Source organism: Kutzneria sp. NPDC052558 (genome assembly GCF_044547355.1).
Lineage (GTDB): Bacteria > Actinomycetota > Actinomycetes > Mycobacteriales > Pseudonocardiaceae > Kutzneria.
Map to the genome: position 1 here is coordinate 252,103 of NZ_JBIUAG010000002.1, position 111,369 is coordinate 363,471.

Consider the following 111,369-nt stretch of genomic DNA (forward strand, 5'->3'; position numbering starts at 1 on the left):
ATCCCGTCGGTGGGCAACGTGCACCAGGTCGCGCAGGCCCTCGACCCGGAGTGCCGCGTCGTGTACGTGGACAACGACCCGATCGCCATCGCCTACGCGGAGCCCGTGCTCAAGGACAACAAGCTGGCCGCGGCGGCGCTGGCCGACTTCCGGTCGCCCGAGCAGGTGTTGCGGGCGCCCGCGGTCCGGTCGCTGATCGACTTCGATCGGCCCGTGGCTGTGCTGGTGCTGCTGATGATGCACTTCGTGCCGGACAGTGACGACCCGGCGCGGCTGGTGGGCCGGTACCGGGACGCGCTGGCTCCCGGCAGTTACGTCGCGGTGTCCCACCCGAGCTTCACCGGCGCGCACGGCGAGCTGCTGGCCGACGCCGAGGCCGTCGGCGAGATCGTGCAGGACGCCATGGAGCCGCTGCACCTGCGCGGGGCCGATGATCTGCTGCGCATCCTGGCCGGCTTCGAGCCGGTGCCGCCCGGCGTCGTGCACCTGCCGCTGTGGCGACCGGACTCCACCGCCGACGTCGGTCGTCACCCGGAGAGGTCGCTCGTCTACGGAGTGGTGGCAGCGAAGCCGTAGCCGATGCCGAATACACTTACCGGCCGGGATCCCGGAGCGAGCGAGGTGGCGATGACCGAGGACGGTCGAAGCGCCGAACTGCGCGAGTTCGCCGAGGACTGGGCCGCGGCGATCATCGACACCAGCTATGTCCCGATGTCCCGGCGGGAGATCGAGGACTTCCTGCTCGACCTGTCCGGCTCCCTGCTCAAGGCGCTGCTCAGCGAGCCGTTCGACCCCGAGCCGGCGATCGAGGTCGGGGCCCGGTTGGTGGGCGCCCACTTCACCGCCCCGGAGGCGCTCGGCCGCACGCTGCAACTGCTGGGTACCGGCCTGGTGCTGCCGGCCGGGATGTCGGCCGAGGACCGCCGGCTGCTGGACCGGGTGGTGCAGCTGCTGGGCCGGCTGAGCACCGGCTACTCGGAGGCGCTGCGCGAACGCACCTTCGAGGAGCAGGAGGTCATCAAGCAGGCGATGTGGCTGGCCACCGACGTGGCGCAGCGACGCCTGCAGGACAGCGAGTCGCGCTTCCTGGCCGTGTTCGACTCCGCGCCGATCGGGTTGGCCATCGGCGACTTCGACTCCAACATCCTCGAGTCCAACCAGGCGTTGCAGGAGCTGCTGGGCTACAGCCGTGAGGAGCTGAACGCGCTGACCGGCGCGGACATCCTGCACCCGGACGACATCCCCGACACCCTCCAGCGCTACGACCGGCTCTTCCGCGGCGAGTACCCCTCGTTCCGCAGCCGGCAGCGGCTGCTGAAGAAGGACGGCGACGTGCTGTGGGCCAATGTCACCGTGTCCGCGGTGCGGGACTCCACCGGCGCCGCGACCTACCAGGTGGCGATGGTCGAGGACGCCACCGAGCTGCACTACGCGAACCAGGCGATGGCCACGCTCGGCATGCAGGACCCGCTGACCGGCCTGCCGACCAGGACGGCGTTCATGGCCCGGTTGGACAGCGTGCTGGGCCGGGCCGACCGGCCGAGCCGGGTCGCGCTGTGCGTGTTCGGCATCGACGGCTTCGCCACGATCAACGACGGGCTCGGCCCCGAGGTCGGCGACGAGGTGCTGCTCAAGCTCGGCACCAAGCTCCGGTACCACGCCGAGGACAACAAGATGCTGGCCGCCCGGCTCGGCGGCGACGAGTTCGCGCTGCTCATCGAGGAGTCGGAGGGCACCCGGACGGTGACGCCACTGGTCGAGGAGGCGCTGCGGCTGATCAACGATCCGGTGACGGTGCTCGGGCACCGGCTGTCCGTGCACGCCAGCGCCGGCATCGTGGAACGCCGCGTGGGCCGGGAGCAGCCGGCGGAGCTGCTGCGGGACGCCACGATGGCGCTGCACTGGGCCAAAGAAGGCGGCAAGGCGCAGTGGGCGCTGTTCGACCAGCAGCGCTGCGACCGCGACCGGGCCCAGCTGCAGCTGGCGCTGACCATGCCGGTCGCCCTCGACAACGGCGAGTTCACCGTTGTGTACCAACCGATCCGCTCGCTCGGCGACAACCGGCTGGTGGCCGTGGAGGCGCAGCTGGCGTGGGACCACCCCGAGCACGGGCTGCTGGCGCCGGCCGAGTTCCTGGCCCTGGCCGAGCGGACCGGCCTGGTGATGAAGCTGTCCGAGTGGCTGCTGCTGGAGGTGTGCCGGCAGGCCCGCCAGTGGCAGCTGGCGTTCGGCGAGCGCGCCCCGGTCGTGCACGTGAAGATGCCGCCGAGGCAGGCCCGCGACCCCGACTTCCTGCCGAACGTGTTGCGGGCGCTGGCCGACAGCGGGCTCGACGGCGCCCTGCTGCGGCTGGAGCTGGAGCCGGAAGCGATCGATTGCGACGGCGACGAGCAGGAGGAGGACATGAGCCTGCTGGCCGAGCGCGGCATCACGTTCAGCATCTCCGGCTTCGACGGTCACCAGGCGGAATGCCTGGCGGCGCGGCCACTGACCGTGCTCAAGAGCCGGGGTCTGGCGGTGACGCAGGTCAACGGCGAGCGGGACACGATCCCGGCGACGGTCGCCTGGAACACCGTGTCGCTCGCGCACCAGATGGGCATGCAGGTGATCGCCGAGAACGTGGACACCCTGGACGATGTGGCGTGGCTGCGGGAGATCGGCGTGGACGCCGGTCAGGGCGTCGCGCTCGGCGAGCCCGGCAGCCCCGAGGACATCGGCCCCCTGATCACGTCGTGACCGGCGTCAGCCGGCGGGCGGCCGGGGCCAGCTTGCGCAGGCTCAGGCCGAGCGCCAGCATGCCCAGCGTCAACGCGGCCGTGAACACTGTGACGCCGACCCAGCCGTCGTCGGCGAAAACGATCCCGCCGACCGATCCGCCGACGCTGCTGGCGAGGTAGTAGCACAGCTGGTAGGTGGCCGACGCCTGCCCCGGGTGCGCGGCGCGGGCGCTGACCCAGCCGGTGGCGACGGTGTGGCCGGCGAAAAAGCCCGCGGTGACGAGAAGCAGCCCGATCACCACGAGCACGAGGTCGTCGGACAACATCAGGCCGAGCCCGGCGAGGCTGACCAATGCCGTCCCCCACAGCACCTGCCGTCGGCTGTAGCGGTCGACGAGCCGACCGGCGACCGGGGAGCTGACCGTGCCCGCGAGGTAGGCGATCGAGATCAGGCCGACGATCGCCTGCGACAGGCCGAACGGGGCGGCCATGAGCCGGAAGCCGAGGTAGTTGTAGATGACGATGAAGCTGCCCATCAGCAGCATGCCGATCAGGTAGAGCCGGAGCAGGCCGCTGTCGCGGAAGCAGGCGCCCAGGGTGCCCAGTCTGATCGGCTTGGGGCGGAAGTTCGCCGACGCCGGCATCACCGCGCGGAACAGCAGCGCGCAGGCCAGCGAGGCGGCGCCGATCACGCCGACCGCCCAGCGCCAGCCGCCGAGATCGGTGACCAGGCCGGTGATCACCCGTCCGGCCATGCCGCCGATGCTGTTGCCGCCGATGTAGAGGCCGACCGCGAAGCCGAGCGATCCTCGGTGCACCTCCTCGGCGAGGTAGGCCATCGCAGCCGCCGGCAGGCCGGCCACCGCGATGCCCTGCAACGCCCGGAACACCAGCAGGACCTCGAAGTTCGGGCTGACCGCCACCGCGATCTGGAGCAGTGCGGTGGCGAACAGCGAGGCCCTCATCAGCGGCATTCGACCCCAGCGCTCGGAAAGCATGCTCAGCGGCACGATGGACAGCGCGAGCGCGCCGGTGGCGACCGAGATCGCCAGGCTGGCCCCGGCCGGCGTGAGCCGGAAGTCGTGCGCGAACTCCGGGAGCAGCGGCTGCACGCAGTAGAGCACCATGAAGGTGGCCAGGCCGGCGGCGAACAGCGCCAGGTTGATTCGCCGGAATCCCTTGCTGCCACGGCGATGTGTCTGATTCTCGGGCGCTCGGGTGACGGTCATGTTCGGGAAGCTAGTTGCCGCTCGTTCATGCGTCCAATACAGGAACCGATCGGATTCGATCCATGGATGAATAGGTTGACGGCGATGTGCGCGAACACCGTTGCTGTGACGGCAAGCGCGAACGCGGCGAGGGCGCCCAGATTCGGAAGGGTGCTCGCGATCGTGAGGAAGAACACCGACGACGTGAAGGCGCCGACCACGACGCCACGCAGCGAGATGACCGACGCCGGGCCGCCGGCGCTCTCCTGCCGGTAGGCGGCGAACAATGCCGCGAACAAAGGGAAAGAGGCCAGCAGGCCGATCGTTCTCGACCCCAGCAGGGTGGCGCAGGCGAGCACCAGCGTGGTCATGACGGTGGCGACGACGATGCGCGCCGGCAGTTCCCACGGCATCGGCAGGACCTCTCGCGGCGTCAGCGCCGGCCAGGCCGCCAGCGTCGCCGCCAGTCCCGTCGGCACCAGGAATTCCAGCTCTGGCAGGGAAAAGTCGTACAGGCTCAGGGCTCGCGCCGCGACGACGTAGCAGCAGACGGCGACCGCCAGGGCGATCGGCCAGCGATGGGTGAGCGCCGTGCGGGCGTAGCCGAGACAGAAGGCGGCGATCGCGAGCTGCCCCGACAGGGTCGCGATCGCCGTCTGCACGGCGAAGTTCTCGCCTTCCCGGAGGGTCAGCAGGGCGAGCGAGGAGGCGGCGGTGAGCGGCAGTCCGACCAGGCGGCCGCCGAACAGCGTCGCCCAGCGGCGTTGGAGGAGGGTCGCGGCGATGATCAGGGAGGGCGTCAGCAGGAGTTTGAGCAGGTCTTGGCCCATGACCTCGACCCTCTCAGTTCTTTCGCCGCGTTTGTCGCGAAAATCGCGGCTCTATGGCCGCTTTTGCTGCGATGTTCTCAGTACAGTGGGCATATGACTTCGGAAGTCACAGTGGACGCTGTCGACCGGGAGATCCTCGCCGTGCTCCTGCACGACGGTCGGATCACCTACCAGGAGCTGGGCCGCGCCGTCCGGCTGAGCGCCAACGCCGTCGCCGACCGGGTGCGGCGGCTGCGCCGGTCCGGGATCCTGCGCGGCTATCGCGCCGACCTGGACTTCGCCGCCCTCGGCCGGCCGCTGGTGCTCGTCACCGAGGTGCGGCTGCGGGACGGCGTGTCCGGCGAGGAGTTCGAGCGCGGCCTGCGCACGTTTCCGCAGGTCTTCTCGGCCGCCCACGTCACCGGGGACTACGACTACCAGCTGCGGATGGCCTGCGCCGACACCGCCGAATTCGAGGAGCTGATCGAGCGGCTCAAGCGCGAGCACGGGGTCCGTGAGCTGCGCAGCCGGCTCGTGCTGCGGCAGATCCCGCTCGACCCGGCCGGTGTGCTGGAGATCACCTGAGACATTCGAGTGGATTCCCGACTTGACGTCGGGTGTATTGCCCTCCGTCCGGAGGGCGACGCGGGGCCGCCGGTCGGATACGGTGATCACAGTCACATGTCATTCCGGTCGCACTCAATGTCGAGGAGCTCCGTGGGATACGTCGACTCGTGGACGCAGCGCTATCGCGGCATGGACCTGGGCCCGTACAGCCTGCTGCTCGCGCGGCTGCTGGTGCGCCGGCGGGCCGTGTACCTCGGCGCCGGTCTGGTCGCCGTGGTGCTCGTCCTGCGGGTCGCCCAGTTCCTGCTCGACTCGGACGCACTGCTCTGGCCGGTGCTGCTGACCGTGCTGGTCGCCTTCGCCGCCGGCATCGCGCTGCTCGTCCAGCGGCACGGCGACGCCCGGGTCGCCGCCCGGCAGCGTGAGCACGTCGACCGTCACGAGCCCGTCGACTTCGCCGCCGTCGTCGGCCGGCGCACCCGCATCCTGCTCGCCGTCTCCTACGTCGGCGCCGCACTGCTCGGTTTCGCCGGTCTGCTCTCCGGCGTCGACTTCGCCCAGTCCGTCGTTTTCCTCGTCGGCGTCGCCGTGCTCGCCGCCCTCGCCTTCGTCTCGCTGCGCAGCGCCCTGACCCGGGCCCCCATCGCCGTCGACCACGGCTCGTTGCAGGCCGACGACCTGCTGCGTGTCAACGACGCCCGGCACGCCGCCCTCGCCTACCCCGTGCTGCTCGCCGTCGTGACGATGGCCTCACCCTCCTCGATGTGGTTGTTAACTGTGTACACAACCGTTTCGGTTGTGATCTCGGTTTTCGCGATGGCCCACGAGCCGCTCACCCCCAAGGTGCCGGTGGCCCGGTGATCCAGCTCGACACCGCCTCACCCGTTCCGCCGTACGAGCAGGTCAAGTCCCAGTTCGCCCGCCAGATCGCCGACCGTCGGCTGGCTGTCGGCACCCGCCTGCCCACCGTCCGTCAGCTCGCCGCCGACCTCGGCCTCGCCGTGAACACCGTCGCCCGCGCCTACCGCGAGCTGGAGGAGGCCGGCCTCGTCCAGACTCGCGGCCGCGCCGGCACCTTCGTCAGCGCCGCCGGCGAACACAGCCTCCTGCGCGCCCAGCAGGCCGCCCACCAGTTCGCCGCCGCCACCGCCGACCTCGGCCTCTCCCCCGACGATCTCCTCGAGATCGTCCGCGCCGCCCTCGCCCCCACCCAGCCAGATCCTGCCCAGCCAGATCCTGCCCAGCCGAGTCCCACCCGGTCGAGTCCCCCTCAGTCCCCCTGACCACCGGACTCGCCTACCTCCGCCGAACTCCCCCAGTTCGCCGGACCTCCCGACTCCGCCGAACTCCCCAGGTTCGCCGAAGCCCTCAAGTTCACCGAGCTCCTCGACTCCGCCGGACTCCTCAAGTTCGTCGAACTTCCCAAGTCCGCCTAAATCCCCCGTTTCGTCGAGCTCACCAAGTTCGCTGAACTCCCCGGCTTCGCGAACTCCTCAGGTTCGCCGAAGTCCCCAGCTTCGCCGGACTCCTCAAGTTCGTCGCACTACTCGACTGCGCCCGAAAGCCTGGTTCCACCGCCGTCCCCTGTTTCGCCGGAGTCCTGCGTTTCGCCGATCACCTCGGCCGCGACGAACACCCCTCAGGTTCGTCGATGCCCTCCGGTTGGTCGACGCTCTCAACTCCGTCGAAAATCTCGACTCCGTCGACGGCCTGGCGTTCGTCGACGACGCCCGATTTCACCGTCAATCGGACGACCGCACGAGTTCGTCGTCATCGGCGAACTCGACACGGCCGACGGCGGTCACCAAGTGACCGGCACCGAGACAAGACCGCCGCCCAGCTGGTTGACGCGCAACTGGAGGTCTTCGACGGGAACCGTGAGCCGCAGGGTCGGCATGCGGCGGAGAAGGGTTTCGAACACGATCTGGAGTTCGACGCGGGCGAGGTTCGCGCCGATGCAGTAGCGCGCGCCGTGCCCGAAGGAGAGGTGCTGGTTGGTCGGCCGGGCGATTTCGAACTGCACCGCGTCGGTGAAGGCCCGTTCGTCGTGGTTGGCCGCGCCGGCGGCGAGGAGCACCGCTTCACCGGCGTGGACCTTGGTGCCGGCGATGTCCATGTCCTCGCGGGCGTAGCGAAGCAAACCGCCACCGCCGCTCACGCTGCGGCGCAGAATCTCCTCGACGGCCGCCGACGCGAGCTTGTCGTCCTGGAGGAACGCCGCGCGCTGGTCCGGGTTGATCAGGAACAGGACGGTGCCGATGTCGATCCGCACCATGGTGGTCTCGTGACCGGCGAACAGCAGGCCGCTGCTCAGCATCGCCAACTCCTCGTCGCCGACGCGGTCGCCGTATTCGGCGATCAGGTCGCTGATCAGGTCGTCGCCGGGCTCGGACCGCTTCCGCTGGATGAGGCCCTGCATATATGTGGTGAGGCTGTTCCACCCGTCGGCCGAGCGAGCGCCGTCGACGGTGTCGCCGAGGGCATTGGACCAGGCGCGGAAGTCGTCCCGATCCTCGTACGGCACGCCGAGCAGGGCGCAGATGACCAGCACCGGCAGCGGCATGGACAGGCGTTCGTGCAGGTCGTCCGGGCCGCCGTCGGCGAGCATGTCGTCGATGATCGTGTCGATGATCTGCTGGATGTGCGGCCGCATCGCCCGCATCCGCCGCGGCGAGAACGCCGGCATGAGCATCGCCCGCATCATGGCGTGGTTCTGGTCTTCGTTGTCGTCGGCGACCGCGGTGCCCATCAGGACGGAGTTCGACACCCGGGCGGCCTGGTCCGGGTTCGGGTGCGACCGGCCCAGCCGCGGGTCGGCGAACAGCTCGCGGACCTCCTCGTAGCGGGTGACGAGCCAGGCTTCGTCGCCGGTCTGCGTGAGCACCCGCACGATCGGCCCCTCGGCCTGCAACGCCAGCATCGCCGGCGGCGGGTTGAGAACGGCGGTCTGAGCGAACGGCAGTTGTGGCAAACCGGACATCGGGTTCCCCTCCCCAGCAATGTATACTTTGAAATATACACACGTCTGTCAACATATGTGGCCTGGTAGGACAGTGCGCGTGACGGAACAGCGCAGCGAACGACTGCCCAGAGCGCAGCGGCGGGAGCAGATCCTGGTCGCGGCGACCACGGCGTTCGCGCGGGCCGGGTTCGCCGCGACGAGCCTCGACGACGTGGCCCGCGAGGCGGGCATCAGCCGGATGATCGTGTACCGGCACTTCGACTCGAAGCGGGACCTGTACGAGCAGGCCCTGGCCCGGATCGGCGACATCATCCAGGCGGCGACGAAGGACCAGATCTCGATCGCGACGCTGGAGTCCTTCATCGCCACGGCCGCGGCCGAGCCGGACGGGTTCCAGCTGCTGTACCGGCATGCCGCCCGCGAGCCCGAGTTTAACGGGATCGCGGAGATGGTCCGCCGCGGCATGGCCGACGCGACCTACGAGCAGATCGCCGACCGCATCGGGAACCCCGCGTGGGCCAGGTGGGCCGCCGACAGCATTCCAGTGGTGCTGATCGAGACGATCATGGCCTGGCTGGACGTCGGCCAGCCGGATCCGGAGACCATGGTCGACCGGGTCCAGTCAGTGATCAGAGGGATCATCAACGCCGCTCGTCACGGGCGGGACGACGACCCGTCGACGGCCACCGCGGCCGGACGGGACCAGACCCCCGCACCGTGATCATGGCGCGTCGACAAAGCCGCGGCGGCCCCGCCTCAGGAATGAGACGGGGCCGCCGCGGTCGGTGTCACCTCAGAGGGCGCGCCAGTCGAGGACGCCGTCGGCGAGGGAGTTGATCGTCGCCAGCAGGCCAAGGCGGGCCTTGCGGAGCTCGGGGTCCTCGGCCATCACGAGCACGTCGTCGAAGAACGCGTTGACGGGACCGGTCAGCGGGCCGGCGATGCCGACGAACTCGGCGAGACCGGTGGTGTCGGCGCCGAACTGGACGGCGACCTTGTCCACGGTCTCGTGCAGGGCGATCTCGGCTGGCTCGACCAGCCGCGCCGGGTCGTAGCCGGGCTCGGTGCCGGCCGGCACGATCCGGCGGACGCGCTGGAGCGCGGCGGCCAGTGCGGCGAAGTCGGCGTCGTCGCCGAGCCGCTCCAGTTCGGCCAGGGCGGCGTCCGCGTCGGCCGGGGTGTCGGCGAGCGGCAGCACGGCCTGCACCAGCCGGTGTTCGTGACCGGCGTCCAGCAGCTGCTGCTCGTAACGGCGAACGGCGAACTCCTGGGCGTCGGCGAGCGCCTTCTCCGGCACCTCCACGCCCTGCGCGCTGACCCGCTTGGCCGCGGCGGCCAGGCCGCTGCTCAGCGTGACGGCCTTGAGCCGCGGGAACGCCCGCAGGATGCTGACGACGCCCAGGGTGGCGCGGCGCAGCGCGAACGGGTCGGAGCTGCCGGTCGGGTTGGCCCCGATGGCGAACAGCCCGGCGAGCAGGTCGAGTCGGTCGGCCAAGGCCAGCAGCGCGCCGGGCACGCTGACCGGCAGCGCACCGCCGGCGGACCGCGGCTGCTCCATCTCCGCAAGCGCTTGCGCCACCTCGGCGGGCTCGCCGGCCCGCAGCGCGTACTCGCGGGCCATGGTGCCGGCCAGGCTGGACAGCTCGATCACCATCTGGGTGGCCAGATCGAACTTGGCCAGCTGACCGGCGCGGTCCAGCGTCGCCCGCTCGGCGGCGGCGAGGCCCACGAGGTCGGCCAGGTCGGCGGCGGTGCCGGCGATGCGCTGGGCGCGGTCGGCGACCGAGCCCAGCCGCTCCTCGAAGGTCAGCTTGGCCAGGCCGGCCTTGTGCTGCTCGGGCGTCTTTTTCTGATCGGCACGCCAGAAGAACGCGGCGTCCTCGTACCGGGCCCGCAGCACCGACTCGTTGCCGGCACGCACCAGGTCGACGTCGCACGAGCCGTTGGCGACGGTGACGAAGTGCGGCAGCAGTTGGCCGTCCTGGTTGCGAACCGGCAGGTAGCGCTGGTGCTTGCGCATGACCGTGGTCAGGATCTGGCCCGGGAGCTCAAGGTATTCGGCGGCGAACGAGCCGAGAATCGGGTTCGGCTGCTCGACGAGGTTGGTGACCTCGTCGAGCAGGGCGGCCTCGCCCTCGAAGTCGACGGCGCCGTCGACCGCTGCGACCAGCTCGGACGTGCGGGCGACGATCTGCTCGCGACGGTCGGCACCGGCCAGCACGATGTCGTGGCCGGCGAGGAAGTCGGCGTATCCATCGGCCGAGGCGACCTCGACCTCCGGCTCCGTCGCGGTCCGGTGCACTCGGGTGTAGCGGCTGCTGGCCAGCGAGGACACGGCGATCGGCACCACGGTCTCGCCGAGCAGCGCGACCAGCCAGCGGACCGGGCGGGTGAACGACAGGCCGGCGTCCCGCCAGCGCATGTTCTTGTCGGCCCGCAGCTCGGTGACGATCTGGCCGAGCAGCTCGCTGAGCACCTCGACGGCGCCTCGGCCGACGTCAGTCTTGACGACGCCGACGTGCTCGACCCCGTCCACGTCGATGCGGAGCAGCTGCTCGGGCGCGATGCCCTGCCCGCGGGCGAAGCCCTGGGCGGCCTTGGTCGGGTTGCCGTCGGCGTCGAACGCGGCCGTCGCCCGCGGCCCACGGACCGTGCGCTCGGCGTCCGGCTCGCGCGGCTGGACGTCGTCGACCAACAGCACGAGGCGGCGTGGGGTGGCGTGCACGGTGATGTCGCCGTGGCCAAGCCGGGTGCCGTCGAGCTTCGTGGCCAACGCCTCGCGAACCGCCTCGGCGCTACGCACGACCTCGCTGTGCGGCAGCTCCTCGACGCCGATCTCGAACAGCAGCGTCGCCGGCTCGGTCACCGTCGGCAGCTCGGCCGGCAGCTGGGCGGCGGCCGGCGGCTCGACGACGCCGAGCGGATAACCCATCTCCTCGCGGCGCTCCGCCCACAGCTGGGCGGCCTGCCTGGTCAGCGTGCGCATCTGGCCGAAGGCCTTGGCACGCTCGGTGGTGCTGATCGCGCCCCGGGCGTCCAGCACGTTGAACGCGTGGCTGCACTTGAGCACGTACACGTAGGCCGGCACCGGCAGCCGCTCGTCGATCATGCGACGGGCCTCGGTGGCGTACTCGTCGAACAGCCGCTGGTTGACCTGGATGTCGGCGTCGTCGAGGTAGTAGCGGCTCATCTCGTACTCGGACTGGCCGAACACCTCGCCGTAGGAGATGCCCGGCGCGTACGCGATGTCCTTGAAGTGGCCGACGCCCTGAAGCGCCATCAGGATGCGCTCGATGCCGTAGGTGATCTCCACCGACACCGGGTCCAGCGTCATGCCGCCGGCCTGCTGGAAGTAGGTGAACTGGGTGATCTCCAGCCCGTCCAGCCAGACCTCCCAGCCCAGGCCCCAGGCGCCCAGGGCCGGCGAGGCCCAGTTGTCCTCGACGAAGCGGATGTCGTGGGCGTCGATGTCGATGCCCAGCACCTCCAGGCTGCCCAGGTAGAGCTCCTGGGGGTTGCCCGGGTCCGGCTTGAGGATCACCTGGAACTGGGTGTGGGTCTGCAACCGGTTCGGGTTCTCGCCGTACCGGGCGTCGTCGGGCCGCACGCTCGGCTCGACGTAGCCGACATGCCACGGCTCCGGGCCGAGCACCCGCAACGCCGTGGCAGGGTTGGCGGTACCGGCCCCGACCTCGGTGTTGAACGGCTGCACGACCATGCAGCCCCGATCGGTCCAGTACTTCTGCAACGCGAGCAACGCGTCCTGCATCGTCAACACGGGGGAACCCTCTTGCCATCGGTCGTGGGCACTGAGCTGGCGAAACACACCGCCACAGACCCTCGATCCTAGGCGAGCACGGCCTGTGGCCACCCCGCGGGGCGACCACAGGCGCCGCGCGGGCCGTCAGCGCAGGCCGGCCAGCAGGTCCCGGACCGCTTGCAGGCTGGCCCGCCACACGCCGGTGGCCAGGCTGATCCGGGCGACGCCGAGGTCGCCCAGCTCGCCGATCGTCGGACCGGTCGGCCGGAACATGACGTTGACGGGGAAGTCGACCTGGCGGACGAACTCGGCGATCAGCTCCGGATCGGCGAGCATGATCGGGTAGATGCAGTCGGCGCCCGCGTCGCGGTAGCGCTTGGCCCGTTCGACGCCGTCGGCGAAAACCTCGCCGTGCCGGCCCGGGTCGTCGGCGCGGACGAACACGTCGACCCGCGCGTTGACGACCAGCGGCACGCCGGCGGCATCGGCTGCCTTGCGGATCCGGCCGATGCGTTCGGCCTGCCACTCCGCGGCGCGTAGACCGCCGGCGGTGTGATCGCTGTCCTCAATGTTGACGCCGACGGCGCCGGCCCCCAGCACGGCGGCGACCAGCTCATCGGCGGGGAGGCCGTATCCAGCCTCGACGTCGGCGGTGACCGGGAGGTCGACGGCGTTCGCGACCCGGCGAACGGCGGCGAAGATCTCGTCGGCTGGGGCCTTCTCCCCGTCGGGGAAACCGAGGCTGTTGGCGACCGCGCTGCTCGAGGTGGCGACAACCGGGAACCCGGCCTCGGCGACCAGCCCCGCGGTCGCCGCATCCCAGACGTTCGGCAGCACCAGCGGATTGCCCCGCTGGTGTCGATCGCGCAGCGTCTTGGCGTGCGCGGCGAGCCCGCTCACTGCGTGCCTTCCAGCGCCGGCGGCTGGTTGCGGCTGATGACGCTGATCCGGTTCCACGCGTTGATCGTGGCGATCAGCATCACGATCTGCGAGAGCTCGGCCTGGCTGAACTGCTTCTCGGCCTCGGCCCACGTCTCGTCGCTGACACCGCCCTCGGCGAGCAGCGTGCCCTCCTCGGTCAACGCGAGCGCCGCCCGCTCACGGGCGGTGTAGAAGGACAGCTCGCGCCAGGCCGACAGCGCGTAGATGCGTCGCTCCTGCTCACCGTGCTTCTTGCGGGCATCGGTGGCGTGCATGTCCATGCAGAAGCCACAGCCGTTGATCTGGGAGGCCCGGATCTTGATCAGCTCGGCCAGGATCGGGTCGATGCCGTCGTGCGAGGCGTTGCTGACCAGCAGCATGGCCCGGTAGCTGGCGGATGCCTCCTTCGCGACGTTGATGCGGGGCAGGTGGGTCACGTACTCGTCAGAACTCACGCCGACGACGCTAGCCCGGACCTGGTCCACTCGTATGATCCAGTTTGATGCCGAATTCATGGACCAGTGGCGGCCACGAGCTGCACCTCGACCTCGAGCCGGGCTTCGGCCGCCGGGCGGCTCTCGAACGGTCGCTGCGGGAGGCCATCCGGTCCGGCCGGCTGGCCGCGGGCACCCAGCTGCCGTCATCCCGGGCGTTGGCGACCGACCTCGGGCTGTCCCGCGGCACGGTCGTGCAGGCGTACGAGCAACTGCTCGCCGAGGGATACCTGACGAGCCGGTCCCGAACGCACACCGAGGTGGCGGCCGTGCCGGGAACACCAGCTCGCACGCGATCGAGAAGTTCGACGAACTTCTCGGTCCGGTACGACCTGGTGCCCGGCAACCCGGATGTCAGTCAGTTCCCCCGATCGACGTGGGCGTCGGCGCTGCGGCACGCGGTCACCTCGGCCGCCGACGAATACCTCCGCTACGGCGATCCGCGTGGTCATCCGGCCCTGCGCCGCGCGTTGGCCGACTACCTGGGCCGCGTGCGTGGTGTGCGCATCAGTTCACAAGCAATTGTCGTGTGTACTGGGTTCACAAACGGATTGCGGCTGGTCGCCACCGCGCTGCGCGAACGCGGCGGCCGGGCGATGGCGGTGGAGGACTTCGGCCTGCCGTTCCATGTCGACGCGATCGAGCAGACCGGCCTTCGGACGGAAACCGTCCGGCTCGACCACGACGGTCTCGTCGTCGACGAAATCCCGAAAACCGACGGAGTGCTGGTGACCGCCTCGCACCAGTTGCCCTGGGGCACGACGCTGCACCCGGCCCGCCGGGGGGCGCTGGTCGACTGGGCCCGCGACAACGACGCGATCGTCGTCGAGGACGACTACGACGGCGAGTTCCGATACGACCGTCAGCCGATCGGGGCAATCCAGGGTCTGGCCCCCGAGCATGTCGTCTACGCCGGCACAGCCAGCAAGTCGCTGGCCCCGGCCCTGCGCCTGGCCTGGCTGGCGGTGCCGGACCGGCTGATCGAGCCGATAGCGAAGGTCCGTCAGCTGTCGGAGCGGGAGTGCCCGATCTTCCAACAGCTGGCGTTCGCGCACCTCGTCGACAGCGGTGGACTCGACCGTCACCTTCGACGAATGCGCACGCACTACCGGAAACGTCGGGACCACCTGCTGAGCGCGCTGGCCACGTCCGTGCCGACGGTCCGGCCCATCGGGATTGCCGCCGGCCTGCACGTCACGCTGCTGCTTCCCGACCGAACCCGCGACGAGGACATCCAGGCCGTTCTCGCCGAACACGGCGTCGGCGCGCATTCGCTGACCAGCTACGCGCGGCGCCGGTCGGCGCCGCCCGGGCTGGTCATCGGCTACGCCACTCCCCCGGGCCACACATTCCCGGCCGCAGTCCAGGCGCTGGTCGCCGCCCTGACCAAACTGGTCTAGGCGGTGCGCTGGTACGGCAACGCCGTGGTCAACGCGTGCCGGAACTCCTCCACGATGTCGGTGAACACGTGCTCGACGTCCGGGTTGATGGCCAGTCCGCCGTCGGCGTCGATCTGGAGGTCCCGCTCCAGCAGGAAGTAGCTCTGGATCACGTGCCGCGGCGCGAGCGACTGCACCACCGGGCGCAGTCCGTAGTCGAGGGCGAGCACGTGGGCAAGGCTGCCACCGGTCGCCAACGGCAGCACCGTCTTCCCCGACAGGCCGAACTGCGGCAGCAGGTCGAGGAACACTTTCAGCAGCCCCGAGTAGGCGGCCTTATATGTAGGTGTGGCCAGCACCACGCCGTCGGCATCGGCCAGCGTGGCCGCGGCCCGGGCGATGTCCGGGTCGGAGGTGTCGGCCGCCAGCAACGGGCCCGGTGGGAGGTCGCGCAGCCTCAGGTGTTCGGTGACCAGCCCAGCGCCGGCCAGCCGGTCCGCGACGTAATCGGCCACGCGTGCGGTCTTGGAGGTGCGCGACGGACTTCCGGAGATGACGACAACAGCGGGCATCACGGCTCCTGGACTGCTGGTGGACGGACAGGACAAATGCGGCGGCCGACCCTTCAGCCGACAGTCAGCCCCTCTGCCGGCGGCCAACCCCTGGGCCGACGGTCTGCTCCTCGGCCGACGAACTTCTCGCCACCGCCGACTTTCCGGCCGACCGACGAAGTGCCGGCCGACCAACTGCCGGACAATCGACGGACAGCCACTCCGCCGCCGAACTTCCGGTCAGTCGACGGGCGGCCACTCCGTCAACGAACTTCCGGACAACCGGCGGGCGGCCGCTCCGCCGCCGAACTTCTCGATTTCGACGAAAACCACCGGTCCGGTAGGTGCGCCGGGTCGAGGAGCCGCCAGCCGGCGGTGCTAGCGGCGGGATCAGCGGCGACACAGTGCACTGCACACGTGGCAGAGGTCCACGTGCCGCCTGGTGCGGAAATCATCTGACTGCGCCACACCATCGACGCTAGGTCAGGCCGGCGACCACCGACAAGGTCGTCCCATGGGGTGAAAACCGACTGTTCAGTCGACCGGCAGGGACTTTGTCGACGGCCGGACGACGGCGCCGAGGCGGCGCATCGCCTGTGGCACGTATCCGTGCGGCGACCGCCACCGAACCGGCTCGGGCACGAGCAGCGCCGCCGCCCGGACGGCGCGGAGCATCGCGGTGCTGGCGGACGGCGAGTAGGCGCTGTGTCCGTGCAGCCGGATCGCCCAACGAGGCAGCAGCGAGTACGCCAAGTGGGCAACCGCTCCTTCGTAGATCGGCAAGCCGAGGCCCAGCACGCCGGACAACGGCGGCTTGTGCAGGAACTCGTAGACGATCTCGGAGTCGGCGCCGGGCCGGAGTTCGCCGCGGATACCGCGCAGGTAGGCGGCCATCTGGTCGGTCGAGCCGGGCACCTCGTCCGGGTCGAGACCGACAAGTGCGGCGGAATGGCGTTGTTCGTCGAAATAGTGGTCGGCTTGCGCTTTCGTCAGACGGAAACCGGCCCGGCGGACGACGGACAGGAACATCGCCACCTCGGCGCAGTGCACCCACAGCAACAGGTCGGGCCGGTCGATGCGGAAAGTCCGGCCGGTCGCCGGGTCCTTGCCACGCAGGCTGCGGTGCACCGCGCGGACCTTGGCCGCACCGGCATGCACCTCTTCGAGCGGTGCGTACGTGCTCATCCCGACGAACCGGGCGGTGCGCATGAGTCGACCCAGCGGATCCTGGCGGAAATTGGAGTTCTGCACCACGCCGGCCGCCGCGAGCGGGTGCAGCGACTGGAGGAACAGGCTGGTGATGCCGCCGAGCCACATGGCGGGGTCGGCGTGCAGGTGCCAGGTAACCGAATTCGGGCCGACCAGGCCAGGGTCGGCCTCACTCCACGGCGCAGCGCTCACCGTTCGAAGTTACGCCGTCGCGGGGCCGATCCGAACCGCCAGCTCGGTGGCCGAAGGCGAACGCGGTCACTCGGCGCGCCATATGGTGAACAGCGGGTGTTCAGCCCAGGAAGCCCCTGAGCAGCGACGCGGTGCCATCCAGATGCTCGGCCATGGCCCGCCGGGCGGCCGGCGCGTCGCCGGTGAGCACGGCGTCGACCAGGGCCGCGTGTTGCCGGTTGGAGTGCTCGATGTTCTTGGGCAGCAACGGGATTCCGTCGAGCAGCTCGTTGAGACGCATCCGCACGTCGGCGACCGCGGCGGTGAGCGAGGGCGACCCGCTGATCTCGGCGATCGCCAGGTGCAGCCGGGAATCCTTGCGGCGGTACTCCCCCAGCCCGGCGACCTCGCACTCGGCCAGCCGAGCCCGCAGGTGCGCGCACTCGTGCTCGGTCAGTTCTCGGGCGGCCGCGAACTCCGCCGCGCCCGTCTCCAGGACGGCCCTCAGGGTCAGGGCATCCTCAAGATTGTCCACATGGGACGCCATGGCCGGAACGGTGTCGGGTGGCGCCGTGCACACAAAGGTCCCGCCGTACCGGCCACGGCGGGACTCGACAAAACCGGACTCCTGCAAGGCATGCAGCGCCTCGCGCAGCGTCACCCGGCTCACGTTCAGCCGGGTGGCCAGGTCACGCTCCGCGGGCAGCCGTTCGCCCGGCGGCACGACGCCCAGCTTGATCGCCTGAAGCAGTCGTTCCACCGTCTCCTCGAACGCGTTGCCCGTCCGGACCGGACGGAACAACGCGTCGCCGGCCGAGTCGATCACTGCCGGTCCACCACGGCTATTCCGGCGTCACATAGGCGCCGGAGATGCCGCCGTCCACCAGGAACTGGGAACCCGTCATGAACGACGAGTCGTCACTGGCCAGGAAGGCGACCGCGGCAGCGATCTCCTCCGGCTCGGCGAACCGGCCCATGGGGATGTGCACGAGCCGGCGGGCAGCCCGCACCGGGTCCTTGGCGAACAACTCCTTGAGCAGCGGGGTGTTCACCGGCCCCGGGCACAGCGCGTTCACCCGGACGCCCTGCCGCGCGAACTGGACGCCCAGCTCGCGCGTCATCGCCAGCACGCCGCCCTTCGAGGCGGTGTAGGAGATCTGCGAGGTGGCGGCGCCCATGACCGCGACGAACGAGGCCGTGTTGATGATGGATCCCTTGCCCTGGGCCAACATGTGTGGCAGCGCGTACTTGCAGCACAGGTACACCGAGGTCAGGTTGACGTGCTGGACCCGTTGCCACGCCTCGAACTCGGTGGTGAGGATGGAGTCGTCGTCGGGCGGCGAGATACCGGTGTTGTTGAAGGCGATGTCGAGCGAGCCGTAGGTGTCGACGGCCTGCTGGAACATCGCCTCGACCTGACCGGCGTCGGTGACGTCGACCTTGACGAACAGGCCGCCGACCTCCTTGGCGGCCTGGGCGCCGGCGGTCTCGTCCACGTCACCGATCACGATCTTGGCGCCCTCCGCCGCCAGCCTGCGCGCCGAGGCGAGCCCGATCCCGCTGCCACCACCGGTGATCACCGCCACCCGGCCGGCCAACCGTTCTGCCACTGCTCACTCCTCCGTCGCGATGAACACGTTCTTGGTCTCGGTGAACGCGGCGACCGCGTCCGGACCGAGTTCCCGGCCCAGGCCGGACTGCTTGTACCCGCCGAACGGGGTCCAGTAGCGGACCGACGAGTGCGAGTTGACCGAGAGGTTGCCGGCCTCGACGCCCCGGGCGACCCGCAGCGCGCGGCCGACGTCCCGGGTCCAGATGGAGCCGGACAGGCCGTACTCGGTGTCGTTGGCGATCCTCAGCGCGTCGGCCTCGTCCTCGAACGGCAGCACCACGACGACCGGCCCGAAGATCTCATCGACGACCGTGCGGTCCTTTTCGGACGGTGGCGTGAGAACCGTTGGCGGGAACCAGAACCCGGCACCTTCGGGGGCGCTGCCGCGGAAAGCGACCGGGGCGTCCTCGCGCACGTACGAGGCCACCTTGTCGCGGTGCGCGGAGGAGATGAGCGGGCCCATCTCGGAGTCGGCGCTGCCCGGGTCGCCGACCTTGACCCCTTGCACCGCCGGCTCCAGCAGTTCCATGAACCGGTCGTAAACACTGCGCTGGACCAGGATTCGCGAACGGGCGCAGCAGTCCTGGCCGGCGTTGTCGAAAACGCCGTAGGGTGCGGTCGCGGCGGCACGCTCGATGTCGGCGTCGGCGAACACGATGTTCGCGCTCTTGCCGCCGAGCTCGAGCGTCACCCGCTTCACCTGCTCGGCGCAGCCGGCCATGATCTGCTTGCCGACCACGGTCGACCCGGTGAACACAACCTTGCGCACCGCCGGGTGCGTCACGAATCGTTGCCCGACAACAGATCCCTTGCCGGGCAACACCTGGAAGACATCGTCCGGGATGCCGGCGTCCCTGGCGAGTTCGGCGAGCCGGATCGCGGTGAGCGGCGTCAACTCGGCCGGCTTGACGACAACGGTGTTGCCGGCGGCCAGCGCCGGCGCGAAGCCCCAGGCCGCGATCGGCATCGGGAAGTTCCACGGCACGATCACACCGATCACGCCGAGCGGCTCGGCAAAGGTGACGTCGACGCCCCCGGCGACCGGAATCTGCCGGCCGAACAAGCGTTCCGGCGCGGCGGCGTAGTACTCGACGACATCGCGCGCGTTACCGGCCTCCCACAGCGCGTTGCCGATGGTGTGGCCGGAGTTGGCGACCTCGATCCGAGCGAGGTTCTCACGGTCGGCGTCGATCGCCGCGGCGAAGCGACGCAGCAGCCGGGCCCGATCGCCCGGCGCGACGGCCTTCCACGCCGGCAACGCCGCCTGGGCGCGGGCGATCGCCGAGTCGGTCTGCTCCAGCGTGGCCAGCTCGACGGCGCCGACCAGTTCCTCGGTCGCCGGATTGATCACATCGAAGGTGGTCACTTCCCGTTCCCCGCTCTCGCCACCAAAGCCTTGAACAGCCGCACTTCCGCGTCCTGTTCGGGATGCCACTGCACGCCGAGCACGAAGTCGGCGCCCGCCAGCTCGACCGCCTCCACGACCCCGTCGGCCGACTTCGCCGTGATCGTCAGCCCGTCGCCGAGCCGGTCGACGGCCTGATGGTGCGAACACGACACGCTCGCCGCACCGCCGAGAATCTCGCCGACCGCGCTGCCCGGCGTCATTTTCACGTCGTTGCGACCGAACTGGCCGACCGCCGGCCGGTGCGCCGGCGAACCCGTGACGTCCGGGACGTGCTGGGTAAGTGTGCCGCCCAGCACGACGTTGAGCACCTGCATGCCTCGGCACACGCCGATCAGCGGCAGGCCCGCGGCCAAGGCGCTCTCGACCAGCGCGAACTCCGTCTCGTCCCGATCCGGCCGCAGGCCAAGGGTTTCGGGATGCGTCGACGCGCCGTAGCGGGCGGGATCGACATCCGCTCCGCCGGCGATCACCAGTCCGTCCAGAAAGGACACATCGGAGAACCCCAGTGGCGGCACCAGAACCGGGTTACCACCGGCCGCCGCGACCGTGTCGACGTAGGTCCGCGGCAACACGGCGGCGTCCAGATCCCAAGGGCCGAAACGGGTTCGTTCGATGTAGGTGGTGATGCCGATGACCGGTCGGCGGTCAGAGCCGTTCGAAGCCACGTAGACGCTCCCAGTCGGTGACGGCGGAGTCGAACGCGGCCAGTTCGATCCGGGCCGCGTTGCAGTAGTGGTCGACGACGTCCTCGCCGAACGCGTCGCGGGCGATCGCGCTGGCCGCGAACAGTTCCTTGGCCTCACGCAACGACGACGGCACCGTCGGCTTGTCGGAGGCGTAGGCGTTGCCGGACAGTTCTGGTTCCAGGCTCAGCTCGTTGTCGATGCCGTGCAGACCGGCCGCGATCAACCCGGCGACCGCGAGATAGGGGTTCACGTCGCCGCCCGGCACCCGGTTCTCGATGCGCAGGCCCGCGCCGTGGCCGACCAGACGCAGCGCGCAAGTCCGGTTGTCGCTGCCCCAGGCCACCGCGGTCGGCGCGAAGCTGCCGGGCTGGAAACGCTTGTAGGAGTTGATGTTCGGCGCGAACAGCAGCGTCAGCTCGCGCAGGCCGGCCAACTGGCCGGCGATGAACTGCTGGGCCGTGGTGGACATGCCGTGCGGGCCGTCACCGACAAAGGTGAGGTCGCCGTCCGTGCCGCGCAGGCTGATGTGGATGTGGCAGGAGTTGCCCTCGCGCTCGTTGTACTTGGCCATGAACGTGAGGCTGCGGCCCTCCTGCGCGGAGATCTCCTTCGCACCGGTCTTGTAGATCGAGTGGTTGTCGCACGTCGGCAACGCCTCGTCGTACCGGAAGACGATCTCGTGCTGGCCGAGGTTGCACTCCCCCTTGGCCGACTCGACCATCAGGCCCGCGCCGCTCATCTCGTTGCGAATACGGCGAAGCAGCGGCTCGATGCGAGAGGTGCCGAGCAGCGAGTAGTCCACATTGTACTGATTGGCCGGCCGGAGGTCCCGGTAGCCGAGGTCGTGCGCCTGCTCGTAACTGTCGTCGAAGACGATGAACTCCAGCTCCGTGCCGACGAACGCAGCGAGCCCGCGCTCGGCGAGCCGGTCCAACTGGCGGCGCAGGATCTGCCGCGGCGACACCGTGACCGGGCTGCGGTCCTCCCACTCGACGTCGCACAGCACCATCGCGGTGCCCGGCAGCCACGGCGTGAGCCGTAACGTGCTCAGGTCCGGCCGCATCACGAAGTCGCCGTAGCCGCGTTCCCACGACGACATCCGGTAGCCGCCGACGGTGTTCATCTCGACGTCGACCGCGAGCAGATAGTTGCAGCCCTCGGTGGCGTGGTCCAACACCACGTCCAGGAAGTAGCGGGCCGCGCAGCGTTTGCCCTGTAGGCGGCCCTGCATGTCCACGATCGCGACCAGGACGGTGTCGACCGTGCCGTCCTCGACCAGGTCACGCAGTGCGTCGACGGTGATCACGGGGACCGCCCTTCCTCGCCCGGCTCCAATGGACTGATCCTGACCCATTGCACGGCCGCGGTCAACATGCGCTAGTGTGGAGCCGTGCGTTGCTATCCGCGGTTTAGCGAGCCGGCCCTGGGTGGGCCCGGCGGCGACCACGTGCGCTGACCACGGAGCACCCAGAGCCGTTAAGGCAGAGGCGATTCGCCTCTGCCTTTTGTTTTGCCCCAGACACAGGGCAGGCCGGCGGGAATCTCCGGCGGTCTGCGGAGAGGAAACGCCATGTCCACCCACAACCAGCGCATCGTCAGCTCGCGGCCGATGGTCTCGCCCGCGCTGCTGCGGGACGAGGCCCCGCTGACCGACGCCGGCGAGGCCGTCGTCGTGCAGAGCCGGACCGCCGTCACCAACGTGTTGAACGGCGACGACGACCGGTTGCTCGTCATCGTCGGGCCGTGCTCCGTGCACGATCCCGTGGCCGGCCTCGACTACGCGCGCAGGCTGGCCGCCCTGACCGCCGAACTGTCCGACGAGCTGTGCGTCGTGATGCGGGTCTACTTCGAGAAGCCGCGCACCACGCTCGGTTGGAAGGGCCTGATCAACGACCCGCGGCTGGACGGGTCGTACGACGTGAACCATGGGCTGCGGATCGCCCGGCAGCTGCTGCTGGACATCCTCGCGGTGGGGCTGCCGGTGGGCTGCGAGTTCCTCGACCCGATCACTCCGCAGTACATCGCCGACGCCGTGACCTGGGGATCCATCGGCGCTCGGACCGCGCAGAGCCAGGTGCACCGGCAGCTGTGCAGCGGGCTGTCGATGCCGATCGGGATCAAGAACTCCACCGAGGGCGACGTGCAGGCGGCCGTCGACGCGGTGAAGGCGGCGGCGTCCAGCCACGTGTTCCCCGGCATCACCGACGACGGCCTGGCCGCGATCTTCTCCACCGCCGGCAATCCCGACTGCCACGTCATCCTGCGCGGCAGCGGCGCCGGGCCCAACTACGACCGGGCCAGCGTCGAGCACACCGTCGACCGGCTGGCGAAGTCCGGGCTGCCCGAACGGGTGATCGTGGACGCCAGCCACGGCAACAGCGGCAAGGACCACCTCCGGCAGCCGCTGGTCGCCGCCGACATCGCCGCACGGATCGCCGGCGGGGAGACCGAGGTGGTCGGCATCATGCTGGAGAGCTTCCTGGAACCGGGGCGGCAGGAGCTGGTGCTGGGGCACGCCGAGGACCTCGCCTACGGGCAGAGCGTGACCGACGCCTGCATGGGCTGGGATGTGACGGAGTCCGTGCTCCGCTCCCTCGCCGACGCCGTCGGTCAACGGCGGGCTTCGCGGTCGGTCGGAGCTGCGGCGTCGAATTCCTCGATTGCGACGGCCTAGCACTTCGTCGTCGCGAACCTCGATTTCGACGGCGAGCCGCTCCGCCGCCGCAGCTCCCCACCGCGAGGGCCGGGCAGTTCGCCGCCGCAGGTCCCAACTGCGACGGCCGAGCGGCTCGTTGTCGCAAATCCCAACTGCGACGCCCGGGCGGTTCGCCGTCGCCGAAGTCGAGTGCGACGACGAAGCGGCTTCTCACCGCCGATCCCACCTGCGACAGCCGAGCGACCCGTCGCCGCCGAAGTCGACCGCGACGACCGAGTAGTTCGTCGTCGCGGATCCCCACCTCGGCGGCCGGGCGGCCCGTTGACGCGGAGGTCGACTGCGATGGCGAGGGTGCCTTCCGCCGCGGATGGCAACCGCGTGGGCCTGGCACTTCGTCGCCATGGAGGCCGAGTGCGGCGGCCGAGCAGTTGGTAGGCGTAGGGGTGGAGTGCGTCCATGTGGTGGTCGTGGTCGCCGGTCGCATCACGTTCGATGTGGGCGGGTGTCCGCCCACCAATGTTGAGAGGTTGACAACAGTGGTCAATAGTTGATTTGGCTGTCAAGCATTGACCACTGTGGACTCGACTGGATCTGGTTGACGAAACTTGAGCAAGTGTCGGCTCGGCCAACGGTGCACACGTGGGCGTAGGGCTTGGAGGTCGTGGTGAAGGACGAACTGGAGTTCTTCGACGTCGAGACTGTGCCGTGGCAGCCGGACCCGGCGGCACCGGGAGTCAGCGAGCGGGTGCTCAGTCGGGAGGCGGACGGTGCGGTGGGCACGCGGATCGCGCGCTGGGCGCCGGGCACGGAGACGTCCGGCGTGATCCGGCACGACTACTTCGAGGAGGTTCTGCTGCTCGAGGGCTCACTGCACGACATCACCCTGGACCGGACGTTCCGGGCCGGACACTTCGCCTCGCGCCGGCCCGGCATGCCGCACGGTCCATATCGGACCGTGGACGGCTGCACCATGATGGAGATCAGGCACCGGGCAGTTGACGCATCTTGAGCTGGTTGTACGGGGAATCGGGTCGAACGCTGATCCGCTCCCCGATCAGCGTGCGGGCCTGCCCGGTGCGACCGGCGCGAATGGCGGCCTCGACGAGCGTTCGCTGCATGACGTCTCGTTGGGCATGGCTACCGCCGAACTCATGCACGTGTCGGCGGATCGGCCAGAGCAGGTCTACCGCCTCGGCGTAGCGGCCGCGGCCGAAGGCGAGCAGCGCTTCGCAGATAGGCAGGCCAACCCGGGCGGTCATGGCGATATTGGTTGCCGGAGCGGCCTCGGCGACGTAGCGACGACGGTCGGCGATGAGGTCCGCGGCGAGGTCGTCCTCACCGGCGGCGACGTAGGACATGACGGCGTGCATGTCGTTGAACGCGTTGAACGGCACCGTCATGCGCGGCGGCCAGGTCGCGGCGAGTTTGGCCCAGCGGTCGCCAACCTCCTCGCCCAGCAGGTGCAGTCGCCACATCAGGCTGGCCGCGTTGACCACCTCGGTGATGGTGGACTCGTCGGTGGGCGCGAGCCGCTCGTCGTAGATATCAAGCGCCTCACGGTGGCGGCCAGCCTCCAGCAGGAACAGGCAGTAGTGCCACCAGATGTGCACGCGAAGCAAATTGCCGCGGTCCCAGTCCGGTCGGCGGTGCTCCAGCATGGCGATGCCGTCGTCATAGCTGGCGCGCATCTCGTGGGTGTGGCCGACGGCGTGAATGCTCCAGACGTCGGCGGCGTCGAGTTCCATCGCCCGCAGTCCGGTCTGTTCGGCCAACTCCCAGTGGCCGCATTCCTCCAGGCCGAACGCGTACATGCCGAGCAGATTGGCATAGTGCGGATCCGCAGGGCTCCAGGCCGGCAGCGCACCCCCGATCCGGTCACGCAGAGAAGTGGCGTTCCCGGTGAGGAAGTCGATCTGGTGGCCGACCGCGAGGGCCAGTGCGTCGCGGGGCTGCTCCGCCGTCAGGTCGGCGAGCAGTGCACCGGCGGCGTGCAGATCGCCGTCGAGCAGGGTGGCGGCGGCTTCCGTGTGCAGCCGTTCGCCATCGGTGAGGTCGCCGACGCGCTGACGAAATTCGGCGAACTTCTTCGCCGCCGGCGGCACGTACTGCGGGTCGGTGCTGAGCACCGCCAGGTACACACGCATGGCGTTCGCCGTCGGCAGCAGTGGGTCCTCCGTCACCGCGCGCTCGGAGCGTTCGCCCACATCCGTGCGGAAGTGCAGCAACGAGTCGACGGCCCCGTCCAGTTCGTCGACCGCGGCGGCCGTCGCGGCGTGCACCGAGATTCCGTGCTGGTCCAGACGCATTCCGCGACGATACGGCCACCTCGGAGGTGCCCGGACCACCGTCCACAGGTTGAGCGCGGGGTCAGGTGGTCGAGTGCAGGGTTATAGGTGCGGGGTTTGAGATTGGGGCCGCTCAGAGCAGCCCGAGCTGGGCGGCACGGACGCCGGCCTGGAAGCGGCTGCGGGCGTCGAGGCTGAGCATGGCGGCGGCCATGTCGTTGCGGACGGTCCGGACGCTGACGCCGACCTGGCGGGCGATGGCGTCGTCGGTGAGGCCGTCGGCCAGCAGGCGTAAGACCTTGTGGTGACGGGGCGTTGGCTCGGCCGGCGGCTGGTGACGACGGACGCCGGGGCTGCCCTTGCCCCAGATCTGGTCGGCGAGCGCGCAGAGTGGCGCGACGGAGGTGGCGCTGCGGTGGACGACCGCGTGGTCGCCGGCGACGACCATTGCGACGGATCGGTCGACCAGCACCATCGTGGTCGGCAGGGTCGGCACGATCCGGGGTGCGGCGCCACGCGTGCGTAGCCACATGGCGTGAGCTGCGACGCTAGGCGTGCGGATCAGTTCACCGCGCCAGACGAGCCGGAGTTGAGCGCCGCGACGGAGCACGGCCTCGGCGATCGGAACCGCGAACTCGTACGAGCCCGTCCGGTACTGGCCACTGAGGATCACGACCTCGCGCCGCGCGTTGGCGACAAGGTGCTCGGCGAACGAGTTCATCTCGTCCAAGCCGTCGAGCCGGTCCGGTCCGGGCGGCCGATGGCTGGCGATGAGCTGAGCGATCGACAGCGCCTGCGGCCGGGCGTCGCCGGCACTGAGCCCCCACACCCGGCTTGCGGCCAGCGCAGGCAGCGCCAGTGCCGGATCGACCGCGCGGACAGCTCCGCTCTCCTCGGCCGAGGCCGCAAGCAGGCCGTCGGCGCGGAGCTGGTCAACGACGGCGGTGAGTCCACCGACATCGAGCTCAAACGGTGCGCTGCCGAGGCCAACCTGGCCGAAATCGCTCCGACCGGAGCCGACCTGCGCGAGACCAAGCTGACCTGCGCCGACCTGATCGGGGTCGGCCGAAGCGGGACCTGCCGGAGCAGCACCCGCCTGATCGAGGCTGGAGTCGAGCAGGCCGTGACCTGGGGCGATCCGGTCGTGGTCGGAGACCGAGGGACTGCTGTCCCGGCCGGACTGGTTGGGGCCGGAATCGAAGGGGTTGTTGGGCGGGTCGAATCGGGGGTGGACGGAGTTGAGGGGGGCGTGGCCATGGTCGAGGTTGAGCTGACGGGCCAGGTCGGAGAGCCGCCATCGGACGCGCGTGAGTGCCGTCCGATAGACAGCCTCGGTGACGGCGTCGAGACCCAAGCCGCTCACAACCCACCCCCAGGCGCAGGCAACTGTTGCTGAGCCGCATCGAATGCTGCCGGGGGTGGCTGACGTGCCGCTTGTCCCGCACTTGTTCGGGTCGGCTAGGCCTCGCTGACCAGGGACGCGGCGCCTGCGCAGACGGCGCAGACCAGGGCGAAGATCAGCGGCTCCATGGTGCCGGCGTTGGCCTGGTCGAGCATGGCCCACAACAGCACCAACGCGTTGGACAACCCGAGGAGCACGCACGCCAGCCCGATCACAGGGCGGCGCACCGGCATGGTGAGCACAGTGAGCCGGCTGCCCGCCGGCACCCGAATCAGCTCGACAAGAGCGACGACCGCGACGACGCACGGGATGGCGTAGCCGAGCCAGGCCAGCACCGGCGTCGGTTTCGGCAGACCGGCGACCATCAGGAACACACCGGCGATCACCAGCGTCATGGACAACCGTCGGACACCACGCCAGGCCAGCTTCTCCGCTATCGGCGGCCGTCCCCCGCCGGCCGCTCGACCGGCACCAGACGCTCGACCAACGCCACCGGTTCGGTCGGCACCGGCGGATCGACCGGCCCTGGCGGATTGATCAGCATCGACGGACCGACCAACACCGGCGGATCGATCAGCACCGGCGGATCGATCAGCACCGGCGGATCGGTCGACTTTGGCGGCCCGCCCCTCTCCGGATCGGTCGGCGCGCGTTGACCGGGCGGTCGGCGCGCGGCCGTCGTCAGGGACTCGACCGTCGCCTGGAGTTCGACGAAAAGCTCGATTTCGTCGAAAAGCAGATTTTCGACCGTGGAGCTCGTCGTCGGGCGAGGAGATCCGGCCGGACGGGTAGCCCGTGGCGGCACGGTCCGAGGTGGACCGGTCGGCGGCCAAGCGGCGGGGTTGCCACTCGTCGGACGAAGTGGACCGGTCCGACGACCACCAGTGCGGCGGAGCTGAGTGGTCGGGCGGGGACCACCGGCCCGAGGAAGCAGAGGTGCGGTGGAGGTAGCCGTCGCCGGGGAGTGAACCGAAGGCCGAGGGACGATCGGCGGCGGGGAGCGCGCCGAAAGCCGAGGGGCGGCTGTGGCCGGGGAGTGCGTCGGAAACCGAGGGATGGTCGGCGGCGTGGAGCGTGGCGAAGTTGAGGTTTTCGGCGAAATTCTCGGTTGCGACGGAGCGCTCGCGGGAGGGCGGCTGGCGGAGGCGGGCGAGTTCGGCACGAACGCGAGGGTCGCCCGGTTTGCGGCGCATGGCGGTGCGGTAGGCGCGCTCGGCGGTGGCGAGATCGCCGGTCCGCCGAGCGGCATCGCCCAGGACGAGGTAGGGCCGGACATGATCGGGCTGGTAGCGCACGGCCTGGGCGGCGGCGTCGACGGCGTCAGGCCAGCTGCCGGCGGCGCCGAAGGCCTCGGCCAGGGCGATGCGGCACCGCCAGTCGGAAGGCGCGGCCCGGACGGCCTGTCGAGCGGCGGCCACGGCCTCCTCATGACGGGCGAGGCGGCTCAGCGCCTTGCTGGCCAGGCGGTGAGCCGCCGCCCTGTCACCGGGAAGTGCCAGCGCACGGCGCGCGGCGGCGAGGGCGGCGGGCGCGTCGCCACGGTCGAGGAGCGCGCCGGCGAGCCGGCGCCAGACCTCGGCGCTGTCGGGATGGGAGTTGGCGGTGCTGCGCAGCAGGGCCACTGCTTTGCGTCGCCGGCCGGAGGCACTCAACTTGGCTGCTCGATCGAGTACGTCTCCGATCGGTTCGACCATCGCTTGTGTCCTCCCGCCAGCCGGACCAGGCAACTCGGGCAAGTCTGGCAGCGGGCGACGCGGAACGAGGGGACCGTCTTATACCGGCGTGTCGCGCGAGCGGACACCGCTGGACGGCCTAACTGACGCGGGCGAGCTCTCGGGCCGACTCGAGCGCGGCGGCGCGAGAAGCGTCAGCGTGCTCACGGAACTGCGCCAGCGCGGGGTCGAGGTGCGCGAGGGTGAACTCGGCGGTGATGAAGGTCAGGTTGCGGTCGAGGCCGATCTGGCTGAGCACCTTGCGCAGGTACGGCTCCAGGTGATCGAAGTCGGCCCGCGGTGCGCCGGCGGCGTAGGAGCCACCCTTGGAGGCGGCGACCACGACCCGGTTGCCGACGAGTGGCCCTTCGCCGGTCTCCTTGCTTACAGCGGTTCCGGGACCGATCACGCGGTCGAGCCAGGCCTTGAGCGTGGACGGGATGCTGAAGTTGTACATGGGCACGCCCAGCAGCACGACGTCGGCGGCGAGCAGTTCGTCGACGAGCTCCTGGCTGGTGGCGGCGTCGGCGGCCTGCTCGGGCGTGAAGTCGGCGGGCGGCAGCATCTTGGTCGCCAGGGTGAGCGCGTTGAGATGTGGAACGGGCTTTTCGGCCAGGTCACGGTAGGTGTAGGCGCCGTCGGGGTTGGCCAGCCGCCAGTGCTCGGCGTACGCCGCGGACAGCTCCCGGGACACCGACCCCTCGTGCCGAACGCTCGTGTCGATGTGCAGCAGGGCGACCATGACTGTCCTCTCGATCGGGATATTCTGCTTCAAGAACGTACGAGACTAGATGTTCCGAGTCAAGAACTTCTCGGGAGACCGCCGACACGTAGGATTTACGGTGTGGACACCGAGCTGTCGGACGCCTGCGCCGCCGCCCAGGCCTGCGGCGAGCGCGACAACCTGAACTGGCTGCTGCACCGCGCCGCCCAGCGGATGGGCGCGGCGTTGGAGAGGCACGCGACCAAGGCCGGCGTCGGCATCCGCGGCCAGCTGGTGCTGACCGCCCTGGCCGAGGGCCGTCAGCAGACGCAACTGGCACTGGGCAACCGACTCGGCCTGGACAAAACGACCATGACCTCCACCTTGGACCGGATGGAGCAGCAGGGACTTGTCGTCCGCCGACCTGATCCGGGTGACCGCCGCGTGCGTATCCCCGAACTGACAGAGAAGGGTCGCCAGGTCCAGGCGGCGGTCCGGCTCGAACTGGAACTGGTCGAACGGGCCGTGCTCGAGGGATTGAGCACGGAGGAGGAGGCGGTGCTGCGGCGCGTTCTGCTGCGGCTGGCGGTGCCCGAGGAGAGCGACGCCGGCCCCGGCGGCTCGTGCGTGTAGCGATCATCACGCACGGAAGTGGTCACAACAGGGGCAAGGCCGTTCCCCTTTTCAGGTCATATCCCCACACTTTCGTACGGTGAATGACGAAACCGCTGGACCGCCACCCGGATGAGTGACAGATTGAGCGGGCAACTCCGCCTGGGGGCGACATTGAGTGAACGTGGACAAGTTCTCCAGAGGACTCGGCCACTGTTGACTCAAAGACGAGTGTCGGGAAGCCGAGGGGTGAACACGATGCGTAACGACCACATGACGCTCCGCTCGATGGCGGTGCTGGACCTTCTGGTGCCGGACGCACCGTCGGTCCCGGTCGAGGTCGAACTTCGCTACGACACCCGTGACCCCTTCGCCGTGACAGCGGCGTTCCGCTCCGGCCCGTCCGGCTGGGTGGAGTGGTGCTTCGCCCGCGACCTGCTGGCTGACGGCCTGATCGCCGAGGCCGGCTCGGGCGACGTGCGCATCCGCCCGGCCGTCGACGACATCGAGTTGGTGGTGCTGGTCGTCAGCTCGCCAGCCGGCCTGGCCATGTTCGAGGCCTCCGCGCAGGAACTGGCCGACTTCCTCGACCGCACCTACGACCTGGTGCTTCCCGGCACCGAGAACCAGTGGGTCAGCGTCGACGACGCGCTCACCACCCTCATGCCCTACGACCTGGGCTGAGCCGCTCCTCCCCCACGGCACCGCACCCGTTCGGCGCAGATCACCCCCAGGCCGGAACAACCCCTCGTCCGCCCCTGTTGGAATGTTTCGTTGTCGCATGCAAACATTCCGCGAGGGAGCCGTTCGGTGGGGTTACGCCAGCTGAGCCCGAAGGTTGTCGTCAGCGTGGTCTTCGTCGCCGCGCTGTTCCTCAACATCCTCGACACCACGATCGTCAACGTCGCCCTGCCGACGATCGCCGCCCAGTTCCATGTGACCGCCGCCGACGCCGGCGCGGTCGTCGTCGGCTATCTGCTCAGCCTCGCGCTGGTGATCCCGGCGTCCGGCTGGCTGGGCGACCGGTTCGGCAGCAAGCGGGTGTTCCTGATCGCGCTCGCGATCTTCACGGTGGCCTCCGCGCTGTGCGGGGTAGCCCAGTCCCTCCCCCAGCTCGTCGCGTTCCGCCTGCTCCAGGGCCTCGGCGGCGGCATGCTCGCGCCGATCGGCCTGGCCATGCTGTACCGGGAGTTCCCGCTGGCCGAGCGGATGCGCGTGAACCGGGTGCTCATCCTGCCCACGGCGGTCGCCCCGGCGATGGGCCCGGTGCTCGGCGGCCTGCTGGTGGACACCCTGTCGTGGCGGTGGGTGTTCTACGTGAACCTGCCGGTTGGCGTGCTGACCTTCCTGTTCGGGCTGTTCCTGCTCCGTGAACACCGCGAGCCGGGCGCCGGGCGCTTCGACGTGGCCGGCTTCCTGCTGTCCGGGGTGGGCTTCGCGCTGCTGATGTACGCGTTGACGGAGGGCGCCACGCTGGGCTGGGGCTCGCCGCAGATCCTGATCACCGGCGCACTGGGCGTGGCACTGCTGGCGGCGACCGTGTTGGTGGAGCTGCGGGTAGCGGAGCCGATGCTGGACCTGCGGCTGTTCGGCGACCGGCTGTTCCGCACGATCAACGTCGTGCAGCTGGTGTCGACCGCCGGTTTCCTCGGCACGCTGTTCGTGTTCCCGCTGCTCTACCAGTCGGGGCTGGGTGTGTCGGCCTGGCAGACCGGGCTGACCACGTTCCCGGAGGCGGTCGGCGTGCTGCTCGGCACGCAGATCGCCAGCCGGGTGTACTCGACGCTGGGGCCACGGCTGCACATCGTGCTGGGCGTGGTGAACGCGGCGGTGGCGATGATGCTGCTGACGCTGGTCGGGCCGGCGACGCCGCAGTGGCTGGTCATGTTGATCATGTTCTACCTGGGGCTGGGCATGTCCAACAACTTCAACCCGGCCCAGACGGCCGCGTTCGCGCAGGTGCCGCCGACCAAGACCGGTCGGGCCTCGACGCTCTACAACTCGGGCCGCCAGGCCGGGTCCGCTGTCGGCGTCGCGGTGTTGGGCAGCGTTCTCGCGGCGGCGGGCGCGGGCAGCGGCCACCTGCTCGGCTACCAGCTGGCATTCGTGGTGGCGGCCGCGCTGATGATCGGCGCCGGCGCGGTAGCGCTGCTGATCAAGGACCGCGACGCGGCGGCGACCATGGCGACGCCGGCGCGGGCACAGGCGGTGGAGGCCGTCGAGACGGCCGGCGCCTGAACAACCGCGAGGACGCCTTCGGTGCGAGCCGGCGGCGGGCAGCAGATCGGCGACACGGAGACGGCCGACGGAACCGAGACGACCGACGAAGCGGAACAGATCGCTGACGCGGAGCAACCCGCCGGGGCAGACCAGACCGACGGAACCGAGCAGACCGTCGCAATGCCGCAGACCGCCGAAGCAGGCCAAACCGACGGACCAGACCAGACCGTCGAAGCCGAGCAGATCGCCGGCGCGGGGCAAACCGTCGAAGCGGGGTAGACCGTCGAAGCGGAGACGGTCGTCGAATGGAGTAAACCGTCGAAACGGAGCAATCCGTCAGAGTCGAGACGACCGGCGGCAGCCGGGCAGGCCGCCGAGACGGTGACGGTCGTCAAGGCGGAGCGGACCGACGGAGTGGGGACGGTCGCCGAAGCGGAGCGGACCGACGGAGTGGAGACGGCCGTCGCAACGGAGTAGTTCGTCGAAATGCAGGAGATCGTCGAGATTCAGGCGACCGTCGAGCCGGAGACTGTCGGCGACACGGGGGGCGGGGCGGCGGTCGTGGGGCGGAGCGGTCGGCCGGCGGAGTCATGATCGCCCGAACGGGGGCGAGCGGCTTCCGCCCTTCTCCGTAAAAGCGGTGGTAGGGGGTGCGGACGGGGGTGCCCGATCACCCTCCCAGGTGACAATCAGCGGCTCGGTCGTGCGAGGCTAGGCGCAGCACGGCGTGATCAACCACGGGGAATAGCACGATCTGACCGCGAAACCCGCGTCACGTCGTCGGCCAGGGTGCGTCACACCGGTGCGAGCGCCGCGATGTTGTCTGCACCGAAGGGCTGGGAGGCGGAAGACGTGGTTGACCGCAAGGAATGGTTGGTGACCTGCCGGGATGTGGCGGGCCGTCGCCGCGACCTCACGGTGTTCGTCAGCCAGGGCCACGTGGTGCTGGTCGCGCCGCCGGGCGAGACGGCGGTGCTGGCGCCGCTGGAGGTGGGCCGGCTGCGGGCGGCCCTGCGCGACGCGGTGGTGACGGCGTCCGAGCCGGCGTGAGGCCACCGGGCGACGAGCTCCGACGCCCGGTTTGTCGGACGACGACCGGGCCCTGTCCGACGAAGACTGAGCGTTGGTCGGTTGCTGTCGTTCGACCGGAGTTGGACCGGAGTTGGACCGGTCGGTGAACCAACGGGCGGGCGACTCAGGTGTTGGAGTCGCGCCGGCGCTGACGGACCAGCGCCCACGCCACGAACCCGAGCCACACCAGGCCGGCGCACCCCAGCGCGACCCAGCCGGCCCGCAGCACGGCGTCGTCCATGAGCGACGCGCTCACCACGGCGCACGCGATCGCCAGCACGCCGAAGCCCAAGTGGAACGGCCTGGCCCGGAACTCTCCCCACCTCGCCATGGTCGGCCATGCTGCCACGACCACTTCCTACTCACGAGTAGGTAATGGCATCATCGCATCATGAGCCGATCGTCGCCGCTGGCCGGCAAGCGCATCCTGATCACCGGCGCGTCCTCCGGCATCGGCCGCGCCACGGCGTTCGCCGTCGCATGGCTCGGCGCGGTCCCGCTGCTGGTGGCCCGCCGCGCCGACGAGCTGGCCCAGGTCCGCGACCAGATCGTGGCCCGCGGCGGCGAGGCGCACAGCTACCCGTGCGACCTGACCGACGCCGAATCCGTGGAGACACTGCTCAAGCGGGTGCTTGCCGAGCAGCCCCGGGTGGACATGCTGGTCAACAACGCCGGCCGGTCCATCCGCCGGTCGCTGAACAGCTCCCAGGACCGCCACCACGACTTCGAGCGCACGATGGCGATCAACTACCACGCACCGGTCCGGCTGGTGCTCGGCCTGCTGCCGCACTTCCGGGCCAACGGCGGCGGGCACGTGGTGAACATCTCGTCGATGGGCGTGCAGACGCGCACCCCTCGGTTCGCCGCCTACCTGGCGTCCAAGGCCGCGCTGGACGAGTTCAGCCAGGTCGCCGCGGCCGAGACGCTGCGCGACCGGATCACGTTCACCACCGTGCACATGCCGCTGGTGCGCACGCCGATGATCGGACCGACCCGGCTCTACGACCGGATGCCGGCCGCCAGCCCGGAACGGGCCGCCCGCCTCGTGCTGCGCGCACTGGTCAAGCGGCCCAAGTCCGTGGACCTGCCCTTCGGCCGGCTCGCCGCCACCAGCTACGCGGTCGCGCCGAAACTGGTCGAGCGGGTGCTCAACCTCGCGTACCGCACACGGTCGATCTGACCCTCACGCCGCGCGCCAGGACTCGCCGGTGCGGGTCACGTGCGACGGCAGCCAGGTGCTCACGTCACTCCTCAACGGCTCCACCCGCCGTGCGTGCCAGTCGCGCTGGCACTGGTCGGAGCAGAAGAAGTCAGACGGAGAGCTCATCCGCTCAGTCCCGCAGACGACACAGGGTTCGGTCATCCCACCCACCTCCCGGGTCGACGTCCACCATGGACGCTAAATCGGCAATGGGACGGCCGTGTTTCGGAAGTATGTCGACTCGACACACGAAACGCCCGAATTCACGCTGGTGGCGCAGCGGACGGACGGGTTTCGGGGCTCGACTGGGCCACTCGGGCACCGCGGGTCAGCGGCGACGGCCGGTGCCGAAGATGCCTCGGGTGATCTCCCGGCCCAGCGCGGAGCCGGCGGACCGCAGGAAGGACTTCACCGCCGGGTTGCCCAGCACCTGGCCGATCAGCCCCGGATCGTCGGCCTCCTTGCGGCGCGGGGCGGGCGCGGACTCCTCGGACGGGGCGGACTCCGGCGCGGGGGCCGAGGCCGGCGGGGCGACCTTGGCCAGCAGCATCTCGTACGCCGACTCCCGGTCCACCGACTGCGAGTATTTGGCCGCCAACGCCGACGAGGCCGCCTCCTGCTTGACGGCATCCACGCCGATGGACGCCATCAGCGAGCGCGGCGGGCGCAGGCGGGTCCAAGCCACCGGAGTCGGGGCGCCCTGTTCACTCAGGACGGTGACAACGGCCTCGCCGATGCCGAGCGTGGTGAGGGCCTTGCCCAGGTCGTAGTGGGGCGTCGTGGGATACGTCTTGACGGTCTGCGCCAGCGCCTTCTGGTCGTCCGGGGTGAAGGCCCGCAGGGCGTGCTGAACCCGGGCGCCCAGCTGCGACAGAACGGAGTTGGGCACGTCGGTCGGCAGCTGCGTGCAGAAGAACACGCCGACTCCCTTGGAACGGATCAGCTTCACGGTCTGCACGATCTGCTCCAGGAACGCCTTGGAGGCGTCGGCGAACAGCAGGTGCGCCTCGTCGAAGAAGAACACCAGCTTCGGCTTCTCCAGATCGCCCTCCTCCGGCAGCTGGTGGAACAGGTCGGCCAGCAGCCACATCAGGAACGTGGAGAACAGCGCCGGATTGCCCTGCAACTCCGACAGCTCGAGCAGGCTGATCACGCCGCGACCGTCCTGCGACCGCATCAGGTCGGCCGGATCCAGCTCCGGCTCCCCGAAGAACGTGTCGCCGCCATTGGCCTCCAGGTTCAACAGCGACCGCAGGATGACGCCCGCGGTGGCCGACGACACACCGCCCAGGCCCTTCAGGTCCTCCTTACCCTCGTCACTGCTCAGATGCTGGATCACCGACCGCAGATCCTTGGTGTCCAGCAGCGGCAGGCCCCGCGAATCGGCCCAGTGGAAGATCAACCCCAGGGTCGACTCCTGGGTGTCGTTCAACCCCAACACCTTCGACAACAGGATCGGACCGAAGCTGGTGATCGTCGCCCGCACCGGGACCGCGGAACCGCCCTCCCCCAACGACAGGAACTGCACCGGAAAACCGGCGGCCTGCCAGTCGTCCCCGGTCTCGGCGGCCCGCTTCGACACCTTGTCGCCGCCCGCCCCCGGCCGCGACAGGCCCGACAGGTCCCCCTTCACATCGGCCATCACCACCGGCACCCCGGCCGCCGACAGCTGCTCGGCCATCAACTGCAACGTCTTCGTCTTGCCGGTGCCGGTCGCGCCGGCGATCAACCCGTGCCGGTTCAACGTCGCCAACGGCAGCCGCACCCGGGCCTCGGCCCGGACAGCGCCGTCCACCACCGCCGACCCCAACTCCAGCGCGCCACCCTCCGTGGCGTAACCGGCGGTGATCTCCTCGAAAGCGTCCACAACGACCTCCCGATAGCCCGAACGGCATCCCCGACACTAGGCCGAACAGGCCGAAACCGCGCGTTCAGCCGAACACGCACAGTGGCGAGATAGGCTGCTGCGGGTGACTGATCGTCTGGTGTGGATCGACTGCGAGATGACCGGGCTCGATCTGGGCAAAGACGCCCTGATAGAGATCGCCGCCCTGGTCACCGACGCAGACCTGAACGTGCTCGGAGACGGCGTCGACGTGGTCATCCACGCCGACGACGAAGCGCTCGACGCGATGCCCGACGTGGTGCGAGACATGCACGCCCACTCCGGCCTCACCGACGAGGTGCGCCGCTCCACCACCACCCTCGAACAAGCCGAACAACTCGTGCTCGACTACATCCGGCAATGGGTCCCCGACGCGCGCACCACACCGCTCGCCGGCAACAGCATCGCCACCGACCGAGGCTTCATCGCCCGCGACATGCCGGCCCTCGACAGCCACCTCCACTACCGCATGGTCGACGTCAGCAGCATCAAGGAACTCTGCCGACGCTGGTACCCGCGCATCTACTACGCGCAGCCCGCCAAGGGCCTCGCCCACCGCGCCCTGGCCGACATCCACGAATCCATCCGCGAACTCGCCTACTACCGGGCCACCGCCTTCGTCCCCCACCCCGGCCCCACCAGCGAGCAAGCCCAAGCCGCGGCCGCCGAGATCCTCCGCGCCGCCGCCGAGGGGTAACCCGTTTTTGAGGCTGAGCGCGCGTGCGCTAGCCTTGTGGACGTCGCCGCCGGAAACGGCGAAGACGCTCCATGGTGGGTGTAGCTCAGTCGGTAGAGCACTGGGTTGTGGTCCCAGGTGTCGCGGGTTCGAATCCCGTCACTCACCCGCGACGAAAGGGCTAGGCGTGCTATCGCCTAGCCCTTTCGTCATGCTCAGTGCTTTTGTGGGGGCACGGCCCCCACGCCCCCGCGCCGGGGCTGCGCCCCGGACCCCATCGGGGTGGGGCGCGTTGGGTGTGCTGCGCCCCGGACCATCGCAGTGGGCGCGTTGGGTGTGATGGTTGCCACTCAGGGATTTTTGTTTGGGTGGAGCAGGTCTGGGAGTCGATCCAGAACCGGGGAAGATCCACCCAGCAGTGAGGTGACCAAGCAGGCGCCTATCACCATGACCATGGTTGCCTGGGCGTCGATGGCGGGGGTGGCGCTGCCTTCGGCGCGGAGTAGGGACTCCAGGGTGGACAGGCCGGGGAGGCCGAATTCCTTCCACAGGGCGGATTGCCGGTCGGGGTGGTCGCGCAGGGAGGCCATGAGGCCGGGGAGGGCCGCGCGGACTTCGGGGCGGGCGAAGAGGTTTTGGGTGTAGGCGAAGGAGCGGCGAATCCACTCGGTTGACGTGGGGGCGTCGTCGACCGGGGTGGGGTCGTCCTGCCAGGAGAAGACGGCTTCGAAGACCAGGTGGGTCTTGGAGGGCCACCGGCGGTAGAGGGCGGGGCGGCCGACGTTGGCGCGGTCGGCGATGGCGACCATGGAGAGCTTGTCCCAGCCGACCTCGACGAGAAGGTCGCGGCAGGCCTGGAGGGCGGCGTCGTCGATCGCCGGGTCGCGAGGGCGGCCACGGGAGCGGTCGGACTGGTCCATCGGTGTCATTGTGAATAACGTAACACGCTGTTACGTTATTGGGGTGGTCCTCGACGGCAAGACAGTGATCGTGTCCGGGGTCGGACCCGGCCTCGGCCGGGCGACCGCGCTCGCGGCGGCCCGGGATGGCGCGAACGTCGTCCTCGGCGCGCGGACGGAAGCCAACCTGAAGGCAGTGGCCGAGGAGGTCGGGAAGCGGGCGGCGTACGCCGTCACCAACATCACCTCGGCGCAGGCGTGCGAGAACCTGGTGTCGGTCGCGCTGGACACGTTCGGGGCGGTCGACGCGGTGATCCACGTGGCCGCGCGGGATCGGGTGTTCGGCGGACTGGACGGGGCCGACCTCGATCTGTGGCGGAAAGTGTTGGACGTCAACGTCATCGGGACGATGCGGCTCACGCAGGCGGCGTTGCCGGCGCTGTCGGTGCGCGGTGGGTCAGTGGTGATCATCGGGACCCAGGCGGCGTTCTCGCCGACGTTGCCACAGGCCGCTTATGCGACGTCCAAGGGTGCTCTGCACGCGGCGATGTTCTCGCTGGCCCAGGAACTGGGGCCGCGCAAGATCCGGGTCAACTCGGTGGTGCCGGGCTGGATGCTGGGCCCGAACGTCGAGATGTACATCCAGTGGACCGCCCAGAGCCGGGGCGTGCCCGAGGACGAGGTCAAGGCCGAACTGGCGGCCAAGGCCGCGCTCAACGAGATCGCGTCGGACGCCGACGTGGCCGAGGCGGCGGTGTTCTTCGCCTCCGACCGGGCCCGCATGCTGACCGGCCAGACCCTGTTCGTCAACGGTGGCGAGTACTGGCGCTGAGGGGAAAAAGCGATGGCGCACAAGGTGATCGTGTGGGGCACCGGGGTCGTCGGCAAGCTCGTGATCCGCGAGCTGCTCGGCCACCCCGAGCTCGAACTGGCCGGCGTGATCGTGCACGACCCGGCCAAGGACGGCGTCGACGCGGGCGTGCTGATCGGGGCCGACCCGGTGGGAATCAAGGCGACGACCGACGTTCAGTCCGCTTTGGACGGTGAGGCCGACGCGGTAGCCTACTTCGGCCCCACAGCGGAGTTCGCGCTGGAGAACATCGAGAACATGGCGCGGGCGCTGCGATCCGGCAAGCACGTGGTGTCGACCGCGATGACGCCGTTGGTGTATCCGGACGCCTGCCCACCGCAAGTTCGCACGGAGTTGGAAAAGGCGTGCGCGGAAGCCGGAAAGGCCTGCTTCACCACGGGGATCGACCCAGGGTTCGCCAACGATCTGTTTCCGTTGACGCTGATGGGGGTGTGCGGGCGGGTCGACAGTGTGCGGATCCAGGAGCTGGTCGACTACGCCAGTTACGCCGGCGACTACAGCAAGGTCATGGGCTTCGGCCTGCCGGTGGACGCCCAGGCCGTGCTGGAGATCCCCGAGATCCTGATTTTCGCTTGGGGACACACGATTCCGATGATCGCCGACGCGGTCGGGGTGAAGCTGGACCGCATCGACACCGTGTACGAGAAGTGGGCGGCGCCGGAGCGGATCTCCTATCAACACGGGGTGATCGAGGCCGGACACTGCGCGGCGGTGCGCTTCGAGATCCGGGGCTGGGTGGGCTCCGAGCCGCGGATCGTGATCGAACACGTCAACCGCATCACCAACGCGGCCGCCCCCGAGTGGGCGCGGGCCGCGTCGGTGGAGAACGACGCCTACCGGATCATCGTCAAGGGCAGCCCCGAAATCACCCAGGAGACGGCGTTCCGGCACGAGGTCGACGGCGACCCGGTCAGCGGCGGCTGCCTGGCCACTGGCATGCGGGCCGTCAACGCCGTGCCGTACCTGGACGACCTGCCGCCACGGCTGGTGTCGGCGCTGGACCTGCCGCTGATCCCCGGGCGTGGGGTGATCCGCTGACGAGGCGCCGCCAGGCTGCCGCTCGCGCGGAGTTGGCCAGACCGTCGCCAGCCAGGCCTTCCCCGATTGCGCTAGCCGGGCGCTTCCTGGCCGCCGTTGGCCCGGCATTGCCAGGTTGGCGTGCTTGGATTGATTCGGGGGCTGCTCAGTACGGGCCGCTCAGTCGGCCAGCACCGACCGCACGGCGTCCTCGGTCCGGGCGACCACGGCCGGACCGTCGTCGGCGGTGATAATCGGGCGCTGGATCAGGATCGGGTGCTCGGCCAGGGCCTTGATCCACTGCGAGCGGGTCGCCTCGGTTCGTTCCCATGTCCCGAGAGCGAGCTCGGCGGCGATCTTCTCGCCGGTGCGGGCGATGTCCCACGGTTCGAGGCCAAGGCGGTCCAGCACGGCCGCCAGCTCGGCCTCGGTCGGCGGGTCGTCGAGATAGCGCCGCACGGTGTACTCGGCGCCCGCCTCGTCCAGGATCGACAGCGCCGAGCGGCACTTGGAGCACGCGGGGTTGATCCAGATTTCCACGCCACCAGCCTACGGCTGGTAGCTTCGGACGCATGTTCCCAGTCGGCGCCCAGGCCACGGTCGACGAACTCACCGCCGACTCGCATCCGCTGCTGGCCCGCCTGCGCGCGGCCGAGCCGGTGTCCCGGCTGCCGGCGCTGAACGGGTGGCTGGTGACCCGGCACAACCTGGCGTTGCAGGTGATGCGGGACGCGGCCACGTTCACGGTGGACGACCCCCGCTTCTCCACGGCGCAGGTGGTCGGCCCGTCGATGCTGTCCCTGGACGCCGACGAGCACGCCCGGCACCGGGCCCCGTTCTCACGTCAGTTCCGGCCGCGCGAGATCGAGGACCGGTTCGGCGACTTCGTGCGCGCCGAGTGCGACCGGCTGGTCAACGGCTTCGTCGGCGCCGGGCAGGCGGAGCTGCGGCGGGCGTTGGCCGGACCGCTGGCGGTGGCGGTGGTCGCCGATGCGCTGGGCCTGGACGGCGCCGACGCGAAGCGGGTGCTGGCCTGGTACGACGCGATCGTGTCCGCGGTGGCCGACATCTCGGCCGGGCGTCAGCCGGATTCCGTTGGCGTGGAGGCGTTCAGCGAGCTGCGGGCGCACATCGAGGGCTCGGTTGCCCGGCCGAATCCGTCGCTGCTGACCGAGGCTGCCCGGTCACTGGCGCTGCCGGAGGTGGTGTCGAACGCGGCGGTGCTGATGTTCGGCGGCATCGAGACCACCGAGGGCATGATCGCCAATCTGGTGCTGCACCTGGTGAACGATCCGTCGCAAATGGACATCGTCCGGGCCGACCGGTCGCGGATCCCCGACGCCGTCGAGGAGTCCCTGCGTATGGAGCCGGCCGCGGCGGTGATCGACCGGTACGCCACTCGAGACGTGGAACTGGCCGGGGCGTCGATCAAGCGCGGCGATCTCGTCACCGTCTCGTTGACGGCGGCCAACCGGGATCCGGCGGTGTTCGAGAACCCGGACGTCTTCGACCTGCGGCGGCCGAACCTGCGCAAGCAGCTGGCCTTCGCGCACGGCCCGCACTTCTGCCTCGGCGTCGACCTGGCCCGGCTGGAGGCGCGGATCGCCGTCGAGACGGTGCTGGATCGCCTGCCGGGCCTGGAACTCACCGAGCCGGCCGAGCCGACGGGCCTGGTGTTCCGCAAGCCCGACGCCGTGCACGTGCGATGGGAGACGGCATGACCCCGGCGGAAGTGGCGGCCTACGCGCTGGAATTCCCCCAGGCGGTCATGGAGAACCCGTTCGGCCCGGGCCTGGACGTCTACAAGGTCGAGGGCAAGATCTTCGCGATCCTGGCCCCGAGGGCCACGCCGCCGACGGTGTCCCTCAAGTGCGAGCCCAATCTGGCGGTGCACCTGCGGATCCAGCACGACGGCGTGACCCCCGGCTGGCACCTGAACAAGAAGCACTGGAACACGGTGCGACTGGACGGCGCCATCCCGCCGGGCCAGATCGAGGAGATGATCGAGCACTCCTACGAGCGGGTCGTCGCCGGTCTGCCCAAGCTGGTCCGGCTACGACTGCGATAGCAACAGCTTGCGCCACAACTGTTCCGGCAGTTCCTCGCCCCGCGCCATCGTGACGGTCAGACCCCAGGCCATCAGGAAACCCAGCAGCCCCAACGCCAATCCCGAGATGCCGAGCACGAGGCCGACCAGCCACATCAGCTGCCGCAGCGGGCTGATCAGCGTCAGGATCGGGGTGGTCACCAGCGCGAGCGCGATGTAGCCGGCCGATCCGGCCTGGTCCATGCGTAGGACCAGGCGAAGCAGACGGTGTTTGCGGGCCATGGTTCTCGCCTCCCTTGGTGTCACCGTCGACGGTAGGCCGACGCGGGAGGCGAAGCGATTACGCGACAGGTAAAGGGGATTCCGCTCGTGTCGGCTGGGTGTGCCACAGCCAGCGCACGTCCCGGCCGAAGGACCAGACCAGGGAGCCCAGCGCGAGCGCGACCACCGCGATCGACACGTCCTTGGGCAACAGGCCGGAAGCCGCGACGACCAGCAGGATGCCCTGGGCGGCGGCGACGGTCTTGCGGGCGAAGCTCGGCGGCAGCGCGCCCTTCAGCCACGGCATGACCCAGCCGGCGGCGACGAAGACGTACCGCATGGCGCCGATGAGCAGCACCCACGGCCCCAGCCACTCGGCGACGAACACGCTCAGCACCAGGATCAGGAACGCGTCGACCTCCATGTCGAACCGCGCCCCGACCGCGCTGGCGCTGCCGGTGCGACGCGCGACGTAGCCGTCGACACCGTCCAGTACCAGGGCGACCGCGGACAGCACCACCACGGCGACCGTCGACGGGCCGTGCACCAGTCCATCGGCGACCAATGCTGCGACCCCGACGACGAGCGTGGCCCGGAACAGGGTGACCCAGTTGGCCTGGCCGAACCGCCTGGCCTGCGAGCGGTGCAGCGCATAACCGAGGGTCGCGCATGTCACCACTGCGCACGCGGTGCCGGCGGCCAACGCGCTCGGGCCGATACGCAGCGCCGCCCACAACAGGGCCAGCAGGACCAGCTGCCCGCCGAGCCCGGCGACCACGCCGGGTGTCACCGTCGATACGTGCCGAATCTGAATGGTCACCGCGCCTCCACACGTGCTCATGCTTCGGTCAGAACACGTCCACTGTGGTAGAAGGGTTCAAATGGACCTGTCCGCACACGCGTTCTGGCTGCTGCGCCCGGGTGAAGGCGAGATCCGTCCGGTGCGGTTGAGGCCACCCGGCGCCGGCGAAGTGCTGGTCAGGACGCTGTTCTCCGGGGTGAGCCGCGGCACCGAGACCCTGGTCTTCCGCGGCGGCGTGCCTGCCAGCCAGCACGACCTCATGCGCGCGCCGTTCCAGGACGGCGAGTTCCCCGCCCCGGTCAAGTACGGCTATCTCAATGTCGGCGTCGTCGAGGCCGGCGAGCCTGATCTGGTCGGGCGGACCGTGTTCTGCCTCTTTCCACATCAGACCCGATACGTGGTGCCAGCCTCGGCGGTGACCGTTCTGCCCGATTCGGTGCCGGCGGAGCGGGCCGTGCTGGCCGGCACGGTGGAGACGGCCGTCAACGCGGTGTGGGACGCCGCTCCCCTGCTCGGCGACCGCATCGCGGTGATCGGCGCCGGCATGGTCGGGTGTTCGGTGGCGGCGCTGCTGGCCAAGTTCCCGGGCGTGCGCGTGCAGCTGGTGGACGTCGATCCGTCACGGGCGGCGGTTGCGGCCGCACTGGGCGTGGAGTTCGTGTCGCCGGAGGACGCGGCCGACGGCTGCGACCTGGTCGTGCACGCCAGCGCCACGTCGGCTGGGCTGACCCGGGCGCTGGAGCTGCTCACGCCGGAGGGCACTGTCGTCGAGCTCTCGTGGTACGGCGACAAGGAGGTCAGCGTCCCGCTCGGGGAGTTCTTCCACTCCCGGCGGCTGGTCGTGCGCAGCAGCCAGGTCGGCGCCATTCCGGCGGCGCGGCGCGGTCGGCACACCTACGCCAGCCGGCTCGCGGTGTCGTTGGAGCTGCTGGCCGACCCGGTGTTCGACGCCCTGATCACCGGTTCCAGCGATTTCGCCTCGTTGCCCGCGGTCTTGCCGGAGCTGGCCGACGGCCGACTGCCGGCGCTGTGTCACCGCATCGTCTACCCAGCAGGAGGATGACCTTGTTCAGCATCACCGTCCGCGACCACATCATGGTCGCGCACAGCTTCCGGGGCGAGGTGTTCGGGCCGGCCCAGCGGCTGCACGGCGCGACGTTCGTGGTGGACGCGACGTTCCGGCGGGCCGAGCTGGACGACGACAACATCGTGGTGGACATCGGCCTGGCCAGCCAGCAGCTGGGCGAGCTGCTCGGTGAGCTCAACTACCGGAACCTGGACGAGGAGCCGGCCTTCGCCGGGATCAACACCTCGACCGAGTTCCTGGCCAAGGTCATCGCCGACCGGCTGGCCGACCGCGTCGCGGCCGGGGCGCTCGGCCCGTCGGCGAGCGGGCTGTCCGGCATCTCCGTCACACTGCACGAGTCGCACAACGCCTGGGCCTGTTACGAGCGTTCACTGTGACTTTGCCTGTGAACTCAGTTCACACGGTATGGCCGGCCCAGGTCGCGGACGTCGCCGCCCCCAGCGGTGGCAACGTCTACGACCGGCGGGTGAGCGCCGGCTTGTCGTCGCTTGGCTGGAATGTCGACGAAATCCTGGTCGGCGGCGACTGGCCGCGGCCCGACGCGGCGGCGCGGGCGGAGTTGGCCTCGGCGCTCGACCAGCTCGATTCCGGTGAAGTCGTGCTTTTCGACGGTTTGGTCGCGTGCGGCGTTCCGGAGATCGTCGTGCCGGCGGCCCGTCGGCTGCGCGTCGTCGTGCTGGTCCATCTGCGGTTGGCGGCGGAGACCGGGCTGCCGCCGGCCGTTCGCGACGACCTCGACCGTCGCGAACGAGAAGTGCTGCACGCGGCGCACGCGGTGGTCGCCACCAGCGAGTGGGCCGCCCGTGAACTGACCGAACACCACAATTTGCCTGTGAACCGAGTTCACAACGTCAATCCCGGTGTCGACCGCGCGCCGATCGCTCACGGCACGGACGGCGCGTCGCGGCTGCTCTGCGTCGCGTCGGTCACCCCGCGCAAGGGCCACGACCTGCTTGTCGACGCGTTGGCCACGATCGACGATCTCGACTGGCACCTCGTCTGCGTCGGCGCGCTCCACCACGCGCCGGAGCACGTCGCTCGGTTGAAAAGCAGCATTGCGCGCGAAAAGGTCGACTTCGTCGGTCCGCAGCACGGCGACGAACTCGAGCAGAGCTACGCCGCCGCCGACCTGTTCGTGCTCGCCTCCCGGGCGGAGACCTACGGCATGGTCGTCACCGAGGCGCTGGCCCGCGGCATCCCGGTGCTCGCCACCGACGTGGACCCGTTGCCCCGGACCGTCGGCCACGCGCCGGACGGCAGCGTGCCCGGCCTGCTCGTTCCCCCCGAAGGCCTGGCAGCCGCGCTCCGCCGCTGGCTCACCGACGCTGAGCTGCGAGAACGCCTCCGGAAAGCGGCCGTGCAGCGTCGTGGCATGCTGAGCGGATGGGCGAAAACCTCGAACACCCTGGCCGAACTGCTGACTCAGGTGACGCGGAGTTCACCCCCGAATGGCTGACCCTGCGTGAGCCGGTCGACGCCGCCGCCAGGTCCACCGACCTCGTCGAGCGCCTGGTCCGGCTGTTCGCCGGCCGGGACCGGCTGGTGATCAGGGACCTGGGCTGCGGCACCGGCTCGATGGGCCGCTGGCTGAGCCCGCTGCTGCCCAATCCGCAGCACTGGATCATGCAGGACCGTGAACCAGATCTGCTGGGGCACGTGTATATGGGTGTGACCTCCTCAGCCCCCGTCACGGTCGAGACCCGGTTGGGTGATCTCGGCGGCGTCACCGCCGCCGACCTCGCCGGCACCTCGCTGGTGACCGCGTCCGCCCTGCTCGACATCCTCACCGCCGGCGAAGTCGACCGGCTCGCCGCCGCGTGTGTCGAGGCCCGCGTGCCCGCGCTGTTCACGCTCTCCGTGCTCGGCGAGGTGGAGCTGTCGCCGGCCGAGCCGTTCGACGCCGATATCACCGCCGCGTTCAACGAGCACCAGCGCCGCGTCCAGGACGGTCGTCGACTGCTCGGTCCGGACGCCCCCGCCGCGATCGTCGAGTCGTTCGAGAAGCGCGGCGCCTCCGTGCAGGTCGCGCCGAGCCCGTGGCAGCTGGGCGGGGAACACACCGAGCTCACCGCGGAGTGGCTGCGGGGCTGGGTCGGCGCCGCGGTCGAGCAGCGCCCGGAGCTGACCGCCGCCTCCGCCGGCTATCTGCGGCAGCGCCTCGACTCGATCGAGGCGGGTCGGCTGACCGGCTCGGTCGGCCACGTCGACGTGCTGGCGGTGCCCGCATGACTCTTCGTGAACGCGGCGGCGTGACCACACAGGACCGTCGGAGCGCCGGCATCATGCGTCTGGTCTGGCCGTGGGTGAAGATCCTCGCCGGGGTGGTCATCATCGGCATCCTGCTGTGGCGGTTGGGCACCGGGGCCTTTGTGGACGGCCTGAGCGAGATCAACCTGTGGGGCGTGGCCGCCGCGCTCGGGATCGGGTTGCTCACGACGGTGTTCAGCGCCTGGCGCTGGTGTGTCGTGGCCGACCAGCTGGGGCTGAAGCTGTCGCTGCGGACAGCGGTGGCCGACTACTACCAGGCGTTGTTCATCAACGCGGTGCTGCCCGGCGGTGTGCTCGGCGACGTGCACCGGGCAGTGCAGAACGGACACGACACCGGGGACGTCGGCCGCGGGGTGCGGGCCGTGGTGCTGGAGCGGACCGGGGGCCAGCTGGCGATCCTCGCCGTCGGGGCGGGGGTGCTGCTCACCGATCCGTCGCTGATCGGCAAGGTGATCGGGGACATCGTGCCCGCGCCGGCCGCGATCGTGATCGGTGTGCTGTTGGTCGTCGCGGCGGCGATCGTGTTGGCGATCTCGTCCCGGCGGCCGCGCTGGCGGCAGGCGGTGGCGAAGACCGTGCTCGACATTCGGCGCAGCCTGCTCAGTCGCAAGGCGTGGCCGGCGATCGTGCTGCTGTCGGTGGCGACGCTGGCCGGGCACCTCAGCCTGTTCCTCGTCGCCGCGCGGGCCGCCGGCTCGACCGCGTCGATCGGACAACTGCTGCCACTGCTGGTGTTGGCGCTGATCGCGATGGGCCTGCCGATCAACGTCGGTGGTTGGGGGCCGCGCGAGGGTGTCGCCGCGCTCGCGTTCGCCGCCGCCGGTCTCGGCGCCACCCAGGGCGTCACCACCGCCGTCGTCTACGGAGTGCTGACGTTGATCTCCAGCCTGCCCGGGGCCGCCGTGCTTGTGCTGCGCCGCGTGCGGCGCCCGGCCTCCACCAGCGCTCCGGTCGCCAGCGACGATCTGGTCACGTCCAACGATCTGGTTGTGCCCGCCGAGTCGGTCGTCCCGGCCGGACAGCCCGCGCGGGAGCCGGTCGCGATCATCGTCCGCCGGAAGGTGCAGCCGCAGGCCGCCTGAGTGGGCAGACGGGATTACCCGATCAGGTGGACCGAGGTGGCCGCGCCTCACATGTTGATCTGCGATCCTGTGCCGGTGACCGAGTACGCCTACGACCGGACCAGGAATGCCCTGCTGGCGGTCTGGAGCGTGGGCATCGGCAACGTCGCCGAGACGGCGGTGGCGTTCGGCGAGGATCTGCCCGACGCGGAGCACGCCCTCCAGCTCGGCTACGACCTGACGCGGCTGTCGGACCAGGTGTGGCACACCTACACCCACCCGCTCACCGAGGCGGTGGACCGGCCGGAGGAGGCGCTGAGCCGGGCCCGTGACAAGCTGGCCGTCGGGCTGGCCACCGAGGCGATGCGGGAGCCGAACCTGCCGGTGGGCAACCAGATCCGGGTCTGCGAGAGCGCGGTGATGGAGTCCGCCCACGAGGTCGGCCGCACGCTGCACAAGATCGCCGACAGCCAGGTGACCGAGCAGGCGGTCGCCGATGTCGAGGCCGAGATCGCGGCGATGCGCCAGGCCTCGCTGGGCGATCTGAGCGGCCGGGCCAACCAGGCGGTGGTGCTGAGCCGGCTGGATCCGCAGCCCCAGCAGGTGGCCGCCGCGCACGCGTATTTCGAGAAGCACCCGACGGGGCCGACCGAGCTGTACACGAAGGTCGACGCCACCTCGGCCGCGGTGGCCGCGGTGCACTGGTTCTCCGCGGCGTTCACGGTCGCGCGTCGGGCCTCGATGGGTGATCTGTCCGACGCGCCGCCGACCGAGTGGCCCATGCCGAGCCCCGAGCACGACTACAGCGACAACCTCCGGGCGCAGACCATGCAGCGGCTGGCTCGCGGCGAGTCGCCCCGGGACATCGTGATCGCGCTGGTCCGGGACGGGGTGCGGGCCCGGGCGCTGCTGGAGGAGCTGGTGCTGGGCATCGACCACGCCTACCAGCTCTACCGCGAGGACCACAGGACCGTGCCGGCCCGTCAGATTGATGAAACATTTCTGGCCCGGACGACGAGAATGGCCGTGGAGGGACGCGACCGCATCCTGTAGAGCCGTGGAGGGCCGCCGTGGTGACCATCATGGACGTCGCCCGGGCGGCCGGCGTCGCGCCCAGCACGGTGTCGTACGTGATCAGCGGCAAGAGACATATCTCCACCAACACCCGCATGCGGGTCGAGCAGTGCATCCGCGACCTGGGCTACCACCCCAACGCCGGCGCCCGGGCGCTCGCCAGCAGCCGCACCAACGTGCTGGCGCTGGCCGTGCCGCTGCGCGCGGACGTCAACCTCTCGGTGATCATGCAGTTCGTCTCCTCGGTGGTCACCGCCGCCCGTGAGCACGAGCTGGACCTGTTGCTGCTGACCAAGGACAACGGCTCCGCCGACTTACGCCGGGTGGCGTCCTCCGCCATCGCCGACGCGCTGATCGTCATGGACGTCGAGTCCGCCGACGGCCGGGTGCCCGTGCTGTCCGCCCTGGACCGGCCGGCCGTGCTGATCGGGCTACCTGAGCAGCCCGACGGCCTGAGCTGCGTCGACCTGGATTTCACCGCCGCCGGCGCCGCCTGCGTGCACCATCTCGCCGACCTCGGTCACCACCACATCGCCCTCGTCGGTCCCTCCCCCGCCGTCCACCGCCGTGGCACCAGCTTCGCCCGCCGCTTCCGCCACGGCTACGACTCCGCCGCCGCCGAACGCCGCGTCCACGTCACCGCTCACCCGTGCGGCCCATCCCACGACTCCGCCGAGGCCTGCCTCGACCAGCTTTTCGCCGCAAACCCCCACGTCACCGGCCTCGTCGTGCACAACGAGGCCGTGCTGCCCGACGTGCTGGCCGGCCTCTCCGCCCGTGGCCTCCGCGTGCCCGAGGATGTCTCCGTCGTCGCCGTCTGCCCCGACAACATGGCCGATCTCGGCGCCATCCCCCTCACCTCCGTCGCCATCCCCGCCCCCGAGGTCGGCGACCTCGCCGTGCGCATGACCATCGGCCAGCTCGCCGGCGCTCCCGCCGCCGAGGTCCGTCTCCTCCCTCCCTGCCTCACCCGCCGCCAGAGCACGGCCGTCGCCTCCGCCGCCCGCTGACGAACTCCTCCATTTCGTCGAAATGGAGGAGTTCGCACGAAGACGAGAAGCGCGGCGGCCGGGAGTACGGCGGTGGATGGCGGTGTGCTGGACGGTGACGGGGGCGGCGTCTTCGACGCTGACGGTGTCGTTGCAGAAACTGACGATGAGCGCGGTGCCGAGCAACCGGGCCGGGGGCGGTGTCGATGGTGTCGGCGTTCCGGTTCGCGGGCACGGCGCTAGCCCCGACGGCCTGGCTCTCCCCTGTGTCACGGCGGCTCGGCGCTGCCCTTCCCTTTTACCACAACGGTTCGGGGCTGGTGTTCGCCGTCGCGGGATCGAGCCAGCTGATCGCGGCGGCTGCGTTACTCTGCCTTCGTGGCCGACACGATCCTGCCGCGGTACGGTGAGCGCTCGCTGTGCGAGGTGACGCCGTCGCTGCTCGCCGCGCTCGGCGTGCCGGGGTTCGACAACGTGTTGGGTGTGGAGCGGACGCCCGCGGCCTCCCTGCTGTTGATCGACGGGCTGGGCTGGGAACTGCTCGGGGAATTCGCCGAGGACGCGCCGTTCCTGGCGGCGCGGATGGCGGGCGAGGAGCCGTTGACGGCGGGCTTTCCCAGCACCACGGCGACCAGCGTGTCCACATTCGGCACGGGGATGCCCTCCGGTGAGCACGGCATCGTCGGCACGAGCTTCGCGGCGCCGCAACTGCTGCACGCGCTGCCCTGGCGAGTGAACGGCGCGGATGCGCGGGAAACGTTGGTGCCGGAGGAGATCCAGCCGCTGCCGACGCTGTTCGAGCGGGCGGGGATCCACGCCACGGTCGCGGCCCCGATGCTGCACCGCGGTTCGGGGCTGACCCGGAGCGTCTTCCGAGGCGGCACGTTCGAGCCGGTGTTCGCGCTGGGCGACCTCGCGGCCAGGATCGCGGCCAATCGCGATGGGTTCTGCTATGCCTACCACGGCGATCTGGACACGATGGGCCACGTTTACGGGCCGGGGTCGCGGGAGTGGCGCTGGCAGCTCAACCATGTCGACCGCATGGTGGCGACGGTGGTCGACGCGTTGCCGCCGGGCGCCCTGCTGGCCGTCACCGCCGATCACGGCATGGCGACCACACAGTCCACTGTGGACTTTGATACCGAAATTGGCCTCCAGCAAGGGGTTCGCCTGCTCGGCGGCGAGCCTCGGGCCCGGCACGTCTACGCGGAGCCGGGCGCCGCCGACGACGTGCTGGCGGCGTGGCGAAACCTGTTGGGCGACAAGGCATTGGTCGTGAGCCAGGAACAGGCGATCGACGAGGGCTGGTTCGGGACGGTCTCCGATCGGGTGCGGCCGAGGATCGGCGACGTCATCGCCGCCGCACTCGGCGGGTTCTGCGTCGTCCGCACGGTTCGGGAGCCCGTGGAATCGGGCTTCCGAGGCGTGCACGGCTCGCTGACCCCAGCCGAGATGTTGGTGCCGTTGCTCGTCTTCCCCGGCAGCTAGTCGACGTAAAGCTTGCGCAGCTCGAACTTCTGCACCTTGCCGGTGGCGGTGCGGGGCAGGCTGTCCACCACGATCAGGGCGGTGGGCTTCTTGTACGAGGCCAGCCGGTCCCGGCAGTGCTCGACGACGTCGGCCAGCGTCGGCGGGTCGGCCGGGTCGACGGCGGTGACCACGGCGACCGGGGTCTGCACCCATTTCTCGTGCGGGGCCCCGATCACGGCCACGTCGGCGACCTTGGGATGGGTGTCGATAGCCGCCTCCACCTCGGCGCAGTAGATGTTCTCGCCGCCGGAGATGATCATGTCCTTCTTGCGGTCCACCACCCAGACGAAGCCGTCCTCGTCGGCCTTGCACAGGTCGCCGGAGTGGAACCAGCCGCCGGCGAACGCCTCGGCGGTGGCCTCGGGCTTGCCCCAGTAGCCGGGCGTGATCACCGGCCCTCGGTAGACGGCCTCGCCGATCTCGCCCGGTTTCACGTCCCGCATCTCGTCATCGACGATGCGCACCTCGATGCCGGGGATCGGGGTGCCGACCGAGCCGCGCTTGCGGATCGCGTCCTCCGCCCGCAGCAAGCACACCACCGCGCACGTTTCCGTCTGCCCGAAGGCCGTGTACGCGGCGGCGTCGGGAAAGGTCTCGGCCAGCGCCTGCAAGGTGGACGGCGTGGCCGGCGACGCGCCCCAGGTGATGTTGCTCAGCACCAGGTTGCGATCCTTGACCCCCGGCACCGAGCAGATCGCCTGCCACTGGCTGGGCACGAAGAAGGTGTGGGTGATCTGCTCCCGCTCCAACAGGTCCACGGCCTCGGCCGGGTCGAAGCCGGCGCCGGAGTAGATCACGACCCGGTCGCCGCCGATGAGCCGGCCAAGGGCCGTGCCCATGCCGGCGATGTGGAACATCGGCACGCCGAGCAGCACGGCCTCGCCGTCGGGGCATTCGCCGCCGGCGGCGATCCGCTGCAACATGCCGGCGTAGGCCAGGTTGCGGTGCGTGAGCACAGCGCCCTTGGGCCGACCGGTGGTACCCGAGGTGTACATGATGAACGCCGGATCCTGTTCCGGCACAACGATGTCCAGCGGATCGTCGGGCTCGGCGGCCAGCGCCTGCTCGAACTCGGGGCCGATGCGCAGGGTTGACCGCACACAGTCCTGTTCGGACAGTGCCGCCTCGGCCAGCGGCGCGGTCAGCTCGTCGACGATCAGCGCGCCGGCCGTGCAGTCGTGCAGGATGTAGGCGACTTCCCCGGCCACCAGCCGGAAGTTGACGGGCACGACGATCGCCCCGAGCCGTAGCACGGCGTAGAACGCCTCGACGGTCTCGATGCGGTTGGTGGCCAGCACCGCGACCCGGTCCCCGGCGTGCACTCCCCGTGCGCGCAATGCCCTGGCCAGCCGATTGACCCGGCGATCGAGTTCGGTGTAGGTGCGGCGGGTGTCGTCCATCTGGAGCGCGACCCGGTCCGGAAAGATCCGCGCGGCCCGGGCCAGCTGGTTGGCCAGCGCCATGCTGCCGGCCGCGGTGGCGGCGGCGACGTCCGGATGCGATGCAGCGATCATCGTCCCCACTCCCTTGTGCGGCAGTGACTTCGACGCTACCCAGGCGACGCGGCTAAGACAATGCCGAGAAGCGGCGCAAGGTCCAACGGGGCAACGGCCACCCGGTCGGATCACCTTCGGTGGCCCATTCGGTGACCGACGCCGGTGCCACGGCCAGATCGAAGGCGCGCAGCAGCGGCTGGTTGCCGAAGGCCACGAAGGAGGCCTCGACCGTTTCCGCGTGGCCGACCGCGATCACCGTCCGATCGCGGTGCCGGGCGGCCAGTTCCAGCAACGCCCGGCTGACTCGCAGCACGAGTTCCGCCCACGTCTCGTTGCCCGCCTCGAACGGCCGGAACACACCGCCGCCCTCGATCCCGAACCGCCGCTGGAATTCGGCGGCGGTCAGGCCGGTGGCCGCCGGCGGTGTGTGCCAGGTGCACAGGCCGCAGTCCCGCGTCGCGCTCACGCCCAAGCGATCGGCGATCACCGCCGCCGTGTCGATCGCCCGGACCTCCGCGGACGAATACACCACGACCGGCCCGTGTTCCTCGGCCACGAGCCGGCCGGCCAGGTCCTCGGCCTGCCGCCGCCCGGCCGCGGTCAGCCCTTCCGGGCCGCGCAGCGTGTGGTCGGATTCGCCGTGCCGGACCAACAGCAGGCGGGCCATGGCGATCACTCCACAGTGGACTTTCCGGACGAATGAGTGTGGCCCCCAAGTAGAAGGGCATCACGGGGCGAATCCACCGACAGGGTTGCCGGCCCGCCGGGCGAGCGAGGCGGCAATCCCCTCGGCCCAACCGACCGGCGGCATCGACTACAGGTTGCCCACCCGCTCCACCAGCGGGGCGGCGAAGTCCTCGACCCACTGGGCCGGGGCGCCGGTCGGGGGCATGACGATCACGGTCTGGGCGCCGAGCTTGACGTAGGGCTGGAGCTGCTCGACGAACTCGTCCACGCCGCCCTCGGTGACGCGGCCGGCCACGGTGACCTCGATCTCGGCGAAGTCGCGGCCGACGTCGTCGCAGTGGGCCTTGAGGACGTCGATCTTGTGGGCGACCTCCTCGGGCGAGGTGGTGAACAGGTTGCAGGCGTCGGCGTACTGGGCGACCAGGCGCAGGGTCTTCTTCTCGCCACCGCCGCCGATGAGCACGCGCGGCCGGGGCGAGCGCACGGCCGGCGGGTGGTTGATGGTCTCGGCCAGCTGGTAGTGCTTGCCCTCGAACGGGCCGTCGTTGCCCTGGTCCCACATCTGGTGGCAGATTCGCAGCGTCTCCTCGAGCCGCTCGAACCGCTCCTTGACCGGCGGGAACGGCACGCCGAGGCCGGCGTGCTCACGGTCGTACCAGGCGGCACCGATGCCGAGCGTGCCGCGGCCGCCGGACAGGACGTCCAGGGTGGTGACGATCTTGGCCAGCAGGCCGGGGTGCCGGTAGGTGACGCCGGTGACCAGCAGGCTGAGCTCGACGGTCGAGGTGTGCGCGGCCAGGAAGCCCAGCGTGGTGTAGCCCTCCAGCATGTGGTCGAGCGCGCCGCCGTTGTGCTCCATCTGGAAGTAATGGTCCATGACCGACAACCAGCCGACCCCGGCGGCCTCGGCGGCCTGGCCGACGGCGGCCAGCTCGGGGCCGATGCCGGCGGACCCCGCGGGGTGGTCGAACTTGGTGACGTGGACGCCGACTCGCACGGTCGTCTCCCATTCGGTGTCGTGAGTGTCGCCACAACGCTATGACCTGGAGCGCGCTCCAGGTCAATCCCGTGCTTATGCTGCCGTAATGTCCCGGCTACGGCTCGATCCCTACATCCTGGCGCTGGTGGCCACCGTCGTGGTGGCGTCATTGCTACCCGCACGGGGGATCTACGCGACCGGACTGGGTCATGTCACCACCGTCGCGATCGGATTGCTGTTCTTCCTCTACGGCGCGCGGCTGTCCACTCGGGAAGCGTTGGACGGCCTGAGGCACTGGTGCCTGCACACGCTGGTGCTGGCCTGCACCTTCGTGCTGTTCCCGGCGCTGGGCCTGCTGTGCCGGCTGCTGGTGCCGACCGTGCTGACCCCGGAGCTGTGGACCGGGCTGATGTTCCTGTGCTGCCTGCCCTCCACCGTGCAGTCCTCGATCGCGTTCACGTCCATCGCCCGCGGCAACGTGGCCGCGGCGATCTGCAGCGCGTCCTTCTCCAACCTGCTGGGCATCGTGCTCACGCCGCTGATGGTCACCGTGTTCATCGTCAACGGCAGCGGCGGCGTGTCCTTCGACGCGGTCCGGGACATCCTGCTGCAACTGCTGGCTCCCTTCGTCGCCGGCCAGCTGCTGCGGCGGTGGATCACCGGTTTCCTGACCCGGCACAAAAAGGTGTTGGGCTACGTGGACCGGGGATCCATCCTGTTGGTCGTGTACGCCGCTTTCAGCGAGGGTGTGGTCGCCGGCATCTGGGGCCGGCTCTCGATCGTCGACCTCGCCCTGTTACTCGCCGTGAATGCCGCCTTGCTGGCGTTTGTCCTGCTGTGCACGACGGTGCTGGCCCGCCGGCTCGGCTTCGGCCGGGCCGACGAGATCGCCATCGTGTTCTGCGGCTCGAAGAAGTCCCTGGCCAGCGGGCTGCCGATGGCCAGCGTGCTGTTCCCGGCCGGCGCGGTCGGCCTGATCGTGCTGCCGCTGATGCTGTTCCACCAGATGCAGCTGATGGTCTGCGCCTGGCTGGCCCGCCGCTACGCCGACCAGTACTCCCATGCGTGAGCTGGCCGCGCTGCCCAAGGCGCACCTGCACGTCCACCTGGAAAGCGCGATCCGGCCGTCGACGCTGGCCGAGCTGGGTTTCGCCTCGGACATCACGGAGTTCGACGGCTTCCGCTCGTTCGCCGACCACAACTCGCTGGTCCGGCAGTGCCTGACCGAGCCGGAGCACTTCACCCGGATCGCCGCCGAGTTCAGCGAAGACCAAGCGGCGCAAGGGGTTCGCTACGGCGAGGTGACCTTCACCGCCGCCGCGCACGGGGAGCGGCTTGGCGATCCGGAGATGCCGCTGGAGGCGGTGCTGGCCGGCCTGGCCCCGGAATTCACCGTGATACTGGACCATTCCCGGCGGCGGTCGCCCGAGCGGTTCGCGAAGACGCTTGAGCTGGCCCGCGAACACGACCGGGTGGTGGCGATCGGCATGGCCGGCGAGGAGCGCCACCCGCTGGCGCCGTTCGCCGAACTTCTCGACGAGGCAAGGGATGCCGGCGTCCGGCTGGTGCACCACGCCGGCGAGGACGCGGGCCAGGACAGCATCGTCGAGGCGCTGGATCTCGGCCACGCGGCGCGGATCGGCCACGGCATCCGGTGCCTGGAGTCGCCGGCCCTGGTGGCGCGGCTGCGGGACGAGGGCGTGCCGCTGGAGGTGTGCCCGTCCTCGAACGTGGGCCTGGGACTGGTGCCGTCCTGGCCGGAGCACCCGCTGCCACGACTGGTCGACGCCGGGCTCCGGGTCACCGTGAACACGGACGTGCCGGTCTCGGTCGGCACGGATCTGGTCGCCGAGTACGAGCGGATCCGGGCGGTCTTCGGCTACGACGACCAGGCGCTGGCCGCGCTGGCCCTGGCCGGAGTGGACGCCTCGTTCGCCCCGGACGCGGTGAAGGCGGCCTTGCGTGCGGGCATCGACGACTGGCTCGCCGCCGACTGATCAGCCGGCGAGGGCCGCTCGGCTTCCTGCCCGAAGGGGTTATCCGCTCGACGGCCCGTCGGGGGCCACTAGAATCACGGGTCTGATGAGCGCCACACTCGTAGCCAAGGACCTCGCCGCCGGACACGGCGACCGCGTGCTGTTCACCGGGCTGGACCTGGTGGTCGCGCCGGGCGACGTGATCGGGCTGGTCGGGGTGAACGGCGCCGGCAAGTCGACCCTGCTGCAGACGCTGGCCGGGCTGATCCCGGCCGAGCAGGGGTCGATCCGGCTGAACCCGCCGACCGCGACCATCGGCCACCTGCCGCAGGAGCCGGAGCGCCGGCCGGGCGAGACGGTCCGGGAGTTCCTGGGCCGCCGCACCGGCGTCACCCGGGCCCAGCTGGAGCTGGACGCGGCGACCGAGGCGCTGACCGCGGAGAAGCCGGGCGCGGACGACGCGTACGCCCTCGCGCTGGACCGCTGGCTGGCGCTGGGCGGCGCGGACCTGGACGAGCGGATCGACGAGGTGATCGCCGACCTGGGCCTGTCGATCGGCCTGGAGCAGGCGATGACCTCGCTGTCCGGCGGCCAGGCGGCCCGCACCAGCATGGCCTCGCTGCTGCTGAGCCGGTACGACATCTTCCTGCTCGACGAGCCGACCAACGACCTGGACCTGGACGGCCTGGACCGGCTGGAGCGCTTCGTCGCCGGCCTGCGCGCCGGCACCGTGCTGGTCAGCCACGACCGTGAGTTCCTGGCCCGCACGGTGACCCGCGTGGTGGAGCTGGACCTGGCCCAGCAGCAGGTCAACACCTACGGCGGCGGCTACGAGTCGTATCTGGAGGAGCGGGAGACCGCCCGGCGGCACGCGCGCGAGGAGTACGAGGACTACGCCGAGACCAAGTCCTCGCTGGAGGAGCGGGCCCGGATGCAGCGGGCCTGGGCCGACAAGGGCGTGCGCAACGCGATCCGCTATCCGAAGGACAACGACAAGAACGGCAAGCGCAAGCGCATCGAGTCCAGCGAGAAGCAGGCGGCCAAGGCCCGGCAGACCGACAAGATGCTGGAGCGGCTGGAGGTGGTCGAGGAGCCGCGCAAGGAGTGGGAGCTGCGGATGGAGATCGCCGCCGCGCCCCGGTCCGGCTCGGTGGTGGCGACCCTGCGCGGCGCAGTCGTGCGCCGCGGCGACTTCACCCTGGGTCCGGTGGACCTCCAGATCGACTGGGCCGACAAGGTGGCCATCACCGGGGCCAACGGCTCCGGCAAGTCCACCTTGCTGGCGGCCCTGCTGGAACGGATCCCGCTGGACGAGGGCAACGCGGCGCTCGGCCACGGCGTGGTCGTCGGCGAGGTCGACCAGGCCCGGCAGCTGTTCTTCGGCGACGCCACCCTGCTGGACGCGTTCGGCGCGGCCGTGCCGGAGATGAACCACCCCGACGTGCGGACCCTGCTGGCCAAGTTCGGGCTGCGCGCCGACCACGTGCTGCGGCCGGCCGTCACCCTCTCCCCCGGCGAACGGACCAGGGCGGCCCTGGCCCTGTTGCAGGCCCGCGGCGTGAACCTGCTGGTGCTGGACGAGCCGACCAACCACCTGGACCTGGCGGCCATCGAGCAGCTGGAGTCGGCGCTGGCCAACTATCCCGGCACGCTGCTGCTGGTCACACACGACCGGCGGATGCTGGACGCCGTGCAGACCAGCCGCCGCCTCGAGGTCGTCGACGGCAAGGTGTTCGACCGGGGCTGACCCGCTAGGGTCGCTGGGCAATGGGATTGCCCGGTGGTGACGAGTCGCGGTGGCAGACGCGCTCGCCCCGGCACACGGTCGTGTTCGCCGGCCGCACCACCACGTCGACGATCCGGCTGCTGGAGACGCTGTGGTTCTTCGGCTCGGACGACCGGGTGCGGCTGCGCTTCACCGTGAACGAGACCTCCCGGTTCAGTGTGGGCGCGCGGGAGGTGCTGGGCGCGGCCGGCGTGCGGCGGCTGATCCCGTGGCCGCAGCTGCGCCGGACCCGGTACGGCCTGCTGGTGTCGGCCAGCGAGAACCTCGATTTCCATGAGCTGCACTCCGATCAGCGGGTGCTCGTGCTGCCGCACGGCATCGGCTTCAACAAGATCGTGCCCTCTGCCGACGGGCCCCGGCTGGCCGGCCTGCCGCCGGTGGCGGCGCTGCGCACCGGCCGGGTGAAGGTCGTGCTGGCGCACCCGGACCAGCACCGCCAACTGGTGGCCGCCTGCCCGGAGATCGACGGGCACACCGTGGTCACCGGCGATCCGACCTTCGACCGGCTGCGGGCCAGTCGGCGGCTGGCCGAGCACTATCGGCACGACTTGGGCGCGGGCGACCGGCGGGTGGTGTTCCTGTCCTCCACCTGGGGCGAGGGCTCGCAGCTGGGCCGGGCGCGGAACCTGGCGACCCGGTTGCTCGGCACGCTGCCGGCCGACCGGTACCAGGTGGTCATGGCGGTCCACCCGAACGTGTGGGTGGAGCACGACATCGACGTCCACCGGTGGCTGCGGCACGCAGTCAAGGCGGGATTGGTGCTGCTGCCGCCGGAGCGGGGCTGGCACGCCGCGCTGGTCGCGGCCGATCTGGTGATCGGCGACCACGGCTCGATCAGCCTGTACGCGGCGGCGCTGGACAAGCCGCTGCTGCTCACCGGCTACGGCGACGAGGTGGTGCCGGGCACCCCCGTCGACCGGCTGGGGCGGCTGGCCAGACGCCTCGATCACGACGTTGACCTGCGAAAACAGGTGGACGCGGCGGTGGCCGAGCACGATCCGGGGCGGCTGGCGCCCATCACCGGCCAGGTGTTCGCGCACGTCGGCGACGCGACGACACGGCTGCGGGACGAGCTGTATCGGGAGCTCGACCTGGCGCCGCGGGAGGGGTTGGAGCTGCCCCGGGTTCCGGACGCTCGTCCGGACATCGAACCGGTGACCGCCTTCAACGTCCTCGCCGAGTTCACCGAGCCGGACATGCTGACCATCGACCGCTTCCCCCAGGCCGCCGCGCCGCGGGCTGCGGACCAGCACCTCGCGGTGCGGGAGGACGAGAGCGACCTGCGCATCGCGGAGTCGGCATCTGTCCTGATCAGGGCCGAGGTCATGGATGATCCGGCGGCGTGGGCGGCCCGGAATCTCGCCGTGCACGGGGCGTTGGTCGTCGCGGCGGCCACCCCGACCGGCTGTCACGCCATGATCCGGGACGGCCGGCGGGTCGAGGTGGCCGGAGCGCTGGACCCGATGCTGCTGGCTTCGGCGGTGTACGCCTGCGTGCTGGCCGGCCGACCGCTCGCCGGGGAGCTAGTCGTTGCCGGACACCGGGTTTGCCTCGCCGAGCTTGGCCCGTAGGCGATCCTCTTCCGGCCCGCCGAACTGCCGCTGGATCTCCAGCGCCGCGGTCAGCTGGGCCCGCCGCTCGGCCTCGTCGCCGCGCCGGGACGCCAGGTCCGCCAACGCTTCCCGGGTGTGGGCCACGTAGTTCAGGTGCCCGCCGTCGACCAACACATTCAGGGCGGCGGTCAGCTCCGCGTGGGCGTCGTCGAGCCGATTCTGTCGCATGTGGACGATCCCGAGGCCGGTGCGGGCCCGGGCGGTCATCCGGGTGTCGTGCTCCTGGCACAGCTCGATCGCCTGCCGCAGCGTGGATTCCGCCTCGACCAGCCGGCCCTGGGCGAGCAGGGCCCGGCCGAGGAACACCGTCACGAAGGCGATGCCGCGGCGGTCGTCGTCCTTGGCGAACTCGGCCACCGACTGCTCGTAGGCGGCGATCGCGCCGGCCGGATCGCCGACGGCGTCCCGGAAACGGCCGATCTGCTCCCACACCGAGGCCAGCAGGCGGACATCTCCCGACTCCTGGGCCAGCGGCAGCGACTCGTCCAGCTGCCGCCGGGCCCGGTCGACCTGGCCGAGGTCCAACAGGGCACGGGAGGAGAAGCTGCGCAGCCGGGCCTCGACCCGCCGGTTGCCGACCTGGTTGGCCGCCAGCGCGCCGACCTCGCTCGACTCGATCCAGTCCGCCTTGTACCGCTTGCCCAGGTAGAGGGCGGTCAGGCTCTCGGCCAGCTGCCAGGCCTCGTCGTACCACCCGTATTCGTAGGCGGCACGGACCGTGGCCAGCAGGTTGGTGCGCTCGGCGTCGAGCCAGCGGTAGGGATCGAGGCCGTCCCACGGGTCGTCGAGCGGCTCCGGGGCCGGGGTGAACCGCAGCCGGCCGGGGCCGAGGAGGTGTTGGTCGGCCAGGGCGGCGCGCTGCGCGTAGTACTGGATCGCCCGCAGCACAACGCCTTCGCGGGCGGAGGCGGACTCCCCGGCCAGCGCCTGCTCCTGGGCGTGCCGCAACACCAGGCTGTGGAAGCGAAACCGGCCGTTGTCGGGCTCGGCCAACAGGTTCACGGCGGCCAGCCGGTCCAGCGAGCCGCGGGTCCCGGTGGCCTCCTCGGCCAGCCGCTCGCCGAACTCGACCACCGGCAGCATGCTCAGCCGCCGGTAGAGCTGGGCGTTGGCCTCGGAAAGGTCCTGGTACACCACGGAAAACAGGCCGGAGACCGTCTCGATGCCGCGGGCCTTGACGTCGGCCACCAGCTTGCCGACCCGCAGCGAACGCCGCTCGACCAGCCGGGTGGCCGCGGTGCGCAGCGCGATCGGCAGGCCCTCGCACAGGGCGACCAGCTCGGCGGTCTCGGCCGGCTCGGCGTCCAGGCGCGCCGCGCCGCAGATGCTGGCGAGCAGGTCCCGGCCGTGCTCGGCGTTGAGCGGCTCCACCACCATCACTTCGGCTCCGAGCCGGCCGATCAGTTCCGCCAATCGGTCGTTGCTGGTCACGAGCACGACGCTGCCGGAACCGTTGGGCAGGAACGGGTACACCTGCGCCGGCTCGGTGACGTCGTCCAGCACCACCAGGCAGGCCCGGCCGGCCGCGCAGCTGCGGTACAGGTTGGTCAGCTCGGGCAGGCTGTCGGGGATCAGCTCGTCCTTGACCCCGTAGCTGCGCACGCAGGCGCCAAGCGCGTCGCGGACCGTCTGCACCCGCAGGTCCACGTACAACTCGCCGCCGGGAAAGGAAGTCGAGCGCAGGCCGGCCAGTTCCCCGGCCGCGCGGGTCTTTCCGCTGCCGGCCAGCCCCGTGAGCACCGCCACCCGGGTCGGCGCGGCCGGGTCGGCCGACAGCAGGGTTCCGGCGCGGGCCAACAGATCGAGGCGGTCCACGAAGTTCGGCAGCCGGGCCGGCAGCTGGCGCGGGATCCGACGCGTGTCGCCCTGGTAGATCGTGATCGATCCGACGTCACCGGTCTGGAAGACGTTGCCGTCGTTGCCACCGGAGAACTCGTTGCTGACCGACACGGACGTCAACGGTACGCGATCGCGCCCGTGCCGCGAACGGGAGACCTGGGATCACCCGCTCGGGCTAGTTTCCGTCACCTGCGGACCGCACGGGCCGGTCCGCAGGTGACGGGGGTCAGGACTTGGGCAGGCCGGGCGGGTTGATCTCGGAGTGGGCGACGGCCTCGTTGCCCAGGCCCCAGCGGTCCAGCACCTTCTGGTAGCTGCCGTCGGAGATCACCTGGTTGAGGGCGTCGTTGAGGGCCCGCACCAGACCGTTGCCCTTCTTGGTGGTGGCGGCGATCTTGCCCTGCAAGGTGGGTCCGGCGCCGGAGACGGTGCCGACGATCTCGGTCTGGCCGGAGGTCTTGGCGTGGTAGGCGGTCGTGGGGTTGGGGCCGAGGTAGGCGTCGAGGCGGCCGGACTGCAGGGCCAGGTAGTAGTCCGTGGAGTTCTGGAAGTACTTGATGTCCACGGGCTTGAGGCCGCGGGCCACGTTCTGGCTGTTCCAGTCCAGCAGCAGCTTCTCCTGGTTGGTGCCGGAGCTCACGGCGATGGTCTTGCCGGCGACGTCGGCCGGGCCGGTGACCTTCCAGTTGCTGCCCTTGCGGGCCTCGAAGGAGACGTTGTCCAGCCGGTAGGTGGCGAAGTCGTACTTCTCCTTGCGCTCCTCGGTGACGGTGATGTTGGTGAAGCCGGCGTCGTACTTGCCGGAATCCAGGCCTACGAACACGTTCTCCCACGAGGCGACGTTGACGTGGGTCTTGAGGCCGAGCACGTCGGCGACCAGGCCGGCGATGTCCTGCTCGACGCCGATGGGGGTCTTGTTGTCGGTGTCGTAGAAATTCAGCGGGGGCAGGGTGCCGACGCTGCTGATCACTTCGAGGGTGCCGCGATCGCGTATCGCCGCGGGGACCTCGGCGGCGATGCGGTCGACCTTGGCGGCGGCGACGCGCGGCTGCTGCTGGCTCTGCTCCCCCGCCGCGGCCCCGCAGGCGGTCAGCGTGGCCATCACCAGAACGCCGGCCAGTACCTTGCTGTACAACGCTTTCCTCCTACAGAACCTTGGAAAGGAACGATCTGGTCCGCTCATGGGCGGGACTGTCCAGCACCTGCGCCGGCGGGCCCTGTTCGACCACCCGGCCCTCGTCGATGAACACGACGGTGTCGGCGACCTCGCGGGCGAAGCCGATCTCGTGCGTGACGACGATCATCGTGGTGCCGCTGCGGGCCAGATCCCGCAGCACGTCGAGCACTTCGCCGACCAGCTCGGGGTCCAGCGCGGACGTCGGCTCGTCGAACAGCACGACCTTGGGGTCAAGGGCCAGCGCCCGGGCGATCGCCACCCGCTGCTGCTGCCCGCCGGACAGCTGCCGCGGATAGGCGTCGGCCTTGTCCGCCAACCCGACCCGGTCGAGCAGCTCCAATGCCTTGGCCCGGGCCAGATCCCGGGTCAGCCGGCCGGTGGCGACCGGGGCCTCGGCGATGTTGTCGGTGACGGTCAGATGCGGGAACAGGTTGAAGTTCTGGAACACGAAGCCGATGGCGCTGCGCTGCTTGAGCACGTCGCGTTCCTTGAGCTCGTACAGCTTGTCGCCACGGCGGCGGTAGCCGATCAGCTCGCCGTCGACCCGGATCTGCCCGCGGTCGACCTTCTCCAGGTGGTTGACGCTGCGCAGCAGGGTGGACTTGCCGGAGCCGGACGGCCCGAGCACCACGGCCACCTCCCCGGCGGACACGTTCAGGCTCACGCCCCGGAGCACCTCGTGCGCGCCGAAACTCTTGTGCACGTCCCGAATCTCGATCACCGGGCCCCCTTGGCGAAGTGCCGCTCCACGTAGTGCTGCACCAGCGAGAGCACGGAGGTCAGCACCACGTACCAGACGGTGGCCACCATCAGCAGCGCCACCACCCGGGCGTTGCGGCCGTAGATCACCTGCACCTGGTAGAACAGCTCGTTGATCGCCACCACCGAGACGATCGAGGTGCCCTTGAGCAGGGAGATCACCTCGTTGGCGGCGTTGGGCAGGATCGAGCGCATCGCCTGCGGCAGCACGATTCGCCGGAACTGCCGGCCGCGCGGGATGCCCAGCGCGGCGGCGGCCTGAAGCTGCCCCGAGTCCACGGCCAGCACCCCGGACCGGATGATCTCGGCCGAGTAGGCGGCCTGGTGCAGCGTCAGACCGATCACCGCCGCGCCCAGCGGGGAGAACAGGTCCTGGGTGGGGATGGTGAACAACACCGGCCCGAACGGGATGCCGAAGCCCAGCTTCGGGTAGAGGTAGGAGACGTTGAACCAGAAGATGATCTGCACGATCAGCGGGATGGAGCGGAACGCCCACACGTAGCCGAAGGCCACGGTGCGCAGGAATCGGCTGTGCGACAGACGCATCAGGGCCAGCACCACGCCGACGGCGAAGCCGAGCACGGTGGCGTAGGCGGTCAGCTGGAGGGTCACGCCCAGGGCGGTCACCACGGCGCCGCTGGCGAAGAACGCGGCGAAGGTCGGCCAGTCCCAACCGGGATTGGTGGCCAGGCCGTGCACGAACTGCGCGAGCAGCACGAGCACGACGGCGATGCCCACCCACCGCCAGGGATAGCGGGCGGGCACCACACGGAGGTCGGCGGTGTCGTCGGGCGCCGACGCGGTGGGGCGCGGTACGGACAGGGTCACGCGACCCATCCGAACAGCGCACCCCGTGACGCGTCAACGATTCCTATGGAGTGGGAAGCTACTGACCACGAAGTGTGGGGAAATCGTCCTCACGGTGTTCACCATGTGGACGCTCGCCCTCAGCGCGCTTGTCGTGCTCGAAGCCACGCAGTTCGACCCGGCGGATCTTGCCGGAGATCGTCTTGGGCAGCTCGGCGAACTCCAGCCGGCGGATCCGCTTGTACGGCGCGAGATGCGCGCGGGAGTGCGCGAAGATCGCCTCCGCGGTGGCCGCGTCGGCGGCCCAACCTGCGGCGAGCACGATGTAGGCCTTGGGCACGGACAGCCGAACCGGGTCCGGCGACGGCACCACCGCGGCCTCGGCGACGGCGTCGTGCTCCAGCAGGACGGACTCCAGCTCGAACGGCGAGATCCGGTAGTCCGAGGCCTTGAACACGTCGTCGGCGCGGCCGACGTAGGTGAGATAGCCGTCCACATCGCGGGAACCGACGTCCCCGGTGTGGTAGTAGCCACCCCGCATGGCCTCGGCGTTGCGCTCGTCGTCGCCGTGATAGCCGACCATCAGCCCCAACGGGCGCTTCGCCAGGTCGACGCAGATCTCGCCCTCGTCGCCGAGTTCGCCGGTGGCCGGGTCGACCAGCACGATCTCGTAGCCCGGCGCCGGACGGCCCATCGCGCCCGGCTTGATCGGCTGAGCCGGGGTGTTGGCCACCATCACCGTGGTCTCGGTCTGGCCGAAGCCGTCCCGAACCGTGACACCCCATGCCTTGCGCACCTGGTCGATCACCTCGGGGTTGAGCGGCTCGCCGGCCCCGACCACCTTGCGCGGCGGGGTGTTCAGCGCGGTCAGGTCGGCCTGGATCAGCATCCGCCACACCGTCGGCGGCGCGCAGAAGCTCGTCACCCCGCAGCGGTCCATCTCGGCCATCAGCCGGCCGGCGTCGAACCGGGTGTAGTTGTAGACGAACACCGTCGCCTCGGCGTTCCAGGGCGCGAACACGTTGCTCCACGCGTGTTTTGCCCAGCCCGGGGAGGAGATGTTCAGGTGCACGTCGCCGGGCTCCAGCCCGATCCAGTACATAGTGGACAGATGCCCGACCGGGTAGGAGACATGCGTGTGCTCGACCAGCTTCGGCTGGGCGGTGGTGCCGGAGGTGAAGTACAGCAGCAACGTGTCGTCGGCCCGGGTGACGCCGTCGGGCGTGAAGGTGTCGTCGGCGGCAGCGGAATCCGCGTAGTCCAGCCAGCCCTCGGCCGGCGCGCCCACGGCGATCCGGGTGTAGTCGCCGGGCACATCGGCGTAACTGCCGGGCAGACCGGTCACGACGTGCTTGGCCTGCCCGCGTTCGACCCGGTCGCGCAGGTCGGCCGCGCCGAGCAGGGTGCTGGCCGGGATCAGCACGGCCCCCAGCTTCATCGCCGCCAGGATCGTCTCCCACAGCTCGACCTGGTTGCCCAGCATCAGGATGATCCGGTCGCCGCGGCGGACCCCGTGCCCGCGCAGCCAGTTCGCGACCTGGTTGGACCGCTTCGCCATCTGCTCGAACGAGATCCGCCGCTCGCTGCCGTCCTGCTCGACGATCCACAGCGCCGGCCGCTGGTTGCCGGCGGCGATCGTGTCGAACCAGTCCAGGGCCCAGTTGAACTCGCCCAGCTCTGGCCAGCGGAAACCGTCCCGGGCGGCGGCGTAGTCTTCTCGGTGGGCGAGCAGCAGGTCGCGGGCCGCCCGAAACGCGGTATCGGTCACGCAGGCGATGGTGGTGCCGGACAGCGCAGTCCGCTACCCCCGGAAAGGGGGACCCCGATGCAGGAAGACGCGACTGAGGTCCGTCGGGCCCTCGCCACGATGCGGCGTGCCACCGGCCTCCCGGTCGCCTTCGGCGGGCTGGCCCACTCGACCGGGGTGAAGCTGTCCGAGCTGGTCGGGACCAGCACCACCGCGTTGTCCGGGCTGATGGTCGTGCGGGGCAACGGCCTCGGCGGCAAGGCCCTGGACCTGGCCAAGCCGGTCGCCGTCACCGACTACCCGCAGGCCGCCGGCATCAGCCACCAGTACGACCTGCCGGTGACGGCCGAGGGGCTGCGGTCCATCGTGGCCGTGCCGGTGGTGGTCAACCGGGTGGTGCGGGCCGTGCTGTACGGGGCGCTGCGGCAGGCGCTGCCGCTGGGCGACCGGGTGCTCACCGCCGCGCGGGAGACGGCCCGGGACCTGGAGCAGGGGCTGGCGGTGCGGGACGCGCAGCGTAGCCGTATCGAGGACGTGACGGTGCCTCGCGGCTGGGAGGAAGTGCGGGCCGCGCACGCCGAGCTGCGCCAGCTGGCGGCCGAGGTCACCGATGATGCGCTGCGGCAACGGGTGCACGACGTCTGCGCCCGACTCGCGTCCTCCTGGGCCCCTTCCGACGCCGCGGTGCCGTCGCTGTCGGCCCGGGAGTTGGACGTGCTGTCGGGGATCGCCTTGGGGCAGACCAATGCCGAGGTGGCGGCCCGGATCGGGGTGCGGCCGGAGACCGTGAAGGCCTATCTGCGCAGCGCCATGCGCAAGCTGGACGTGCACTCGCGGCTGGCCGCGGTGGTCGCCGCCCGGCGGTTCGGCCTGCTGCCCTAGGTTGGGGCCATGGACTTGAACAGCGATCTGGGCGAGGGCTTCGGGGCGTGGCGGCTGGGCGACGACGAGGCCCTGCTCGACGTCGTGACCAGCGCGAACGTCGCGTGCGGCTTCCACGCCGGGGACCCGACGGTGCTGCGGCGGGTGACCGAGCGGGCCGCCGAGCGGGGCGTGGTCATCGGGGCCCAGGTCGGCTATCGGGACCTGCCCGGCTTCGGCCGCCGGTTCATCGACGTGGACCCGGCCGAGCTGGCCAACGACGTGATCTACCAGATCGGGGCGCTGGACGGCTTCGCCCGCATCGCCGGCACGCGCGTGCGCTACGTGAAGCCGCATGGGGCGCTCTACAACGCGATCGTGACGCACGCCGAACAGGCGGCAGCCGTGGTCGAGGCCGTGCGCCGGTACGACCCGACGCTGCCGATCCTGGGCCTGCCGGGCTCGGAATCCTTGCGCCAGGCCGAATCCGCCGGGTTGACCGCCGTGCGCGAGGCCTTCGCCGACCGGGCCTACACCCCTTCAGGCGCGTTGGTGTCCCGGCGGTTGCCCGGCGCCGTGCTGCACGACGTGGAGGAGATCGTCGCCCGCTGCGTGCAGATGGCTGTGGACGGCACCGTGACCGCCGTGGACGGCACGGTCGTTACCGTTGCCCCGCAATCATTGTGCGTGCACGGCGACACCCCGGGCGCGGTGGAGATCGCCCGCCGGGTCCGCGCCGCTCTGATGGCCGCCGGCCTCCCCCCAACCCCCTTCGCCGCCCCACCCCACTCCGCTCAGTAACCGCCCTCCCACTTGGAAGGGGGCTTTCCTACACTCGGAGTGTAGGAAAGCCCCCTTCCAAGCGGGGAATGGCGAGTCGGTGGGGTCAGGTGGGGACTCTGCGTAGCAGGGTGGCGGCTTCGTCGGCCTGGCCGGCGGCCAGGAGGAGGTCGACGGCCTCCACGGACAGGGCCGGCACGGCGGGAGTGGACCAGGCGGCGGCGGTGAGCAGTTCGGCGGCCTCGCGGACGTGACCGCCGCGGAACTCGGCGACGGCCAGGTTGCGCAGCGCCCACGGCGAGACGGCCAGCTCGATCGACCGCCGCCATGCGGCGACGGCCGCCTCGCTTTCCCTGGCGTGCCAGCGGGCCACGCCCAGGTGGTAGGCGGTCAGCCAGTTCTCCGGGGCCGCCTCCAGCATCGCCCGCCACGGCGCGGACACCAGGCTGCGGCCGGGCGGCTGCTCCGGGTCGGAGGCGATCATGTTGCCGTGCAACAACTCCAGCCACGGCCGCTGCGGCGCGCCGAGGCCGGTGAACGGCGTGGCCGGCAGCAGCACGCCCAGGCGGGTCAGCTCCAGCGCGCCCCAGCCCGAGCCGGCGGCGATCAGCTCGCCGGGCGGCGCCTCGTCCCACTCGGTGTGCCCGCGGGGGTCGCGCACCTTGGTGTCGACCCGCAGCGACTCCCCGTCGGCCAGCACGAAGTCGACCTGGAAGGGCAGATCGCGCGCGGTGTCCCACTCCCACACCCGCAGCGTGTCGCCGTGCACCGGCGCGGCGAACACCGGCCCGCCGCTGGCCGGCTGGAAGGCCGGCGAGCAGAACGGCACCGGCCGGTGTTCCCGCTTGTGCCACAACGAATGCAGCCGACCGCCCTGTCCGATGAGGACGGTCGCGATCAACAGGTCGTTCTCCAGCACCACCGCCGGCACCGGACGGGGGTCCCGGGGTCGGGCCGTCCGCCGCGGCCACGGCACCGCGCCTATCGCACCAAGGGCCGAGCCCGGGCTGTCCTGGCCGCTCTCGGCGACCGGCAGCACCACTTCGGCTTGACGCAGCTGGGTCACCACTCACTCCCCGACTCGCCTGCGCGAATGCTCCCCACCGACCGCACCGATGTCAACCGGAGCATCCCCCGACCAGGTCACGTTGACAGTGTTGACGGGCGCTGCCTACCGTGACCGGGCCGTGGTGACCGGAATCCGCCGCCAGACCGGAGCGGCACTCGCCACTGTGGTCGGGATGTGCGCGAGAACGCATGGGTCACTGGGCTTTTCACCGCCTGGGAAGGCCGCTCGCCGCACGCACCACCCGTCAGCCAGGAGGCCCGCCACGGCACGGCAAGGCGCGTCCACGAGGTGATGGAGGGCCGGCTGTCGATGCCTGCGCGCGGTGCCGCGCCGTCCGGCGAGCGGGCCCGGTTCTCCGCGCTGCTCTCCGGTTCGGTCGTTGTCCTGGTCCTGCCCTGCTGGCCGGAGTGCTGCTCGGCCCCGTGTCACTGCCGGTCACCGACACGCTCTCGGTGCTGATCGGCCGCATTCTCGGCGGTTCCACCCGGCCGGGTGATGCCATCCTCTGGGAGGTGCGAACGCCCCAGGTTCTGCTAGGGGCGGTCGCCGGGGCCGGCCGGCCCAAGGCCCCCGTGGCGACCAAGGTCTTCCACTACGATTGCCGCGGGGACAAGCAACCGCTGTCCTCGGGGCACTTCGCCGCGCCCGACGCGATCATCGCGCACGCCGGCGGCGTGAACGTCTTCACCGACGTCCAGGACAGCTGGATCCACGTGTCCTGGGAGGAAGTGGTGGCGCGGGCGCCGGAGGTGATCACCATCGACGCGGCCGACGAGGAACAGGCGCGGCAGATGGAGGATTTCCTGCTGGGGCGGCCGGAACTGGCCGGACTGCCGGCTATCGCGCAGCGGCGGTTCTTCGTGCTGCCGTACGCGAACCGGGTGTCGGACGGGCGGGACGTGGACTCCGCGGTCGCGTTGGCGAAGTTCCTCCATGGCTGAGCGGATGCTGCCCGGGACGGCGCTGACCGACCCGGCCGAGATGGGGCGGTTCCTGGCCGACAACCGCCGCCGGTGGTCCACCGACGACAACCGGGTCGCCGGCACCCTGTGGTGGTACAGCACCAGCAGCGTGGTGCTGACCTCGCTGCTGACCCGGCTGGCCGAGATCGACCTGGCCGCCGACCCGGCGCTGGACCGCCTGCGGGTGCACGTCGGCGAGGACGGCCGCGTCGTGAACGTCCACCCCGGCGGTCTGCTGCCCGAAGTCGCCTTGCTGCCAACGGCTTTGCGGGCCGCGCTGGAGCCGGTGCTGGAGACGTTGTCGGCGGTGTCCGGGGTGCGGCTGCCGCCGCTGTGGGCCATCACCACCGACGCCGTCGCCAACAGCCTGCTGCGGGCCTGGCGGGATCTGGGCGATCCGGCCCGTGGCGTCGAGCAGGCGTCCTGGCTGGTGGCCGGGATGGGCCGGCCGCTGCCGCCGGCTCGCTTCGTGCCGATCGAGGGGAAGCCGTTGGTGCGCCGGGTTTCCTGCTGCCTCATCGACCACGCCGGCTTCGCCCCCTGCGCCAGCTGCCCCCACCAGGACCCCGACGTCCGCCGCGCCCGCATGCTCGCCGCCGCCCAACTCCTCTGAACCCCGGCGGGGTCAGGGTTTGCGGGCCACGCCGGCGTAGATGCCGGAGTGCTCGGGGTCGTCGCCCTGGTCGGCGGCGGACTCGGGGCGCCAGTTGGCGGTGAAGACCACGCCCGGCTCGACCAGGTCGAAGCCGTCGAACAGGGCGGTGACCTGGGCGTGGGTGCGGGGGTGGATGGGCTCGGCGCTGTTCTGGAACACCCCGACCGCCTTGGCCATGCCCTCCTCCATGTTGTCCGGCGTGAAGTGGGACAGCGCCAGGTAGCTGCCCGACGGCAGGGCGTCGCGGTAGCGGGCGATCACGCCGGCCGGATCGTCGGCGTCGGCGATGAACTGGAAAACCCCGACCATGAGCAGGCCGATCGGCTGGTCGAAGTCCAGCATCCGGCGGGTCTCGGGGTCGTTGAGGATGCGCTCGGGGTCGCGCAGGTCGGACTGCACCATCACGGCGTTGGGGTCGTCACGCAGGATCAACTGGCTGTGCGCGACCGCGACCGGCTCGTAGTCCACGTACACCACCCGGCAGGACGGATCGGCCTCGTGGGCGACCTCGTGCACGTTGCCGACGGTGGGAATGCCGGAGCCGATGTCGAGGAACTGCCGGATGCCGTTGTCGATGAGGAACAGCACGGCCCGGCGCAGGAACGAGCGGTTCAGGCGGGCCATCTCCCGCACCGGCACCACCTGGGCCAGTTGGTCGCCGATCATGCGGTCGCGCTCGAAGTTGTGCGCCCCGCCGAGCACGTAGTCGTAGATCCGGGCCGAGCTGGGGACGTCGACGTCGACCTCGGCCGGCACCCAGTCCACTGCTCCCGACATGACTGTCTCCCTATCCCAGTGTGATCCGGTCCGCACTCACCGACGGCGAGAGCGGCTCGCCCTGTCCCGCGTCCACGCCGACGGCACGCAGCCGGCGCAGATGCTCCTCGTGCCGGATGCCGCCGACCGCCACCGGCAGCCCCAGGCTGTGCGCGAAGTCGACCAGGCTGCGGACCACCGGCTCGGTGATCTCGGCGGCGCGCTCCTCGGCCAGCGAGTCGCCGAGCCGAGGGTCGAGCACCACCGCCCGCAGCGTGAACTCCCCGCGCAGCAACAGGTCCGCGTGCTCGGTGCCGTAGTCCAAAAGGGACGATGTGACGCCCATTTCGGCCAGCACCAGGATGTTGTCGATGATCTCGTCGTTCTGGGCGGCGCTGCCAAGCGACACCCCCAGCCGCAGCTGCTCGGCCGGCAACTCCACCGCGTCCAGCTCGCGGCGGACCACACCGACCAGGTCCGGGTCGCGGGCCTGGCCGGCCGACAGGTCGACCACCAGCGGCGGCGTGGCCGGGCCGTGGGCCTTCCACCACTCGGCCGCCTGCTGGCAGGCCCGGCGGATCACCCAGCGACCGACCGGCAGCACCACGCCGGTCTCCTCGGCCAGCGCCAGCACCTCGCTGTGCCGCATCGGCTGCTGCGCCGGCGGCCGCCAGGCCAGCCGGGCGGTGACGCCGATCGTCGTCTCGTCGGAGAAACGCAGCAGCCGCTGGTAGACCACGTCCAGCTGGTCGGCCTGAAGCGCGCCGGGCAGGGTCGCGGCCAGCCGGAACCGGGAGCGGTCGGCGGCGTCCTGCCGGGCGTCGAACAGGTCCCACTGGCCGGCGCCGCGCCGCTTGGCCCGGTGCAGCGTCATGTCGGCGGCCCGCAGCAGCTCGGCCGGGTCCTGGCCGGTGCCGATCCGGTCCACGATGCCCATGCAGGTGGACACCGCGATGCCGTCGCCGCCGACGAACATCGGCACCGCCAGCGTGTCCAGCACCCGGGCCGCGTACTCGCCGACGCCCGGTGTGTCGGCGGTGCCCTCCAGCAGCACGGCGAACTCGTCGCCGCCCAGCCGGGCGACCATCGCCGTCTCGCCCTGGAACACACTCTCCAGCCGCTGCGCCACCGCCCGTAGCAACTGGTCGCCGACGTGCTGGCCGAGGCCGTCGTTGACCACCGTGAACCGGTCGAGTCCGAAGTGGAACAACGTGATCCGGCCGTTGGCCGGCGATCCGCCCAGCGCACGCTCCAAAGTGGACACGAAGTACTGGCGGTTGGGCAGGCCGGTCAGCATGTCGTGCAGCGACTGGTGGCCCAGCCGGTCGCCCAGCAGGTGCAGCTCGGTGACGTCCTCGACCATGGTGACCAGGTAGGCCGGCTGGTCGTGGTCGTCGCGCAGCAGCGACACCGCCAGGTAGGCCCACACCGACTCGCCGTCCTGGTGCACCAGCCGGCAGCGCTCGCGGAAGTTGGGCCGGCGGCCGGCCAGCAGGTCGGCGATGCTCTCGGCCAGCCAGCCGGCGGCGTCGGCGTGGGCCAGGTCCTGCACGCTCATGCCGGCCAGCTCCGGCTGGCCGTAGCCGAGGATCTCGGTCAGCGCGGCGTTGGTCTGGGCGAACTTGCCGGTGGGAGTGCTGATCGCGATGCCGACGGCCGAGGAGGAGAAGATCGCCCGCAGGCGGGCGTCGCTGTCGGCCAGGCTGCGCTCGGTGTCCCGCTTGGCCTTGATCAGCGAGCGCTTCAGCGCCTCCTGGCTGATGTAGGTGCGTTCCCGCAGCGCCTCGGCGTACCCGGCGGCCAGCACGCTGAGCACCGCCACCACCCGGGCCGGCAGCTCGGGCGGCGGATTCGGCATCGCCAGCAGGCCGCGGCCCAGCACGTCCAGGGTGGTGGCCAGGGTGGCCTTGCCGGAGATGGCCCGGTTGACCAGGGCCGGGCCGATCTCCGCGACCCCGGCCGGGTCCGGCGGCTCGGCGACGACCGCGTCGGCCAGGGTGGCGGTCATCCGGCCCAGCAGCCGCACGATCTTGGCGTGCGACATCGGGATGAAGACCGTCTTCGCGATCTCCGCCGCCCAGGCGCGCGTCAGGTCGGTCCGCCAGCTCTCGTCGACGGGACCTCGCTGCGGGTGATCGTTCACGCCGGTCGGCTCGCTCCTTTGGTCGGGGATAGCGCTCACAAGCGTCCGAGCGGACGTACCGTGGCAGTGTTTACTCGGTCTGGATGTTGGAAACGCTCCCCCGAACGTGTGAAAGTGGTCGCTCAGGTCCGACCCAACGCGTCCGGCGGCGGCTGCGGCGGCGCCACCGGCTCGCCGTCGACAAGGACTTTCGCGTTCCGGGCAAACTCCTGACCTGCGACGCAGCGCGCCGGAAAGGCCGATCCGGCCGTGCGCCGGGCCAGCTCCGCCGTCGGCAGCTCGTCGTTCGAGGCCGCCGCCACCAGATTGCCGAACCGCCGGCCGCGAAAAACTCCCGGCTCGGCCATCACCAGCACGTGCTCGAACACCGCACCCAGCGTGGCCGCGAACCTCCTGGCGAAGTGCAGGCCCCCGCCGTCGGCCAGGTTCGCCACGTACGTGCCGTGCGACCGCAGCACCCTCCGCACCTCGCGGGTGTACTCCAGCGTGGCCAGCGGGCCCGGCATCAGCGCACTCTCGAAGGCGTCCACCACCACCAGGTCCGCCGTGTCGTCCCGCCGGGTCGCCGTCTCCTGCCGGCCGTCGCCGACCCGCACCTTCAGCTGCGGCACCGACCTCAGGTCCAGCTGCTCCCGCACCAGCTCCACCAGCGGGCCGTCCGCCTCGATCACCAGCTGCCGGGACCCCTTGCGCGTGGCCGCCACATACCTCGCCACCGTGCACGCCCCGCCCCCGATGTGCAGCACCTCCAGCGGCTGCCCGGCCGGGTGGGCCAGGTCCACCACGTCGCCGATCCTTCGCACGTAGTCGAATTCCAGGTGCTCCGGGTCGTCCAGGTCCACATAGGACTGCGCGACCCCGTTCACCGACAGCAGCCAGCCCCCCGGCCGATCCGGGTCCCTCGCCAGTTCCGCCTCGCCGAATCGGACCGGCGCCCGGGTCTCCGCCGGCCCCTGCCGCTGATTCGGCCGGCTCCTCGGCGACCTTCCGTGCCCCACTGCCGCTCCTCCCCGACCGAGCCGCCAACCCTAGTGCAGTGATGCACCTCACCCCGTCCCGGGATAACCCGCCGCCACCGCCCCTGACCAGGCCTTACCGCCCCCGACCAGCCGATTGGAAACTGCCGCGACGCCTGTGCTAATCTTTCTCCCGTCAGCGAGGGAAACCCCACGGGAAACCTTCGACGAGCGGCGCTAGCTCAACTGGCAGAGCAGCTGACTCTTAATCAGCGGGTTCGGGGTTCGAGTCCCTGGCGCCGCACTTCCGACATCCAGGTCAACATCTTCGTTGACCTGGATGTTTGCTATTTCCCTCATTTCATCCTCACCGTCCACAGTGGACGCATGTGGGCCCGAGGGGAGCCCGAGCGTCACACGATCATCAACCCGCCACGACGCGACCTTGCGCGGCACCAACCGGGCCGTCGCGTCAGCCGCCTCCCGCGCCACCTGCGGCAGCACCGACGTGTAAGTGTCCGAGGTGATCGTGATCGACGAGTGCCGCAGCATCGCCTGCACCACCTTCATCTCCACTCCTGCCGCCAACGCCAGCGTCGCGGTGCCATGCCGCAGACCAGTCGACGACCTTGTGCAGGGCGATCTTGATGACATAGCGCTGGTTGTCCATCACGGCCCGGCCGCACCGGTCCGGCCAACTGGCCAGCATCACCACGTACGCCTCCTGCGTCGCGTCGTCGGCGACGTGCCGGCTGCCACAGGCGCGCCTGGCCACCAGCAACGTCGTCGGCATGGTCGCCTCGCAGAAGTCGGCGAAGTCCCCTTGCGGGTCTCCCGCCGGCTCGGCGGAATCTGCTCGCCCGTCCAGGATCCCGACCCGTTCGGGTTCGAGGCGATCTACGCGGGCCGGACCGTGCTTGGCGCGCGACCGCCCTGGGACATCGGGGCGCCCCAACCGATGCTGGCCGAGGCACTCGCCGACGGCCGGCTCGCTGGCGAGGTGCTCGACGTCGGATGTGGCACGGGTGAGCACGCACTGCTGTGCGCGGCGGCGGGTCACGCGTGCACCGGCATCGACATCGCCGAGTCGGCGCTAGAGGTGGCCAGGACAAGGCGGCCGAGCGTGGCCTCGCCGTCGAGTGGATTGCCGGGGATGCCGTCCAGTTGCCCGGGCTTCGGAACCGGTTCGACACGGTCGTCGACTGCGGGTTCCTGGACTCGTGCCCGGCGGAGCTGCGGCCGACTTACGCCGCTGCGCTGCACCGCGCGTGCCGTCCGGGCGCCACCGTGCTGCTGCTCGAACTCGACGCCGAGGCGGCGATAGAGGTACGCAAGGGCTTCGCGGCACGTGGCGTCGCGGCCGCCCCGTTAGCGCGGATGCCGGAGCTCACCTCGGCAGACCTGCGGAGTACTTTCGCCGAAGGCTGGCAGGTCGAGGCGGTGGAGCCGTCGTCGATGCTCGTCCAGGCCGGACGGAGCGAACCACGCGACTGTCCGCGTGGTCCGCACTCGTCCGCCGGTTGTAGCGGGTGGCGGCGACGGATCAGAGGCCGAGCAACTCGGGCTTGCCGGCGACGCCCTGAAAGTACTCGTGAGGCTCGCTCACCAGCTTGCGCGCGCCGAGGTCGAGCAGGCCGCCGACGTTGGTCACCATGGCCGCGACCTCACCGTCCGCGCGCAGGAACCGCTGCTGCACCTGAAACGTCTTGCCGCTGCCCCAGACGAACTCGCAAGTGACCGCGAGCTCGTCGCCGGCGAGCGACTCGCGCATGAACCTGACTGTCGTCTCCAGGTTGATCGGGCCGACTCCGTTGGCGAGCAGGTCGGTCTGGTTGATACCCGCCGCGCGCAGCAGCTCCCACCGTGCGTGCTCGGCGTACTGGAGGTAGACGTTGCTGTTCAGGTGCCCTTGTGCGTCGGTCTCGTACGCGCGGACGGTGACGTGCACGGTGAATGGCTCGGTCATCGGTGAAGGCCCTTCCTCGATTTTCCCGTACATGCTGAACTTGCCACCCCGGTCACCCGTCTGCTGCGGCACCGGCATGCCTGGCCAGCTCCACCCAGCACCCGCTCAAGCCGGGCAAGATCGGACACCGTCTCGTACGAGCCGGCCATCCCGTACCCGGCAAGCACCAGGCCGAAGGCCCCTGAAGTCGCCACCACGGCGCGTTGGCCACGGCTCAGGTCAGACATGGCCAACCTCCAACACGGAACAGGGCGTCGTGCGAGCCCGAGGGGAGCCCGAGCGTCACGACATCACGCGGCACGGCACGACAGCCGGCGGCACTCGACCCCCGTCCGGAGTAGACTGGACGTACTGCTACGGCATGCTTCGATGTCACGCATCAGCTTGCGGCAGGCCAAGATCGTGACCCTTAGTCAGCGGGTTCGGGGTTCGAGTCCCTGGCGCCGCACTCCCCGGAATCGTTCCCACCTGCATACGCGGGTGGGACTTTTCGTTTTTGCCGTCCATAGTGGACGAGTGGTTGCTCCGTCGGCGAATCCGGCACGGGCCAATTGAAGCAGTGCTCATCTTCCGATGGAGTGTCACTGACTGCCGGCGGCGTCGTGGCTGGCGTTGGCGTGGTCGATCTCGGCCATGTGTCGCTCGACCCAGGCTCGGAGGGCCGCGAGCGGGGTCTCCAGGGACAGGCCCAGTTGCGTGAGCTGGTAGTGCACGCGGGGCGGCACGGTCGGCTCGACGCGGCGGGCGGCCAAGCCGTCGCGGACCAGGCCGTGCAGGGTGACCGAGAGCATTTTCTGCGAGACGCCGGGCATTCGCCGCCTCAGCTCGGCGAACCGCACCTCGCCGGGGGCGGCTTCGGCGAGGACCTTGACGGCCATCGACGTCCACTTCGTGCCGATCCGGTCCAGCAGCTGACGCGTCGGGCACTGGGGATCGAACAGATCGCCGCGACCTGCGGGCTGAGCGGTCACCTTGACCTCACCACCTGTCGACAAAGTGCCGCCTTGGCAACCTCAATCGCGGTTACCTACGGTTTTCTGGTCACCAATGGTAACCACTAGGAGGCATCGTGTCCGCAACCGTCCAGGTGCGCCGGATCGCCGTCAACGACATCCGCCTCACCGTGGCCACGGCCGGCGCCGGGCCGGCGATCGTGCTGCTGCACGGCTTTCCGCACACCTGGCGGCTCTGGAGCAAGATCATCGGCCCGTTGTCCAGGCATCACCGGGTCATCGCCCCGGACCTACGCGGATTCGGGGCCAGCACCCGTGCATCGGACGGCTACGACGCCGGCACACTGGCCGACGACATCACCGGAATCCTCGACGCCCTCGCCGAACCCACCGCCGCCGTGATCGCCATCGACGCCGGAACCCCGGTCGCCGTCCTGCTCGCCCTGCGGCACCCCGACCGGATACGACGGCTGGTCGTCATGGAGGCGCTGCTCGGCTCGCTGCCCGGCGCCGAGGACTTCCTCGCCGCCGGCCCACCCTGGTGGTTCGGCTTCCACGCCGTCCCCGGCCTCGCCGAGAAAGTGCTGATCGGACACGAGGAGCAGTACATCGACTGGTTCCTCGCGGCCGGCACCCGCGGCCACGGCGTACCCCCGGACCTCCGCGCCGCGTTCATCGACGCCTACACCGGACCGGACGCCCTGCGCTGCGCCTTCTCCTACTACCGCGCAATGCCCGCCAGCGCCCGCCAGCTCGACGACGCGGTCATCGACCGCCGGATCACCATGCCCACGTTGGCGATCGGCGCCCACCCGGTCGGCACCGCGCTCGAAAAGCAACTACACCCCATCACCGACGATCTCACCGGGCACGTCATCCCGGACTGCGGCCACATCATCCCGCTGGACCGCCCCCGAGAACTGCTCCGTCTCGTGACGCCCTTTCTCGGCGCCGGATCACGCGGCGATCTGCCCCCAGACGTGATCGCTCCCGCACCGGCATGATGCCGTACCGCAAACCGAGCGCCTTTCACAACACCGGAATCGGCATCCGCCCCATGGTGCAGTCATCATCGGCGACGGTTCATGCACGCGCAGTGGCGCTGCTTGTATGGGCGATATGCGAAGACTGACAGTCGTTTTAGCGGCAGCCATGCTCGCGATGCTGGCGTTCACGCCGAGCGCGTCGGCGTACTCCATGCTCGGCCAGAGCAGCAGTAGACCCGCGATCACGGTGTTCAACGGCGAGTTCTTCGCCTGGAAGGGCGTGACGGGGGACAACTCCATCTGGACGGCGACGATCAACCGCAACGGCCAGAGCGTCGCGAAGTCGATGTACGCGCGCACCGACATCGGGCCCGCGCTCGCCGGCTGGGGCAATCGGGTCGCGCTGGCATGGAAGGGCGACCAGGACTCGAGGATCTATGTGGCGACCAGCGGTGACGGCACGAACTGGAGCCCGCCCAGCGCCGTGACCGGCTCGAACACCCTGAACATGCCGACCATGGCGGTGTTCGACAACGTCCTGTATGTGGCGTGGCGCGGCCCCGACTCCGGCTTGTACATGACCTGGACGTTGGACGGCACCTCGTGGGGGGCCGTCCAACACGCGGTGCCCGACGGCGGCAGTGGCGACGCGCCTTCGCTCACCGCGACCAACACGGGCATCGCGATGGCCTGGCGCGGGCTCAATTCGGACTCCCGGCTGTTCTACTCCCGCTACGCCAACAACCGGTGGGCGCCGCAGCAGATCGCGGCGCCGGGCGCGAACAGCCTCAGCCCGCCCGCGCTGGTGCCCGCCCGCAGCGGACCCAACCTGACCCTCGGCACCGGCTTGCGACTGGCATGGCGCGAGACCGAGTTCCGCGTGATGTCCTCGTACATGGAGGAGAACGGTCCGTGGAAGGGGCCGGTGGGCGTGCCCAACGGCGCCGAGACCCCGACCCGGTCCCTCACCGGCCCAAACCTCATCGCCTACAACAACGGCGACGACCCGAGAATCGTGTGGCTCACCTGGCACGACCACCTGACCGACCGGGTGCTCAACGACCAGTCCATCATTCCGAGCTGACCTCGATCCCGTGGCGGCGGGCCGCTCCGCGGCCCGCTGTCACGGCGTGCCCGAAGCGGCCGAGCCGGATGCGATGCCACCGTCGTGCCGTGGCCGGGTCCGGGGTCGCGTTGGACGGCAAAGATGGCATGCTTGGCGGATGGCCGACCACCGCGACGGACTACCGGTGTTGGTCGTGGACGGAGCTCGCTTCTCCGACATCGACGGCTTTGCCCACGAGTTCTCCCGACTGCTGTGCCACCACACGTGGCAGGGGAACCTGGACGCCTTCAACGACATACTTCGAGGAGGCTTCGGAACACCCGGCAACGGATGGGTGCTGAGATGGTTCAACTCCGACTCGTCCCGGTCCGCGCTCGGCCATCAGGCGAAGACCCGATGGCTGGAGGCGGTGCTGCTCACCTGCCATCCGTCGAACCGTCCGAGCGTAGAGGCCAGGATCGCCGACGCACGCCAGGGCAAGGGCCCGACGCTGTTCGACGACATCGTCGACATCATCCGCGACCACGGTCCCGGTGGTGAGGAAGCCGAAGACGGCATCCTCCTGGAGTTGCTCTGACCCAGCCACAACCGCTACTCGGCATGGACCCCGGGCCGGGCGGCGATCGTGGACACACCGCAACCACACCAACAGAACGGTCTTGGCGGCTTCTCGCGGTCGGCGCCGGCTATCGTCGCTGCGTGACGGGACTTGCCTACGACGTTGCCGGAGTCGGGCCGGCGGTTGTGCTCCTGCACTCCTCGGTCGGCGACCGGCGGATGTGGGATCCGCAATGGGGGTTGCTGGTCGACGCGGGGTACCGGGTGGTGCGGTGCGATTTCCGTGGGCACGGGCAGTCGCCGGCGCCGGCGGAGCCGTTCAACGCGGCGGAGGATGTCCGTACCCTGCTCGACTCGTTGGGTGTCGGCAAGGCCGCGATCGTCGGCGCCTCGTATGGCGGTCGGGTCGCGCAGGAGATCGCCGCGCGGTGGCCGGAGCGGGTGTCGGAGCTGATCCTGTTGTGCGCTGCGACCCGCCTCCACCCGCCGACGGCTGCGATCATGGAGTTCAGCGCTCGCGAGGAGGAACTGCTGGCAGCCGGCGACATCGCGGGGGCGGCGGAGCTGAACGTGGCGACGCTGCTGGGGCCGGCGGCCTCGGCGGCGACCCGTGAAGTGGTGATGCGGATGCAGCGGCTGACGTTCGAGATTCAGCTTGCCGCCGGTGATGCGGCGCAGTCGCGGGAGTCGGCCTTCGTCCGCAACGCGGATTTCGACCTGTCAGCGGTGACGGCGCGAACCGTTGTCGTGTCGGGTGATCACGATGTCGACTACTTCCGGAGCACCGCGGACCAGCTGGCCGCGTCGATTCCGGGCGCGGTGCGGGTCCGCCTGCCATGGGCCGGTCATCTGCCGACGCTGGAGGCGCCCGCGACGATGAACCCGTTGATTCTGAACTGGCTCGGCCCGTCACCGTCGTGACTCCGAGCTGCCCTCCACTCGTCGGCATGAGTGCGTGCCGTGCGAGTGGGCGTTGGCGCGGCCGAGCGCGAGGCCATGTGTTGCTCGGACCACGCCCGGAGAGCGGCGAGCGGGGTCTCCAGGCTTCAGGTCGACACCGGTGGTCGCCGTAGGGCGCAGCACAAGCCAGCCGCATTTGCTGCTCATCGGTTTTCTCCGGGGAGCTGCCACACCTGGAAGGTCGGGCCGTCGCCGGGCAAGAGGATCTTGGTTTCACTGCGGGGCAGGTCGGCGGCGCCGCCGTGGACGTTGGCCGCCGAGCCGGCGGTGAGGCCCAGCGGAGCGGCGGGCAGCGCCACGGGCCGGTGCGGGGCGCGGGCGGCGAGCACGAGCAGCCGTTGGTCCGCGGTCTCGCGCAGGTAGATCAGGGCGTCGTCGGCGAGGTGGACCCAGCGGTGCGCTCCCTCGCGCAGGCACCGATGCGCGTGGCGCAGAGCGATCAGCGCGCGGTAGTGGTGCAGGGTCGCCCGGTTCCAGGAATCGAGGCGGTGCCAGGGCATCGGGCGACGGCCGTCCTCGCCCCAGCGGCCGGGCAGCCCGATCTCGTCCCCGGCGAAGATCATCGGGGTGCCGGGCAACGTGCACAGCAGCCCGATCGCGACCTCCTCGCAGCCGGTTCCGGCCAGGACCGAGGCGATCCGAGCGGTGTCGTGCGACCCGAGCAGGTTCCATGAACGATCCCACCGCATCCGCGGCGTGACGGCGGCGAAGCTCCGCATGACCGCCATCGCGGTGGCGCCGGGGAGCCGCGGCCGTGGGACGGGCAGCCCGAGCAGCGGGAAGGCCGCGTCGGGGCCGCGCAGCCAGGACCACACGGCCTGAGTGAAGCCGGCGTAGTTCATCGTGCCGTGCCAGCCGCAGCGGGCCAGATCGCCGCTGGCGTCGTGGCTGTGCTCGGCGATCAGCACCCGGTCGCGGCCGGTCGCGGCGAGCGTCTGGCGCAGGGTGGCGACGACGGCGGCGGTGTGGTCGTCGATTCCACGGCGTCCCACCATGTTCGCGACGTCGATGCGCCATCCGTCCTGCTCGTACGGTGGACGAAGCCAGCGACCGCCCACTGAGTCCGGCCCGTCGATCAACTGTCGCCGCAGCTGCGGTGAGGCCCAGTTCAGCTTGGGCAGCGACGGCACCTCGCACCAGGCCTCGTAGCCGCGGGTGGTGTCCGCGTCGAAGTAGAACATCGACCTCTCGGTGGCGACCGGGTCGTCGCGGGCGATCCGGAACCAGGGATGGCCGTCGCCGATGTGGTTGAGGGTGAGGTCGCCGATGATGTGCCAGCCACGCGCATGCACGGCCGCGCACAGTCGCGCGTACGCGGCGTTGCCTCCCAGCAGCGGATCGACTTGTGTGAACGACGAGGCGTTGTAGCGGTGGCTGGACTCGGCGGTGAAGATCGGGGTGAGGTAGAGGGCATTGGCTCCCAGCGCGGCGATGTGGTCGAGCCGGTCACGCACCCCGTCGAGATCGCCGCCGTACAACTGGCGCGGAGTCAGCGGACCGCGCCCGATCACCGGCTCGTCCCACCCGGCGGGGACCGCCCAGCCCGGTTGCGGCCGGCCCGCGGCCGCCGACGAACGCGCGAAGCGGTCCGGGAACACCTGGTAGATCACCGCGTCGCGGGTCCATGCCGGGGCGGCGGAATCGGCGAGCAGGGCGAAGTCGGTGGCGTCGGGCCCGTCGTGGACCGAGGTGCCGGCGGCGGTGCACCACCGCGGCCCGCGCGGGCCTTCGAGCAGGAACCGGTAGCGGGTAACCGGATTGCGCACGGTGAGGTTCGCGCGCCACCACACCTCGTTGACCGTGCGCCGGTCCACCCGTGCCGGCACGTGCACCGGGTCGCCGTCGGGGGTCGTGCGCACCCACACGCGGTCCACCGGCTCGGCCTCCGGGCCGATCGGGGTGCGCAGCACCACGCTGACGCGTTCGCCCAGCGCCGGCTCCGGGTTGCTGACGTCGAACCCCGATCCGTCGTGGTGGGGCGCCGCGAGCAGGACCGGCGCCGTGGTCGCGAAGGAAGACATAGCAGCGACGGTAGGGGTGTCACAAGGCGGCCACAACGGTGATCGCAGATTCTGAAACGATCATCGCAGAATTTGTTGTCAGCACGGCAGCCCACTGCTAGAAATGCGCCATGGCCGTTCCACTGCAGGACATCGCCGACCGGTCCGGATACAGCAAGGCCACGGTCTCGCGCGTGCTCAACGGGCATCCCGGGGTCAGCGAGGCGGCGAAACAGGCGGTGTGGACCGCGCTGGACGTGCTCAACATCGAGCGGCCGGACCGGCTGCGGTCCCGCGGCGCCGGGCTGGTCGGGCTGGTCGTGCCCGAACTGGACAACCCCGTGTTCCCGCTGTTCGCCCAGGTGATCAGCGCGAACCTGTCGCGGGAGCGGTTCACGCCGGTCCTGTGCGCCCAGGCGCCCGACGGCCCGCAGGAGGACGAGTACGTCGAGATGCTGCGCGAGCACGGTGTCTCCGGGATCCTGTTCGTCTCCGGCCTGCACACCGACCCGACGCTCGACATCGCCCGCTACACGAGCCTGGTGGACCAGCGGCTGCCGATCGTGCTCATCAACGGCTATCTCGACGGCGTCGACGCCCCGTTCCTGTCCACTGACGACGAGGTCGCGGGCATGCTGGCCGTGGAGCACCTGGTCAAGCTCGGGCACCGCCGCATCGGGCTCGCCGTCACCGACACCCGCCGCACCCCGGCCGCGCGCCGGGTCGTCGGGTTCCGCCGCGCCATCGTCCGCCACCTCGGCGAGGCGGCGCTGCTGCCGACGATGGAGACCTTCGACGGCGTGGACGGCGGCTACGCCGTCGCGCAGAAGGTGCTCGCCCAGGGCATGACCGCCGTGGTCTGCAGCTCCGATCTCCTCGCACTGGGCCTGATCCACGCCCTTCGCCAGCGCGGGCTGGCCGTGCCAGAGCAGCTCTCGGTCATCGGCGCGGACGACTCGATCCTGATGAACCACACCGGTCCGCCACTGACCACCGTCCGCCAACCCGTGCTGCGCATCGGTCGGCAGGCCGCACTCATGCTGATCGACGAGATCCGTGGCCGGCCCGGCCCGCGCGGTGAGTCGCTGTTCCAACCGGAACTGGTCATCCGCGACTCCACTGGCCCCGCCCTGGCTCCATGACGCGTGCGACGGATCCGTAGCCCGTGGTCAACTGCCGGCGGCGGCCACGGCGGCGAGGCTGGCGACGACGGACTGGATGACGTCGCGGACGGCGGCGTTGGCCCAGACGAGCTCGCTGAGCTGGGCGGCGCGCTGCGTGACGGCCTTGGTGGTGGCGCCGACGGCGTGCAGCAGGGCGACGAGCACATCGGTGTGGGAGTCGTGATCGAGACCGTCCACATCGGAACAGAAGGGTCCACTATCGATCCATAGTGGACATCGCCGGCCGGGACCTCTGGCCGGATTCAGTTGGCGGAGGGGAAATCCGCGACGCTGGCGAGGTCGGTGATGCGGCGCAGCTCGGCCAGGTGCGCGGCCAGCGCGGCGCGGCCGGTCTCGGTCAGGGCGAGCCAGGTGCGAGTGCGGGAGTTGTGGGGGGCCTTGGTGACGGTGACGTAGCCGGCGTCCTGTAACACCTTGACCTGCTTGCTCAGGACGGAGTCGCTGACGTCGAGCATGTCGCGGATGGTGGAGAACTCCCAGGACTGGGCGGTGGCGAGGATGGCGCACATCTTGAGCCGGTGGGGCGGGTGGATGAGCTCGTCGAAGGCGGGTTCGGTCATCGGCCGGCCTGCACCCCGGCGCGCCAGGCCCGGTCGGTCCGCAGGCCGATGACGACGGTCAGGACCGCGGCCACGACGCCGGCGGCGGTCATCGCGCCGAGCAGGTCGAGGCCGAGGCGGGCCCACAGCCCGAGGCCGCCGAGGACGACGAGCGCGATCAGGTAGAAGCCGTTGACGTGGCGGACGCCGAGCGGCGCGGCCGAGCGGTCGATGGCGACGCCGGTGGCGCGCTTGGCCGCCCAGACCAGGGCGGTGGGCAGCAGCACGCCGCCGACGATCACTCCGAACGGAGCGAAGTCGCGGTCCAGGTCGATGGAGCCGAACACGAGCAGCACCGAGAGGCCGAGGCCCAAGTGGTACCACCAGGGGCTGACGACCCGCGTGGCGATGCGTTCGCGCACGTCGGAGATGCTGTCGAGAGCCTCGGCGGCGGCCGTCGCGTCGGGCCGTCCGGCGGCCTGCCTGTTAGTTTCCATGATGGAAAGTCTAGGGTCGACTTTCCATCATGGCAAGTAGCGGTTGCGGACAGTGACCATTCAGCCGCGCCGAGACGGGCGTTGCTCAGCGTTCGGCGCCGGAGTCCGGGCCGTGCATGGCGAAGATCCGGCGCGGGCGAGTGCCGGGGGACATGAGGTCGGGAAGCGGGCGGTGGTAGCGGGGCAGCCAGGCGAGGGCGGGGTGGCGGTGGAAGTCGGCCAGGCGTCGGAGGGCGGAATCCCGGTCGGCGGCGGGGATGTCGCGGTGGGCACGGTCGGCGGCGAACAGGCGGGTCAGCTCGTCCAGCCGGTAGCAGCCGGGATTTGGTTGCTGGACAAGGGAAACCCGGTCCAGGGAGCGGAGCAGCGCCCCGGCGAGGGCGGGGGTCAGGTCGAGCAGGGCGGCCGCGGCAGGGACGCTGATGTCGGGGCCGGGGGCAAGACCAAGCAGGGCGAAGGCGGCGGCCTGGTCGGGGTCGAGCGTGGCGTGGGATCGGCCCAGCGCGGCCGGCAGGCTGGCGTCGGGGCCGTCGTCGAGCGCGGACAATCGGGTTGCGGGGTCACGGAGTTCGGCGGCCAGATCCTCGATCGGGAGCGAGGGCTGGGCGGCGGCGCGGCCGGCGACGATGGTCAGGGCCAGCGGCAGCCCGGCGCAGTGGGTGATCACGTCGTCGACGGCTCGGGGCTCGGCGGAAAGCCTGGCCACGCCCAGACGAGCGGTGAGCAACGCCCGGGCCTCGACGGCGGGCAGCCCGGTGACCGACAAGGGTTGGGCCCCATAGGTGTTGACCAGGCCGGCCAGGCGATCCCGGCTGGTGACGAGCACGGTGCAGGCTGGGCTGCCGGGAAGCAGCGGCGCGACCTGGGCGGCGTCGGCGGCGTTGTCCAGCACGACCAGCATCCGCCGATCGGCGACTTTGCTGCGGTACAGGCCGATCCGCGCGTCGAGGTCGAGCGGCACGCGGTCCGGCCCGACCCCGAGACCGGCCAGGAGTACACGGATGGCGGCCGCCGGGCTGAGCGGCTCCTCGCCGGGCGTGCAGCCGCGAAGGTCCAGGAACAGCTGCCCGTCGGGGAAATCCTCGACATGCTGGTGGGCCCAGTGCAGGGCGAGCGAGGACTTGCCGACGCCGCCGGCGCCGGTGATCGCGGCGACGGCCATCACCCCGGCGGAGCGATCCACGGCGGCGGCGAGGGCGGTGAGCTCACGGCCGCGGCCGACGAACCAGGCCGGCGCGGGCGGCAGCTGGCGCGGTGCCGGCGGCCGGGCCGGCTCCACCGGATCGTCGAAATCCTGGTCGCCAGTGAGAATCTGGTGATACAGCCGTTGCAGCGGCGGGCACGGGTCGGCCCCGATGTCTTCGGCCAGCCGGGCCCGGATGTGGTGGTAGTGCCCGATGGCGTCGGCCTGCCGGCCGCTGCGGCACAAGGCGACCATCAGCTGGCCGGCCAGGCGTTCGTCCAGCGGCCGGTCGGCGGTGCGGCCGGTCAGCTCGGCCAGCAGGTCGGCATGGCGGCCGGAGCGCAGTGCGATGTCGGCGTGATCGAGCTCGGCGGCGAACCGGTCGTGTTCGGCGGTGTCGCGCACGCTGTCCAGCCACGGACTGTCCAAGCCGCTGAAGGCCTCGCCCCGCCACAACGCCAGCGCGTCGGCCAGCAGCGGGCCGGCGGTCCGGTCGTCCGGGCAGGCACGGGCCCTGACGACCAGGTCGCGGAAGCGGTGCAGATCCACGTGCTGCTCGTCGACGCCGAGTTGGTAACCACCGTTGCGGCGCACGAGATCCACGTCCTCGGCGACGGCCAATGCGCCGCGCAGCCGGGACAGGTAGCTGTAGAGGGCGGTCCGGGCGCGCTGCGGCGCACGCTCCCCCCACACACGCTCGACCAGCTCGTCCACGGACACGACCCGGTTGGCATCGACCAGGAGCACGGCCAGCACGCACTGCTGGCGCTGGAATCCCAGGTCGATGTCGCGGCCACCGACCGACGCCCCGACGTCGCCCAGCAGCCGGAACTGCGTTGGCATCCGGTCTCCCCCCGTCGCCCCACCCACGCTCCCCGGATGCCGATCGTTGACATTCCGCCGGCCCGGCATCAACGTGAGTTGATGCCCGAGCATGGACGCCGCGCACCTCGCCTGTCAATCGGGGCGTACGATTCGGAACCCGACGTCAACGTCAGCTGATGGGAGGTCTGCGGCGATGGGCGCTCTGGCCGACCGGCTGGACCGGCTGTTCCGCACCGTCCGGCGGGCCGGCGACAGCGAGCACAGCTACGCCTCGGTCGCCGAGGCCATCCGCGATCAGCAGGGCGTCACGATCTCCCACACCTACATCTGGCAGCTGCGCACCGGCCGCCGCGACAACCCGTCGGTGCAGCACCTGACCGCGCTGGCCACCTTCTTCGGGGTGCCGGTCACCTATTTCCTCGACGACGAGCTGGCCGGGCGGATCGACGAGCAGCTCACGCTGCTGGCCATGCTGCGCGCGGCCGGCGTCACCGAGATCGCCCTGCGTAGCGCCGACCTGTCGGAGAGCAGCCGGGAGGCCGTCGCCGACATGGTCACGCAGCTGTGGAAGCTGGAGCATCCCGACAAATAGCCTCCGTCCGGCCCGGCCAGCTGGGAGAATGCCGGCAGTGGACACGGTGGAGGACGGATGCGCCCGGGCGACCGAAGGCTGGACGAGGTCGTCGGGCTGCTCAACGTGCCGCATCCGTTCGACGTCCGGGAGCTGGCGCGGGCGGTGGGCACGACCCGCGGCCGGCCGATCGAGCTGCGGCCGGTGCGCACTCCCGGCCAGGGGCCGAGCGGCATGTGGATCGCCACCCGTGACGTCGATTTCGTCTGCTACGAGGCCGAGACCAGTGCCCTGCACCAGGAGCACATCATCCTGCACGAGCTCGGGCACATGCTGTGCGGCCACCCGTCGGCGACCGCGTCGCCGCAGGACGTCCTCCAGCTGCTGATGCCCGACCTCGACCCGACGATGATCCGGAAGGTGCTCTGCCGCACCGCCTACGGCGATCCCGAGGAACGCCAGGCGGAGTTGTTCGCGATGCTGGTGCTGGAGCGCGGCGGCCGGCTGCGCCGGGACCGCCGGGCCGACCTGTCGGCGGAGCTGGCCGAGGTGCTCGACCGGATCGAGGCCGCGCTCACCACACCGCTCAGCTGACCGGGGAAGGCCGTTGTCCGAGATCATCCTGTTCGCCATCGTCGGCCTGTGCTGGCTCGGCCTGTGCGTGCGCCTCTGGGACCTGTCGCGCAAGTCCGGCAATGTGGCCTTGGCCTGGGTCTGCCGCGGCATGGCGACGCTGGCGTTGTCGGTCACGTCGCAGGTGACGTCGGTGGTCGCCGCCGTCGACGCGATGTCCGTGCCGGACATGGCCGGCACGCTGTCGAACTGCCTGACGTTGGTGTCGCTGACCTGTTTCCAGTGCTCGTTCCTGCACATGATCCACGGCGACGCCGAGGCGGAGCGGCGTGTTCGTCCGCAACTGTGGTGGTGCGGCGCGGCAGTCGTCGGCGTCGTGGTTCTGTTCGCGTTGTTCGGGTCCAACTACCCGGAAGTGCTGGCGACCCGGGACAGCGCCGAACAGGCGCCGGTGATTTCCGCCGGCGGCTACCTGTATCTGGGCTATCTGGCGGTTTCCGTCGTCATGCTGGCCACGACGTCCTGGGCGTACGGACGGCTCGGCGCCCGGTTCGGCCTGCGGGCGGGCATGGCGCTGATGAGCCTGGGGCTGCTGGTCGGACTGGCGTACTGCCTGGTCCGGCTGGCCGCGATGATCAGCTACCAACTGGGCCAGCACATCGCCTTCCTGCACGGGGATCTGATCGGGATCCTGTTCCGCACGGCGATCGTGCTCGACCTGGTCGCGATCATGCTGCCCTACGCCGGGGCCCGGCTCGGGCTCGACGCCTGGGTGAACTCGTTGCGGGTCAAGCGATCCCTGCGGGCGCTGGATCCGCTGTGGGCGGCGCTGCGGGGCGCGTTCCCGACGGTGGCGCTGGCCGACCCGCCGGACGTCACGCCGGATCGCTTGCTGCACCGGCGAATCATCGAGATCTGGGACGGGCGACTCCAGCTGCGGCCGTGGTTCGATCCCGATGCCGCCGAACGGGCGCGGACCCGGGGCGACGCCGCCGTCGAAGCGACGCTCATCGCCGACGCGCTGCGCCGGCGTGCGGCCGGAACTGCGCCGGCCGAGACCGCCACGGTGGCGCGGCCGGTAGGCGTAGTGGATGACGTCGAGTGGCTGAGCCGGGTGTCGAAGGAGTTCGCGCGAGTCTGACGCGGCGTCGGAGTTCCCAGGCGGCGCAAGGTTTGCACAAGACCTCGTCGGCACGATCACCGAGCATGAGAATCGGCTTGAGAACGGGAATCCACCTCACCGCCGCCGTCGCCATGCTGCTCGGCGCCGTGGCGGTCGCGCCCCAGGCATCGGCCGCGCCGACGCCCGCGCCGGCCACCGCACCGGTCCGCCAACTCAAGGTGGACGGCGCGCTGGCCGCCACCTTGCAGCCGCACGCGGCGCAGTACACCGCCCATGCGGTTGCCTTGTCCCCGAACAAGAGTGGCGTCTTCCAGTGGGAGGGCGGCACCACCTGGAGCCAGATCGGCGGCCCGGCCGCGAACCTCTACGCCGGCTTCGGCTACGTCGTCGCCACCAGCCCGCAGAACGGCGACGTCTACCTGTACTCCGGCGCGGGCCAGAGCTGGACCAGGGTCGGCGGCCCCGGCCGGGTCTTCGGCTTCGCCCCCGAGACCGACGGCTACATCCACCTCTACGGCCTGGCCCCCGACGGCAGCGGCGTGTTCCGGTGGACCGGCTCCGGCGCCACCTGGACGCAGGTCGGCGGCCCGGCCAGCTGGATGTACACCGGCGGCGCGGGGATGTTCGCGACCAGCCCGCAGAACGGCAACATCTACCAGTTCACCGGCACGCCGAATGTCTGGAACCAGGTCGGCGGCCCCGGCAAGAGCTTCGCGGTGAACAACACCAGCCTGTTCGGGCTGACGCCCAACGGCGGGGCGGTCTTCCGGTGGAACGGCTCCGGCACCGCGTGGACGCAGTGGGGCGGCCCGGCCGGCTGGGTGTACGCCGGCGGCAGCGGACTGCTGGCCACCAACCCGTCCAGCGGCGACGTCTTCCTCAACAACGGCGCGGCCAACGACTGGCGGCAGATCGGCGGGCCCGGCGCCGACTTCGAGATCAGCAGCGCGTCCCAGATCTTCGGGCTGACCCCGAGCAGGAACGCGGTCAACCTCTGGCAGGGCGGCACCACCTGGGTGACCATCGGCGGCCCGGCCTCGGTCGTCGTCGCGGAATAACCGGTCCGCGCGGTAGCACGTCGTCGCGGGCCCCGGCTCCGGTCGGGGCCCGCCCGATTTCGGGAGCACACCGATGAAAAGCGTCCTCCTGCCGGCCATCGCCCTGCTGCTGTCCACCATCCCGGCCGCCGGTGACCCGGTGGAGTGGACGGCGGCCGGGCAGTTCGGCAAGGTCTACGATCCAAGCGTCGGCGAGTCGACACCGTGGTACATCAACGATCACACCTTCGTCCGCGACGATTCCGGCGTCTGGCACCTGTTCGGCATCACGCATCCGGAGCCGGCCGACCCCGACCACGAGATCCAGTTCGCCCACGCCACCGCCCCGACACCGCACGGCCCGTGGACCAAGCAGCCCATGGCCCTGACCGTCGACGGCGGCTACGGGGAGACCCATCTCTGGGCCCCGCACGTGATCCACGTCGGCGGCACATACTACATGTTCTACGCCGGCGGCGGCGCCGATCCGGCCAGCACCGAGCTGAACCTGGCGACGTCGGCGGATCTGTGGCACTGGACCAGATCTCCGGCCGGCCCGCTGTTCCGAGACGGCCTTGAGGCCCGCGACCCGATGGTGGTCCGGATCGGCGACCAGTGGGTGATGTACTACTGCGCCAACGCTTCCCCGTCCGGCGGCGATCCCGTGGTGGCCTATCGGACGAGCACCGATCTGATCCACTGGAGCGCGCGGACCGTCGCGTTCGCCGGCGGCGGGGCCCCGACCGAGTCGCCGTTCGTCGTGCAGCGGGACGGCTGGTGGTACCTGTTCACCGGGCCGCGCGGCTCCTACACCGGCACGGACGTGTTCCGCAGCCGCGACCCGTTCCACTTCCAGATCGGCGACCAGGCCGGGCACATCGACTCGCACGCGGCCGAGGTGATCCAGGACGGCGGCCAGTGGTGGGTGAGCACCGCCGGCTGGGGGCAGGGCGGCGTCTATCTCGCGCCACTGAACTGGCAGGACCATCCGAGCCCGTGGCAGCGCACACTGTATGCGCTTTCCCCGGATCGCAGTGGGGTTTTCGCCTACGACGGGCAGTCCTGGACCAAGATCGGCGGGCCGGCCGGCGCGCTGTACGCCGGCGGCGCGGGCCTGTTCGCCACCAATCCGCAGACCGGGGACATCTACCACTACAACGGTTCCCCGATGAACTGGAGCAGGATCGGCGGCCCCGGGCGGACTTTCGCCGTCAACGACGACGGCGTCTACGGCCTGAGCCCCGACGGCCAGGCCGTCTACCACTGGACCGGCGGCTCCGACTGGATCCAGGTCGGCGGCCCGGCCGGCACTCTCTACGCCGGCTCGCACAAGCTGTTGGCCACCAATCCGCAGAGCGGGGACGTGTACCTCTACGCCAACTCGCCCATGAGCTGGGAGAAGATCGGCGGACCGGGAACGTCGTTCGCGGTCAGCGACCGCGGCATCTACGGGCTCAACCCCGCCGGGGTGTTCCAGTACAACGGCACGGCCTGGCAGCAGGTCGGTGGCCCGGCCAAGACCATCACCGCCGGCAACAACGGCCTGGTGGCAACAAATCCGACGACCGGCGACGCCTACCGGTACAACGACTCGCCGATGGACTGGACCAGGATCGGCGGGCCGGGGACGGCGTTCGCGGTGAGCGACAACGGGATCTACGGACTCAACGCCGGCGGCGTGTTCCAGTACAACGGCACCGCCTGGCAGCAGGTCGGCGGGCCGGCGGCCGCCATGGCCGCCGGGAGTTGACGGTCAGTCCTCCGCGACGACGGCGGAGCGGAGGATCTGGTCCACGCCGAAGGCGAAGCGCTCGTCGTAGTCGAAGGAGACGTAGTCGGCGAGCACCGAGCTGAGGCCGGGAAAGTGGTGCTGGTCAACGGATTCGCGCAGGCGGCCGCGGAAATCGCCGGGGGTGGCCTGCTGCTCCTGGACCAGGCCGAGCGTGAAGTACAGCAGGGTGAAGGAGGTCCAGGCGGCCGACTTGCGGGTGGGGCAGCAGCCGAAGAGCGTGGTCAGCATGCGGTCGGCGAAGGCCAGCGTGTGCGGCTCGACCGGGAAGGTCCCGGCCACGATCGAGCCGCCGTCCCGGTGCGCGAGCATGGCCCGGCGCAGCCGTCGCATCAGCTCGGCCGCCTGCTCGGCCGGCGCGCCGGGTAGGTCCTCCAGATCGGCCTCGCCCATGATGGCGTCGGCCATCAGCTCCAGCAGCCGGTCCTTGGTCTGGATGTGCCACATCACGGTGTTGGTCTGCACGCCGAGCTCGGCGGCGATGGCCCGGGTGGACAGCTTGCCGATGCCGTCCCGGTCCAGGACGGTGAACGCCGCGTCGATGACGCGCTGGAGCGTGATGCCGGCCTTCACCGGGGCGGCAGGGCGCTGAGTGTCGGCCACGGGCCAAGTATAGAGGCCCGGGGGACGTCTCCCCCGGGCCCGACTGGTCAGAATCCGCCGGCCTTGACCGCCGAGACCTCCCGCATCTCGACGATCTTTCCGTCCACTATGGAGAGAATCATCATCACCCGGAACTCCTGTCGGGACGCGGGTTCCCGGGCGCCGATGAGGATGTCGAACTCGAGAACGACCTGGTCACCGGCCTCGATGTAGGTGTGGAACGGTTGCTGGACCGCCACTGTCTCGTACTGCGACGGGAACAGCCCGAACAGCTTCTCCAGGGCGGCGATGCCGTCGGCCCGGACCGCGCCGTGGGTGACGATCCGGCCGTTGTCGGCCCAGAGCCGGTGGACCTCGCCGAGGGTGGCGAGCTCGGGGTCGGCGCACAGGTCGGCGGTCCACGCGAACCAGTCGTTCACGAGGTCGCGGTGCTTCGTTTCCATGGTTCCAACAGCCTTTCTGATCAGATCCGCAGCAGCAGCTTGCCGGTGGTGCGCCGGCCCTGGAGGTCCTCGTGGGCCTGACGGGCCTGCGCCAGGGGGTATTCGTGGCCGACCCGGATCTTGAGTTCCCCGGCCGTCACGGCGTCGAACACGGCCTCGGCGTGGTGTTCCAGTTCCGCACGGGTGACGATGTGGTCGTACAGGGTGGGTCGGGTCAGGTACAGGGATCCGCCGAGCCGGAGGCGTTGCGGATCCACCGGCGGCACGGGGCCGCTGGCCGTGCCGAACAGCACCAGCGTTCCGCGCCGCCGCAGGCTGGCCAGGCTGAGGTCGAACGTGGTCGCGCCGACGCCGTCGTAGACGACGTGGACGCCCTCGCCTTCGGTCAGCGCGAGGACTTCGGCCGCCAGGCTCCCGGGCCGGTCGTAGCGGATCACCTCGGCCGCGCCGGCTTCCCTTGCCAGGGCGGCCTTCTCGTCGGTGGACACGGTGCCGATGACCCGCGCCCCACGGGCGCTGGCCAGCTGGGTGAGCAGCAGGCCGACACCGCCGGCCGCCGCGTGCACCAGCACGACATCGCCGCCGGCCACGGGAAAGGTGGAATCCACCAGGCAGTGGGCGGTCATTCCCTGGAGCAGCGCGCCCACGGCCAGTTCGTCGGTGAGGCCGGCGGGGACGCGCACGGCCCGGTCGGCCGGCACCGTCACCAACTCGGCGTAGCTGTTCGGCGCTTCGCACCAGGCGACCCGGTCCCCGACCTGGAACTCGCCCGCGCCCACGACGACCGTGCCGACTCCTTCCGTGCCGAGACCGAACGGCGGCTGCCGCAGATAGAGTCCGGACCGGTAGTAGGTGTCGACGTAGTTCACGCCCGCGACGGAGACCGACACCAGCAGCTCTCCCTGGCCGGGCACCGGATCGGGCGTCTCGACGATCTCGATGGCCGCCGGGCCGCCGGGCCGTTTCACTTGTGCGGCAATCATGACGCCCCCTCAGGAGACCACGACCGATGTCGGCTCGGCGGCCCGGACCGACCGCCCCAGCACCTGCTCCAGGGCCTCGATCAGCGGCGTCGTGTCGGCGCCGTCGATGAACTGGGCCCGCCACGCGACATGCCCGTCCGGACGGACCAGCACCGCACCGTCCACGTAAATGCCATACGTGTCAAGGAAATCGCCGTCGACATCGGTGATCTCGGCGTTCGGCCCGACGGTGTGGCCGGTGATCGGGATGTCGGTGTCGTCGGCGATCGCCCGGGCCGCGGCGACCCACGCGCCGCCGTGCGCACCGGCCAGCACGACGAACCGCGAGTGCAGGAGGTCGATGCTGGAGATCCGTTCGCCGCCGCGGTCGAGCCACACGTGCGGCGCGCGGCAACCGGGGACGGCGGTCGGGGTGTAGACGGTCTGGCTGGGGGCGGGCGGGATCGTGCCGTCACCGACGACCGCGTGGGACCGGTAGGCGAAGCCGAGCTCCGCGCCTTCCTGGCGGACGTGGTCGTTCTCGGCCTCGATCGCCGCGGTCACGCCCGGCCCGTCCTCGGCGCGGGCCGAGGCGATGATGCGCTTGAGGGTGTCGTTGTTGCCGACCGACCAGCCGGCGTTCTGCTCGGCCACCGGCCGCCGCTCGGCCTCGTAGCTGTCCAGCAGCGCGGGGTCGGCGTGGCCGCGCAGCACCAGGCCGAGCTTCCAGGCCAGGTTGTGCGCGTCCTGGATCCCGGTGTTCATGCCGAGCCCGCCGGTGTGCGGCAGCAGGTGGGCGGCGTCGCCGGCCAGGAAGATCCGGCCCTGCCGGTAGGACTTCGCGACCTGGGCGCTCACCCGCCAGACCTGCACGTTGACCAGATCCAGGTCGAGATCGGGCAGGCCGGTGGCCTTGCGCACGAGGCGCAGCGCCTCATCGTGCGAGGGCGGCGCCGGCCGGGTCGTCACCGCCGGCAGGATCCGGAAGGTCAGCCACCGGTTCGTGCGGTCGACCGCGGAGACCACCACCACGTCGTCCTGGTCGATCGCGTAGTAGGCCATGCTCGGCTGCTCGAGGTAGGTCGCCCACAGCCGGGGATCCGCGCTCTTCCAGTAGATTCCGAGCCAGTAGCCGATCAGCGGGTTGCCCTCGATCGGGATGCCCAGCCGCTGCCGGACCATGCTCATCGCGCCGTCGGCGGCGACCAGGTAGCGGCTGCGGGTCTGCTGGACCTCCCCGGTGCGCAGGTCGCGAATCGTGGCCAGCACGCCGGTTTCGGTCTCCTCGAAGTCCTCGACCTCGGTCCGCAGCCGGATCTCGGCCGACTCCCGGGCCCGCTCCCGCAGCTCGTCCTCGATGATGTCCTGCGGGACCAGCAGCCGCGGCATCGCGCTCGGCACGTCGATCCCGTCGTCGGTGACCGTGCGGCCGTACTCGTGGCCACGCATGGAATCGCGGCGGTAGGCGAAGCAGAAGTCCTCCGGCGGCAACGCGTTGCGACGGATGGCGCCCTCCATTCCCCACTGCCGCATCAGCTCCGCCGTGCGCGTGTTGATGCCCCGGGCCCGCGGGTGGTCGCTGGTGGCCGCGCGCCGGTCCACCGCGAGGCTGGACACGCCCAGGCGGCCGAGCTGCATGGCCAGGCTCAGGCCGACCGCGCCGGCCCCGACGATGACGACGTCCTTCTCGATCACGTCGATTTCCTCTCCCCAGATTTGGTCGCTGCACAAGAACGGTAGCGCGGTCTTGAACGCCGTACAAGACCGTCTTCCATATGCAATCGTGATCGGCGTCTCAACGCGGGGCCAACTCGTTGCTCGGACTTGGTCGTCGACCACGGGCGGCGGCCGGTGCGGAAACCCCCGGCGGCGAACGCGGTTAGGCTCAGCGGCGTGAAGCGAGCGACCAGCGCCGATGTGGCCCGGCTGAGCGGCGTGTCCCGGGCGACGGTCAGCTACGTCCTCAACGACGTGCCGGGTCACCGGATCCCGGACGCGACCCGGGAGCGCATCCTGGCCGCGGCGGCGGAGCTCGACTACGTGCCGTCGGCCTCGGCGGCGGCGCTCAAGCGGGGGCGCACGAACCTGGTGCTGCTCGACACGTCCGGATTCGACGGCAGCCACAAGATGACCGTGTTCCTGTCGTCGTTCGCCGCGACCGTCCGAGATGGCGGCTTCACGCTGCTCACGCACTCCACGACGACCTCGCCGCTGTCGGTGTCGGAAATGGCGTCGATGGTGTCGCCGTTCGCCGTCGCATCGCTGGTTCCGTTCACGGACGGCGACATCGAGAACCTGCGCCGGCTGGGCATTCAACAATTCGACGGCGCCGATCTCCAGCCCGACGCCGAGCTGAAGTCGCTCATGCTCACCCAAGGGGCGTCGATGCAGGTCGACGTGCTCGCGCAGGCCGGGCACCGCGCGCTCTGTTTCGCCCAGCCCAGTTCGACTCACGTCGATGTCGTCACGGCGGCCCGCCACCGGGAGGTCCGCGCCCGGGCCGCCGCGCTGGGCATCGCCGTGATCGGCGAGCTGGCGGCCGACGGCGAGCTGCCCGCGCTGGCCCGCCAGGTCCGAGCCGTGCACGAGGGCGGCGCGACTGCCGTCGTCGCGGCCAACGACGAAACCGCCATCGCCGTGCTGGCCGGGGCGCGGGTGGCCGGCCTGACCGTCCCCCGGGACCTGGCCGTGATCGGCTTCGACGACATCCCGCTGGCCCGGTTCGCGTTTCCGGCGCTGACGACGGTCCGGCTGGACAGCGCCCTCATCGCCCGCGTGCTGGCCACGGACCTGCTCATCGCGGCCGGCTGCGACCTGGCCCGGGTGACGACGACCGACGACGACCTGATCGAGATCGTCCACCGCGACTCGGTCTGACCAGGGCTTTTCCCGATCCAAACACCAACCCCGGTTGCGTGACCGGCGACACGGCGGTAGGTTACTCGTGTAACTTACTCGTATAACCAGAGGTCATGAGGGCGCGATGACAACGTTCACGTTCGTTCCGACCTGGGTCGTCCAGGATCTGGTGGTCTATGTGCTCGCGGCGATCGTGATCGCCTACATCGTCCGCCGGGAGCCACATCCGGCCGCCCGGGCGATGGAGCTGTGCTCGTTCACGCTGCTGTACTCGGCCGTGTTCGAGAACGCCGCGACGTTGGCGCACCTGTACACGTTCGGCCAGTCCCTGGTCATGGTGTTCAACGTGCCGCTGTCGGTGCCGGTGTTCGAGGCGATCCTGACCTACTCGACGTTGCGGGTGCTCGCCGCGACGCGGATGCCGACCTGGCTCAAGCCCCTCACGGCCGGCCTCGTCGCGATCGTCGCCGACTTCTCGCTGGACACCGTGGCGGTGAAGGACTTCCACGACGGGGTCGCCCGCTGGACCTGGCACACGCCGCCCGGTCACGTGATGATCTACGACGAGCCGGTCAGCAACTTCACCGGCTGGGCCCCGCTGGTCGGCTACGCGGCGACGTTCTTCCTGCTCGGCCGCTGGTGGCACCGGAAGTCGGGATACGCCAAGGCAGTGGGCTACGTCTACCCGGTCGCGGCCGCCCTGGCCGCGCTGCTGTGCATGTTCTCCCCGATCACGTCCTTCCTGCTGTACCTGACCCCGTTCTTCGCGCCGGGAAGCCCGGCCGAGGTGGTCATGCTGGCGGTGCTGCTCGTCGTGCCGGCCGTCCTGCTCGCGCTGTTCTGGCGCGGCCGGATGAGCGCCCGACTGTCGCTGGCCGACGATCTCCCGATCTTCCTGGTCATCGGCGGCGTTCCCGTGGTGAACCTGGTGTTCTGCGTCGTGATCGGGGCCACGCAGATCTTGTGGCTCGTCACCCTCGCCGGCTGTGTCCTGTGGGCGGCGCTGGCCGGGGTGTACGCCGCTGGCCAGAAGGTGGACGGATCGAGCGGACAGCGCCCGCGACCGACCGCGCCCCTCCCGACGGCGTCCTGACCGCCGAGACCGACGGTTGCGGCGGATGACCTCGCTGTGGCGGAGAGCGCCCTCCGCCCCGTCCACCGATGAGAAGCACGAGTCCGCCCGGGGCGTGTCCCTGCGCCGCTTCGTCCCGGCGATCATGCTCAGCCAGCTCGGCGTGAACATGGCGGTGATCACCCAGCTCCAGCTGCTGCTGGCGCTGCGCCTCACCACGATGGTCGGCGAGGGCCCGGCCGCGACCTCGGCGTTCGGCGTGGTCACCGGCTTCGGCGCGCTGTGCGCGCTGGTGTCCAGCCCGATCGCGGGCCGCATCAGCGACCGCACCCGCGCCCGGCTCGGCCGGCGGCGCACCTGGATGCTCACCGGGTCGCTGGTGCTCGCCCTCGTGATGGTCGCGATGACGGTGGCCACCACGGTCTGGCAGGTTGTGTTGTTATGGTGCCTGGCCCAGGCGGCGGGCAACTTCCAGTACGCCGCGAACAACGCGATCGTGGCCGACCAGGTCCCGCCCGACCGGCGCGGGGGCGTGTCCGGCCTGGTCGGGCTGGCCACCGCGGCCGGCCCGATCCTCGGCGTCGGCCTGGCCAACGCCGCCCCGGCCAGCGGCCCCGCCCAGTGGCTGATCGTCGCGGCCGCCGCCCTCACCGCGACTCTCGCCGCCGTGCTGTTGTTCCGCGATCCGCCCGACACCTCCCCGAAGCCGCCACTGGACCTGCGTGCCCTGGCCGGCGCGTTCTGGTTCGACCCACGCCGCCACCCCGCGTTCGGCTGGGCCTGGCTGGTGCGGTTCCTGATCATGTGCGCCTATTCGGCCAGCAGCTACAACACGTTCTTCCTCATGCAGCACCTCGGCATCCCGTCCGCCCGGGTCGGCTCGGTCCTGGTCTGGGCCGGACTGGCCGGCGTGCTGAGCATCGCCGGGGCCAGCGTCGTGGCCGGCTACCTCTCGGACGCGGTCGGGCGGCAGCGGCCGTTCGTGATGCTCGCCGGCCTGCTCGCCGCGATCTCGCTCGGGCTGATGGCCACGGCCGGCAGCCTCGCCACCGTGTTCGTCGCGGTCGTGCTGGGCGGGATCGGCACCGGCACCTTCCTGGCCGTCGACCTCGCGCTGTGCGTGCGGCTGCTGCCCGACGCCGAGAACGCGGGCAAGGACATGGCGATCATCAGCGTCGCCAGCGCGCTGCCGCAGTCCCTGGTGCCGTTCGCCGCCCCCGCGCTGCTCGGTGTCGGCGGCTTTCCCCTGCTGTTCCTGACGTTGGCCGTGCTGGCCCTGCTCGGGGCGGCCGCCGTCCTGCGGGTGCCGGAGACGGGCCGCGAGAAACCTGGCCTGTGATAAGGAGAAAGTCTTGCAGATCACCGATTTCGAGCTGATCGACACCCAGGTCGGACTCGAGATGTCGGACCTGCCGGCCGCGGGCTGGCTGCCCGCCGTCGTGCCCGGCGGGGTGCACGAGTCGCTGCTGGCCGCCGACCGGATCGCCCATCCCTACCTCGATCGCAACGAGCGCGACATCCGCTGGATCGAGAACCGCGACTGGTGGTTCCGGGCCTCGTTCGTGCGCCCGGCCGAGGACGGGCGGGCGCGGCTGGTGTTCCACGGCCTGGACACCGTGGTCGACATCTGGCTGAACGGCGCGCCGCTCGGCCACCACGAGAACATGTTCCGGCCGGCCGAATTCGACGTCACCGACCGGCTCCGCGACCGCAACGAGCTGATGCTGCGCTTCTCCCCGCCGCTGCTCGGCCTGACCGCGTCGGCCGCGGGGGCCGGGCTGCGGGAACGGCTGGACGCGGTGTTCGCCAGGTTCGCCGAGGACCCCGCCTTCGCGGCCCTGCGGGAGGCCGAGGACACGACATCCGCCGCCGCCGAAGGCACCATGCTGACGGTCATGCCGATCGCGTCCCAGCGCCGCAAGGCGGCCTTCTCCTGGGGCTGGGACTTCGGCCCGCGCGTGCCGTCGATCGGCATCTGGCGGCCGGTCGAACTGCGCGTGCAGCGGACGGCCGTGCTCACCGGACACCACATCCGCACCTACTCGATCGCCGCGGACGGCTCGGCGACGGTCGGCGTGCTGGTCGAGGTCGACCCGTTCGGCGCGGACACCGAACTCACGGCGAGGATCGCGCTCATCGCGCCGACCGGCCGGCGCACTGTGGTGGAACTGCCGGTGGTGGACGGCCGCGCGGAGCGCGTCATCACCGTGCCCGACGCGGAACTGTGGTGGACGCACGATCTCGGCGACCAGCCGCTGTACGACGTGTCCATCACCTTGTCCGCCGGCATGGCGATCGTCGACCACACGACCGATCGGATCGGACTGCGCACCATCGCGCTCGACCGCGGGCCCGATCCCGTGGGCGGTCGCCTGTTCCGTTTCGTCCTCAACGGCACGCCGATCTTTGCCCGTGGCGCCAACTGGCTTCCCGCGGACATGCTGGTCGGCTCGGTCACGCCGGACCGGGTGCGGGCCCTGGTCGGCCTGGCCCGCGACGGCGGCATGACCATGCTGCGGGTCTGGGGCGGCGGCATCTACGAGCAGGATGCCTTCTACCAGGCCTGCGACGAGCTGGGTATGTTGGTGTGGCAGGACTTTCTCTTCGCCTGCACGGACTATCCGGAAAGCGACGGCGTCCTGGCCGACGAGGTGGCTCGGGAGGCCGAACACCAGGTCAAGCGGCTGCGCAACCGGGCGAGCTTGGCGTTGTGGTGCGGCAACAACGAAGTGCAGATGCTGCACGGGGTGGCCTACGGCGACCACGAGCCCGGCGACTGGGGCCACGCCTTCTTCTACCATGTCCTGCCCGGCGCCGTGGCCGAGTTCGACGGCCGGACCCCTTACTGGCCGGGCAGCCCGTGGGGCGAGGACTCCGGCGCAGGCGTCGCCGCCGTCAACGGGGCCACTGACGGGGACCGGCACGCCTGGGAGGTGTGGCACGGCGTCAACTTCGGCCCGAACGCCCGCACCTACGACAACCCCGGCGACGCGCGGCACTACCGGCGCTATGCCGACGACCGGGGCAAGTTCATCAGCGAGTTCGGCATCCACGCGTCACCCGAGCTGGCGACCCTGCGCCGCTGCCTGCCGCCGGACCAACTGTACGTCCACAGTGGATCGTTCGATCACCACAACAAGGACAGCCTGAAGAACAAGCACGACGCGGTGCTGCGGATCGTGACCGGCCTGCCCGAGACGATCGAGCAGTACGTGGACTTCACCATGGTGTCGCAGGCCGAGGGGCTGAAGTTCGGCGTCGAGCACTACCGGCGCCGGCAGCCGCACTGCAACGGCACGCTGGTCTGGCAGTTCAACGACGTGTGGCCCGGCTTCAGCTGGTCGGTCGTGGACCACGACCTGACGCCCAAGGCCGGCTACCACTACCTGGCCCGCGCCTTCGCGCCGGTGCTGGCCAGTTTCCGCCGGGACGGCGATCGCCTGGAGTTGTGGCTGAGCAACAGCGGCCGCGCCGAGGTGACCGCCGCCGCGACCGTCACCATCGCCGGCTTCGACGGCAAGGAACACCTCCGGGAGGACGTCACCGCGACCGTCGCGGCCGGCGACTCCCGTGTGGTGTGGACCGGCGACGGCCTGGAGCTGACCGCCGACCGCTATGCCTGGGTGGACGGCGACTTCCCGTCGAACCGGCTGTTCTTCGCCGAAATCAAGGACATTCCGTTCGGTGCGCCCCACCTGGACGTCGTCGCCACGAGCACCGGCCGGGGCACGGCCTCGCTGGCCATCACGGCCAGGGGCTTCGCCTACTTCGTGCACGCGCTCACGCCGGCGCCGGGCACCCGTTTCCACACCAACTATCTCGACCTGCGCGACGGCGAGACCGCCACGATCGAGGTCACCGGCCTGCCGGACGGACTCGACCCCACCGCGATCGAGGTCAAGGCCTGGCAGCCCCGCGGGGAAACGAGGTGACAGTCGAGCACCGCACTCACACTCCCACCGGGGGATGACCCGTGGCCGGCGTCACCGGGGCGTCCGAGCCCCAGCCGCGGAAGTCGCCGCAGGAGTAGAAGCCGGTCGACCACTCCAGCAGGCGGATGAGTTCGACGGCCGGCGGGAAGTCCTGCTCCACCAAGGGGGACAGGCGGCGGACGGCGGAGTCGGCCCAGCGAACGAGCTCGGCGCGCACCCACTCCTCGGTGACGCCCTCGTACATCAGGATGTTGTTCTCGTTCTCGCCCGCGCTCTCCCGCGGGAAGGTGGCGAGGTCGTTGACCAGGCGGATGGCGACGACCAGGTCGTCCAGCGCGGCCACCAGGACGTCGAGGTGGTCGAGCAGGTCGGCCTCGCCGTAGGTGGCCCACATCGGGAAGTGGCTGATCCACTGCGAGATGCTGGTGGCGTGGGCCAGGTAGTCGGCGACGTCGGTGCGGTCCACTTCGGACCGTCCGGCCAGCCAGTCGTAGCGGCAGCCCCGCAGGTCGCCGTCGAACTTGGCCACCCACAGGTCGGCCAGCGCCGGATAGAGCGGCTGGCGGCTCAACTCCCGCTGGCAGGAGGAAAGCGCGCTGAGCAGCGGATGGCTGGTGTCCGGCGCGCCGGTGCGCACGACCGCCCGGCACCGGTCCAGCAGGTCGTCGAGCTCGGCCAGATCGGTGGCGACCCGATCCATGTGGTTGTCCAAGGCGTAGGCCCAGACGAACATCCGGGCGGTCGGGGCCAGCTGTGCGGGGCTGCGCCACGGTGAGATCGCCGCGGCCGAGATGGCCATGGCCTCGATCGGCAGGCCCCGCAGGCCGGCCGCCGGCCCGGCGAGCCAGGACCGCAGGTCGGCCAGCGTGGCCAGCGCGAGCATGGCCACCGGCACCGACTGCGCCGCCGAGGGAAACCCCTGCGTGGTCATCGGACTTCCCTTCACAGCTTGATCCGTCCGCGCACGTCGGCGAGCACCGCGCCGGCGTGGCGGAAATCCTCTTCGGTGGGGAGATCCCCGAGCAGCAGCGTGTCCACGCCCAGCGCCAGATACCGGTCCAGGTAGTCGGCGACCCGGTCGTGGCTGCCGACCAGCAGCGGCATGGAACCCTTGTCGGCCTGGTACGCCCCGGTCCAGTACACGTCGTCGTGGACATCGGCCGACAGCGTGGCCATCCGCCGGCTCCAGTCCGAATCGGACTTGCGGCGCATGGCCGTCTTCAGGCGGGTCCGCCGGTCGCTCTGGTAGCGGTCGTGGGCGACCCGCCAGGCCTGCTCGTCGGTGTCCCGGACGATCAGGCCGACCCGGATGCCGATACGCACGGTTCGGCTGCCGTCGAGGAAGGTCTGCGCGAACTGGTCGACGGGTTCCGGGTGCGTGATGGCGATGTCGCCGACCTCCTCGGCGGCCCGCCGGGACGCCGGCGAAGAGCCGGCGACGAACACCCGCGGCCGATCCTCGGGCGGCAGCCAGGAATGGGCCCGCAAACCTCGATAATGGTAGAAGCGGCCCTCGTGGTGCAGCGGCTCGTCGACGGACAGCAGCGCCCGCAGCACCTTGGCGTACTCGGTGGCCCGCTCGTACCGCTGGTCGTGGTCGAGGGAATCGCCGAGCTGGCCCAGTTCCTCGCTGGCCGCGCCGGTGATCAGGTTGATGTCGACCCGCCGCCCGTAGAGCCGGGTCATGCCGTGGATGAGCTTGGCCGCGGTGAACGGCGGCAGCGCGTACGGTTGCAGCGCGGCCAGCGGCGACACCGTGGCGGTGCTCTGCATGATCGCGCCGGCGACCGCCCACGGATCGAGGTAACGGTGGTTGTAGAAGGCCAGCAGTCCGTTCACGCCGTGCCGCTCGGCCCGTCGGGACAGCTCGGCGATGACCTTCAGCGCGTCGCCGTCGTCGGGGCGCGGCGAGGGTGCGGTGCCGAGGACTTCCAGCATGCCGGTTCCCCTCCCGGCTCAGGCGAACGTGATCGGCAGGTGCCGGGCCTGCCGGACGCCGGCCAGCCGGAAGACCGGCTGCTCGCCGGGAGTGATGTGGTAGTCGGGGATGCGCCGGTGGAACTGGTCGACGGCGACGAGCATCTCCAGGCGGGCCAGGTGGATGCCGAGGCAGTGGTGCGCGCCGGCGGCGTAGCCGAGGTGCCGGCTGATCTTGCGGTCCAGTTTCGGCTCCAGCGGGTCCTCGAACGCCGACGGGTCGAGGTTTCCGCTGCCCCAGCACAGGAACACCAGCTCGCCCCGCTTGACCGGGATGCCGTTGACCTCGGTGTCCTCGCTGGCCCAGCGCGGCCCGCCGGCGGTCACCGGGGTCTCCAGGCGCATCAGCTCGTCGATCGCGCCCGGCAGCGTCGACGGGTCGGCCACGACCTGCCGGCGCTGCTCGGGATTCGCGGCGAACCAGGCGAACATGCATGACAGCGCGGAGGTCACGGTGTCCAGCGCGGCGATGGTGAACAGGTGCAGGATGTTGACGATCTCCTCGTCGGTCAGGCGTTCGCCGTCGACCTCGAAGGTCATGAACCGGCCGATGAGGTCGTCCCGGGCGTGCGGCTCGCGGCGGCGCTCGGCCAGCCGCTCGTGCAGCCGGGCCCGCATCCGGTCGCCGGCCTCGATCCCGATCTCCTCCCGCTGGGCCAGGTCCGCGCCCTCGTTCTCCAGGATCCGGTCCTTCATCTCGGTCAGGAAGGTCATGTCCTGCAAGGGAAGGCCGAACAGGTTGAGGAACAGGGTGGCCGGCAGCGGGGCGCAGAAGGCGGAGAACAGCTCGGCCTGGCCGTCGGCGGCGAAGCCGTCGATCAGCTCGTCGGCCAGCTTGCGGATCTCCTGCTCCATCGGCGACACCTTGGCCGAGGACAGCAGCGGCTCCAGCAGCCGCCGGTAGCGTCGGTGGTCGAGACCGTCGAGATGGAGCGGGATCAGCGGCTCCCGCGAGCCCATGCCGAACGGGCGGCCGGTGTCGGGATGGTTGGACACGATGGACCGGTTGCGGCAGGCGGCCATGATGTCGTCCATGGCGAAGAACCCGATGCCGGCCTCCCAGCGCACCACCGGCGACTCGCGGCGCAGGCGGTCCAGGATCGGCTGCGGCTGCGCCACCGAGAAGGCGTCGTTCTGCTCGTAGACCATCATCGCCCGCAGCGCCGGATCCATGTCCGCCCAGGGGATGTAGGCCGCTTCCCGCATCGTGCTCACCACTTCCGCTCGCCGGCGAAACGCGCCGCGTCGATCAGCATTTCCCGTCCGTGCGCCGTCATCGGCGCGGTGGCGACCGCCGCGGCGGCCTCGATCACCAGCTGCTCGATCACCAGTTCCAGCTCGGCCACCGCGCCGCAGTCGTGCAGCACGGCGCGGACCGTGTCGAGGTCGACGTCGTCGCGGGCCAGCACCGCCCGCTCGGCGGCGGTGGCCCGGCGGCGGGCGATCTCCAGCAGCCGGGTTGCCTTGTGCTGCACCACATCGCCGCCGATCGGCTTGCCGGTCTGCGCCTCGTTGCCGAACAGGTCGAGCAGGTCGTCGCGGAGCTGGAAGGCCTGGCCGACCGCGCGGCCGTAGCAGCGCAGGTGCGGTTCGAGCTCGGCCCCGCGCGGGGCCAGGCCGGCGCCGACCAGCAACGGGCCCTCGACGGTGTAGCTGGCCGTCTTCAGCTCGGCGGTCGTCGCCGCCACTTCCTCGTGCCACTCCCCCATGGCCGAGGTCTCCAGGTCGAGGTACTGGCCGTGCATCAGCCGCGTGGCCGCCCGGTAGAAGACCTGCTGTGCCTGCGGTGGAAGGGAACCCGCCAGCCGGGCGCACACCAGCAGGGTGTAGTCGCCGAGCAGGATGGCCATGTTCTCGCCGTAGCGCTTGGCGGATCCGCGCAGTCCCAGCGCGAAGTGCCGCTCGGCGAAGGAGATGTGCAAGGTCGGCATGGCCCGCCGGGTGTCGGCCTCGTCCATGACGTCGTCGTGGATCAGCGCGAACGTGTGCAGCAGCTCGAAGACCGCGCCGGCCCGGATGGCCAGGTCGTCCTCGACGCCGCCGCCGCCGGCCAGGAACGCCCACTGCGTGAAGGCGGGCCGGATGCGCTTGCCGCCGCCGAGCGCGGCCTCCCGCAGCAGCGAGAACCCGAACTCGTCGAGGTCGGCCGTCTTCCAGTCGTCGCGCAGCGTGGTGTCGAACAGCTCGGCCAGATAGTCGTCGACCCGGCGGCGGATCTCGGAGAGGTTGGCCTGGAAGCGTGTGTCCATCGTGGTCACCGGTCCTCCTCGACGAGCAGCAGCGCCGACAGCACCGCCGACCGGACGACCACGTCCGGCGAGTACAGGCACTTGCCGATCCAGAGCCAGGGATACGGGCCGTCCGCGTGGCCGGCCAGCCACCGGTGCCCGCGCTCGACGACCTCCGACGGCACGTTCTCGCCGCACCGGCGGGCGATCACCAGGGCTTGCAGGCAGTAGGCGGTTTCCTCGGCGGTGGCCAGGAAATGCCCCCACGAGCCGTCCGGCCGCTGGCTGGCGACCAGCCAGTCGACCGCCCGCCGGAACATCTCGCCGGCGCTCTCGACGCCGGCCAGCACCGCGTGCGCGGTCGGGTAGTACGGGGACGCGTGCCACTTGTCCACCCAGAAGCCGCCCGGATCCTGCCGGTCGGCGAGGTAGCCGGTCACCCGCCGCACCAGCGGCTCGTCCCACGGCACCTCGTCGGCCCGCAGCGCGCCGAGGGCGTGGATGTTGGTGCTGAGCGAGGAATTCCGTTCGGTCGACCAGGTGTAGAAGTGCTCCGGTCCGGCGTAGGTCAGCACCGCGTCCATGTCCACCGGCGCGCCGCAGCGGGCCAGCACCTCGTAGACCATGGCGGTGTCGTCACCGTCCTCGGGCGTGAAGCCGGCCCCGAAGCTGGCGCCACGGCCGGGCGTCCAGGCCTGGTGCAGCAGCGAGATCAGCCGGTCGTGTCCACTGGGGACGGAGTCGGCCAGATCGAGGTTCCACAGCGTCCAGGCCGCCTCGAAGACGTCGATCGGCCCCACGTTGGGCACGCCGCCGTCCTCGCCGGTCATCCGGGCCAGGTACGCCAGCGCCTCCTCGTTCTTCTCCACGGAGGTGACGTAGAGGGCGGTGGCGGCCGGGCTGAAGCCCACGGAACCGTTGGCCGCCACCATGTTGTCCAGGTCGAGCAGGTGCATGTCCTGGTGCCCGGCCAGTTCGGCCGAGTGGGACAGGGCCATCCGGTTGGACACCGCCGCCGGCGGCAGCGCGGCCAGCTTCCGCTCCCGGTAGGCGCACAGCCGGGCCAGCACGTCGTCGACCTCGGGGCCGACCAGCCGCAGCTGCCGGGCCTGGCCCAGCAGCGCCGGGGCGAGGAACTCGAAGCCGATGGTCTCGCCGGCGATGTCGGTGTCCAGCTGGCACAACGAGTGCATCAGCCCCGACCGCGCCGCCTCGATCCGGGCCCGGTCGGCCTGGTCGCCGTGCAGGGCCAAGGCGGTGATCGCCGACAGCGTGCAGATGGCGCGGTCGTGGTGGTACTTGAAATGCGGCGCGCCCCAGGTGCCGTCGGCCAGCTGATGCCGGCGCAGCCACTCCAGCGCCCCCTCGGACAGCCCCGGATCGGCGGCGCCGAGCCGGGCCAGCCACCCGGCGTCGTAGGCGGAGTCGCTGACCCGCCCCCGGCCGGCCTGCCCGACCAGGTCCTCGATCTCCGCCTGCCGGGACATCAGACCCCCGCCGCTAGCGGTTCGGCCAGTCGGGCCGCGAATTCCTCGAACAGTTCCCGGGCCAGCGGCTCCGCGAGATCGCGCTCGTCGAAAGTCACCCGGGCCGTCAGCTCGCCGGTCGGCGAACGGTGCAGACGGAACATGAGGCCGACATCCCCGGTCGGGCCGCCTTCCTCACTCGGCACGACGCTCGCCGTCGCCGGCCCGAATGGAACCGGTTTTTCGGACACATGGGCCGGGATGTACTGGAAAACGCATAATCCGGCCGGACTCATGGCAATCTCCTGGAGCACGTCCATATGCATTCCGAGCACTTCGATCGCCGGAATGTGGGCGCGGTTGTAGGCGTCGAGCACACGGTCGCGGACCAGCGGCGCGAGCGATTCCCAGGTCGCGCCATCGGGCACCGGGACCCGGAGCAGCGCGGGGTGGATGAACGGCCCGACCATGTCGGCCGTGCCGGGCCGGTCGCGCTGCTCGAACACGGTGCTGACCAGCACGTCCCGGTTGTCCAGCCGGTCGGCCATGGCCAGGCTGAAGCCGGTGAACAGGGCCGCGAACATGGTGGTGCGGTGCTTGCGGGCCCACCGCTCCATGGCGGTCGCCTGCTCGGCGTCGAGCACCTGGACCCGGAAGGATCCGCTGCTCGGCTTGCGTTCCCAGTCGCGCTTGAGGTCGGGGCTCAGGGCCATCGGCCGCGCCCCGGCCATGAGGGTGCGCCAGAAGTCGCGGTCCGCCTCCAGCCGGTCGGCCACGCTGGCCAGCCGCTGCTCCACGTACTCGCCGAACTGGAAGGCCGGCGCCGGCTCGGTCCGGCCCTCGACGCGGGCGGTGTAGAGCCGGCCCAGCTCGGCGATCGCCAGTTGCAGCGAGCGCGGATCGGTGTGCAGGTGGTGCAGGATCAGGCCGACGACGTGGTCGCCGTCGTCGAGCTGGGCGACGTGCCCGCGGATCAGCGGCGCGGCGGTCGAGGGCACCGGGGTGCGCGACCACTCGTCGGCCAGCTGCCCGGCCGTGGCCCCGTGGCCGTCGGTCTTGTCCAGGTGCACGGGCTGGTGGGGGTGGACCTGCTGGAGGTAGCCGCCGTCGACCTGGACCATCGTCGTGCGCAGGACGTCGTTGCGCGCGACCAGATCGTCGTACGCCTGGTCCAGCAACGCGAGATCGAGCGGACCGGTGATGCGGGCGGCCACACTCATCGTCATGTGCGGCCCGGTCGACCCGCCCGGCAGCAACTGGTCGGTGGCCATCAGGGTGTGTTGGAAAACGGACGCGGGCCAGGTCAGCCCCATGGCGAGCACCTCCGGGAACGGGTTCTTCCGGGAATGAACGGGCGAGCGAAACCCGCGAGATCGGGGAATGTGTTCTCCAGCTCACCCTAACGCCGGCGACACTGGCGGCAGGCCAGTTCTCGCGACACCGCACTTCCGGGCCGATGTTTGGCAGAATGCCAATCGGACCCGGTTTACCGTGAGCGAGCTGGTGAGGTCACTTCGCCGAGGAGCGCGCAATACCATGAGCCGAACGCGCGGAATGCCAGGATTCGTGGCGACCGCGGTCGTCGCGGCCGGCATCTGCTGGTGGGCGCTGCGCGGCGTGGACCTGGCCGGGCTCGGCGATGCGCTGCGCACGGCCGATCCGACGGCGGTGGTGCTGGCGGTGACCGGCTACACGGCGGCCTTCTACGCCTTGGACACCACCGGGCTGGCGCTGGTCTACCGGCGGCATCTCGCGCCCGAGGTGCCGGTGGCGCACGTCGTGGCGATCTCGTGCGGCAAGCAGCTGCTGGGGGTGTTGTTCGCGCCGTTGACCAAAGTCGTTGCCCCCGTGTACTTCCAGCGCCGATGGCAGGTGCCGGTGCTGTCCACGCTCGGGGCCAGCGAGGTGCTGACCGTCGCCGATTTCACCGTGCTGGTCGGGGTTATCGCCGTGAGCGCGGTGGCCGGCGGTCTGCCCGCGGCGGCGGTGTCGGTCGGCGTCGGGCTGGGCGCGGCGCTGGTGTCGTTCCTGGCTTGGATGTGGCTGCCGGTGGGCCGTCGCGTGCTGCCCAGGTTGCGCGACAGTCGTTTTCTCACGGTGTTCACCCGGACCGGGCCGGCCGAGATGGCGGTGCAGGTGGCGTTGCGGCTCGGCGTGGTCGCCGCGATGATGCTGTCGTGGTGGCTGCTGGCTGCCGCTTTCGGCCTGTCCCTGAGCCCGGGGCAGCTGGTGCAGTTCTGCGCCGTGCTGCTGCTCGTGACCCAGCTGCCGGTCTCGATCGGCGGCTACGGCGGCCCGCAGGGCGTGTGCGTGGTGCTGCTGGCCGACACCTGGCAGCTCGTGTCGCACGCCGAGGCGGCCGCGCTCAGCCTGGTCTGGTCGACCGGATACCTGGTGGCCCGGTTGGTGATCAGCACGCCGTTCGCCGTCCGCCTGGTCCCGCTGCTGCGCGCCGCTCCCCACTACCGGAGGGTCTGATGCATCCGTCCACCACAAGGACCTTGAACGGCCGGGAATTCGCCGACATCAAGCACACCGTGGCGATCCGCTCGCGGGCCCGGCGCGGGGTGCTCGACGATCCCGCCTACGCCGCCCCGCTGCCGCAGGAGGTCAGCCTCCAGCTCACCTACCGCTGCAACCTGCGCTGCACCCACTGCTACCAGTGGAACGAGCAGGGCTTCTTCCGCGACTTCAGCCCCCAGCGCCAGAAGACCGAACTCGACATCGACGTGGTGGCCAACGTCCTGCGCACCACCGCCCCCGTGCGGTCCAAGCTGTTCCTGTGGGGCGGGGAACCCTTGATGCACACCAAGTTCGGCGAGGTCGCCTCGTTGCTCGAGCGCTACCCGCGGACCGTGAACATGTGCACCAACGGACTGCTGTTCAAACGCAAGCTCGACGACCTGCTCCGCATCGGCGAGAACCTCAACCTCCTGGTCAGCCTCGACGGCCTCGGCGAAGACCACGAAGCCCTGCGCGGCAAGGGCACCTTCACCCGCACCATCGACAACATCCAGATGATGCTCGACCTCAAACGCGAAGGCCGCTTCCACGGCGAGCTCTCCCTGTCCTGCATGGTCTCCCACGTCACCGTCGGCAAGATGTACGAGTTCATGGAATGGGCCGAACAACTCGGCGTCAACACCGTCTACTTCCAGTTCCCCTGGTACATCAGCCCCGAAGTCGCCAGCCAGATGGACGCCGTCTACGAACAGTCCTTCGCCTGGCTCAAACCCGACACCGGCACCAAACAACCCACCTGGCACTCCTACACCTACCAACTCCCCGAGGAACAACTCCCGGTCCTGCGCGAGTCCATGACCCGCCTGGCCTCGCGCGCATGGGGCGTGCGGGTGCGGTACCAGCCGCAACTGGAGGCCGAGGAGGTCGAGGACTTCATCCGCGGCACCTCCCGCCCCGCCCAGAACCGCTCCAAATGCCTGGCGGTGTCCAACCGCATGGAGGTCCACGCCGACGGCAACGTCAGCTCCTGCAAGTTCTTCCCCGAGTTCGTGGTCGGCAACCTCTACGACACCGAGATGACCGAGCTGTGGCAGAGCGAAGCCTTCCGCAAGGTCCGCTCCATCCTCTCGGCCAACGGCATGATGCCGGTCTGCTCCAAGTGCATTCTCCTTTACCTGAACGGGGTGTGAGCGTGATGGACGAGGTCGAGGACAAGGTGCGGGAGGTGCTGGTCGGCGTGCTGGCCGGCCGCTTCACCGCCGAGCAGGTCAACCTGCACGCCGATCTGGTCGAGGAGTACGGCCTGGACTCGCTCCAGATGATCTCCTTCCTGCTCGGCATCGAGGACACCTTCGACCTGGAGCTGGACTACGAGAACCTGGAGCTGGACCACCTCCGCTCGGTGGCCCAGTTCGCCTCGTACGTCAAGGCTTTGGTGCCGGCATAAGGGGTCGCCGGCGGTGGCCGTGCCGAACCCGGTGGGGACGGCCACCCGCCGTTGGTCTTCCACTCGATCGTCGCGAACTGCCCGATCCGGTGTTCAGCCCGCCGTGAACTCGTGCCCCTCGGGGTCGACCAGGCATGCACCGAGCTGGGTCGCCCCGGCGTCGAGCAGCGCCTGCCGATCGGTGCCGGCCAACCGGAAGCGCACGCGGTCCCGAGCGCGCTTCGTGCTGTCTCCGCGCAGGAACTCCAGCCACTGGCCGGCCGGCGAGCGCAGGGC

At 70.5% G+C, this 111,369-nt stretch carries 110 protein-coding genes, 2 tRNA genes, 1 pseudogene and 1 riboswitch (2 of these 114 cut by a window edge); of the genes and pseudogenes, 56 read left to right on the plus strand and 57 right to left on the minus strand.

The window, feature by feature from the left end; genetic code table 11:
* Together ACIG5F_RS04145 and ACIG5F_RS04150 are read left to right on the plus strand one after the other, a co-directional pair.
* Positions 1 to 576, plus strand: the 3' portion of a protein-coding gene (locus ACIG5F_RS04145) for an SAM-dependent methyltransferase (protein WP_396516371.1). 246 nt of this gene lie to the left of the window's left edge; 576 of the gene's 822 nt are visible here — the last part of the coding sequence; its start codon lies off the left edge, out of view; the stop codon is at positions 574 to 576.
* A gap of 51 nt (positions 577 to 627) precedes the next feature.
* The gene (locus tag ACIG5F_RS04150; protein WP_396515910.1) at positions 628 to 2,736 is read left to right on the plus strand and encodes a putative bifunctional diguanylate cyclase/phosphodiesterase; all 2,109 of its coding nucleotides are present in this window, start codon (positions 628 to 630) and stop codon (positions 2,734 to 2,736) included.
* Here the strand turns inward: ACIG5F_RS04150 and ACIG5F_RS04155 are convergent.
* The gene (locus ACIG5F_RS04155) at positions 2,726 to 3,946 is read right to left on the minus strand and encodes an MFS transporter (RefSeq protein WP_396515911.1); all 1,221 of its coding nucleotides are present in this window, start codon (positions 3,944 to 3,946) and stop codon (positions 2,726 to 2,728) included. The genes ACIG5F_RS04150 and ACIG5F_RS04155 overlap by 11 nt on opposite strands.
* The gene (locus ACIG5F_RS04160; RefSeq protein ID WP_396515912.1) at positions 3,943 to 4,755 is read right to left on the minus strand and encodes a hypothetical protein; all 813 of its coding nucleotides are present in this window, start codon (positions 4,753 to 4,755) and stop codon (positions 3,943 to 3,945) included. Before ACIG5F_RS04160 ends, ACIG5F_RS04155 begins: the two co-directional genes overlap by 4 nt.
* A gap of 93 nt (positions 4,756 to 4,848) precedes the next feature.
* Here ACIG5F_RS04160 and ACIG5F_RS04165 point away from each other — a divergent pair, with 93 nt between their 5' ends.
* The 3 genes from ACIG5F_RS04165 (at position 4,849) to ACIG5F_RS04175 (ending at position 6,584) form a co-directional block, all read left to right on the plus strand.
* The gene (locus tag ACIG5F_RS04165; protein ID WP_396515913.1) at positions 4,849 to 5,319 is read left to right on the plus strand and encodes an Lrp/AsnC family transcriptional regulator; all 471 of its coding nucleotides are present in this window, start codon (positions 4,849 to 4,851) and stop codon (positions 5,317 to 5,319) included.
* Between the two features lie 132 nt (positions 5,320 to 5,451).
* On the plus strand, positions 5,452 to 6,162 hold the full coding sequence (locus ACIG5F_RS04170) for a hypothetical protein (protein WP_396515914.1): 711 nt from the start codon (positions 5,452 to 5,454) through the stop codon (positions 6,160 to 6,162).
* Positions 6,159 to 6,584, plus strand: a complete 426-nt coding sequence (locus tag ACIG5F_RS04175) for a GntR family transcriptional regulator (protein WP_396515915.1) — start codon at positions 6,159 to 6,161, stop codon at positions 6,582 to 6,584. The genes ACIG5F_RS04170 and ACIG5F_RS04175 overlap by 4 nt, the downstream gene beginning before the upstream one ends.
* Before the next feature lie 518 nt (positions 6,585 to 7,102).
* Here the strand turns inward: ACIG5F_RS04175 and ACIG5F_RS04180 are convergent.
* On the minus strand, positions 7,103 to 8,281 hold the full coding sequence (locus ACIG5F_RS04180; RefSeq protein ID WP_396515916.1) for a cytochrome P450: 1,179 nt from the start codon (positions 8,279 to 8,281) through the stop codon (positions 7,103 to 7,105).
* Positions 8,282 to 8,360: 79 nt separating this feature from the next.
* Here ACIG5F_RS04180 and ACIG5F_RS04185 point away from each other — a divergent pair, with 79 nt between their 5' ends.
* The gene (locus ACIG5F_RS04185) at positions 8,361 to 8,984 is read left to right on the plus strand and encodes a TetR/AcrR family transcriptional regulator (RefSeq protein WP_396515917.1); all 624 of its coding nucleotides are present in this window, start codon (positions 8,361 to 8,363) and stop codon (positions 8,982 to 8,984) included.
* A gap of 72 nt (positions 8,985 to 9,056) precedes the next feature.
* On the opposite strand, the gene ACIG5F_RS04190 is transcribed toward ACIG5F_RS04185, so the two are convergent.
* The 3 genes from ACIG5F_RS04190 to ACIG5F_RS04200 form a co-directional block, all read right to left on the minus strand.
* Complete coding sequence (locus ACIG5F_RS04190) at positions 9,057 to 12,032, minus strand: glycine--tRNA ligase (protein WP_396516372.1); 2,976 nt, start codon at positions 12,030 to 12,032, stop codon at positions 9,057 to 9,059.
* Between the two features lie 135 nt (positions 12,033 to 12,167).
* Positions 12,168 to 12,923 carry an isocitrate lyase/phosphoenolpyruvate mutase family protein gene (locus ACIG5F_RS04195; protein ID WP_396515918.1) on the minus strand — a complete coding sequence of 252 codons (756 nt, stop codon included), beginning with the start codon at positions 12,921 to 12,923 and terminating at the stop codon, positions 12,168 to 12,170.
* Positions 12,920 to 13,399, minus strand: a complete 480-nt coding sequence (locus ACIG5F_RS04200; RefSeq protein WP_396515919.1) for a carboxymuconolactone decarboxylase family protein — start codon at positions 13,397 to 13,399, stop codon at positions 12,920 to 12,922. The genes ACIG5F_RS04195 and ACIG5F_RS04200 overlap by 4 nt, the downstream gene beginning before the upstream one ends.
* A gap of 47 nt (positions 13,400 to 13,446) precedes the next feature.
* Here ACIG5F_RS04200 and ACIG5F_RS04205 point away from each other — a divergent pair, with 47 nt between their 5' ends.
* Positions 13,447 to 14,838 (plus strand): PLP-dependent aminotransferase family protein, encoded by a 1,392-nt coding sequence (locus ACIG5F_RS04205; protein ID WP_396515920.1) that lies wholly within the window; start codon positions 13,447 to 13,449, stop codon positions 14,836 to 14,838.
* Here ACIG5F_RS04205 and ssuE read toward each other — a convergent pair.
* From ssuE to ACIG5F_RS04240, 7 genes are all read right to left on the minus strand, one after another.
* Positions 14,835 to 15,389, minus strand: a complete 555-nt coding sequence (ssuE, locus tag ACIG5F_RS04210; protein WP_396515921.1) for an NADPH-dependent FMN reductase — start codon at positions 15,387 to 15,389, stop codon at positions 14,835 to 14,837. The two genes, ACIG5F_RS04205 and ssuE, sit on opposite strands and share 4 nt — an antisense overlap.
* A 513-nt stretch (positions 15,390 to 15,902) precedes the next feature.
* Positions 15,903 to 16,769 carry an oxygenase MpaB family protein gene (locus ACIG5F_RS04215; RefSeq protein ID WP_396515922.1) on the minus strand — a complete coding sequence of 289 codons (867 nt, stop codon included), beginning with the start codon at positions 16,767 to 16,769 and terminating at the stop codon, positions 15,903 to 15,905.
* Positions 16,770 to 16,869: 100 nt separating this feature from the next.
* Positions 16,870 to 17,571: a FadR/GntR family transcriptional regulator gene (locus ACIG5F_RS04220; RefSeq protein WP_396516373.1), complete on the minus strand. Its 702-nt coding sequence runs from the start codon at positions 17,569 to 17,571 to the stop codon at positions 16,870 to 16,872.
* Between the two features lie 19 nt (positions 17,572 to 17,590).
* Entirely contained in the window at positions 17,591 to 18,358 is a 768-nt protein-coding gene (locus ACIG5F_RS04225; RefSeq protein WP_396515923.1) for a 3-oxoacyl-ACP reductase, read from the minus strand.
* 3 nt (positions 18,359 to 18,361) lie between these two features.
* Positions 18,362 to 19,726 carry an aldehyde dehydrogenase family protein gene (locus ACIG5F_RS04230; RefSeq protein WP_396515924.1) on the minus strand — a complete coding sequence of 455 codons (1,365 nt, stop codon included), beginning with the start codon at positions 19,724 to 19,726 and terminating at the stop codon, positions 18,362 to 18,364.
* The gene (locus ACIG5F_RS04235; RefSeq protein WP_396515925.1) at positions 19,723 to 20,433 is read right to left on the minus strand and encodes a gamma-glutamyl-gamma-aminobutyrate hydrolase family protein; all 711 of its coding nucleotides are present in this window, start codon (positions 20,431 to 20,433) and stop codon (positions 19,723 to 19,725) included. The genes ACIG5F_RS04230 and ACIG5F_RS04235 overlap by 4 nt, the downstream gene beginning before the upstream one ends.
* Positions 20,414 to 21,760 carry a glutamine synthetase family protein gene (locus ACIG5F_RS04240; RefSeq protein WP_396515926.1) on the minus strand — a complete coding sequence of 449 codons (1,347 nt, stop codon included), beginning with the start codon at positions 21,758 to 21,760 and terminating at the stop codon, positions 20,414 to 20,416. The genes ACIG5F_RS04235 and ACIG5F_RS04240 overlap by 20 nt, the downstream gene beginning before the upstream one ends.
* A 264-nt stretch (positions 21,761 to 22,024) precedes the next feature.
* Here ACIG5F_RS04240 and ACIG5F_RS04245 point away from each other — a divergent pair, with 264 nt between their 5' ends.
* Positions 22,025 to 23,128: a 3-deoxy-7-phosphoheptulonate synthase gene (locus ACIG5F_RS04245; protein WP_396515927.1), complete on the plus strand. Its 1,104-nt coding sequence runs from the start codon at positions 22,025 to 22,027 to the stop codon at positions 23,126 to 23,128.
* Between the two features lie 646 nt (positions 23,129 to 23,774).
* A complete protein-coding gene (locus ACIG5F_RS04250) occupies positions 23,775 to 24,119 on the plus strand; it encodes a cupin domain-containing protein (RefSeq protein WP_396515928.1) in 345 nt (114 codons plus the stop codon).
* Here ACIG5F_RS04250 and ACIG5F_RS04255 read toward each other — a convergent pair.
* The 6 genes and pseudogenes from ACIG5F_RS04255 to ACIG5F_RS04280 all read right to left on the minus strand — a co-directional run bounded on the left by ACIG5F_RS04255 (position 24,091) and on the right by ACIG5F_RS04280 (position 29,251).
* Complete coding sequence (locus ACIG5F_RS04255) at positions 24,091 to 25,389, minus strand: tetratricopeptide repeat protein (RefSeq protein ID WP_396515929.1); 1,299 nt, start codon at positions 25,387 to 25,389, stop codon at positions 24,091 to 24,093. The genes ACIG5F_RS04250 and ACIG5F_RS04255 overlap by 29 nt on opposite strands.
* 139 nt (positions 25,390 to 25,528) lie before the next feature.
* The gene (locus tag ACIG5F_RS04260; RefSeq protein WP_396515930.1) at positions 25,529 to 26,758 is read right to left on the minus strand and encodes a response regulator transcription factor; all 1,230 of its coding nucleotides are present in this window, start codon (positions 26,756 to 26,758) and stop codon (positions 25,529 to 25,531) included.
* 95 nt (positions 26,759 to 26,853) lie between these two features.
* Positions 26,854 to 27,192 (minus strand): hypothetical protein, encoded by a 339-nt coding sequence (locus ACIG5F_RS04265; protein ID WP_396516388.1) that lies wholly within the window; start codon positions 27,190 to 27,192, stop codon positions 26,854 to 26,856.
* Between the two features lie 38 nt (positions 27,193 to 27,230).
* Entirely contained in the window at positions 27,231 to 27,602 is a 372-nt protein-coding gene (locus tag ACIG5F_RS04270; RefSeq protein ID WP_396516390.1) for a hypothetical protein, read from the minus strand.
* 397 nt (positions 27,603 to 27,999) lie between these two features.
* A pseudogene (locus tag ACIG5F_RS04275) lies at positions 28,000 to 28,491 on the minus strand (tetratricopeptide repeat protein); the annotation flags it as partial.
* Between the two features lie 118 nt (positions 28,492 to 28,609).
* A complete protein-coding gene (locus ACIG5F_RS04280) occupies positions 28,610 to 29,251 on the minus strand; it encodes an FMN-dependent NADH-azoreductase (protein ID WP_396515931.1) in 642 nt (213 codons plus the stop codon).
* A gap of 102 nt (positions 29,252 to 29,353) precedes the next feature.
* Here ACIG5F_RS04280 and ACIG5F_RS04285 point away from each other — a divergent pair, with 102 nt between their 5' ends.
* From ACIG5F_RS04285 to ACIG5F_RS04305, 5 genes are all read left to right on the plus strand, one after another.
* Positions 29,354 to 29,845, plus strand: coding sequence for a MarR family winged helix-turn-helix transcriptional regulator (locus ACIG5F_RS04285; RefSeq protein WP_396515932.1), 492 nt, complete (start codon positions 29,354 to 29,356; stop codon positions 29,843 to 29,845).
* A 237-nt stretch (positions 29,846 to 30,082) separates the two neighbouring features.
* Positions 30,083 to 30,508 (plus strand): SsgA family sporulation/cell division regulator, encoded by a 426-nt coding sequence (locus ACIG5F_RS04290; protein ID WP_211762914.1) that lies wholly within the window; start codon positions 30,083 to 30,085, stop codon positions 30,506 to 30,508.
* A 126-nt stretch (positions 30,509 to 30,634) separates the two neighbouring features.
* Positions 30,635 to 32,062 carry a DHA2 family efflux MFS transporter permease subunit gene (locus ACIG5F_RS04295; protein WP_396515933.1) on the plus strand — a complete coding sequence of 476 codons (1,428 nt, stop codon included), beginning with the start codon at positions 30,635 to 30,637 and terminating at the stop codon, positions 32,060 to 32,062.
* Between the two features lie 21 nt (positions 32,063 to 32,083).
* Positions 32,084 to 32,323 (plus strand): hypothetical protein, encoded by a 240-nt coding sequence (locus tag ACIG5F_RS04300; protein WP_396515934.1) that lies wholly within the window; start codon positions 32,084 to 32,086, stop codon positions 32,321 to 32,323.
* Between the two features lie 537 nt (positions 32,324 to 32,860).
* A complete protein-coding gene (locus tag ACIG5F_RS04305) occupies positions 32,861 to 33,094 on the plus strand; it encodes a hypothetical protein (protein WP_249227098.1) in 234 nt (77 codons plus the stop codon).
* A gap of 145 nt (positions 33,095 to 33,239) precedes the next feature.
* Here the strand turns inward: ACIG5F_RS04305 and ACIG5F_RS04310 are convergent, their stop codons facing one another.
* On the minus strand, positions 33,240 to 33,446 hold the full coding sequence (locus ACIG5F_RS04310; RefSeq protein ID WP_396515935.1) for a hypothetical protein: 207 nt from the start codon (positions 33,444 to 33,446) through the stop codon (positions 33,240 to 33,242).
* A gap of 60 nt (positions 33,447 to 33,506) precedes the next feature.
* Between ACIG5F_RS04310 and ACIG5F_RS04315 the strand changes: the two genes are divergently transcribed.
* Positions 33,507 to 34,295, plus strand: coding sequence for an SDR family NAD(P)-dependent oxidoreductase (locus tag ACIG5F_RS04315; protein ID WP_396515936.1), 789 nt, complete (start codon positions 33,507 to 33,509; stop codon positions 34,293 to 34,295).
* Positions 34,296 to 34,298: 3 nt separating this feature from the next.
* Here ACIG5F_RS04315 and ACIG5F_RS04320 read toward each other — a convergent pair whose 3' ends face one another.
* Positions 34,299 to 34,442 (minus strand): hypothetical protein, encoded by a 144-nt coding sequence (locus ACIG5F_RS04320; RefSeq protein WP_396515937.1) that lies wholly within the window; start codon positions 34,440 to 34,442, stop codon positions 34,299 to 34,301.
* 202 nt (positions 34,443 to 34,644) lie between these two features.
* The gene (locus tag ACIG5F_RS04325) at positions 34,645 to 36,183 is read right to left on the minus strand and encodes a helicase HerA-like domain-containing protein (RefSeq protein ID WP_396515938.1); all 1,539 of its coding nucleotides are present in this window, start codon (positions 36,181 to 36,183) and stop codon (positions 34,645 to 34,647) included.
* A gap of 103 nt (positions 36,184 to 36,286) precedes the next feature.
* On the opposite strand from ACIG5F_RS04325, the gene orn reads away from it, so the two are divergent.
* Complete coding sequence (gene orn / locus ACIG5F_RS04330) at positions 36,287 to 36,898, plus strand: oligoribonuclease (protein WP_396515939.1); 612 nt, start codon at positions 36,287 to 36,289, stop codon at positions 36,896 to 36,898.
* A 74-nt stretch (positions 36,899 to 36,972) separates the two neighbouring features.
* Positions 36,973 to 37,045: transfer RNA gene (locus tag ACIG5F_RS04335), tRNA-His, on the plus strand.
* A 182-nt stretch (positions 37,046 to 37,227) separates the two neighbouring features.
* Here ACIG5F_RS04335 and ACIG5F_RS04340 read toward each other — a convergent pair.
* Positions 37,228 to 37,797 (minus strand): TetR/AcrR family transcriptional regulator, encoded by a 570-nt coding sequence (locus ACIG5F_RS04340; RefSeq protein ID WP_396515940.1) that lies wholly within the window; start codon positions 37,795 to 37,797, stop codon positions 37,228 to 37,230.
* Between the two features lie 43 nt (positions 37,798 to 37,840).
* On the opposite strand from ACIG5F_RS04340, the gene ACIG5F_RS04345 reads away from it, so the two are divergent.
* Together ACIG5F_RS04345 and ACIG5F_RS04350 are read left to right on the plus strand one after the other, a co-directional pair.
* A complete protein-coding gene (locus ACIG5F_RS04345) occupies positions 37,841 to 38,608 on the plus strand; it encodes an SDR family oxidoreductase (RefSeq protein ID WP_396515941.1) in 768 nt (255 codons plus the stop codon).
* 12 nt (positions 38,609 to 38,620) lie between these two features.
* On the plus strand, positions 38,621 to 39,685 hold the full coding sequence (locus ACIG5F_RS04350; RefSeq protein ID WP_396515942.1) for a diacylglycerol kinase: 1,065 nt from the start codon (positions 38,621 to 38,623) through the stop codon (positions 39,683 to 39,685).
* Positions 39,686 to 39,844: 159 nt separating this feature from the next.
* Here ACIG5F_RS04350 and ACIG5F_RS04355 read toward each other — a convergent pair whose 3' ends face one another.
* Positions 39,845 to 40,204 carry an arsenate reductase family protein gene (locus ACIG5F_RS04355; RefSeq protein WP_396515943.1) on the minus strand — a complete coding sequence of 120 codons (360 nt, stop codon included), beginning with the start codon at positions 40,202 to 40,204 and terminating at the stop codon, positions 39,845 to 39,847.
* Positions 40,205 to 40,236: 32 nt separating this feature from the next.
* Between ACIG5F_RS04355 and ACIG5F_RS04360 the strand changes: the two genes are divergently transcribed.
* Both ACIG5F_RS04360 and ACIG5F_RS04365 read left to right on the plus strand, forming a co-directional pair.
* Positions 40,237 to 41,385: a cytochrome P450 gene (locus tag ACIG5F_RS04360; protein ID WP_396515944.1), complete on the plus strand. Its 1,149-nt coding sequence runs from the start codon at positions 40,237 to 40,239 to the stop codon at positions 41,383 to 41,385.
* The gene (locus ACIG5F_RS04365) at positions 41,382 to 41,732 is read left to right on the plus strand and encodes an MmcQ/YjbR family DNA-binding protein (RefSeq protein ID WP_396515945.1); all 351 of its coding nucleotides are present in this window, start codon (positions 41,382 to 41,384) and stop codon (positions 41,730 to 41,732) included. The genes ACIG5F_RS04360 and ACIG5F_RS04365 overlap by 4 nt, the downstream gene beginning before the upstream one ends.
* Here ACIG5F_RS04365 and ACIG5F_RS04370 read toward each other — a convergent pair.
* Together ACIG5F_RS04370 and ACIG5F_RS04375 are read right to left on the minus strand one after the other, a co-directional pair.
* Positions 41,718 to 41,993 (minus strand): hypothetical protein, encoded by a 276-nt coding sequence (locus ACIG5F_RS04370; RefSeq protein ID WP_396515946.1) that lies wholly within the window; start codon positions 41,991 to 41,993, stop codon positions 41,718 to 41,720. The genes ACIG5F_RS04365 and ACIG5F_RS04370 overlap by 15 nt on opposite strands.
* A 58-nt stretch (positions 41,994 to 42,051) precedes the next feature.
* Positions 42,052 to 42,792: a CDP-alcohol phosphatidyltransferase family protein gene (locus ACIG5F_RS04375; protein WP_396515947.1), complete on the minus strand. Its 741-nt coding sequence runs from the start codon at positions 42,790 to 42,792 to the stop codon at positions 42,052 to 42,054.
* A 61-nt stretch (positions 42,793 to 42,853) separates the two neighbouring features.
* Here ACIG5F_RS04375 and ACIG5F_RS04380 point away from each other — a divergent pair, with 61 nt between their 5' ends.
* From ACIG5F_RS04380 to ACIG5F_RS04415, 8 genes are all read left to right on the plus strand, one after another.
* On the plus strand, positions 42,854 to 43,837 hold the full coding sequence (locus ACIG5F_RS04380; protein WP_396515948.1) for a zinc-binding alcohol dehydrogenase: 984 nt from the start codon (positions 42,854 to 42,856) through the stop codon (positions 43,835 to 43,837).
* A 2-nt stretch (positions 43,838 to 43,839) separates the two neighbouring features.
* On the plus strand, positions 43,840 to 44,238 hold the full coding sequence (locus ACIG5F_RS04385) for a 6-pyruvoyl trahydropterin synthase family protein (protein WP_396516374.1): 399 nt from the start codon (positions 43,840 to 43,842) through the stop codon (positions 44,236 to 44,238).
* Between the two features lie 8 nt (positions 44,239 to 44,246).
* Positions 44,247 to 45,317 carry a glycosyltransferase family 4 protein gene (locus ACIG5F_RS04390; protein WP_396516375.1) on the plus strand — a complete coding sequence of 357 codons (1,071 nt, stop codon included), beginning with the start codon at positions 44,247 to 44,249 and terminating at the stop codon, positions 45,315 to 45,317.
* Positions 45,245 to 46,090, plus strand: coding sequence for an SAM-dependent methyltransferase (locus tag ACIG5F_RS04395; protein ID WP_396515949.1), 846 nt, complete (start codon positions 45,245 to 45,247; stop codon positions 46,088 to 46,090). The genes ACIG5F_RS04390 and ACIG5F_RS04395 overlap by 73 nt, the downstream gene beginning before the upstream one ends.
* Positions 46,087 to 47,211 (plus strand): YbhN family protein, encoded by a 1,125-nt coding sequence (locus ACIG5F_RS04400; RefSeq protein ID WP_396515950.1) that lies wholly within the window; start codon positions 46,087 to 46,089, stop codon positions 47,209 to 47,211. Before ACIG5F_RS04395 ends, ACIG5F_RS04400 begins: the two co-directional genes overlap by 4 nt.
* 75 nt (positions 47,212 to 47,286) lie before the next feature.
* A complete protein-coding gene (locus tag ACIG5F_RS04405) occupies positions 47,287 to 48,243 on the plus strand; it encodes a hypothetical protein (protein ID WP_396515951.1) in 957 nt (318 codons plus the stop codon).
* A 17-nt stretch (positions 48,244 to 48,260) separates the two neighbouring features.
* Entirely contained in the window at positions 48,261 to 49,274 is a 1,014-nt protein-coding gene (locus ACIG5F_RS04410; RefSeq protein WP_396515952.1) for a LacI family DNA-binding transcriptional regulator, read from the plus strand.
* 357 nt (positions 49,275 to 49,631) lie between these two features.
* Positions 49,632 to 50,741: an alkaline phosphatase family protein gene (locus tag ACIG5F_RS04415; RefSeq protein ID WP_396515953.1), complete on the plus strand. Its 1,110-nt coding sequence runs from the start codon at positions 49,632 to 49,634 to the stop codon at positions 50,739 to 50,741.
* Here the strand turns inward: ACIG5F_RS04415 and ACIG5F_RS04420 are convergent.
* The 3 genes from ACIG5F_RS04420 to ACIG5F_RS04430 all read right to left on the minus strand — a co-directional run bounded on the left by ACIG5F_RS04420 (position 50,738) and on the right by ACIG5F_RS04430 (position 53,963).
* Complete coding sequence (locus tag ACIG5F_RS04420; RefSeq protein ID WP_396515954.1) at positions 50,738 to 52,297, minus strand: long-chain-fatty-acid--CoA ligase; 1,560 nt, start codon at positions 52,295 to 52,297, stop codon at positions 50,738 to 50,740. The two genes, ACIG5F_RS04415 and ACIG5F_RS04420, sit on opposite strands and share 4 nt — an antisense overlap.
* A gap of 52 nt (positions 52,298 to 52,349) precedes the next feature.
* Complete coding sequence (locus ACIG5F_RS04425; RefSeq protein WP_396515955.1) at positions 52,350 to 52,946, minus strand: histidine phosphatase family protein; 597 nt, start codon at positions 52,944 to 52,946, stop codon at positions 52,350 to 52,352.
* Between the two features lie 147 nt (positions 52,947 to 53,093).
* Positions 53,094 to 53,963 (minus strand): LLM class F420-dependent oxidoreductase, encoded by an 870-nt coding sequence (locus tag ACIG5F_RS04430; protein WP_396515956.1) that lies wholly within the window; start codon positions 53,961 to 53,963, stop codon positions 53,094 to 53,096.
* Positions 53,964 to 54,051: 88 nt separating this feature from the next.
* Here ACIG5F_RS04430 and ACIG5F_RS04435 point away from each other — a divergent pair, with 88 nt between their 5' ends.
* From ACIG5F_RS04435 to ACIG5F_RS04450, 4 genes are all read left to right on the plus strand, one after another.
* Positions 54,052 to 55,014 (plus strand): bile acid:sodium symporter family protein, encoded by a 963-nt coding sequence (locus tag ACIG5F_RS04435; RefSeq protein ID WP_396515957.1) that lies wholly within the window; start codon positions 54,052 to 54,054, stop codon positions 55,012 to 55,014.
* Positions 55,007 to 55,942 carry an adenosine deaminase gene (locus tag ACIG5F_RS04440; RefSeq protein ID WP_396515958.1) on the plus strand — a complete coding sequence of 312 codons (936 nt, stop codon included), beginning with the start codon at positions 55,007 to 55,009 and terminating at the stop codon, positions 55,940 to 55,942. Before ACIG5F_RS04435 ends, ACIG5F_RS04440 begins: the two co-directional genes overlap by 8 nt.
* An 85-nt stretch (positions 55,943 to 56,027) precedes the next feature.
* Complete coding sequence (locus ACIG5F_RS04445; RefSeq protein ID WP_396515959.1) at positions 56,028 to 57,668, plus strand: ABC-F family ATP-binding cassette domain-containing protein; 1,641 nt, start codon at positions 56,028 to 56,030, stop codon at positions 57,666 to 57,668.
* 20 nt (positions 57,669 to 57,688) lie between these two features.
* Positions 57,689 to 59,278, plus strand: coding sequence for a hypothetical protein (locus tag ACIG5F_RS04450; RefSeq protein WP_396515960.1), 1,590 nt, complete (start codon positions 57,689 to 57,691; stop codon positions 59,276 to 59,278).
* On the opposite strand, the gene ACIG5F_RS04455 is transcribed toward ACIG5F_RS04450, so the two are convergent.
* The 5 genes from ACIG5F_RS04455 to ACIG5F_RS04475 form a co-directional block, all read right to left on the minus strand.
* Positions 59,231 to 61,270: a tetratricopeptide repeat protein gene (locus ACIG5F_RS04455; RefSeq protein ID WP_396515961.1), complete on the minus strand. Its 2,040-nt coding sequence runs from the start codon at positions 61,268 to 61,270 to the stop codon at positions 59,231 to 59,233. The genes ACIG5F_RS04450 and ACIG5F_RS04455 overlap by 48 nt on opposite strands.
* Before the next feature lie 115 nt (positions 61,271 to 61,385).
* Positions 61,386 to 62,294, minus strand: a complete 909-nt coding sequence (locus tag ACIG5F_RS04460) for an ABC transporter substrate-binding protein (protein ID WP_396515962.1) — start codon at positions 62,292 to 62,294, stop codon at positions 61,386 to 61,388.
* A 10-nt stretch (positions 62,295 to 62,304) separates the two neighbouring features.
* Entirely contained in the window at positions 62,305 to 63,054 is a 750-nt protein-coding gene (locus tag ACIG5F_RS04465; RefSeq protein WP_396516376.1) for an amino acid ABC transporter ATP-binding protein, read from the minus strand.
* Positions 63,054 to 63,923 carry an amino acid ABC transporter permease gene (locus tag ACIG5F_RS04470; protein ID WP_396515963.1) on the minus strand — a complete coding sequence of 290 codons (870 nt, stop codon included), beginning with the start codon at positions 63,921 to 63,923 and terminating at the stop codon, positions 63,054 to 63,056. The genes ACIG5F_RS04465 and ACIG5F_RS04470 overlap by 1 nt, the downstream gene beginning before the upstream one ends.
* A 58-nt stretch (positions 63,924 to 63,981) precedes the next feature.
* Entirely contained in the window at positions 63,982 to 65,670 is a 1,689-nt protein-coding gene (locus tag ACIG5F_RS04475) for an AMP-binding protein (protein ID WP_396515964.1), read from the minus strand.
* A 57-nt stretch (positions 65,671 to 65,727) separates the two neighbouring features.
* On the opposite strand from ACIG5F_RS04475, the gene ACIG5F_RS04480 reads away from it, so the two are divergent.
* Both ACIG5F_RS04480 and ACIG5F_RS04485 read left to right on the plus strand, forming a co-directional pair.
* Entirely contained in the window at positions 65,728 to 66,531 is an 804-nt protein-coding gene (locus tag ACIG5F_RS04480) for a response regulator transcription factor (protein WP_396515965.1), read from the plus strand.
* A gap of 9 nt (positions 66,532 to 66,540) precedes the next feature.
* The gene (locus ACIG5F_RS04485) at positions 66,541 to 67,311 is read left to right on the plus strand and encodes a LamB/YcsF family protein (protein ID WP_396515966.1); all 771 of its coding nucleotides are present in this window, start codon (positions 66,541 to 66,543) and stop codon (positions 67,309 to 67,311) included.
* 85 nt (positions 67,312 to 67,396) lie between these two features.
* Here ACIG5F_RS04485 and ACIG5F_RS04490 read toward each other — a convergent pair whose 3' ends face one another.
* On the minus strand, positions 67,397 to 68,356 hold the full coding sequence (locus ACIG5F_RS04490; RefSeq protein WP_396515967.1) for a hypothetical protein: 960 nt from the start codon (positions 68,354 to 68,356) through the stop codon (positions 67,397 to 67,399).
* Positions 68,357 to 68,486: 130 nt separating this feature from the next.
* A riboswitch (cobalamin riboswitch) is annotated at positions 68,487 to 68,616 on the plus strand.
* Between the two features lie 165 nt (positions 68,617 to 68,781).
* Between ACIG5F_RS04490 and ACIG5F_RS04495 the strand changes: the two genes are divergently transcribed.
* Positions 68,782 to 69,300 carry an ABC transporter substrate-binding protein gene (locus ACIG5F_RS04495; RefSeq protein WP_396515968.1) on the plus strand — a complete coding sequence of 173 codons (519 nt, stop codon included), beginning with the start codon at positions 68,782 to 68,784 and terminating at the stop codon, positions 69,298 to 69,300.
* Positions 69,293 to 69,934 carry a Fe-S oxidoreductase gene (locus ACIG5F_RS04500; protein WP_396515969.1) on the plus strand — a complete coding sequence of 214 codons (642 nt, stop codon included), beginning with the start codon at positions 69,293 to 69,295 and terminating at the stop codon, positions 69,932 to 69,934. Before ACIG5F_RS04495 ends, ACIG5F_RS04500 begins: the two co-directional genes overlap by 8 nt.
* A 12-nt stretch (positions 69,935 to 69,946) precedes the next feature.
* Here the strand turns inward: ACIG5F_RS04500 and ACIG5F_RS04505 are convergent, their stop codons facing one another.
* From ACIG5F_RS04505 to ACIG5F_RS04515, 3 genes are all read right to left on the minus strand, one after another.
* Positions 69,947 to 70,753, minus strand: coding sequence for an SAM-dependent methyltransferase (locus ACIG5F_RS04505; RefSeq protein WP_396515970.1), 807 nt, complete (start codon positions 70,751 to 70,753; stop codon positions 69,947 to 69,949).
* A gap of 10 nt (positions 70,754 to 70,763) precedes the next feature.
* Positions 70,764 to 72,875 carry a putative bifunctional diguanylate cyclase/phosphodiesterase gene (locus ACIG5F_RS04510; protein WP_396515971.1) on the minus strand — a complete coding sequence of 704 codons (2,112 nt, stop codon included), beginning with the start codon at positions 72,873 to 72,875 and terminating at the stop codon, positions 70,764 to 70,766.
* Positions 72,876 to 72,997: 122 nt separating this feature from the next.
* The gene (locus ACIG5F_RS04515) at positions 72,998 to 73,873 is read right to left on the minus strand and encodes a spermidine synthase (protein WP_396515972.1); all 876 of its coding nucleotides are present in this window, start codon (positions 73,871 to 73,873) and stop codon (positions 72,998 to 73,000) included.
* Positions 73,874 to 74,062: 189 nt separating this feature from the next.
* Between ACIG5F_RS04515 and ACIG5F_RS04520 the strand changes: the two genes are divergently transcribed.
* Positions 74,063 to 74,135 (plus strand) — tRNA-Lys (locus ACIG5F_RS04520).
* 168 nt (positions 74,136 to 74,303) lie between these two features.
* Here the strand turns inward: ACIG5F_RS04520 and ACIG5F_RS04525 are convergent.
* Positions 74,304 to 74,891, minus strand: a complete 588-nt coding sequence (locus ACIG5F_RS04525) for a hypothetical protein (RefSeq protein WP_396516391.1) — start codon at positions 74,889 to 74,891, stop codon at positions 74,304 to 74,306.
* Here ACIG5F_RS04525 and ACIG5F_RS04530 point away from each other — a divergent pair.
* Entirely contained in the window at positions 74,790 to 75,155 is a 366-nt protein-coding gene (locus ACIG5F_RS04530; protein ID WP_396516377.1) for a class I SAM-dependent methyltransferase, read from the plus strand. The two genes, ACIG5F_RS04525 and ACIG5F_RS04530, sit on opposite strands and share 102 nt — an antisense overlap.
* A gap of 219 nt (positions 75,156 to 75,374) precedes the next feature.
* Here the strand turns inward: ACIG5F_RS04530 and ACIG5F_RS04535 are convergent, their stop codons facing one another.
* Entirely contained in the window at positions 75,375 to 75,797 is a 423-nt protein-coding gene (locus ACIG5F_RS04535; protein ID WP_396515973.1) for an acyl-CoA thioesterase, read from the minus strand.
* Positions 75,798 to 76,378: 581 nt separating this feature from the next.
* On the minus strand, positions 76,379 to 76,768 hold the full coding sequence (locus ACIG5F_RS04540) for a winged helix-turn-helix transcriptional regulator (protein ID WP_396515974.1): 390 nt from the start codon (positions 76,766 to 76,768) through the stop codon (positions 76,379 to 76,381).
* Positions 76,769 to 76,866: 98 nt separating this feature from the next.
* Between ACIG5F_RS04540 and ACIG5F_RS04545 the strand changes: the two genes are divergently transcribed.
* From ACIG5F_RS04545 to ACIG5F_RS04560, 4 genes are all read left to right on the plus strand, one after another.
* Positions 76,867 to 77,754, plus strand: a complete 888-nt coding sequence (locus ACIG5F_RS04545) for an alpha/beta fold hydrolase (RefSeq protein WP_396515975.1) — start codon at positions 76,867 to 76,869, stop codon at positions 77,752 to 77,754.
* A gap of 148 nt (positions 77,755 to 77,902) precedes the next feature.
* Complete coding sequence (locus ACIG5F_RS04550; RefSeq protein WP_396515976.1) at positions 77,903 to 78,820, plus strand: hypothetical protein; 918 nt, start codon at positions 77,903 to 77,905, stop codon at positions 78,818 to 78,820.
* A 139-nt stretch (positions 78,821 to 78,959) separates the two neighbouring features.
* Entirely contained in the window at positions 78,960 to 79,379 is a 420-nt protein-coding gene (locus ACIG5F_RS04555; protein WP_396515977.1) for a barstar family protein, read from the plus strand.
* A gap of 23 nt (positions 79,380 to 79,402) precedes the next feature.
* A complete protein-coding gene (locus tag ACIG5F_RS04560; RefSeq protein WP_396515978.1) occupies positions 79,403 to 80,281 on the plus strand; it encodes an alpha/beta fold hydrolase in 879 nt (292 codons plus the stop codon).
* A 182-nt stretch (positions 80,282 to 80,463) separates the two neighbouring features.
* On the opposite strand, the gene ACIG5F_RS04565 is transcribed toward ACIG5F_RS04560, so the two are convergent.
* Positions 80,464 to 82,341 (minus strand): glycoside hydrolase family 13 protein, encoded by a 1,878-nt coding sequence (locus ACIG5F_RS04565; protein ID WP_396515979.1) that lies wholly within the window; start codon positions 82,339 to 82,341, stop codon positions 80,464 to 80,466.
* Between the two features lie 110 nt (positions 82,342 to 82,451).
* Here ACIG5F_RS04565 and ACIG5F_RS04570 point away from each other — a divergent pair, with 110 nt between their 5' ends.
* Positions 82,452 to 83,462 (plus strand): LacI family DNA-binding transcriptional regulator, encoded by a 1,011-nt coding sequence (locus tag ACIG5F_RS04570; RefSeq protein WP_396515980.1) that lies wholly within the window; start codon positions 82,452 to 82,454, stop codon positions 83,460 to 83,462.
* Between the two features lie 27 nt (positions 83,463 to 83,489).
* Here ACIG5F_RS04570 and ACIG5F_RS04575 read toward each other — a convergent pair whose 3' ends face one another.
* The 4 genes from ACIG5F_RS04575 to ACIG5F_RS04590 form a co-directional block, all read right to left on the minus strand.
* Entirely contained in the window at positions 83,490 to 83,681 is a 192-nt protein-coding gene (locus ACIG5F_RS04575; RefSeq protein WP_396515981.1) for a hypothetical protein, read from the minus strand.
* A gap of 65 nt (positions 83,682 to 83,746) precedes the next feature.
* Positions 83,747 to 84,064 (minus strand): transcriptional regulator, encoded by a 318-nt coding sequence (locus ACIG5F_RS04580; protein WP_396515982.1) that lies wholly within the window; start codon positions 84,062 to 84,064, stop codon positions 83,747 to 83,749.
* A complete protein-coding gene (locus ACIG5F_RS04585; protein ID WP_396515983.1) occupies positions 84,061 to 84,540 on the minus strand; it encodes a hypothetical protein in 480 nt (159 codons plus the stop codon). Before ACIG5F_RS04585 ends, ACIG5F_RS04580 begins: the two co-directional genes overlap by 4 nt.
* Positions 84,541 to 84,625: 85 nt before the next feature.
* Positions 84,626 to 86,566 carry a BTAD domain-containing putative transcriptional regulator gene (locus ACIG5F_RS04590; protein ID WP_396515984.1) on the minus strand — a complete coding sequence of 647 codons (1,941 nt, stop codon included), beginning with the start codon at positions 86,564 to 86,566 and terminating at the stop codon, positions 84,626 to 84,628.
* A 175-nt stretch (positions 86,567 to 86,741) separates the two neighbouring features.
* Between ACIG5F_RS04590 and ACIG5F_RS04595 the strand changes: the two genes are divergently transcribed.
* The 5 genes from ACIG5F_RS04595 (at position 86,742) to ACIG5F_RS04615 (ending at position 91,602) form a co-directional block, all read left to right on the plus strand.
* Positions 86,742 to 87,140, plus strand: coding sequence for a helix-turn-helix domain-containing protein (locus tag ACIG5F_RS04595; RefSeq protein ID WP_396515985.1), 399 nt, complete (start codon positions 86,742 to 86,744; stop codon positions 87,138 to 87,140).
* Between the two features lie 57 nt (positions 87,141 to 87,197).
* A complete protein-coding gene (locus ACIG5F_RS04600; RefSeq protein ID WP_396515986.1) occupies positions 87,198 to 87,713 on the plus strand; it encodes a hypothetical protein in 516 nt (171 codons plus the stop codon).
* A 13-nt stretch (positions 87,714 to 87,726) separates the two neighbouring features.
* On the plus strand, positions 87,727 to 88,833 hold the full coding sequence (locus ACIG5F_RS04605) for an MAB_1171c family putative transporter (protein WP_396515987.1): 1,107 nt from the start codon (positions 87,727 to 87,729) through the stop codon (positions 88,831 to 88,833).
* 65 nt (positions 88,834 to 88,898) lie between these two features.
* Positions 88,899 to 89,873, plus strand: coding sequence for a hypothetical protein (locus tag ACIG5F_RS04610; RefSeq protein ID WP_396515988.1), 975 nt, complete (start codon positions 88,899 to 88,901; stop codon positions 89,871 to 89,873).
* A 73-nt stretch (positions 89,874 to 89,946) separates the two neighbouring features.
* On the plus strand, positions 89,947 to 91,602 hold the full coding sequence (locus tag ACIG5F_RS04615; RefSeq protein ID WP_396515989.1) for a tectonin domain-containing protein: 1,656 nt from the start codon (positions 89,947 to 89,949) through the stop codon (positions 91,600 to 91,602).
* A gap of 3 nt (positions 91,603 to 91,605) precedes the next feature.
* Here the strand turns inward: ACIG5F_RS04615 and ACIG5F_RS04620 are convergent, their stop codons facing one another.
* From ACIG5F_RS04620 to ACIG5F_RS04635, 4 genes are read right to left on the minus strand one after another with little or no spacing between them, the layout of a single operon-like run.
* Positions 91,606 to 92,244 (minus strand): TetR/AcrR family transcriptional regulator C-terminal domain-containing protein, encoded by a 639-nt coding sequence (locus tag ACIG5F_RS04620; protein WP_396515990.1) that lies wholly within the window; start codon positions 92,242 to 92,244, stop codon positions 91,606 to 91,608.
* A 47-nt stretch (positions 92,245 to 92,291) separates the two neighbouring features.
* A complete protein-coding gene (locus ACIG5F_RS04625) occupies positions 92,292 to 92,687 on the minus strand; it encodes a nuclear transport factor 2 family protein (protein WP_396515991.1) in 396 nt (131 codons plus the stop codon).
* Between the two features lie 20 nt (positions 92,688 to 92,707).
* Positions 92,708 to 93,670 (minus strand): quinone oxidoreductase family protein, encoded by a 963-nt coding sequence (locus tag ACIG5F_RS04630; RefSeq protein ID WP_396515992.1) that lies wholly within the window; start codon positions 93,668 to 93,670, stop codon positions 92,708 to 92,710.
* 9 nt (positions 93,671 to 93,679) lie between these two features.
* Complete coding sequence (locus ACIG5F_RS04635) at positions 93,680 to 95,344, minus strand: FAD-dependent monooxygenase (protein ID WP_396515993.1); 1,665 nt, start codon at positions 95,342 to 95,344, stop codon at positions 93,680 to 93,682.
* A 198-nt stretch (positions 95,345 to 95,542) separates the two neighbouring features.
* Here ACIG5F_RS04635 and ACIG5F_RS04640 point away from each other — a divergent pair, with 198 nt between their 5' ends.
* From ACIG5F_RS04640 to ACIG5F_RS04655, 4 genes are all read left to right on the plus strand, one after another.
* The gene (locus ACIG5F_RS04640; protein ID WP_396515994.1) at positions 95,543 to 96,526 is read left to right on the plus strand and encodes a LacI family DNA-binding transcriptional regulator; all 984 of its coding nucleotides are present in this window, start codon (positions 95,543 to 95,545) and stop codon (positions 96,524 to 96,526) included.
* Between the two features lie 106 nt (positions 96,527 to 96,632).
* Positions 96,633 to 97,601, plus strand: a complete 969-nt coding sequence (locus ACIG5F_RS04645) for a hypothetical protein (protein WP_396515995.1) — start codon at positions 96,633 to 96,635, stop codon at positions 97,599 to 97,601.
* 25 nt (positions 97,602 to 97,626) lie between these two features.
* Complete coding sequence (locus ACIG5F_RS04650; protein WP_396515996.1) at positions 97,627 to 98,919, plus strand: MFS transporter; 1,293 nt, start codon at positions 97,627 to 97,629, stop codon at positions 98,917 to 98,919.
* A gap of 13 nt (positions 98,920 to 98,932) precedes the next feature.
* A complete protein-coding gene (locus tag ACIG5F_RS04655; RefSeq protein WP_396515997.1) occupies positions 98,933 to 101,512 on the plus strand; it encodes a glycoside hydrolase family 2 protein in 2,580 nt (859 codons plus the stop codon).
* A 16-nt stretch (positions 101,513 to 101,528) separates the two neighbouring features.
* Here ACIG5F_RS04655 and ACIG5F_RS04660 read toward each other — a convergent pair whose 3' ends face one another.
* Genes ACIG5F_RS04660 through ACIG5F_RS04685 form a run of 6 tightly spaced genes read right to left on the minus strand, consistent with a single transcriptional unit; the run spans position 101,529 to position 108,496 of the window.
* Positions 101,529 to 102,443, minus strand: coding sequence for a hypothetical protein (locus ACIG5F_RS04660; RefSeq protein WP_396515998.1), 915 nt, complete (start codon positions 102,441 to 102,443; stop codon positions 101,529 to 101,531).
* Between the two features lie 11 nt (positions 102,444 to 102,454).
* Complete coding sequence (locus tag ACIG5F_RS04665; protein WP_396515999.1) at positions 102,455 to 103,450, minus strand: LLM class flavin-dependent oxidoreductase; 996 nt, start codon at positions 103,448 to 103,450, stop codon at positions 102,455 to 102,457.
* An 18-nt stretch (positions 103,451 to 103,468) separates the two neighbouring features.
* A complete protein-coding gene (locus tag ACIG5F_RS04670) occupies positions 103,469 to 104,695 on the minus strand; it encodes a cytochrome P450 (RefSeq protein ID WP_396516000.1) in 1,227 nt (408 codons plus the stop codon).
* 5 nt (positions 104,696 to 104,700) lie between these two features.
* Positions 104,701 to 105,738 (minus strand): polyprenyl synthetase family protein, encoded by a 1,038-nt coding sequence (locus ACIG5F_RS04675; RefSeq protein ID WP_396516378.1) that lies wholly within the window; start codon positions 105,736 to 105,738, stop codon positions 104,701 to 104,703.
* A 5-nt stretch (positions 105,739 to 105,743) separates the two neighbouring features.
* Entirely contained in the window at positions 105,744 to 107,204 is a 1,461-nt protein-coding gene (locus tag ACIG5F_RS04680) for a prenyltransferase/squalene oxidase repeat-containing protein (protein ID WP_396516001.1), read from the minus strand.
* Positions 107,204 to 108,496 carry a condensation domain-containing protein gene (locus ACIG5F_RS04685; protein ID WP_396516002.1) on the minus strand — a complete coding sequence of 431 codons (1,293 nt, stop codon included), beginning with the start codon at positions 108,494 to 108,496 and terminating at the stop codon, positions 107,204 to 107,206. Before ACIG5F_RS04685 ends, ACIG5F_RS04680 begins: the two co-directional genes overlap by 1 nt.
* A 223-nt stretch (positions 108,497 to 108,719) precedes the next feature.
* Between ACIG5F_RS04685 and ACIG5F_RS04690 the strand changes: the two genes are divergently transcribed.
* Genes ACIG5F_RS04690 through ACIG5F_RS04700 form a run of 3 tightly spaced genes read left to right on the plus strand, consistent with a single transcriptional unit; the run spans position 108,720 to position 111,093 of the window.
* Positions 108,720 to 109,661 (plus strand): lysylphosphatidylglycerol synthase domain-containing protein, encoded by a 942-nt coding sequence (locus ACIG5F_RS04690; RefSeq protein WP_396516003.1) that lies wholly within the window; start codon positions 108,720 to 108,722, stop codon positions 109,659 to 109,661.
* Positions 109,661 to 110,836 carry a radical SAM protein gene (locus ACIG5F_RS04695; protein ID WP_396516004.1) on the plus strand — a complete coding sequence of 392 codons (1,176 nt, stop codon included), beginning with the start codon at positions 109,661 to 109,663 and terminating at the stop codon, positions 110,834 to 110,836. The genes ACIG5F_RS04690 and ACIG5F_RS04695 overlap by 1 nt, the downstream gene beginning before the upstream one ends.
* A gap of 5 nt (positions 110,837 to 110,841) precedes the next feature.
* Positions 110,842 to 111,093, plus strand: coding sequence for an acyl carrier protein (locus tag ACIG5F_RS04700; protein WP_396516005.1), 252 nt, complete (start codon positions 110,842 to 110,844; stop codon positions 111,091 to 111,093).
* Positions 111,094 to 111,186: 93 nt separating this feature from the next.
* Here the strand turns inward: ACIG5F_RS04700 and ACIG5F_RS04705 are convergent, their stop codons facing one another.
* Positions 111,187 to 111,369 carry the final stretch of a VOC family protein gene (locus ACIG5F_RS04705; protein WP_396516006.1) on the minus strand. 456 nt of this gene lie beyond the right edge of the window, so only the last 183 of its 639 coding nucleotides appear in the window; the start codon falls outside the window, past its right edge; its stop codon occupies positions 111,187 to 111,189.

Excerpts from the sequence above, each read along its gene's own strand:
- ACIG5F_RS04555 (WP_396515977.1), top strand. The coding sequence starts at position 78,960 with ATGGCCGACCACCGCGACGGACTACCGGTGTTGGTCGTGGACGGAGCT.
- ACIG5F_RS04695 (WP_396516004.1), top strand. The coding sequence starts at position 109,661 with ATGCATCCGTCCACCACAAGGACCTTGAACGGCCGGGAATTCGCCGAC.
- ACIG5F_RS04190 (WP_396516372.1), bottom strand. The coding sequence starts at position 12,032 with ATGCAGGACGCGTTGCTCGCGTTGCAGAAGTACTGGACCGATCGGGGC.
- ssuE (WP_396515921.1), bottom strand. The coding sequence starts at position 15,389 with ATGCCCGCTGTTGTCGTCATCTCCGGAAGTCCGTCGCGCACCTCCAAG.
- ACIG5F_RS04320 (WP_396515937.1), bottom strand. The coding sequence starts at position 34,442 with ATGAGCTCTCCGTCTGACTTCTTCTGCTCCGACCAGTGCCAGCGCGAC.
- ACIG5F_RS04700 (WP_396516005.1), top strand. The coding sequence starts at position 110,842 with ATGGACGAGGTCGAGGACAAGGTGCGGGAGGTGCTGGTCGGCGTGCTG.
- ACIG5F_RS04310 (WP_396515935.1), bottom strand. The coding sequence starts at position 33,446 with ATGGCGAGGTGGGGAGAGTTCCGGGCCAGGCCGTTCCACTTGGGCTTC.
- ACIG5F_RS04480 (WP_396515965.1), top strand. The coding sequence starts at position 65,728 with ATGCAGGAAGACGCGACTGAGGTCCGTCGGGCCCTCGCCACGATGCGG.
- ACIG5F_RS04625 (WP_396515991.1), bottom strand. The coding sequence starts at position 92,687 with ATGGAAACGAAGCACCGCGACCTCGTGAACGACTGGTTCGCGTGGACC.
- ACIG5F_RS04550 (WP_396515976.1), top strand. The coding sequence starts at position 77,903 with ATGCTCGCGATGCTGGCGTTCACGCCGAGCGCGTCGGCGTACTCCATG.
- ACIG5F_RS04590 (WP_396515984.1), bottom strand. The coding sequence starts at position 86,566 with ATGCCAACGCAGTTCCGGCTGCTGGGCGACGTCGGGGCGTCGGTCGGT.
- ACIG5F_RS04160 (WP_396515912.1), bottom strand. The coding sequence starts at position 4,755 with ATGGGCCAAGACCTGCTCAAACTCCTGCTGACGCCCTCCCTGATCATC.
- ACIG5F_RS04370 (WP_396515946.1), bottom strand. The coding sequence starts at position 41,993 with ATGGCCCGCAAACACCGTCTGCTTCGCCTGGTCCTACGCATGGACCAG.
- ACIG5F_RS04280 (WP_396515931.1), bottom strand. The coding sequence starts at position 29,251 with ATGGTCGCCCTGCTGCACATCGACACGAGCGTTCGGCACGAGGGGTCG.
- ACIG5F_RS04245 (WP_396515927.1), top strand. The coding sequence starts at position 22,025 with ATGTCCACCCACAACCAGCGCATCGTCAGCTCGCGGCCGATGGTCTCG.
- ACIG5F_RS04365 (WP_396515945.1), top strand. The coding sequence starts at position 41,382 with ATGACCCCGGCGGAAGTGGCGGCCTACGCGCTGGAATTCCCCCAGGCG.
- ACIG5F_RS04400 (WP_396515950.1), top strand. The coding sequence starts at position 46,087 with ATGACTCTTCGTGAACGCGGCGGCGTGACCACACAGGACCGTCGGAGC.
- ACIG5F_RS04505 (WP_396515970.1), bottom strand. The coding sequence starts at position 70,753 with ATGTCGGGAGCAGTGGACTGGGTGCCGGCCGAGGTCGACGTCGACGTC.
- ACIG5F_RS04290 (WP_211762914.1), top strand. The coding sequence starts at position 30,083 with ATGCGTAACGACCACATGACGCTCCGCTCGATGGCGGTGCTGGACCTT.
- ACIG5F_RS04645 (WP_396515995.1), top strand. The coding sequence starts at position 96,633 with ATGACAACGTTCACGTTCGTTCCGACCTGGGTCGTCCAGGATCTGGTG.
- ACIG5F_RS04530 (WP_396516377.1), top strand. The coding sequence starts at position 74,790 with ATGCTGGCCGAGGCACTCGCCGACGGCCGGCTCGCTGGCGAGGTGCTC.
- ACIG5F_RS04150 (WP_396515910.1), top strand. The coding sequence starts at position 628 with ATGACCGAGGACGGTCGAAGCGCCGAACTGCGCGAGTTCGCCGAGGAC.
- ACIG5F_RS04650 (WP_396515996.1), top strand. The coding sequence starts at position 97,627 with ATGACCTCGCTGTGGCGGAGAGCGCCCTCCGCCCCGTCCACCGATGAG.
- ACIG5F_RS04420 (WP_396515954.1), bottom strand. The coding sequence starts at position 52,297 with ATGATCGCTGCATCGCATCCGGACGTCGCCGCCGCCACCGCGGCCGGC.
- ACIG5F_RS04585 (WP_396515983.1), bottom strand. The coding sequence starts at position 84,540 with ATGGAAACTAACAGGCAGGCCGCCGGACGGCCCGACGCGACGGCCGCC.
- ACIG5F_RS04180 (WP_396515916.1), bottom strand. The coding sequence starts at position 8,281 with ATGTCCGGTTTGCCACAACTGCCGTTCGCTCAGACCGCCGTTCTCAAC.
- ACIG5F_RS04435 (WP_396515957.1), top strand. The coding sequence starts at position 54,052 with ATGTCCCGGCTACGGCTCGATCCCTACATCCTGGCGCTGGTGGCCACC.
- ACIG5F_RS04205 (WP_396515920.1), top strand. The coding sequence starts at position 13,447 with ATGCCGAATTCATGGACCAGTGGCGGCCACGAGCTGCACCTCGACCTC.
- ACIG5F_RS04610 (WP_396515988.1), top strand. The coding sequence starts at position 88,899 with ATGAGAATCGGCTTGAGAACGGGAATCCACCTCACCGCCGCCGTCGCC.
- ACIG5F_RS04560 (WP_396515978.1), top strand. The coding sequence starts at position 79,403 with ATGGACCCCGGGCCGGGCGGCGATCGTGGACACACCGCAACCACACCA.
- ACIG5F_RS04685 (WP_396516002.1), bottom strand. The coding sequence starts at position 108,496 with ATGGGGCTGACCTGGCCCGCGTCCGTTTTCCAACACACCCTGATGGCC.
- ACIG5F_RS04680 (WP_396516001.1), bottom strand. The coding sequence starts at position 107,204 with ATGTCCCGGCAGGCGGAGATCGAGGACCTGGTCGGGCAGGCCGGCCGG.
- ACIG5F_RS04565 (WP_396515979.1), bottom strand. The coding sequence starts at position 82,341 with ATGTCTTCCTTCGCGACCACGGCGCCGGTCCTGCTCGCGGCGCCCCAC.
- ACIG5F_RS04305 (WP_249227098.1), top strand. The coding sequence starts at position 32,861 with ATGTTGTCTGCACCGAAGGGCTGGGAGGCGGAAGACGTGGTTGACCGC.
- ACIG5F_RS04630 (WP_396515992.1), bottom strand. The coding sequence starts at position 93,670 with ATGATTGCCGCACAAGTGAAACGGCCCGGCGGCCCGGCGGCCATCGAG.
- ACIG5F_RS04670 (WP_396516000.1), bottom strand. The coding sequence starts at position 104,695 with ATGCGGGAAGCGGCCTACATCCCCTGGGCGGACATGGATCCGGCGCTG.
- ACIG5F_RS04340 (WP_396515940.1), bottom strand. The coding sequence starts at position 37,797 with ATGGACCAGTCCGACCGCTCCCGTGGCCGCCCTCGCGACCCGGCGATC.
- ACIG5F_RS04580 (WP_396515982.1), bottom strand. The coding sequence starts at position 84,064 with ATGACCGAACCCGCCTTCGACGAGCTCATCCACCCGCCCCACCGGCTC.
- ACIG5F_RS04665 (WP_396515999.1), bottom strand. The coding sequence starts at position 103,450 with ATGCTGGAAGTCCTCGGCACCGCACCCTCGCCGCGCCCCGACGACGGC.
- ACIG5F_RS04395 (WP_396515949.1), top strand. The coding sequence starts at position 45,245 with ATGGGCGAAAACCTCGAACACCCTGGCCGAACTGCTGACTCAGGTGAC.
- ACIG5F_RS04360 (WP_396515944.1), top strand. The coding sequence starts at position 40,237 with ATGTTCCCAGTCGGCGCCCAGGCCACGGTCGACGAACTCACCGCCGAC.
- ACIG5F_RS04445 (WP_396515959.1), top strand. The coding sequence starts at position 56,028 with ATGAGCGCCACACTCGTAGCCAAGGACCTCGCCGCCGGACACGGCGAC.
- ACIG5F_RS04350 (WP_396515942.1), top strand. The coding sequence starts at position 38,621 with ATGGCGCACAAGGTGATCGTGTGGGGCACCGGGGTCGTCGGCAAGCTC.
- ACIG5F_RS04500 (WP_396515969.1), top strand. The coding sequence starts at position 69,293 with ATGGCTGAGCGGATGCTGCCCGGGACGGCGCTGACCGACCCGGCCGAG.
- ACIG5F_RS04440 (WP_396515958.1), top strand. The coding sequence starts at position 55,007 with ATGCGTGAGCTGGCCGCGCTGCCCAAGGCGCACCTGCACGTCCACCTG.
- ACIG5F_RS04675 (WP_396516378.1), bottom strand. The coding sequence starts at position 105,738 with ATGGACACACGCTTCCAGGCCAACCTCTCCGAGATCCGCCGCCGGGTC.
- ACIG5F_RS04265 (WP_396516388.1), bottom strand. The coding sequence starts at position 27,192 with ATGACGCTGGTGATCGCCGGTGTGTTCCTGATGGTCGCCGGTCTGCCG.
- ACIG5F_RS04570 (WP_396515980.1), top strand. The coding sequence starts at position 82,452 with ATGGCCGTTCCACTGCAGGACATCGCCGACCGGTCCGGATACAGCAAG.
- ACIG5F_RS04595 (WP_396515985.1), top strand. The coding sequence starts at position 86,742 with ATGGGCGCTCTGGCCGACCGGCTGGACCGGCTGTTCCGCACCGTCCGG.
- ACIG5F_RS04535 (WP_396515973.1), bottom strand. The coding sequence starts at position 75,797 with ATGACCGAGCCATTCACCGTGCACGTCACCGTCCGCGCGTACGAGACC.
- ACIG5F_RS04485 (WP_396515966.1), top strand. The coding sequence starts at position 66,541 with ATGGACTTGAACAGCGATCTGGGCGAGGGCTTCGGGGCGTGGCGGCTG.
- ACIG5F_RS04155 (WP_396515911.1), bottom strand. The coding sequence starts at position 3,946 with ATGACCGTCACCCGAGCGCCCGAGAATCAGACACATCGCCGTGGCAGC.
- ACIG5F_RS04165 (WP_396515913.1), top strand. The coding sequence starts at position 4,849 with ATGACTTCGGAAGTCACAGTGGACGCTGTCGACCGGGAGATCCTCGCC.
- ACIG5F_RS04600 (WP_396515986.1), top strand. The coding sequence starts at position 87,198 with ATGCGCCCGGGCGACCGAAGGCTGGACGAGGTCGTCGGGCTGCTCAAC.
- ACIG5F_RS04425 (WP_396515955.1), bottom strand. The coding sequence starts at position 52,946 with ATGGCCCGCCTGCTGTTGGTCCGGCACGGCGAATCCGACCACACGCTG.
- ACIG5F_RS04690 (WP_396516003.1), top strand. The coding sequence starts at position 108,720 with ATGAGCCGAACGCGCGGAATGCCAGGATTCGTGGCGACCGCGGTCGTC.
- ACIG5F_RS04450 (WP_396515960.1), top strand. The coding sequence starts at position 57,689 with ATGGGATTGCCCGGTGGTGACGAGTCGCGGTGGCAGACGCGCTCGCCC.
- ACIG5F_RS04615 (WP_396515989.1), top strand. The coding sequence starts at position 89,947 with ATGAAAAGCGTCCTCCTGCCGGCCATCGCCCTGCTGCTGTCCACCATC.
- ACIG5F_RS04380 (WP_396515948.1), top strand. The coding sequence starts at position 42,854 with ATGGACCTGTCCGCACACGCGTTCTGGCTGCTGCGCCCGGGTGAAGGC.
- ACIG5F_RS04660 (WP_396515998.1), bottom strand. The coding sequence starts at position 102,443 with ATGACCACGCAGGGGTTTCCCTCGGCGGCGCAGTCGGTGCCGGTGGCC.
- ACIG5F_RS04315 (WP_396515936.1), top strand. The coding sequence starts at position 33,507 with ATGAGCCGATCGTCGCCGCTGGCCGGCAAGCGCATCCTGATCACCGGC.